General features: G+C 66.9%; 108 protein-coding genes, 1 pseudogene and 1 riboswitch. Of the genes and pseudogenes, 62 read left to right on the top strand and 47 right to left on the bottom strand.

All coding sequences use genetic code 11. The features are described 5' to 3' along the window. Positions 1-253: 253 nt before the first annotated feature. The 7 genes from KBZ12_RS11200 to psbP form a co-directional block, all read right to left on the bottom strand. Positions 254-844 (bottom strand): hypothetical protein, encoded by a 591-nt coding sequence (locus KBZ12_RS11200; RefSeq protein WP_254958040.1) that lies wholly within the window; start codon positions 842-844, stop codon positions 254-256. Then, entirely contained in the window at positions 845-1792 is a 948-nt protein-coding gene (locus tag KBZ12_RS11205) for an ABC transporter substrate-binding protein (protein WP_254958041.1), read from the bottom strand. A gap of 340 nt (positions 1793-2132) precedes the next feature. Then, positions 2133-2696, bottom strand: coding sequence for a hypothetical protein (locus tag KBZ12_RS18530; protein ID WP_315859308.1), 564 nt, complete (start codon positions 2694-2696; stop codon positions 2133-2135). 12 nt (positions 2697-2708) lie between these two features. Further along, positions 2709-2990 carry a hypothetical protein gene (locus KBZ12_RS18535; RefSeq protein WP_315859307.1) on the bottom strand — a complete coding sequence of 94 codons (282 nt, stop codon included), beginning with the start codon at positions 2988-2990 and terminating at the stop codon, positions 2709-2711. A 6-nt stretch (positions 2991-2996) separates the two neighbouring features. Beyond that, a complete protein-coding gene (locus KBZ12_RS18540; protein WP_315859422.1) occupies positions 2997-3281 on the bottom strand; it encodes a hypothetical protein in 285 nt (94 codons plus the stop codon). A gap of 32 nt (positions 3282-3313) precedes the next feature. Then, positions 3314-4378: an FAD-binding oxidoreductase gene (locus KBZ12_RS11215; protein WP_254958042.1), complete on the bottom strand. Its 1065-nt coding sequence runs from the start codon at positions 4376-4378 to the stop codon at positions 3314-3316. A 2-nt stretch (positions 4379-4380) separates the two neighbouring features. Next, complete coding sequence (gene psbP / locus KBZ12_RS11220; protein ID WP_254958043.1) at positions 4381-4974, bottom strand: photosystem II reaction center PsbP; 594 nt, start codon at positions 4972-4974, stop codon at positions 4381-4383. Between the two features lie 137 nt (positions 4975-5111). Here psbP and recR point away from each other — a divergent pair, with 137 nt between their 5' ends. Beyond that, complete coding sequence (gene recR, locus KBZ12_RS11225; RefSeq protein ID WP_396101104.1) at positions 5112-5681, top strand: recombination mediator RecR; 570 nt, start codon at positions 5112-5114, stop codon at positions 5679-5681. A 36-nt stretch (positions 5682-5717) separates the two neighbouring features. Beyond that, the gene (gene lipA, locus KBZ12_RS11230; RefSeq protein ID WP_254958044.1) at positions 5718-6626 is read left to right on the top strand and encodes a lipoyl synthase; all 909 of its coding nucleotides are present in this window, start codon (positions 5718-5720) and stop codon (positions 6624-6626) included. Positions 6627-6650: 24 nt separating this feature from the next. Here lipA and KBZ12_RS11235 read toward each other — a convergent pair whose 3' ends face one another. Genes KBZ12_RS11235 through KBZ12_RS11245 form a run of 3 tightly spaced genes read right to left on the bottom strand, consistent with a single transcriptional unit; the run spans position 6651 to position 9270 of the window. Next, the gene (locus KBZ12_RS11235; protein ID WP_254958045.1) at positions 6651-7199 is read right to left on the bottom strand and encodes a DOMON-like domain-containing protein; all 549 of its coding nucleotides are present in this window, start codon (positions 7197-7199) and stop codon (positions 6651-6653) included. Continuing rightward, a complete protein-coding gene (locus tag KBZ12_RS11240; RefSeq protein WP_254958046.1) occupies positions 7199-8338 on the bottom strand; it encodes a phosphotransferase enzyme family protein in 1140 nt (379 codons plus the stop codon). The genes KBZ12_RS11235 and KBZ12_RS11240 overlap by 1 nt, the downstream gene beginning before the upstream one ends. Before the next feature lie 56 nt (positions 8339-8394). Then, positions 8395-9270: a hypothetical protein gene (locus tag KBZ12_RS11245; protein ID WP_254958047.1), complete on the bottom strand. Its 876-nt coding sequence runs from the start codon at positions 9268-9270 to the stop codon at positions 8395-8397. Between the two features lie 218 nt (positions 9271-9488). Between KBZ12_RS11245 and KBZ12_RS11250 the strand changes: the two genes are divergently transcribed. The 5 genes from KBZ12_RS11250 (at position 9489) to KBZ12_RS11270 (ending at position 15696) form a co-directional block, all read left to right on the top strand. Next, the gene (locus KBZ12_RS11250; RefSeq protein WP_254958048.1) at positions 9489-10505 is read left to right on the top strand and encodes a bifunctional nicotinamide-nucleotide adenylyltransferase/Nudix hydroxylase; all 1017 of its coding nucleotides are present in this window, start codon (positions 9489-9491) and stop codon (positions 10503-10505) included. A gap of 97 nt (positions 10506-10602) precedes the next feature. Next, the gene (locus tag KBZ12_RS11255; RefSeq protein ID WP_254958049.1) at positions 10603-11982 is read left to right on the top strand and encodes a nicotinate phosphoribosyltransferase; all 1380 of its coding nucleotides are present in this window, start codon (positions 10603-10605) and stop codon (positions 11980-11982) included. A 28-nt stretch (positions 11983-12010) separates the two neighbouring features. After that, positions 12011-12673, top strand: a complete 663-nt coding sequence (locus KBZ12_RS11260; RefSeq protein WP_254958050.1) for a thermonuclease family protein — start codon at positions 12011-12013, stop codon at positions 12671-12673. Positions 12674-12730: 57 nt separating this feature from the next. Further along, positions 12731-15484: a cation-transporting P-type ATPase gene (locus KBZ12_RS11265; protein WP_254958051.1), complete on the top strand. Its 2754-nt coding sequence runs from the start codon at positions 12731-12733 to the stop codon at positions 15482-15484. Then, on the top strand, positions 15481-15696 hold the full coding sequence (locus tag KBZ12_RS11270) for a Nif11-like leader peptide family natural product precursor (RefSeq protein ID WP_254958052.1): 216 nt from the start codon (positions 15481-15483) through the stop codon (positions 15694-15696). Before KBZ12_RS11265 ends, KBZ12_RS11270 begins: the two co-directional genes overlap by 4 nt. A gap of 10 nt (positions 15697-15706) precedes the next feature. Here KBZ12_RS11270 and KBZ12_RS11275 read toward each other — a convergent pair whose 3' ends face one another. The 5 genes from KBZ12_RS11275 to KBZ12_RS11295 all read right to left on the bottom strand — a co-directional run bounded on the left by KBZ12_RS11275 (position 15707) and on the right by KBZ12_RS11295 (position 18658). Then, positions 15707-16123: a cupin domain-containing protein gene (locus KBZ12_RS11275; RefSeq protein ID WP_254958053.1), complete on the bottom strand. Its 417-nt coding sequence runs from the start codon at positions 16121-16123 to the stop codon at positions 15707-15709. A 79-nt stretch (positions 16124-16202) separates the two neighbouring features. Next, the gene (locus KBZ12_RS11280; protein WP_254958151.1) at positions 16203-16898 is read right to left on the bottom strand and encodes a superoxide dismutase; all 696 of its coding nucleotides are present in this window, start codon (positions 16896-16898) and stop codon (positions 16203-16205) included. 83 nt (positions 16899-16981) lie between these two features. Beyond that, a complete protein-coding gene (locus KBZ12_RS11285) occupies positions 16982-17542 on the bottom strand; it encodes an isoprenylcysteine carboxylmethyltransferase family protein (protein ID WP_254958054.1) in 561 nt (186 codons plus the stop codon). A gap of 49 nt (positions 17543-17591) precedes the next feature. Next, entirely contained in the window at positions 17592-18206 is a 615-nt protein-coding gene (locus tag KBZ12_RS11290) for a triacylglycerol lipase (protein ID WP_254958055.1), read from the bottom strand. Positions 18207-18469: 263 nt separating this feature from the next. Then, on the bottom strand, positions 18470-18658 hold the full coding sequence (locus KBZ12_RS11295; protein ID WP_254958056.1) for a hypothetical protein: 189 nt from the start codon (positions 18656-18658) through the stop codon (positions 18470-18472). A 247-nt stretch (positions 18659-18905) separates the two neighbouring features. Between KBZ12_RS11295 and KBZ12_RS11300 the strand changes: the two genes are divergently transcribed. After that, a complete protein-coding gene (locus KBZ12_RS11300; RefSeq protein ID WP_254958057.1) occupies positions 18906-19421 on the top strand; it encodes a hypothetical protein in 516 nt (171 codons plus the stop codon). Positions 19422-19448: 27 nt separating this feature from the next. On the opposite strand, the gene KBZ12_RS11305 is transcribed toward KBZ12_RS11300, so the two are convergent. Beyond that, positions 19449-19697 carry a hypothetical protein gene (locus KBZ12_RS11305; protein ID WP_254958058.1) on the bottom strand — a complete coding sequence of 83 codons (249 nt, stop codon included), beginning with the start codon at positions 19695-19697 and terminating at the stop codon, positions 19449-19451. Positions 19698-19778: 81 nt separating this feature from the next. Here KBZ12_RS11305 and KBZ12_RS11310 point away from each other — a divergent pair, with 81 nt between their 5' ends. Further along, the gene (locus KBZ12_RS11310) at positions 19779-20396 is read left to right on the top strand and encodes a hypothetical protein (protein WP_254958060.1); all 618 of its coding nucleotides are present in this window, start codon (positions 19779-19781) and stop codon (positions 20394-20396) included. On the opposite strand, the gene KBZ12_RS11315 is transcribed toward KBZ12_RS11310, so the two are convergent. Beyond that, on the bottom strand, positions 20387-21220 hold the full coding sequence (locus tag KBZ12_RS11315; RefSeq protein WP_254958061.1) for a lysophospholipid acyltransferase family protein: 834 nt from the start codon (positions 21218-21220) through the stop codon (positions 20387-20389). The genes KBZ12_RS11310 and KBZ12_RS11315 overlap by 10 nt on opposite strands. Positions 21221-21297: 77 nt before the next feature. Between KBZ12_RS11315 and KBZ12_RS11320 the strand changes: the two genes are divergently transcribed. Continuing rightward, positions 21298-21723 (top strand): thiol-disulfide oxidoreductase DCC family protein, encoded by a 426-nt coding sequence (locus KBZ12_RS11320; RefSeq protein WP_254958062.1) that lies wholly within the window; start codon positions 21298-21300, stop codon positions 21721-21723. A gap of 230 nt (positions 21724-21953) precedes the next feature. Here the strand turns inward: KBZ12_RS11320 and KBZ12_RS11325 are convergent, their stop codons facing one another. Continuing rightward, complete coding sequence (locus KBZ12_RS11325; RefSeq protein ID WP_254958063.1) at positions 21954-22838, bottom strand: DUF6671 family protein; 885 nt, start codon at positions 22836-22838, stop codon at positions 21954-21956. Between the two features lie 252 nt (positions 22839-23090). Here KBZ12_RS11325 and KBZ12_RS11330 point away from each other — a divergent pair, with 252 nt between their 5' ends. From KBZ12_RS11330 to KBZ12_RS11370, 9 genes are all read left to right on the top strand, one after another. Then, positions 23091-23747: a Crp/Fnr family transcriptional regulator gene (locus KBZ12_RS11330; protein ID WP_254958064.1), complete on the top strand. Its 657-nt coding sequence runs from the start codon at positions 23091-23093 to the stop codon at positions 23745-23747. After that, complete coding sequence (locus tag KBZ12_RS11335; protein ID WP_254958066.1) at positions 23704-24213, top strand: phosphate-starvation-inducible PsiE family protein; 510 nt, start codon at positions 23704-23706, stop codon at positions 24211-24213. Before KBZ12_RS11330 ends, KBZ12_RS11335 begins: the two co-directional genes overlap by 44 nt. A 339-nt stretch (positions 24214-24552) precedes the next feature. Next, the gene (locus KBZ12_RS11340; RefSeq protein WP_254958067.1) at positions 24553-25887 is read left to right on the top strand and encodes a CmpA/NrtA family ABC transporter substrate-binding protein; all 1335 of its coding nucleotides are present in this window, start codon (positions 24553-24555) and stop codon (positions 25885-25887) included. A gap of 46 nt (positions 25888-25933) precedes the next feature. Continuing rightward, positions 25934-26767 carry a nitrate ABC transporter permease gene (gene ntrB, locus KBZ12_RS11345; RefSeq protein WP_254958068.1) on the top strand — a complete coding sequence of 278 codons (834 nt, stop codon included), beginning with the start codon at positions 25934-25936 and terminating at the stop codon, positions 26765-26767. Positions 26768-26777: 10 nt separating this feature from the next. Next, positions 26778-26927: a hypothetical protein gene (locus tag KBZ12_RS11350; RefSeq protein WP_254958069.1), complete on the top strand. Its 150-nt coding sequence runs from the start codon at positions 26778-26780 to the stop codon at positions 26925-26927. A gap of 6 nt (positions 26928-26933) precedes the next feature. Further along, positions 26934-28931: a nitrate ABC transporter ATP-binding protein gene (locus KBZ12_RS11355; protein ID WP_254958070.1), complete on the top strand. Its 1998-nt coding sequence runs from the start codon at positions 26934-26936 to the stop codon at positions 28929-28931. Between the two features lie 26 nt (positions 28932-28957). Continuing rightward, entirely contained in the window at positions 28958-29764 is an 807-nt protein-coding gene (locus tag KBZ12_RS11360; protein ID WP_254958071.1) for a nitrate ABC transporter ATP-binding protein, read from the top strand. A gap of 54 nt (positions 29765-29818) precedes the next feature. Beyond that, positions 29819-31327, top strand: coding sequence for a dienelactone hydrolase (locus KBZ12_RS11365; protein WP_254958072.1), 1509 nt, complete (start codon positions 29819-29821; stop codon positions 31325-31327). Between the two features lie 58 nt (positions 31328-31385). Then, entirely contained in the window at positions 31386-31988 is a 603-nt protein-coding gene (locus KBZ12_RS11370; protein ID WP_254958073.1) for an alpha/beta hydrolase, read from the top strand. Positions 31989-32061: 73 nt separating this feature from the next. Here KBZ12_RS11370 and KBZ12_RS11375 read toward each other — a convergent pair whose 3' ends face one another. Next, on the bottom strand, positions 32062-32676 hold the full coding sequence (locus KBZ12_RS11375) for a hypothetical protein (protein ID WP_254958074.1): 615 nt from the start codon (positions 32674-32676) through the stop codon (positions 32062-32064). A 38-nt stretch (positions 32677-32714) separates the two neighbouring features. Then, positions 32715-33230, bottom strand: a complete 516-nt coding sequence (locus KBZ12_RS11380) for a hypothetical protein (RefSeq protein ID WP_254958075.1) — start codon at positions 33228-33230, stop codon at positions 32715-32717. 158 nt (positions 33231-33388) lie between these two features. Between KBZ12_RS11380 and KBZ12_RS11385 the strand changes: the two genes are divergently transcribed. Together KBZ12_RS11385 and KBZ12_RS11390 are read left to right on the top strand one after the other, a co-directional pair. Further along, positions 33389-33982 carry a helix-turn-helix domain-containing protein gene (locus KBZ12_RS11385; protein ID WP_254958076.1) on the top strand — a complete coding sequence of 198 codons (594 nt, stop codon included), beginning with the start codon at positions 33389-33391 and terminating at the stop codon, positions 33980-33982. 6 nt (positions 33983-33988) lie between these two features. After that, complete coding sequence (locus KBZ12_RS11390; protein WP_254958077.1) at positions 33989-34261, top strand: hypothetical protein; 273 nt, start codon at positions 33989-33991, stop codon at positions 34259-34261. Positions 34262-34287: 26 nt separating this feature from the next. Here KBZ12_RS11390 and KBZ12_RS11395 read toward each other — a convergent pair whose 3' ends face one another. After that, the gene (locus tag KBZ12_RS11395; protein ID WP_254958078.1) at positions 34288-34869 is read right to left on the bottom strand and encodes a ferritin; all 582 of its coding nucleotides are present in this window, start codon (positions 34867-34869) and stop codon (positions 34288-34290) included. Between the two features lie 127 nt (positions 34870-34996). Between KBZ12_RS11395 and KBZ12_RS11400 the strand changes: the two genes are divergently transcribed. Continuing rightward, complete coding sequence (locus KBZ12_RS11400) at positions 34997-35434, top strand: hypothetical protein (RefSeq protein WP_254958079.1); 438 nt, start codon at positions 34997-34999, stop codon at positions 35432-35434. Here KBZ12_RS11400 and KBZ12_RS11405 read toward each other — a convergent pair. The 3 genes from KBZ12_RS11405 to KBZ12_RS11415 all read right to left on the bottom strand — a co-directional run bounded on the left by KBZ12_RS11405 (position 35394) and on the right by KBZ12_RS11415 (position 37127). Then, on the bottom strand, positions 35394-36290 hold the full coding sequence (locus tag KBZ12_RS11405; RefSeq protein WP_254958080.1) for a histone deacetylase: 897 nt from the start codon (positions 36288-36290) through the stop codon (positions 35394-35396). The two genes, KBZ12_RS11400 and KBZ12_RS11405, sit on opposite strands and share 41 nt — an antisense overlap. 110 nt (positions 36291-36400) lie before the next feature. Next, complete coding sequence (locus KBZ12_RS11410) at positions 36401-36730, bottom strand: DUF1830 domain-containing protein (RefSeq protein WP_315859423.1); 330 nt, start codon at positions 36728-36730, stop codon at positions 36401-36403. Between the two features lie 94 nt (positions 36731-36824). Next, complete coding sequence (locus KBZ12_RS11415; protein ID WP_254958082.1) at positions 36825-37127, bottom strand: hypothetical protein; 303 nt, start codon at positions 37125-37127, stop codon at positions 36825-36827. Positions 37128-37315: 188 nt separating this feature from the next. On the opposite strand from KBZ12_RS11415, the gene KBZ12_RS11420 reads away from it, so the two are divergent. Further along, the gene (locus KBZ12_RS11420; RefSeq protein ID WP_254958083.1) at positions 37316-37750 is read left to right on the top strand and encodes a DCC1-like thiol-disulfide oxidoreductase family protein; all 435 of its coding nucleotides are present in this window, start codon (positions 37316-37318) and stop codon (positions 37748-37750) included. A gap of 30 nt (positions 37751-37780) precedes the next feature. Here KBZ12_RS11420 and KBZ12_RS11425 read toward each other — a convergent pair whose 3' ends face one another. The 3 genes from KBZ12_RS11425 to KBZ12_RS11435 form a co-directional block, all read right to left on the bottom strand. Further along, positions 37781-38413, bottom strand: coding sequence for a M23 family metallopeptidase (locus KBZ12_RS11425; RefSeq protein WP_254958084.1), 633 nt, complete (start codon positions 38411-38413; stop codon positions 37781-37783). Positions 38414-38548: 135 nt separating this feature from the next. Beyond that, positions 38549-39256: a hypothetical protein gene (locus tag KBZ12_RS11430; protein ID WP_254958085.1), complete on the bottom strand. Its 708-nt coding sequence runs from the start codon at positions 39254-39256 to the stop codon at positions 38549-38551. After that, on the bottom strand, positions 39253-39756 hold the full coding sequence (locus KBZ12_RS11435; protein ID WP_254958086.1) for an RDD family protein: 504 nt from the start codon (positions 39754-39756) through the stop codon (positions 39253-39255). The genes KBZ12_RS11430 and KBZ12_RS11435 overlap by 4 nt, the downstream gene beginning before the upstream one ends. Positions 39757-39832: 76 nt before the next feature. Between KBZ12_RS11435 and KBZ12_RS11440 the strand changes: the two genes are divergently transcribed. Beyond that, entirely contained in the window at positions 39833-40075 is a 243-nt protein-coding gene (locus KBZ12_RS11440) for a hypothetical protein (RefSeq protein ID WP_254958087.1), read from the top strand. A gap of 79 nt (positions 40076-40154) precedes the next feature. Next, positions 40155-40523 carry a molecular chaperone DnaJ gene (locus tag KBZ12_RS11445; protein ID WP_254958088.1) on the top strand — a complete coding sequence of 123 codons (369 nt, stop codon included), beginning with the start codon at positions 40155-40157 and terminating at the stop codon, positions 40521-40523. A 3-nt stretch (positions 40524-40526) separates the two neighbouring features. Here KBZ12_RS11445 and KBZ12_RS11450 read toward each other — a convergent pair whose 3' ends face one another. The 7 genes from KBZ12_RS11450 to KBZ12_RS11480 form a co-directional block, all read right to left on the bottom strand. Next, positions 40527-41153 carry an isoprenylcysteine carboxylmethyltransferase family protein gene (locus tag KBZ12_RS11450; RefSeq protein WP_254958089.1) on the bottom strand — a complete coding sequence of 209 codons (627 nt, stop codon included), beginning with the start codon at positions 41151-41153 and terminating at the stop codon, positions 40527-40529. 38 nt (positions 41154-41191) lie between these two features. Beyond that, positions 41192-42166: a lytic transglycosylase domain-containing protein gene (locus tag KBZ12_RS11455; protein WP_254958090.1), complete on the bottom strand. Its 975-nt coding sequence runs from the start codon at positions 42164-42166 to the stop codon at positions 41192-41194. Between the two features lie 14 nt (positions 42167-42180). Next, positions 42181-44133 carry an amylosucrase gene (locus tag KBZ12_RS11460; protein WP_254958091.1) on the bottom strand — a complete coding sequence of 651 codons (1953 nt, stop codon included), beginning with the start codon at positions 44131-44133 and terminating at the stop codon, positions 42181-42183. A 4-nt stretch (positions 44134-44137) separates the two neighbouring features. After that, positions 44138-45070 carry a PfkB family carbohydrate kinase gene (locus KBZ12_RS11465; protein WP_315859424.1) on the bottom strand — a complete coding sequence of 311 codons (933 nt, stop codon included), beginning with the start codon at positions 45068-45070 and terminating at the stop codon, positions 44138-44140. Continuing rightward, positions 45048-45926, bottom strand: coding sequence for an HAD family hydrolase (locus tag KBZ12_RS11470; protein ID WP_254958093.1), 879 nt, complete (start codon positions 45924-45926; stop codon positions 45048-45050). Before KBZ12_RS11470 ends, KBZ12_RS11465 begins: the two co-directional genes overlap by 23 nt. Beyond that, positions 45910-48051: an HAD family hydrolase gene (locus tag KBZ12_RS11475; RefSeq protein WP_254958094.1), complete on the bottom strand. Its 2142-nt coding sequence runs from the start codon at positions 48049-48051 to the stop codon at positions 45910-45912. The genes KBZ12_RS11470 and KBZ12_RS11475 overlap by 17 nt, the downstream gene beginning before the upstream one ends. Before the next feature lie 126 nt (positions 48052-48177). Then, positions 48178-48450, bottom strand: a complete 273-nt coding sequence (locus tag KBZ12_RS11480; protein ID WP_396101087.1) for a chlorophyll a/b-binding protein — start codon at positions 48448-48450, stop codon at positions 48178-48180. A gap of 89 nt (positions 48451-48539) precedes the next feature. On the opposite strand from KBZ12_RS11480, the gene KBZ12_RS11485 reads away from it, so the two are divergent. Beyond that, the gene (locus KBZ12_RS11485) at positions 48540-48815 is read left to right on the top strand and encodes a hypothetical protein (protein ID WP_254958095.1); all 276 of its coding nucleotides are present in this window, start codon (positions 48540-48542) and stop codon (positions 48813-48815) included. Here the strand turns inward: KBZ12_RS11485 and KBZ12_RS11490 are convergent. Together KBZ12_RS11490 and KBZ12_RS11495 are read right to left on the bottom strand one after the other, a co-directional pair. Then, entirely contained in the window at positions 48793-49776 is a 984-nt protein-coding gene (locus tag KBZ12_RS11490) for an isopenicillin N synthase family oxygenase (protein ID WP_254958096.1), read from the bottom strand. The genes KBZ12_RS11485 and KBZ12_RS11490 overlap by 23 nt on opposite strands. 10 nt (positions 49777-49786) lie before the next feature. Continuing rightward, positions 49787-50590, bottom strand: a complete 804-nt coding sequence (locus KBZ12_RS11495; protein ID WP_254946098.1) for a prohibitin family protein — start codon at positions 50588-50590, stop codon at positions 49787-49789. Positions 50591-50685: 95 nt separating this feature from the next. Between KBZ12_RS11495 and KBZ12_RS11500 the strand changes: the two genes are divergently transcribed. Genes KBZ12_RS11500 through KBZ12_RS11510 form a run of 3 tightly spaced genes read left to right on the top strand, consistent with a single transcriptional unit; the run spans position 50686 to position 54632 of the window. Further along, on the top strand, positions 50686-51621 hold the full coding sequence (locus tag KBZ12_RS11500; RefSeq protein WP_254958097.1) for a malate transporter: 936 nt from the start codon (positions 50686-50688) through the stop codon (positions 51619-51621). A 37-nt stretch (positions 51622-51658) separates the two neighbouring features. Continuing rightward, positions 51659-52240: a rhomboid family intramembrane serine protease gene (locus KBZ12_RS11505; protein WP_254958098.1), complete on the top strand. Its 582-nt coding sequence runs from the start codon at positions 51659-51661 to the stop codon at positions 52238-52240. A gap of 7 nt (positions 52241-52247) precedes the next feature. Beyond that, entirely contained in the window at positions 52248-54632 is a 2385-nt protein-coding gene (locus KBZ12_RS11510) for a type II CAAX prenyl endopeptidase Rce1 family protein (protein ID WP_254958101.1), read from the top strand. Here KBZ12_RS11510 and ppk2 read toward each other — a convergent pair. From ppk2 to KBZ12_RS11525, 3 genes are all read right to left on the bottom strand, one after another. Beyond that, entirely contained in the window at positions 54623-55675 is a 1053-nt protein-coding gene (gene ppk2 / locus KBZ12_RS11515) for a polyphosphate kinase 2 (protein WP_396101091.1), read from the bottom strand. The two genes, KBZ12_RS11510 and ppk2, sit on opposite strands and share 10 nt — an antisense overlap. A gap of 76 nt (positions 55676-55751) precedes the next feature. Next, the gene (locus KBZ12_RS11520) at positions 55752-55910 is read right to left on the bottom strand and encodes a hypothetical protein (RefSeq protein WP_254958102.1); all 159 of its coding nucleotides are present in this window, start codon (positions 55908-55910) and stop codon (positions 55752-55754) included. Positions 55911-55978: 68 nt separating this feature from the next. After that, positions 55979-56137, bottom strand: a complete 159-nt coding sequence (locus KBZ12_RS11525; RefSeq protein WP_254958103.1) for a hypothetical protein — start codon at positions 56135-56137, stop codon at positions 55979-55981. 188 nt (positions 56138-56325) lie between these two features. Between KBZ12_RS11525 and KBZ12_RS11530 the strand changes: the two genes are divergently transcribed. From KBZ12_RS11530 to KBZ12_RS11570, 9 genes are all read left to right on the top strand, one after another. After that, positions 56326-56604 (top strand): DUF3136 domain-containing protein, encoded by a 279-nt coding sequence (locus tag KBZ12_RS11530; RefSeq protein ID WP_254958104.1) that lies wholly within the window; start codon positions 56326-56328, stop codon positions 56602-56604. Between the two features lie 68 nt (positions 56605-56672). Beyond that, positions 56673-56818, top strand: a riboswitch (guanidine-I (ykkC/yxkD leader). 31 nt (positions 56819-56849) lie between these two features. Then, complete coding sequence (speB, locus tag KBZ12_RS11535; RefSeq protein ID WP_254958106.1) at positions 56850-58064, top strand: agmatinase; 1215 nt, start codon at positions 56850-56852, stop codon at positions 58062-58064. Positions 58065-58068: 4 nt separating this feature from the next. After that, entirely contained in the window at positions 58069-58476 is a 408-nt protein-coding gene (locus tag KBZ12_RS11540; protein ID WP_254958107.1) for a hydrogenase maturation nickel metallochaperone HypA, read from the top strand. Positions 58477-58482: 6 nt separating this feature from the next. Next, positions 58483-59184 (top strand): hydrogenase nickel incorporation protein HypB, encoded by a 702-nt coding sequence (gene hypB, locus KBZ12_RS11545; RefSeq protein WP_254958108.1) that lies wholly within the window; start codon positions 58483-58485, stop codon positions 59182-59184. Next, positions 59184-60548: a type III glutamate--ammonia ligase gene (gene glnT / locus KBZ12_RS11550; RefSeq protein WP_254958109.1), complete on the top strand. Its 1365-nt coding sequence runs from the start codon at positions 59184-59186 to the stop codon at positions 60546-60548. The genes hypB and glnT (KBZ12_RS11550) overlap by 1 nt, the downstream gene beginning before the upstream one ends. Positions 60549-60649: 101 nt before the next feature. Then, positions 60650-61660, top strand: coding sequence for an ABC transporter substrate-binding protein (locus KBZ12_RS11555; protein WP_254958110.1), 1011 nt, complete (start codon positions 60650-60652; stop codon positions 61658-61660). Between the two features lie 5 nt (positions 61661-61665). After that, entirely contained in the window at positions 61666-62442 is a 777-nt protein-coding gene (locus KBZ12_RS11560) for an ABC transporter permease (RefSeq protein WP_254958111.1), read from the top strand. Positions 62443-62447: 5 nt separating this feature from the next. After that, positions 62448-63215 (top strand): ABC transporter ATP-binding protein, encoded by a 768-nt coding sequence (locus KBZ12_RS11565; protein WP_254958112.1) that lies wholly within the window; start codon positions 62448-62450, stop codon positions 63213-63215. Between the two features lie 10 nt (positions 63216-63225). Next, entirely contained in the window at positions 63226-64272 is a 1047-nt protein-coding gene (locus KBZ12_RS11570; protein ID WP_254958113.1) for an aromatic ring-hydroxylating dioxygenase subunit alpha, read from the top strand. A 186-nt stretch (positions 64273-64458) separates the two neighbouring features. Here the strand turns inward: KBZ12_RS11570 and KBZ12_RS11575 are convergent, their stop codons facing one another. Next, complete coding sequence (locus KBZ12_RS11575; RefSeq protein ID WP_254958114.1) at positions 64459-65313, bottom strand: sugar phosphate isomerase/epimerase; 855 nt, start codon at positions 65311-65313, stop codon at positions 64459-64461. A gap of 171 nt (positions 65314-65484) precedes the next feature. On the opposite strand from KBZ12_RS11575, the gene KBZ12_RS11580 reads away from it, so the two are divergent. The 4 genes from KBZ12_RS11580 to KBZ12_RS11595 all read left to right on the top strand — a co-directional run bounded on the left by KBZ12_RS11580 (position 65485) and on the right by KBZ12_RS11595 (position 71442). Further along, positions 65485-66456, top strand: a complete 972-nt coding sequence (locus tag KBZ12_RS11580; RefSeq protein ID WP_254958115.1) for a fatty acid desaturase — start codon at positions 65485-65487, stop codon at positions 66454-66456. Between the two features lie 11 nt (positions 66457-66467). Continuing rightward, positions 66468-67499, top strand: a complete 1032-nt coding sequence (locus KBZ12_RS11585) for an alpha/beta fold hydrolase (protein WP_254958117.1) — start codon at positions 66468-66470, stop codon at positions 67497-67499. 61 nt (positions 67500-67560) lie between these two features. Next, a complete protein-coding gene (glnT, locus tag KBZ12_RS11590; protein WP_254958119.1) occupies positions 67561-68808 on the top strand; it encodes a type III glutamate--ammonia ligase in 1248 nt (415 codons plus the stop codon). 630 nt (positions 68809-69438) lie between these two features. Then, positions 69439-71442, top strand: a complete 2004-nt coding sequence (locus tag KBZ12_RS11595) for a glycosyltransferase (RefSeq protein ID WP_254958120.1) — start codon at positions 69439-69441, stop codon at positions 71440-71442. Here the strand turns inward: KBZ12_RS11595 and KBZ12_RS11600 are convergent. Next, the gene (locus tag KBZ12_RS11600) at positions 71351-71707 is read right to left on the bottom strand and encodes a helix-turn-helix domain-containing protein (protein ID WP_315859303.1); all 357 of its coding nucleotides are present in this window, start codon (positions 71705-71707) and stop codon (positions 71351-71353) included. The two genes, KBZ12_RS11595 and KBZ12_RS11600, sit on opposite strands and share 92 nt — an antisense overlap. A gap of 145 nt (positions 71708-71852) precedes the next feature. On the opposite strand from KBZ12_RS11600, the gene KBZ12_RS11605 reads away from it, so the two are divergent. The 11 genes from KBZ12_RS11605 to KBZ12_RS11655 all read left to right on the top strand — a co-directional run bounded on the left by KBZ12_RS11605 (position 71853) and on the right by KBZ12_RS11655 (position 79452). Then, positions 71853-72176 carry a hypothetical protein gene (locus KBZ12_RS11605; protein WP_254958121.1) on the top strand — a complete coding sequence of 108 codons (324 nt, stop codon included), beginning with the start codon at positions 71853-71855 and terminating at the stop codon, positions 72174-72176. Further along, complete coding sequence (locus tag KBZ12_RS11610; protein ID WP_254958122.1) at positions 72085-72660, top strand: hypothetical protein; 576 nt, start codon at positions 72085-72087, stop codon at positions 72658-72660. Before KBZ12_RS11605 ends, KBZ12_RS11610 begins: the two co-directional genes overlap by 92 nt. Position 72661: 1 nt before the next feature. Further along, complete coding sequence (locus KBZ12_RS11615) at positions 72662-73180, top strand: NADPH-dependent FMN reductase (protein WP_254958123.1); 519 nt, start codon at positions 72662-72664, stop codon at positions 73178-73180. Between the two features lie 13 nt (positions 73181-73193). Beyond that, the gene (locus KBZ12_RS11620; RefSeq protein WP_254958124.1) at positions 73194-73886 is read left to right on the top strand and encodes a pirin-like bicupin family protein; all 693 of its coding nucleotides are present in this window, start codon (positions 73194-73196) and stop codon (positions 73884-73886) included. Positions 73887-73955: 69 nt separating this feature from the next. Further along, positions 73956-74321, top strand: a complete 366-nt coding sequence (locus KBZ12_RS11625) for a hypothetical protein (RefSeq protein ID WP_254958125.1) — start codon at positions 73956-73958, stop codon at positions 74319-74321. A 4-nt stretch (positions 74322-74325) separates the two neighbouring features. Continuing rightward, positions 74326-74763, top strand: coding sequence for a Hepatitis C virus core protein (locus tag KBZ12_RS11630; RefSeq protein WP_254958126.1), 438 nt, complete (start codon positions 74326-74328; stop codon positions 74761-74763). A 106-nt stretch (positions 74764-74869) separates the two neighbouring features. After that, on the top strand, positions 74870-77038 hold the full coding sequence (locus KBZ12_RS11635) for a glutamine synthetase III (protein ID WP_254958128.1): 2169 nt from the start codon (positions 74870-74872) through the stop codon (positions 77036-77038). Positions 77039-77188: 150 nt separating this feature from the next. Next, positions 77189-77455: a DUF3136 domain-containing protein gene (locus KBZ12_RS11640; protein WP_254958129.1), complete on the top strand. Its 267-nt coding sequence runs from the start codon at positions 77189-77191 to the stop codon at positions 77453-77455. Between the two features lie 109 nt (positions 77456-77564). Beyond that, positions 77565-77966 (top strand): tellurite resistance TerB family protein, encoded by a 402-nt coding sequence (locus KBZ12_RS11645; protein WP_254958131.1) that lies wholly within the window; start codon positions 77565-77567, stop codon positions 77964-77966. Positions 77967-77980: 14 nt separating this feature from the next. Beyond that, positions 77981-79114, top strand: a complete 1134-nt coding sequence (locus tag KBZ12_RS11650) for an NAD(P)/FAD-dependent oxidoreductase (protein WP_254958132.1) — start codon at positions 77981-77983, stop codon at positions 79112-79114. An 86-nt stretch (positions 79115-79200) separates the two neighbouring features. After that, positions 79201-79452: a hypothetical protein gene (locus tag KBZ12_RS11655; RefSeq protein WP_315859302.1), complete on the top strand. Its 252-nt coding sequence runs from the start codon at positions 79201-79203 to the stop codon at positions 79450-79452. Positions 79453-79456: 4 nt separating this feature from the next. Here the strand turns inward: KBZ12_RS11655 and KBZ12_RS11660 are convergent, their stop codons facing one another. Genes KBZ12_RS11660 through KBZ12_RS11670 form a run of 3 tightly spaced genes read right to left on the bottom strand, consistent with a single transcriptional unit; the run spans position 79457 to position 81680 of the window. After that, the gene (locus tag KBZ12_RS11660; protein WP_254958134.1) at positions 79457-79735 is read right to left on the bottom strand and encodes a DUF427 domain-containing protein; all 279 of its coding nucleotides are present in this window, start codon (positions 79733-79735) and stop codon (positions 79457-79459) included. Between the two features lie 46 nt (positions 79736-79781). Then, entirely contained in the window at positions 79782-80357 is a 576-nt protein-coding gene (locus KBZ12_RS11665) for a DUF2808 domain-containing protein (RefSeq protein WP_254958135.1), read from the bottom strand. 12 nt (positions 80358-80369) lie between these two features. After that, a complete protein-coding gene (locus tag KBZ12_RS11670; protein WP_254958136.1) occupies positions 80370-81680 on the bottom strand; it encodes a glutathione S-transferase family protein in 1311 nt (436 codons plus the stop codon). Between the two features lie 120 nt (positions 81681-81800). Here KBZ12_RS11670 and KBZ12_RS11675 point away from each other — a divergent pair, with 120 nt between their 5' ends. The 4 genes and pseudogenes from KBZ12_RS11675 to KBZ12_RS11690 all read left to right on the top strand — a co-directional run bounded on the left by KBZ12_RS11675 (position 81801) and on the right by KBZ12_RS11690 (position 85020). Continuing rightward, a complete protein-coding gene (locus KBZ12_RS11675) occupies positions 81801-82319 on the top strand; it encodes a phycocyanin subunit beta (RefSeq protein WP_254958137.1) in 519 nt (172 codons plus the stop codon). 169 nt (positions 82320-82488) lie between these two features. Then, on the top strand, positions 82489-83937 hold the full coding sequence (locus tag KBZ12_RS11680; protein ID WP_254958138.1) for an ammonium transporter: 1449 nt from the start codon (positions 82489-82491) through the stop codon (positions 83935-83937). A gap of 14 nt (positions 83938-83951) precedes the next feature. Further along, complete coding sequence (locus tag KBZ12_RS11685) at positions 83952-84290, top strand: P-II family nitrogen regulator (RefSeq protein ID WP_254958139.1); 339 nt, start codon at positions 83952-83954, stop codon at positions 84288-84290. 104 nt (positions 84291-84394) lie between these two features. Continuing rightward, positions 84395-85020 (top strand): annotated as a pseudogene (locus tag KBZ12_RS11690) (SDR family NAD(P)-dependent oxidoreductase). A 7-nt stretch (positions 85021-85027) separates the two neighbouring features. Here the strand turns inward: KBZ12_RS11690 and hemN are convergent. Both hemN and KBZ12_RS11700 read right to left on the bottom strand, forming a co-directional pair. Beyond that, positions 85028-86398: an oxygen-independent coproporphyrinogen III oxidase gene (gene hemN / locus KBZ12_RS11695; protein ID WP_254958140.1), complete on the bottom strand. Its 1371-nt coding sequence runs from the start codon at positions 86396-86398 to the stop codon at positions 85028-85030. A gap of 37 nt (positions 86399-86435) precedes the next feature. Continuing rightward, positions 86436-87173: a biliverdin-producing heme oxygenase gene (locus KBZ12_RS11700; protein WP_254958141.1), complete on the bottom strand. Its 738-nt coding sequence runs from the start codon at positions 87171-87173 to the stop codon at positions 86436-86438. 140 nt (positions 87174-87313) lie between these two features. On the opposite strand from KBZ12_RS11700, the gene KBZ12_RS11705 reads away from it, so the two are divergent. Next, positions 87314-87757, top strand: coding sequence for a hypothetical protein (locus KBZ12_RS11705; RefSeq protein WP_254958143.1), 444 nt, complete (start codon positions 87314-87316; stop codon positions 87755-87757). A 233-nt stretch (positions 87758-87990) separates the two neighbouring features. On the opposite strand, the gene KBZ12_RS11710 is transcribed toward KBZ12_RS11705, so the two are convergent. Continuing rightward, on the bottom strand, positions 87991-89472 hold the full coding sequence (locus KBZ12_RS11710) for a hypothetical protein (protein WP_254958145.1): 1482 nt from the start codon (positions 89470-89472) through the stop codon (positions 87991-87993). A 343-nt stretch (positions 89473-89815) separates the two neighbouring features. Between KBZ12_RS11710 and KBZ12_RS11715 the strand changes: the two genes are divergently transcribed. From KBZ12_RS11715 to KBZ12_RS11730, 4 genes are all read left to right on the top strand, one after another. Beyond that, entirely contained in the window at positions 89816-90115 is a 300-nt protein-coding gene (locus tag KBZ12_RS11715; protein ID WP_254958146.1) for a hypothetical protein, read from the top strand. A 106-nt stretch (positions 90116-90221) separates the two neighbouring features. After that, complete coding sequence (locus KBZ12_RS11720; RefSeq protein ID WP_254958155.1) at positions 90222-91154, top strand: L-lactate dehydrogenase; 933 nt, start codon at positions 90222-90224, stop codon at positions 91152-91154. A 372-nt stretch (positions 91155-91526) separates the two neighbouring features. Next, positions 91527-91994 (top strand): carbonic anhydrase, encoded by a 468-nt coding sequence (locus tag KBZ12_RS11725; protein ID WP_254958156.1) that lies wholly within the window; start codon positions 91527-91529, stop codon positions 91992-91994. Between the two features lie 37 nt (positions 91995-92031). Beyond that, positions 92032-93327, top strand: a complete 1296-nt coding sequence (locus KBZ12_RS11730) for a bifunctional o-acetylhomoserine/o-acetylserine sulfhydrylase (protein WP_254958148.1) — start codon at positions 92032-92034, stop codon at positions 93325-93327. Positions 93328-93511 lie beyond the last annotated feature (184 nt).

The following is a 93511-nucleotide window of genomic DNA, read 5'->3' on the forward strand; positions in this document are numbered from 1 at the left end:
ACTTGCCGACGGTCATCCCGGACAGCCCCATCCGTTTGGCGATGGCTGTGTTGGTTTCACCGGCACCGCAGGCCAACACGATCTGGGCCCGCTGAACGATGGAGTGAGGCAGTGAACGGGAGCTGGCAAGAGCCTGGAGCTGCTGAACCTCGACGTCGCTGAGAAGCAGCGGCGGCATCGGACGTCCAAGCGCCACGCAAAACCTCGGGTGACACTCCTGATTCTAGAAGTTATTTCCGGGACGGGACACTTGCTACCTAATCAAAAAAAGCAATGCTCGTCCCAACGCCTCTCGAAATGCACTGGTCTTCGCTTCAGTCAGACCATACTTAACGAAGAAGAGTCCGACCCTTGACGGCATCAGTTCGCCGGGGAGGGGCTTGAGAAGAATGGGATAAACAGCGGAAAGGTACGAGCGATCCTGAGAGAGACACACCGTTCCGCGAAGCGTACGACGTGCCTGGGAAAAGATGAATGCCATTGGCGCAGCATCCGTCAGCGCAATGGAATGGCCAACTTGATTGTATTCACTGGAACGGAGAACGATGTTCCTGTCACTGAAAAGTCTGACACTTAGATAGCCTGGATTGGCGCCCAGACGACTGATCAACGAAACAACCTGATCGGCTTCATCATCGGTTCGATAGAGATAGTCCACCATCCGCGCCGTCTGGGAGGCCGAGGACTTCAGATTGATGATGGAACTTTGCTCGGCCCTGCGATTCGCGTCTTGGACCTCCAAAACGAACTGTATGGCACCAATTGAAAAACCACTGACAACAATCAACGCCGGGATTGTAAAGCGAAGCGGCGGAGTGAATCTCGTCATGATGGCGTCGAACATCTAGCGTTCAGCCAGTACACGTTCGACAAACTGTGCATCCAGGAGACTGGCTGGATCAATCTCTTTAGCGATCAGGCCACTATCATGCATGACCCGCATAAAGTTCGTCATGGAGGTCACCAGGGATGGATCCCGCTGACTCACCAATGTCACATTCCCCTCAAGGGATGGCTGCTTCAGCAGACGGAAGGCCTGCAGCATCTCCTCCGGCTTCACCTGGGTGCGACTGGCCATGCGCCGCGTGGCATCGGCAGGATTCCTGTTAAAATATTCCAAAGCCTTAAATCTTCCCGCCACAAGAGTCTGCAGATTCTCAGCGTTTTCGGCGATCGCCTGGGTGCTGACGGCAAGGGTGTCCACGATTTCGCCCGGGATCTGGGCGCTGTCGAACAACGGGATGGCTCCCGCTTTCAAAAGATTGATGCGAGCCGGGCCGAAGGTGACCACCGCATCCACCCTGCCGGTCTTGTAGGCGGATTCGTGATCACTCAGCTCCAACGACACCACCTTGACATCCTGGGGTGTCATGTCATTGATCTCCAGGGCCCTGCCGAGAAAAAAGGCCCCCAAAGCGGTGGCCTCCACACCGATGCGTCTTCCCTTCAGGTCCCGCATCGTCGTCAAACCGGGCCTGGCGAGGATCTCATCACCACCGTTGGAGTAGTCCAAGATGGCAATGATCCTGATGTCACCCTGGGTGGCGGCCAAGGTGATCACCTGATCAATCGACAGGCCGGCTCCGTCGATCTCATTGTTGCGGTAGGCCCTGACCTCCTCGGTTCCGGAAGGGAAATCCATCAGTCTGATGGGCTTGCCTTTCAGTTCTCCCAGGTCTCTCGCCAGGAAGAGAGTTTCATACCCCGTCCAGAGGTTGGCGCCGATTCTCAAGGGCATGGACGGCGGCCCGAAGCAACTCGTCAGCGCCACCATCAAGGCCAGGGCCACCATGCCGAGCAGGAACCACGCCGGCCGACTCCGCATCCTCAACGTCCTCTGTTGCCCTCTGAAATGGTTCTCCATAGGGTTGGCTGACCTCACAGGAAACGACGAACCGGCCGTTGAGGGACAGATTCAAGTGTGGTTTTTTTTGCACGGGCAAGTGTTCTTCGATGGGTCGGTCAGATTCCTGTGGGTGAAGCGATCATTCCCGCCGGGAGGCCTACCAGCGCTCGATCCTGTAGCCAAGGATCACCAGCAGCACCACCTCACTGACCAGCCAGGGAAGCTCCTGGCGCAGCAGGGGATTGCGGAACTGCCACCAGCGTCGATCAGCCATGGTGATGCTCGCTCATGGCGGGGAGCCACCCTGGCGCAGGGAAGGCCTGTCCCATATCCGATCGATGCGCAGGCTGCGGTAGCCGCCGGTGAGGGAACGCAGACCCGGAATCACGTCGGTGATCGGTGTGCGCCACTCCACATAGGCATGGGCGGCGATTGTCAGGCCCTCCCGCACAGGGAACACCCCGCTGCCGCCGGAGAGGGTCCAGCGGTAACCATCACGGCTGGTGGGGTCCCGCTCCAGGGCGATCTCCGTGCGCATCACCGGACCCCGCTTGAGCAGGTCCCGGGCCAGCTGGGGGTTGCCAATGGTGGTGGAGATGTCCTCCTCCGTGGCCGGCAGGCCCACCGGCAGACGCCGGGCATCGGCAGGGGCGACATAGGCCACGGCCCGCAGCAGTGGTGCCCGCTCGCCGGTGGGGCCGGCGGCCCGGCCCAGGGTGCCGAGGCGCTGGCCGGTGGCGACCGTCTGGCCCTGGATCACCTGCAGATCCAGCACCGTGCCGTCCCGGTCGGCCAGCACCTGGCCGTCGAAGGCCAGACGGGCCTCGGTGACCCGGATCTGACGGCGCATGTCATCGATCTGTTAGCGACGCCGCAGCGCCTGGGTCTGAATGTCGAGCTTCACCTGCTCATACCGGCTCAGCCAGCGCAGATTGCGCACCTTCTCCGCGTAGGTGGCCGCCAGCTCCTCGTAGCGACGCCGGTCCTGGGCCAGCTTGGCCAGGGCGGTATCGACGCTGAGCCGCTCGCTGGAGAGCCGCAGGGCATCGCGCCGGTCGAGGTCGCGGTTGTCGCGCTCCAGCTGGGCCAGGTTGCCGCGCTGCTGCTGCAGCTGACGGTCGAGCACCGGCAGGTACAGCTCCATCAGCGCCTACCCCTGGCGCACCTCCTGCCCAACCGCCACCCGCAGCCGTCGCACCTGGCCGCCGGCGCGGGCATCGAGCAGACCGGCGGTCTCGGGGTAGATCAGCACCCCCTGCCCCATCACCTCCGTGGGCACGGGCCAGAACAGCACCCACAACCCGAGGGCTCCGCCCATCGCCACCAGGCACGCCCCCACCTGGCCCCGGTGGTGGACCTGCGCAAGCCGGTGGCGCAGGTCCACCACCGGCTGGCGAGGCGGGGCTGCACCGGTCGGAGGAGCGAAGGTGGCCATTGCCGCCAGCATGCAGGATCGAAGGCCGCCTGTCAGCCCGGCAGGACGCCGAATCGGGCCAGACCCCCTGGATCGGCCACCCCGGCGATCACATCGGCCAGCACCGGAGCCAGCACCGGCACCTGGGCGAAGGCACCGCCGAAACCACTGAACACCCACAGGCCTGCCGCCCCAGGCAGTGGACCCGCCAGGGGGAGTCCGTTGCTGCAGAAGGCCACCGGCACCTGCCGAAAGGGGCCCGGCAGGGCCGCCAGCAGCGGGTCGAGGCCGGTGAGCCCCTGGCGCAGATGTTCCTCCATGGCCGCCGCCGGCGGCGGCTCGCCGCTGTCCAGGCCCGGCCGCACCAGGCTGATCTGGCCCAGCAGCAACCCCTCGCCCCAGGGGGCGAAACCGGCATCAACGATCCAGCGCTCCTCTTCCAGCCCCGGCGCCGCCGCCTCCAGGGCTGGACGCTGCCAGTGGCGTGGCTGGACGATGCGGCGCCGGGCCGCGTGCCGCAGCCAGGGGCTGGCGGAGGCCGTCGACAGGGGGGCACGAATCGGCTGGGCCAGCACCCCGGCCCAGCTGGCGCGGAGGCGCACCGGCAAGGCGGGGGCGAGGAAGCGGCAACCGGCCCCGGCCGCCAGCACCACCTGCTCCGCCAGCAGGGGGTCTCCAGACTCCAGCTCCAGTTGCCAGCCAGCGGCCACCGGTTGCGGCGGCGCCATAACCCTGCCCCGTCGCCGCTCCACCCCGGCGGCCGCCAGCACCCTGGGCAGGGCGGCCATCAGCACGGCGGTGTCCACCTGGGCGAAGGGGGGGCGCAGCTGGGAACTTCCCCAGCCGCCGCCATGGAGACGCAGACCGCAACGGCGCCAGCCAAGGGGGCCATGGCGCTCCTGCAGCCGTCGCCAGCGGGCGGGGGCCTGGCGCAGCAGCGGGCCCAGGGGCCCCGGAGCCCCGGCCCACCAGGCCACACCGCCGTAGCTGAACGCCGTGGCCGTCGCCTCCTCCGCATCGATCAGGGTCACCGCCAGACCCCGCTCCACCAGTTCCAGGGCCAGCAGGCTGCCGGCCAGGCCACTCCCCACGATGGTCAGCCGGCCAGGGGCGGACACCCCTAGATCTGCAGCGTGAAGGAGCCGATCACCACGGCGAACAGATCCTTCACCTTGTTCCAGCGGGCTTCGTTGGTGCTGGCGGCGAAGGTGTAGAGCCGGCCGCGGTCGACCACCACCGTGGCCAGCTCGTGGCGATCCCGGTCGGCCAGGTGAACCGTGTATTCCAGGTCGAAGTAGGTGCGGCCGCCCTGCTCCCGCTCGTGGGCTTCCACCAGTTCGGCGTCACGGCCGCTGCCTTCCGGTGAGATGACGCTGCGGCGCAGGGTCTCGCCCACCTCAACGGCACTGCCCAGCTGGCTGAGATCCCGGTCGGGGGTGACCTCGGACACCACCAGGCTGAGGGTCTCGTCGCTGTTGATCAGGTCGTGGAAGACCACCTGGGGGCCATTGCTGACCTGCACCCGGGTCCAGCCGGTGGGATAGAGGAAGGCATAGCGGCCATCCGGGCTCTGGAAGGAGTTCAGGCCCGCGGCGGCGGCGCTGCAGCCCACCAGCAGCAGGCTCAGCAGCAGGGCCGCGACCAGGGAACCGCCCCAGCGGGAGCGCCCAGTGGCGGCGTGGGAAACAGGCTGGTGGGTGGCAGGGAAACCCATGGCACGGGGCGGGGCAGGGGAGCTGGCGAGAGCCGTTGCCATCCTCACCCGGCGCCCTGCCGGGCGCGAGCGGGCCGCCTAGATTCCCCCCACCTGCGGCCGGTTCGCTGAGCGGTTTCACCCGACCCCTGGCCCGGCTGATCGACCAGTTCGAACGCCTGCCGGGCATCGGGCCCCGCACGGCCCAGCGGTTGGCCCTGCACCTGCTGCGCCAACCGGAAGAGCAGATCCGCAGCTTCGCCGATGCCCTGTTGGCGGCCCGCAGCCAGGTGGGGCAATGCCGCCGCTGTTTCCACCTTTCCGCCGAGGAATTCTGCGAGATCTGCCGCAACGAGGAGCGGCGCAACGGGCAGATCTGCGTGGTGGCTGACTCCCGCGACCTGCTGGCGATGGAACGCAGCCGCGAATTCCATGGCCATTACCACGTCCTGGGCGGACTGATTTCGCCGATGGATGGGGTCGGTCCAGAGCTGTTGCAGATCCAGCCGCTGGTGGAGCGGGTCGACCGGGAGGGAGTCACCGAGGTGATCCTGGCCCTGACCCCCAGTGTCGAGGGCGACACCACCAGCCTCTACCTGGCCCGGCTGCTCAAACACTTCACGAACGTCACCCGCATTGCCTACGGACTGCCGGTGGGGGGTGAGCTGGAATACGCCGACGAAGTGACCCTGGCGCGGGCGTTCGAAGGACGCCGGCGCATGGAATGAACCCCACGCCTGACCCCGACGCCTGACCACGACACCATGACCGCCACCAGCCGCTACAGCGCCATCCCCCCCACGGAGCGGCTGCCGGAGTGGATCCGTCGCCCCCTCGGTGAGGCCTCAGCCACCGAACGGGTCCAGGGGGTAGTCAAGGCCCAGCGGCTGCACACCATCTGCGAGGAGGGACGCTGTCCCAACCGGGGCGAGTGCTACGCCGCCGGCACGGCCACTTTTCTGTTGGGAGGGCCCATCTGCACCCGCAGCTGCGCCTTCTGCCAGGTGGACAAGGGCCGGGCGCCGGTGCCCTTCGACGCCGGTGAAGCGGAGCGGGTGGCGGAGGCGGTGCAGGCGCTCAACCTGCGCTATGTGGTGCTCACCGCCGTGGCCCGCGACGACCTGGCCGACCACGGCGCCAGCCTGTTCACCGCCGCCATCACAGCGATCCGCCGCCGCGATCCTCAGGTGATGATCGAGGTGCTCACCCCCGATTTCTGGGGCGGCCACGCCGACCCCGAAGCGGGTCGCCTGGCCCAGCGCCAACGGCTGGCCGCGGTGCTGGCCGCCGCGCCGGTGTGCTTCAACCACAACCTGGAGACGGTGGAGCGCCTGCAGGGGGAGGTGCGCCGCGGCGCCACCTATGGCCGTTCCCTGGAACTGCTGGCCGCGGCCCGGGAACTGGCGCCGGAGATCCCCACCAAATCCGGTCTGATGCTCGGGCTCGGCGAAACGGCCCCGGAGGTGGTGGCCACGCTGGAGCACTTGCGGGCCGCCGGTTGCCAGCGCCTCACCCTGGGTCAGTACCTGCGCCCCTCCCTGGCCCACATCCCCGTGGCCCGCTACTGGAGACCGGAGGAGTTCGAGGAGCTGGGCGCCATAGCCCGCGCCATGGGGTTTGCCCAGGTGCGCAGTGGCCCATTGGTGCGCAGCAGTTACCACGCCGCCGGATGAGGCCCAACGCCCTGGCCGTCGTTCTCAGAGACGCAGCAGGAACGCCTCCCGGTGATGGAAGTCGGGCATAGGCCCCGGATGGGCCAGGGCCCAGTAGCTCAGCCGCCCACTGCGCTCCTCGATCACGCTGGTGATCCCCACCTGCAGCGGCGCCTCCGCGGCCAGCCCCTCCGGCAGCGGCAGATCCAGCTGCAGCGTCAGCTCGCCAACGTCGCGGACGACGCGATGCGGCGGCAGGTCGTAGCCGGTCTCGGGCCGCAGACCATCGCGATAATCATCCAGCCGGTAGAGGTTCCAGTGGCCAGCCGGGGACAGGTTGAGTTCCCAGTAGGGCCGCGCCCCCTCGACAGCCCAGAAGCACTCGAAACAGGTGGTGGCCCAGAGTCCATCCCGGCGCGCGGGGGCTGCCACAGGCGCCGGCAGATGCACCGACTCAATGGCCCCGGCCAGCCGCAAGCGGAGCAGGAGGTGCCGGCCCTCCCGGTGGATCTCACCCCCCAGCTGGAGGGCCGGCGACGCACTGCCGCCATCGAAGGGGCACAACTCGAAGCGCTGGGACACGGAAGCGACCATCAGCTCGCGGCGGCAAGGTCGGCCCTGAGCTCAGCGATCAGGTCCCGGATCTGAGTCTCCTGGGCCTCGATGCTCTCGGTGAGCCGGAACTGCACCAGGGCGCGCTGCAGGTTGTGGCCCGGTCGGTCGGTCTTGAAATAGACGTTGCCCGCCAGATGATCGGTGAAGAAACGCAGGCCGAGCTCAAAACTGATCAGGCGCATCGCCCCATAGAGGTGGTCATAGTCGGCAGCGGTGAGAAATCCGGAGGCGGCGGCCAGATAGCCGCTGAGCACCTCCCGGCAGAGGGCGATATCGAAGTGAACGGCCTCCAGATCCCCCGTCTCCTCCCCCAGGGGATTGCAACAGGAGCGCAGACAATCGCCGATGTCGTAGTGAATCAGTCCGGGCTTCACCGTATCGAGATCCACCAGGGCGCAGGCCCGGCCTGAGCAGGCCTCCATCATCACGTTGTTGATCTTGGGGTCCCCGTGGATGGGGCGAAGGCGCAGCTGGCCGTTCTCCCTGGCCGCCTCCAGCACCGAAGCAAAGGCCCGGCGCTGCTCCACGAAGGCCAGGCAAAGCAGCACACCATTCCCCGCAGGGGCCGGCGCCCTGGCCAGCACCGCGTCGTAATGCTGCAGATACCGGGGCGTGACGTGAAAACCCTCCAGGGTGTCGGCCAGTCCGGCCAGGGGCAGGTCACTGATCAGGTGGTGGAAAACGCCCAGCCCGAAGCCCACCTCCCTGGCCTGCTCGGCACTGGCCACCACATCGAAACTCCGGGAGGACTCGATGAAGCTGATCAGGCGCCAGAAACCACCATCCCGCTCCACCCAGGGCCGCCCTTCAGCGCGGCTCAGCAACAACCGGGGGTGCTCCCAGCGGCGCTCAGCCAACAGGGCACAGCCCTGGGTCAAACGCGCCTCGACATGCGCGGCGATGGCCATCATGTTGGCCATCACCAGTTCGGGCTGCGCAAACACCGTCCGGTTCAGGCGCTGCAGCACAAAGCGCTGCAACGGGTCCCCGTCGCAGACGACCAGATAACTGTCGTTGACATTGCCGTTGCCCAGTCGCTCCAGATCAAGGATCGGGCCCGGAAGTGCGAACGCGGCAGCGATGGCGGCCAGCTCGCCCTTGGCGTCCCCCAGGGTCATGGGTGGGTGCGTCGGTGCACGAGCTGTGGATGATCGCATGCCATCAAGGTGACGACTCACGACAAGCGCTGAACGGCACCCTTCTGGGTCTTCACCTTGGCCCAGACGGCCTCCATCCCACCCGCCATCGGCCGCGAGCTGAGGGCGTAGATCCGCAGGACCTGCCCCCTGGGGATGATGCCGAGCGAGGAGCCCGAGCGAATCGTTCCCTGGGACCTCAGATACACGGACGTTGTGGTGGTGACCTCGGCATTGGGGGCCGGCTTTGTCGGCAGACTGATGGTGCGGTCGTCCCGCAGGGTGCCGGAGGCATCCGCCTTGCCGATGTAGATCCATCCTTGAAGGTCGGAGGCGGCGATCTTGGCCGTCGTGATCTCCTCCAGGGCCATGGCGACGGGCGATGGTTGAACCGGAATCGTCTCCACAGCGTCCTGCTGGAGAGCCCCCTGGGATAGGCCGATCAACTTCTCTTCCTTGCGAATCTGCCGCTGAACGCTCACATCCTCTGTGCGGGCCAGCATATCCAGTGCATTTTTACAAGTCGATAACTCAGGCAGCTCTTTGCATTCCTGCCTGAGCAGAAACGCGGCGGCATCCCTGAGATTGCTTTTGCCGCTCTGCAAAGCGATGTTGGCAATGTTCATCTTGTCCTTGTCATTGGCTGCGATGATATAGAGGCCAATCAGGGCAACCTTTCCCTTCGTTTCATTGTCACCCGTAAGGTTATCCATCTGATCCAGGATCTGCCTTGAGAAGGCCTGCGTCCGTTTGGCCTCCTCCAGAGACTGGGTGATTCTCACAGCACTCCAGGCCTGGAACGCACCAGATAGAGACACTACCGAAGCCGTGAAGATGCTGAGGTTCCTGATCAGTGAAGCGGCGTCATCGGAAGGAGAAGGTCCCATTGATCGTCCGACCAGACAGCCTTCCATACCCTATCCCTCTCCAACCAGGATGCGCCTCAGATCCACTGAGTTTGATCGGATAAACGTCACAATCACCATCCGCTTCTTTGGGGCGGCAGCTTTTTTCCGGCTCCCATCAGCCCCCTTGAGGCGGTTGGCAGGCAGGCGACTCCCACAGATTTCGTGCTAAGCATTAATGGTCTGCCGGTGAGGCGGGCCCCATCTCAGGGATTCTGAGGTTCACCATGAATCACGACGTCGCCGTCCTCATCGGACGCTTCCAGCCCTTTCATGAAGGGCATCTTGCTTTGATCGCTTCGGCGTTCGAAAGGGCCGACCGCCTGCTGCTTCTGCTGGGCAGCCATCGCTGCGCTCCCGATACCCGCAACCCCTGGAGCAGTGAGGAGCGGGAGCGCATGATCCGCGCCGCCCTGCCGGCCGACTGGCAGCGCCGGCTGGAGGTGATCCCGATCCGCGATCACCTCTATTCCGACAATCTCTGGCTGGCGGAGGTGCAGCAGAAGGTGCTCGCCGTCACGGACGAGGACGATCGGGTGCTGCTGGTCGGTCACAGAAAGGACCTCAGCAGTTACTACCTCGACCTCTTCCCCCAGTGGGACTTTCAGGACGTGCCCCTCAAGAACGCCGTCCACTCCACAGCCATTCGCCAGGCCTACTTCTCGGGCGGCGATGGGCAACCGTGGGCCTCCCATGTGCCGGAGGCGGTGTGTGCTTTTCTCACGGAGTATCGGGAGACGGGCCGCTACCGCAGGCTGCGCCAGGAGGCCGACTACATCGCCAGCTACCGCCAGCTCTGGTCGGTGGCTCCCTACCCGCCCACCTTCGTCACCACCGATGCGGTGGTTGTTCAATCGGGCCACGTGCTGGTGGTGCGCCGCCGGGTGCGGCCAGGCCAGGGGCTGATCGCCCTCCCCGGGGGCTACCTCGACCAGCAGGAGCGGGTGGTGGACGGGATGCTGCGGGAGCTGCGGGAGGAGACGGGCCTGAAGGTGCCCCGGCCGGTGCTGGAAGGATCGATCGCCGACCGCCACGTCTTTGATGCTCCGGGTCGCTCCCAGCGCGGCCGGGTGATCACCCATGCCTTCCTGATCCAGCTCAAGGGGGGCGTCCTCCCCAGTGTTCGCGGCGGCGACGACGCCGACAAAGCCTTCTGGATGCCCCTGGCCGACATCTACGCCCACGAAGACACCTTCTTCGAGGACCACGTCCAAATCATTCAGCACTTCATCTCCCGGCTCTGACCCACAGCGCCGCCGGCGACGGCTGGCCCCTATCAACGCTTCAGGCCTGGGGAGACCGGGCCGAAGCCCCCTATCCACATCGTGCGGAGCGCACACCATGGACTTCAATCTTCTGCTCGACACCGACAGCTACAAAGGCAGCCACTGGCTCCAGTACCCCCCGGATCTCACCGCCATGGGGGCCTACCTGGAGAGCCGGGGCGGCGAGAACCCGGCCACCCTGTTCTTCGGGTTGCAGATGCTGCTGCAGACCACCCTGGCGCGGCCCGTCACCCAGGGGGATCTCGAAGAGGCCGCCGAGCTCTGGACCGCCCACGGCCTGCCGTTCAACCGCGGGGGCTGGCAGCGCCTGGTCAGCGTCCATGGCGGTCGCCTGCCCCTGCGCATCCGGGCCGTTGCCGAGGGCAGCCGCGTGCCCACCGGCAACATGCTGATGACGGTGGAGTCCACCGATCCGGCCCTGGCCTGGCTGGTCACCTGGGTGGAGACCCTGCTGCTGCGCCTCTGGTATCCCACCACCGTGGCCACCCGCAGCTGGCACTTCCGGGAACTCCTGCGGGCAGCGCTGGAGCGCTCCGCCGACGACCCGGCCGCCGAGCTCCCCTTCCGGCTGCACGACTTCGGCTCCCGCGGCGTCTCCAGCCGCGAGAGCGCCGCCATCGGCGGCCTGGCCCACCTGGTGGCCTTCCGCGGCACCGACACCGTCGCGGCCCTGGTGGCGGGACGCCGCCACTACGACTGCCCGATGGCCGGCTTCTCGATTCCCGCCGCCGAGCACTCCACGATCCTGGCCTGGGGGCAGGAGCACGAGCTGGAGGCCTATCGGACCATGCTCGACCGCTTCGCCAGGCCCGGCGCCGTGCTGGCGGTGGTTTCCGATTCGTACGACCTCTGGAATGCCGTCGACCATCTCTGGGGTGAGCAGCTGCGGCAGCAGGTGATCACCTCGGGCGCCACGGTGGTGATCCGGCCCGATTCGGGCGATCCGGTTGCGATCGTGCCGGAACTGCTGCGCCGTCTGGAGGCCCGCTTCGGCAGCCGGGTCAACGGCAAGGGCTACCGGGTGCTGGAGCACGTGCGGGTGATCCAGGGGGATGGCATCACCGCCACCAGCCTGCCGCTGGTGCTCGAAGCGATCCTGGCGGCGGGTTTCAGAGTCGAGAACGTGGCCTTCGGCATGGGAGGCGGACTGCTGCAACAGGTCAACCGGGACAGCCAGCGCTTCGCCTACAAGGTGTCCTGGGTGGAACGCTCGGGCCGGATCCTGCCGGTGCACAAGTGCCCGGTCACCGATCCCGCCAAGACCAGCAAGGCCGGCGTGCTCGATCTGATCCGCCGAGGAGGGACGTACCGCACGGTCGTGCGGCCGGGGGCGCAGCCCGATCCGGACTCCTGCCTCGAGACCGTTTTCGAAAACGGCATGCTGCGGCGCCACTGCAGCCTCGAGGAGGTGCGGGCCAGGGCGATGCAAGGCTGAGGGGGTGACCCTGGGATCCCCCCTGCCCGTGCCCCGCCAACGGCTGCCGCCGTCGCGGCTGATCCTGCTGATCGTGCTTGGCCTGGGGCCGCCGGGGCTCGGCTGGGCAGCGCCGGCCTTCCAGGCCACGGTGCTTTCGGTGGGCGATGGCGACACCCTGCGGGTGCGCAGCGGCCAGCAGCGGATCACGGTCCGGCTGGCCTGCATCGATGCCCCCGAAACGGCCCAGAGCCCCTGGGGCCAGCAGGCGCGCCAGGTCCTCCAGCTGCGCCTGCCCGTGGGGCGGTCGGTGACGATTCAGCCCCGGAGCAGCGACCGTTTCGGGCGCACGGTGGCCGAAGTGATCAGTGACACCAACATCAGCCTGGCCCTGGTGGAGGACGGCCTGGCCTTCGCCTACCGGCGCTATCTCGCCGCCTGCGACGGAGCGGCCTACCTGGAGGCCGAGGAGCGGGCCCGACGCCAGCGGCTCGGCGTGTGGCGGGTGCCGGGTGGGATCACCCGGCCCTGGGACTTCCGGCATGGTCGCCGCTCCGCCCGGATCCCCGATGGCACCAGCCCCGACGGGCGCCGCCATTACTGCAGCCAGAACGGCTCCCATGCCAGGGCCCAGCAGCTGCTGCGCCAGGGCCACAGCGACCTGGACTCCGATGGCGATGGCGATGGAGAAGCCTGTGAACGCCTGCCCTGATCTGCCCTTCGGGCTCGCCCCAGCCGCCTAGGGTCAAAATGCCACTGAGTGGCCGCCATGTTCCCTCCCGAGCCCACGGCCTGGCAGGCCCTTTCCGGGGGCGAATGCCTGCGTCGGCTCGGGGTGGGGGAGGCGGGCCTGAGCGAGGCCGCTGCGGCCGAACGCCTGGCCAGCGCCGGACCCAACCGACTCGCCCTTCCACCGGGCCCGGGACGCTGGCGGATCCTGCTGGATCAGTTCAGCAACGTGATGCTGGTGTTGCTGCTGGCGGTGGCGGCCGTGTCCGCCGGACTGGCGCTGCTCGACCACACCGTTCCCAAGGACGCGATCGCCATCCTGCTGATCGTGGCCCTCACCGCCCTGCTGGGCTACCTGCAGGAGAGCCAGGCGCTGCTGGCCCTGCGCAGTCTGCTGAACCTGGCCCAGCCCCTGGCCCGGGTCCGCCGGGGCGGGCACTGGCAACGCCTCCCTGCTGACCAGCTGGTGCCGGGGGACCTGATCCGGCTGGAGAGCGGCGATCGGGTACCCGCCGATGCCCGGCTGCTTGAGGGCAACGAACTCGGGCTGCAGGAGGCGGCCCTCACCGGCGAGGCCGAACTGGTGAGCAAGCGCGCCGAACCGCCGCTGGCAGCCGGAACACCGGTGCTGGAGTGCAGCAACTGCCTGTTTCTGGGCAGCGAGGTGGGGCGGGGGCGGGGGCTGGCCGTGGTGACCGCCACGGGCATGGCCACCGTGCTGGGCGGCATCGCCACCCTGATCCACACCGCCCGCCCCGAGCCGACCCCCCTGCAGAAACGGTTGGCGGACCTCTCAGGCCGGCTTGTGGCCTGGGCCCTGGTCCTGGTGGCGGCGGTGGTGCTGGGGGGCTGGCTGCTGGGCGGCTCCCCCCTGGCCCTGCTGGAGCTGGCCCTCTCCACCGCCGTGGCGATCGTGCCGGAGGGGCTGCCGGCCGTGATCACGGTGAGCCTGGCGATCGGCACCCGGCGGATGGTGCGGCGGGCCGCCCTGATCCGCCATCTGCCGGCGGTGGAGGCCCTCGGCGCCATCACCGTCATCTGCACCGACAAGACCGGCACCCTCACCCAGAACCGCCAGGTGGTGGTGGAGATGCGCTGCGGCACCCAGGCCCTGGAGCTCAGCGAGAATGGCTTCGGGTTCAGGGAGCTGGCGCCGCCGCCAGGGGCCGGGGCCGGCATTGCCCCTGGCCAACCGGATCTGCTGCTCCAGGCCGGCGTGCTCTGCAACGACGCTGAAACAGGGCAGCAGGGAAGGGTGGGGGATCCCACCGAACTGGCCCTGCTGGAGGCCGCTGCCAAGGCTGGCCTGGATGGTTCCGATCTGCGTGCGAAGCACAGACGCCTGGCGGAGACTCCCTTCAGCGCCGAGCGCCAAAGGATGGCGGTCTGGGTGGACGACCCCGACGGCCGCCTGGCGGCCCCCCTGGATCCAGCCCCCTTCGGCTCCTCCCCGACAGAGGGGTCCCAGCTGCTGATCGTCAAGGGAGCCCCGGAGGCGATCCTGCAAGACTGCGATCGCTGGCTGGATGGGGCCGGGGCGCGGAACCTCACGCCAGCCCAGCAGGACTGGTGGCTGGCGGAAGCGCGCGGGCTTGCCGCCAGCGGCCTGCGGGTGCTGGCCTTCGCCTGCCGCCCGCACCACCCAGGGCCGGCAGCCGGAGTGGACGGCCTGGTGCTGGTTGGACTGATGGCGCAGCGCGATCCGCCCCGGCCAGAGGTCCCCAGTGCCGTGGCCCGCTGCCATGGGGCCGGCATCCGGCCGGTGATGGTCACCGGCGACCATCCCCTCACGGCGCGGGCCATCAGCACGGCCATCGGCCTGGCGGATCCGGCCAGCCCGATCGTGCTGGGACCGGAGCTGGAGGGCCTCGACCCGGCGGCGCTCGAAGTGCTGGTACGGCGGACCAGCCTCTTCGCCCGGGTACTGCCGGAGCAGAAGCTCCGGATCGTGCGGGCCCTGCAGGCGACGGGCGCGGTGGTGGCCATGACCGGTGACGGGGTCAACGATGCCCCGGCCCTGCGCCAGGCCCACATCGGGGTGGCGATGGGCATCAGCGGCTCGGACGTGAGCCGGGAGGCGGCTGATGTGGTGCTGCTCGACGACAACTTCGCCTCCATCGTCAATGCCGTGGAGGAGGGACGGCAGGTGTACGCCAACATCCGCCGCTTCGTGCGCTTCATCCTGGGCTGCAACCTGGGCGAACTGATCACCATCGGCTCGGCGCCGCTGATTGGCCTGGCCCTGACACCCCTGCAGATCCTCTGGATCAACCTGGTGACCGACGGCCTGCCGGCCCTGGCCCTGGCCCTGGGGCCACCCGGGGAGGATCTGATGCACCAACCGCCGATCGAGCCCGGCGAATCGCTCTTCGCCCGCGGGCTGGGCAGCGCCATCCTGCGCATCGGGCTGGTGTTCGGGACCCTGGTGGTGGCGCTGATGCTGGTGGCTTCCCACCTCGGCCGTCCCTGGCAGACCATGGCCTTCACCACCCTCTGCCTGGCCCAGCTGGGCCATGCCCTCTCGGCCAGCAGCGACCGGCCTCTGTGGCGCACCCCTCCCCTGGCCAACCCCTGGCTGCTGGGGGCGGTGCTGGCCACCGCCGCCCTGCAGCTGATACTCCTCTACGTGGCGCCGATGGCCAGGTTCCTCGGGGTCACCGCTCTGTCGGCCTTCGATCTGGCGGCCTGCGCAGGGGTGAGCCTCGCCTTCGTGGCCTACCTGGAGCTGGAGAAGGGGCTCACTTCGGGGCTGCGCCATGCTGGGCGCTCACCCCACCCCTCCACCAGCGCATGAGCCTTGATCAGGCGCGCTCCTTCCTGGCCCGCATGCAGGACGACGAGGCCCTGCGCAGCCAGGTGCTGGCCGCCGCCACAGCCGACGACGTGGCCCAGATCGCCGCCGGCAAGGGCTTCGACTTCTCTGGGGATGAGCTGCTGCGGCTGTCGGGGAAGAAGGTCGGCCGGGTCACGGTAACCAAGCAGGACATTCCGGGGGAATACAACTGATGGGGGCCAGCTAGGCCACCGCCAGCCGCCGCCACTGGCTGCGCAGCTGATGCGGCACCGGCAGGGCGCGGTAGTCCCGGGGATCACTGGGGCCGTGGCGCAGCACGGCATTGACCAGCAGGGCGGGGATCCGGCCCCGGTTGATGGCGCCGTGGGGCACCCCGGGGGGAATCCGGACCCAGAGGCCCTCGTCCTCCCGCAGCGGGATGCGGCGCAGCTGGCGGTTCTGGAGCACCACCAGATCGATCGATCCGCGCAGCACGAGCAGCTGATCGGTCTGGAAGCGGTGGCAGAAGAGCTCGAAAGAGTCGCCGCTGGCGATCTCGGCGATCAGGGTTTCGTCGCTGGCGCGGGGGGCGGAGACCACCGCCTCCCCATGCAGCGAGCGCTCCATGGGGAGGTGTTCCACGTTGCGGGAGAGGGCCATGACGTTCGCAGCAATTGGGTTAACTTTCGCGACCGTTTTCCCGGGTGATCGTCGTATCGGCTACCGACAACTGGTGCTGTCAGGTTTTACGGTCGCTGACGTCAGTAAAGGTGGCACCGGAGCCTTCAGCAAAGCGTCGATTCACCTCGTTCCAGTTCACCAACGACCACCAGGCGTCGATGTACTCCAGTCGGCGGTTCTGGTAGTTGAGGTAGTAGGCGTGCTCCCACACATCCAGACCCAGCAGGGGCAGACCCCGTTCGATCCCCGGCAGGTCCATCAGCGGATTGTCCTGGTTGGCGGTGCTGGTGATCGCCAGGGCCCCATCGGGCCGGCGGATCAGCCAGGCCCAGCCCGAACCGAAGCGCTCGGCCGCCGCCTGGGCGAAGCGCCGTTGCAGGGCCTCGGGCGAACCGAAGGCCGCGGTGATAGCCACCTCCAGCTCCGGCGACGGCGTGCCCCCCTGGCCGGGCGGTGCCATCACACGCCAGAAGAGGGAGTGGTTGTAGTGGCCGCCCCCGTTGTTGCGAACAGCGGCCGGGTATTGGGAGATCCGGCCCTGCAGATCCTCGAGCGACAGCCGCTCGAGCTCGGGATGGTCCGCCATCCGGGCGTTGAGGTTGGCCACGTAGGCGCCGTGGTGACGGTCGTGGTGGATCGTCATCGTGGTGGCATCGACCGACGGGGCCAACGCATCGACCGGGTAGGGCAACGGCGGCAGGACGTAGGCAGCCAGCGCCGGCCGTACACCGGCGGCGAACACCGCCAGAGCCATCAGTCCGGCCAGGCAGCAAGCCCTCAGGACACGCAACAGCGGCAACAAAACCATGGGCCGGGCGGGGAGCATCGGCATCGGTTCTAACCGGCCCTGCCGGAGCCGGCCGAACGCCAGTCGAGCCAGGGCAGACCCGGCAGGATCGCCGGGGTCGTGGCGCGATAGGCCTCGTACTGGGGATGGAGGCTGCAGAGGCCGGTCTCCTCCCGCCGCGCCTTGAACCCCAGCACCACGACCAGCCCCAGCAGCAGGGCCAGATGCAGCAGGCTGCCCAGGGCCACGGTGACCCCCAGCGAGCACAGGATCAGTGACTGGTACAGCGGGTGGCGGCAACGGCCGTAGGCGCCGGTGGTGACCAGGGCGGCCTCGGGCATCGGTTCGGGCAGGGGGCTGAGGCTGGCGCCCAGGTTCAGGGCGCCCTGGCCGGCCAGCACCAGAGCCAGGGCGAACAGCACCAGACCCCCGAGGCGCAGCGCCAGCGGCCAGTGCAGCCCCAGGGAGACGGGGGAGGGGGTGGCCGGCAGCAGATGGGCCACGATCAGGGCCATCTGGGCGATCAGCCACCACTCACCACGGCGGTTGTCGCGTAGTCCCGCCCAGGAAAATCCCCAGGCGGTGAGTCGTTCGGCCAGGGCGTTCGGCATGGTGACCTCCCAGATCGGCGTCCACCTCCATGCTGGGCCGGAACCGCCTTCAGGCGCGCAGCAATTCCTCCACCAGGGCATCGAGGGCCGCCGGGTGGCGCAGCAGCTGCTGGTGGCTCCAGACCGGCAACATCCGCCGCGGCCCGATCGGCAACACCCCATGCCAGCCCGGCACCACCATCAGATCCACGGCGGTGCCATAGCTGCAGCACTCGATCCCCTGCAGGGAACTGAGATCCCCGTTGAGCTGGCGCAGCAGGGTGCTGCCCGGCTTGAGATCGGCGATGCCGGCCAGGGGCAGGCGTGGCCAGGGCTGGGCCGTCAGGGTGCCCTGCTGGGGGCTGCCGAGGCTGAGGAAACGGCGGGTGCGGACATGGCCGCCCAGCTGCTGAATCCAGGTGCGGGCGATGACGCCACCCATGGAAAAGCCCAGGATGTCGATCGGCTCGTTCGCACCGAACGCCGCCTCAATGTGTCCGGCGAGCCGCTGGGCCGACGTCTGGATCGGGGCGATGCCGAAGCGCAGGGGCAGGGCGGGCAGCAACAGGCGCTCACGCCTGCCGGCCAGATGGCGCTTGAGACTGTCGAACACCCTGGGGGTGTCGAAGAGTCCGTGCACCAGCACCAGCGGGGGCCGGGCGGAGGATTCCCGGCCGGAACACATGGCAAAAAAAAGGCAGGGCCCCCATCCTGCGATGGTATGGCTCTTGGGTTCCGCTGGCGAGGGACGCTGCTGCTGAGAGCCGCGGCCTCCGGGATCAGCGGCCACCGTCGCTCAGCGAACGGTGGGATGGGCTTGATAATCTTGGAGCACGGCTGTTGACGGGACACAGCCTGCGGTGGGTAGTCAGGAGGGCCGCCTTCAGGGCCTCTCAGGCTGACGTGATCGAAAGAGTCGCTGACAGAACGAACGCCGCTGACGGAGCTTTACTTCAGGAACGCCGAGACACTGGGCTGCAGGGACTGAAGGGAGCTGGTGGGCTCGGAGGGCGCCGACATGGCAGCCGAGGAGTCGGCCTTCGACTCAGGGAAAGGAACCACCACCATCGAGATCAGGAAAGCAGCTCCGCTGATCGCGGCCACCGCCAACTGGGCTACGGGACTGACAGGATCCATGGCCGCCGCTTCACCGCTCCTTAAGCGTACACCAAGTTATCGCTCATGACCAATGCGGCGCAGCGGTGCTGCTGCAGCCGTGCCGCTCTCGTCCACCCTGGCCAGATTTCAAACACTGACAGGACTTTGGGGGGGGGTTAACGATCCCCGACACCAGCCCCTGTACCGCCATTGAGACCCTTCCTCGCCAGCGCTCAGGCCGTAGATAAGCTGAGAGAGAGAGGAAAACTTGGATGAGCCGCCCCAGATGAACCGCTATGACGCGCTGGCGGAACGGTGGCGGCTCCAGAGCACCAGAACCGACGAGCTCCAGGAATCCCTTCGCACCCACTCCTATCTGCTGCTCAACGAGCTGGCGACAGAGCTGGGGGTGGAGGCGAAAACCTGGAAGGAGCAGAAGAACCCCTTTCACCGCCGCTATGTGGAGTACCGGCTCTCGCCCTTCCCCGGCTCCGAAGGGGAGACACGGATCGACCGATACACCCCCAGGGGCGAACTGGAGTTCGCCATCGTCGTCACCTTTGACCACGGCGACGACCAGTTCCCGAAAACCCGTTTCCTGCTGCCCCTGGCCACCCGCATGTACCGGCAGCATCCCCAGTTCTGTCTGTGGGACCCCCTTCTGGCGGCGCCCCTGGAGGGCTTTCTCTGGGTGGCCACCCGAGCGGCCGTGATCCAGGACATCTTCACCCTGCTGGATCGGGAGCTGGCGATCGATCCCTTTGAGGGGCCGCCGACGCCCCCCAGGCTCGGCTGCCTCTAAATCGGCGGCGCAAAAACCCGCGGCCGTTCAGGCCAGCACCGGAAAGCAGCCCCGCAGGCCGCTGACGAGCATCTGGACGGCGATGGCACTCAGCAGCAGACCCATCACCGCACTGAGGGCCGCCTTCCCTTGCCAGGCCACAGGGGCATCGGCCACCACCAGGGGAATGGCGCCGGTGTGGTGCCGATCGGCCTGCCCCTGCTGGCGGGCCCCGGGGACACCGGGAAATCGATGACCATCATCGGAGCGATGGGCACACCGGCACGCCGGACACATCCGGTCATCACCCCGTGGCCCCGGCCCCATTGCGCCGCTGACAAGCGCCGATTGACTGGCGGGGCCCTCCACGCTCGACCCATGACCGTCACTCGAGCCCGGCTTCGACTCCGAGCCGGCCAGGCCACTCCGTTGCTCCTGGCCCTGCTGCTTCCCGCCCCGGCGACGTCCACCACCTACCAGGCCCTCTGCGGCAACAACCCCTGCAGCATCAACCTCGACGCCAACGGCATCGGCGAAAGGAACAGCTTCATCCCCATCGGCCGGATCGCCCGCTGGTACGCCGGCGGCCAGGAGACCTACGACAGCACCAACGGCACCGTGGGAGCTGTGGGTGGCGGCACCGCCGGGGCCATCGCCGGTGGCCTGCTGCTGGGCCCGATCGGCCTGGTGGGAGGCATGGTGGGCGGGGCCCTGGCTGGATCGAAGGCCGGCAAGACCGCCGATCTCCACTTCTCCGTGGTGGGCTACGACAGCGCCGGCGACAAGACAACGCTCAATTTCCGCTTCGTGAACCCCAGGCCTGCCAACCAGCTGAAGCAGGAACTGGCGGTGCTGACAGGCCTGGCCCTGGGTGAAACCCCCTCCCTCGCCGAACTGCAACGCCAACGGGATGGCCTGCCCCAGCGCCTCGGCAGTGGCCCGTCACCCCAGTCGATTCCCACCCAGTCCTACGGAGCCCCCTCCCGTTACCGCTGAGCCTCGACCGCCAACCGGTCCAGCGCCTGCTGCATGGTGTCGGTCACCCGCTGGTAGCACTGCTGCACATAGGCCCGGTCGCGGCTGGCGGCATAGCCGCTGCGCTCGAAGCGGATCGGCGGGCACACCCGCGTGCGGATCCGCACCGGCAGGGGCAGGTTGAGCAGCGGTCCCAGGGCCAGCCCCCAGGGGAGGCCCAGGTAGAGGGGCATCACCTCCGGGTCGATGCCGAACAACCATGGCATCCCCCGCTCGTGCAGCGCCCGGAACTGGGGATAGAAGTCTTCGAGCACCACCAGGGTGTCGTGGGCCCCCCAGGAGATCAGGGGAACGATCGGCAGCCCCTGCCAGATCGCCAGACGCAGGAAGCCGGTGCGACCGGCGAAGTGGATGCGGCCCCGGTCCCGGTGGGGACGGAAGGTGTCCTGACCGCCGCCGGGATACACCAGCAGGCTGTTCCCCTCCTCCAGGGCCGCCAGGGCCAGGCGAGGGTGGTACGGGATGGCGCCGGTGCGGGAGGCCAGATCCGCCAGCGGCGGGTAGCCCAGCCAGACCTTCGGGTGCGCCAGCCCCAGCACCGGGCGCTCCAGGCCGAAGCGGCGGAACCAGTCGTACATGACCATGTGCATGTCGGGGGCCGCCAGCCCGCCGTTGTGGGTCCCCACGAACAGCACCGGATCGGCGTCGGGGATGTGCTCCCAGCCATCGGAGACAACGCGGAAGTAATGGTGGTAGAGCCAACCCCAGAAGGGCATCAGACGCTGGATCAACTGCGGATCCCGGCGTTGCCAGCGTTGCAGCGCGGCCTGGCGGGACACGGGCATGGGGGAGAGGGACGTGGACTGGAGTCTGGCCACCGGACGGGCCCGACCAGCAGGCTGCCCTTTCTAGGCTCAACCCCATGGCCGAACTCACCCTGCTGTTCGATGGCGCCTGTCCCCTGTGTGTGCGGGAGGTGAAGACCCTGCGCCGCCGCGATGCAGAGCAGGGCCGCCTGGCCTTCGTGGATGTGGATGACCCCGCCTACGACCCGGCGCACCATGGCGGTATCACCTATGCCGACGCCATGGGGCGCATGCACGCCCTGCGCGCCGACGGAAGCGTGATCCGGGATGTGGAAGTGTTCCGCCAGGCCTACGAACTCGTGGGGCTCGGTTGGCTCTACGCCCCCACCCGCTGGCCCCTGCTGCGGCCGCTGGTGAACGCCCTCTACGGACTCTGGGCCCGCTGGCGGCTGGCGATCACCGGCCGGCCCGGGCTGGAGACACTCTGCCGCGATCGTTGCTCTGCAACACCCGTCGCTGCCGGCGCCACCCTTCAGCCCTGAGCCGCCCAGGGACATCCCTTCCGTTGCCCCTGGAGCGCCAGACCATCGGCCTGCTTCGCCAGGCTGGCTCGACGCGAGCTGGAAAAGGGGAAGCAGAAAAAACCGGTGCGGCCCCCCAGAAGATGACCGCACCGGAAGAGGATTCCAGGAGACTTCGAACTTAGGAGCTGCCTCAGGGGAGACGGCGTCAACCGGACACCCCATGGGGTAGTGGCCACGACCGGAGCCCCTCAGGGGTTGCAGCGCGGACAGTCACCGGGATCCGCCGTGCGCCTGCCATCCCGTCGGGGCCGCTCCTGCCGGTGGTCGCAGGCCACGCACTCCCGCACGTCCGCCCGGAGTCGCGGCGTCGGCAGACCGCACCACCCGCACGGCAGCCCGGCCAGTCCCTCCCCTGGCCCCCAGCCCGGCGCCGCGCACTCAGGACACCGACGGGCGATCCGTCGCACCAGCCGGAACGCCAGGGTCCGGATCACCCCCAGGCGCGTGGGGTTGCAGTGGGCGCGCATGTCGGTCTCGAGGCGGGCACGCCCATCGATGGAGGCCCCGGCGCAGCGACCCAGCGCTTCAGCCAGCGCCCTTGCCGTCCGGACTCCCTTGATCACCGGAGCCTCCCCGGAGGCGTCCCCTAGGTGAGGACGGACGATCAGCCCATGGGAGGGGAAACCCACCCGCCGCAGCCAGGCCTCGATGTCGTCCCCTGGCGACACCACCCGGTGTTCGAAGTTGGTGCGGTTGGCGAGCAGGCTGTCGGCGATCACCAGGCCCGCCCGTCGGTCCACGAAGGTGAGCCATTCCTGGTTCACCGCCAGCCAGGGAAAGCTGGGGTGGGGACCGAAACTGCCCTCGCTGGGCAGACCGAGATCCAGACCGGTGTGGTCCATGCCGGCTTCCGCCTTCTGCCGGCAGGTCTGTCTGGCATCGGCAGGACGGGAACGTTCGCCGGAAAAGGTGCCCAGCTGATCCGTATCGAAACCTGTGGCTACGACGACAGTGAGGTCGAGGCCCCGATGGAAGGGACGCGCCAGCGCCCTCTCCTTGCCATGGCAGGTGGCCAGGCTCACCCGACGGCCGCCATAGGGGTCCAGCGCGTTGGAGACGGGTGGCACGATCACCGGCGGTGAGAGAACAAGAGCCAGGCGGGCAATCCGATCACCGGGGCTTATCGGCTGGATTGGCAATCCTGCGTTGAGCTAGCACCCAACAGCCGAATCCAGTCATTAATGTTCCCGGACTCCGACAAGGGCCTTTCCACGGGAGGTTCGGGCACCCCTGACAACAAAAAGTTCCAGGCCAGTTTTCAGCAGCATCCACCCCCGCCCGCAGGAGTCTCCAGCCATGCCATCCGCCGTGACATGACCCTCGCCATGCCTGCCCGACCGCTGCGCCTGACTCTGCGGGCCGACGATCATCTGCCGGCCGACCTGAGCTGGCAGATCGACGATGGCTACATCCGTGCGAACACCTGGAATGAGGAGGGGGAGTCCATCACCCTTGGCATCTGGGGCCCTGGCGACCTGATCACTCCCACCGGTTGCAGGGTGACGCCCTACGAACTCATCTGCCTCACCAAGGTGGCGGTGGTCGAGTTCGAACCCAGCGAAAGCGAAACCCTGGAATTCATGCGGGATCTGTTCACCCAGACCACCCAGTTGCTGCAAATCCACCGGGTCAGACCTGCCGATTCACGACTGCTGCGCCTGCTGCACTGGATCGGCACCCGCTTCGGCCGGGTCAGCAGCAGCGGCACCACCCTCTCGCTGGAGGACATGAACCTCACCCACCGCCAGCTCGCCGAGATCGCCGGCATGACCAGGGTCACCGTGACCAAATCCCTGACCCGGTTCCGCAGCAAGGGTCAGGTCGTCAAGGTCAGCGAGGCCGATCTGCTCGTCCCTCGCGACGCCAGCCTGCCGACCCCAAGCGAAACCCCAGACCCCCTTCCCGTGGCCCCGTTCCGGTTCCCGAAAACCCTTCGCCATGAACCACCCGCCCACCGGAACGCCGGTTTCGACACTCCATGACGCCATCCCCTGGCATCAGCAGCTCCGCCGCAGCCAGATCGTCCAGTCCCTCGAGGCCGTCCAGGACCTGATTGCCATTTCCCTCTGCCTGGGGCTGTTCGGCGTGATGGTGCTCCAGCTGAAGCGAACCTTCTCGACCCTCTTCTCCACATCGGAATTTCACGAGGTCACGGCCGACAGCCTGTTCATCCTGATCCTGGTGGAGCTGTTCCGCCTGCTGATCATCTACCTCCAGGAACAACGGGTGTCGATCGGCGTGGCGGTGGAGATCGCCATCGTGTCGGTACTGCGGGAAGTGATCGTCCGCGGCGTGCTGGAGACGGACTGGCAACAGATTCTTGCGGTCTGCCTGTTTCTGATGACCATGGCCCTGCTGATGGTGGTGAGGGTGTGGCTGCCGCCCACCTTCGCCGGCTTCGACCCCGAAGCCCAGGTGTCGGCGCGGATGCGCCAGCATCAGGAATAGCTGAATCTCCGGCTCAATTTTCAGTGGTTGTTGTCCTGAATACCTGCCTCCAGAACCATGTATTCCTGGATGCATAAGTCAGGATTATTGAGACGATTGGCAAGTCTGCTTCAAGTCAGCACCCAACAATCGAGTTCAGCCACTAACGTTGCCGGACTCCAGATTCAGGACCGCGAACCACTGTTCACCGTTCCGATCTGGGTTCACTTCCGTCCACCATCGTCTCAGCTCCCACGAGATAGTTCTGACCACTCCAATACCTCAAGGAGCTGTTCACCGAGCACCCCTTTCTTCTTCACTGGCCATCCCTTTTCTCCCCCCTGTTCCTCCCCGGACGCCATGACCAGTCGCCGTCGCTTCATCACCCTGTTCGGAGGCACCTTCGGGACCTCCCTGCTGCTTGCCGGATGCCTCGGCAATCCCCCCGACCGCAGCGGCTCCAGTGGCACCGCCCCCAAGCCTGATGCCGCCGCCGCCGCCAAGCTGGAGACCACCACGGTCAAGCTGGGTTATATCCCCATCCTCGAAGCCGCCCCGCTGGTGGTGGGGGTCCAGAAGGGCTTCTTCGCCAAGCACGGCCTCAAGGTGGAACTGGCCAAGCAGGCCAGCTGGCCCGCCGCCCGCGACAACGTGGTGCTCGGCTCCGCCGGCGGCGGCATCGATGGTGGCCAGTGGCAGTCGCCCATGCCCCATCTGATCACCGAGGGGATCATCACCGACGGCAAGAAGGTGCCCATGGTGGTGCTGGCCCAGCTGATCAGCCAGGCCAACGGCATCGCCATCTCCAACAGCCTCAAGGCCGAGAATCTCGGCCTCGATCTGTCCCGGAGTGTGGACGTCTTCAAGCGATTCCCGGAAAAGCAGGGCCGCAAGTTCCGTGCCGCCTACACCTTCCCCAACGCCAACCAAGACCTCTGGATCCGCTATTGGCTGGCGGCCGGGGGTATCGATCCCGACAAGGACATCGAACTGCTGACCGTGCCCTCCACCGAAACCCTCCAGGGGATGCGCAACGGCACCATGGAGGCGTTCAGCACCGGCGATCCCTGGCCGTTCCGGATCGTCACCGATGACATCGGCTACCTGGCCGCCCTCACCGCCCAGATGTGGCCGGCCCACCCGGAGGAGTTCCTGGGGATGCGCGCCGACTGGGTCGATAAGAATCCCAAGGCGGCGGTGGCGCTGGTGAAGGGCCTGATCGAGGCCCAGCAATGGGCCGACAAGCCCGAGAACCGCAGCGAGGTGGCCAAGCTGATCAGCTCCCGCGCCTATTTCAACACTCCCATGGAGGTGCTGGAGCCTGCCCTCAAGGGCCAGTACCTGCTGGGCGCCGATCGGAAACCCGTGAAGGATCCGAAGCTGGGTCCGATCTACTGGATGAGTGATCGGGGTGTGATTTCCTATCCCTATAAGAGCCTGAGTCTGTGGTTCCTGGTGGAATCCCTGCGCTGGAACATGCACCCAGGCAAGCTCACCACGATCGAGCAGGCCAGGGCCCTCGTCGACAAGGTCAACCGGGAGGATATCTGGCGTCAGGCCGCCACCGAACTGGGGCTGCCCACCAAGGACATCCCCACCGGTTCGTCCCGCGGCAAGGAGACCTTCTTCGACGGCATCGTCTTCGATCCGGAGAATCCCCAGAGCTATCTCAACAGCCTCAAGATCAAGCGCTGAAGCGCAAGCCCCCGAGTCCCCCCTCCGCCCCGTACCCACTCCTTCCATGACGATCACACCTCAGGCACCAACCTCCTCGCCATCCGGCCCCCTGCTCTGGTGGAAACGCCACAGCAAGGTCATCGTTCCGCCGATTCTTGGCATCTTCGGCTTTCTGCTGGCCTGGCAACTGAGTGCCAGCCTGGGCCTCACCCGGCTTCCCGGTCCCCTGAGCCTGTTCACCGAAGAGCGCACCCGCGACCTGCTTCTGTATCCCTTCTATGACCGGGGCGGCCTCGACAAGGGGCTCTTCTGGCAGACGATGGCGAGCCTGGGCCGGGTCGCCCAGGGTTACTTCCTCGCCGCCGTGGTGGGGATCGGCGCCGGCATCGCCGTGGGCCTCAACAAGACCCTCAACCGGGCCTTCGATCCGCTCTTCCAGTTCCTGCGCATGGTGGCGCCCCTGGCCTGGGTGCCGATCGCCCTGGTGATCTTCCAGAAGAACCAGCCGGCCGCCATCTTCGTGATCTTCATCACGGCGGTGTGGCCGATCCTGATCAACACCGCTGAAGGGGTGCGACAGATCCCCCAGGACTATCACAACGTGGCCCTGGTGCTGCAGATGTCGAAGAAGACCTTCTTCACCAAGGTGCTGATTCCTTCGGCACTTCCCTACATCTTCACGGGCCTGCGCATCTCCATCGGCCTGGCCTGGCTGGCCATCATCGCTGCCGAGATCGTGATGAGCGGCATCGTCGGCATCGGCTTCTTCATCTGGGATGCCTATCAGCAGAACTACGTCAGCGACATCCTGCTTGCCGTGCTCTGGATCGGTGGCATCGGCCTGCTGCTGGATCGCCTGATGGCCTGGATCCAGTCGCGCATCTCCCCCGGTCAGTGAGACAGCAGCCATGAACCTGCCCACTGCCCTCAAGTCCTTTGGATGGCTCGAAGCCTGGATGAGCGAAAAGAAGAACGTGATCCGCTTCCTGCTGGGCCGCCTCCTGCTCATGACCGCCATGGTCCTGGCCTTCTGTGTCCTCCACCTTCCCCAAACGTGATCCGCCATGACAGCACTCGTTGATATTCAGAATCTCGAAAAGAACTTTCCCCTCAGCGGCGGTGGCAACTACCAGGCCCTGAAGGGGATCGATCTGGAGATCCGCAAGGGGGAGTTCATCTCCCTGATCGGCCACTCCGGCTGCGGCAAGTCCACCCTGCTCAACATGATCGCCGGTCTGGATCTGCCCACAGGCGGCACTGTTCTCCTTGAGGGGGAAACGGTGAAGCGACCGGGCCCCGACAAGATGGTCGTGTTCCAGAACTATTCCCTGCTCCCCTGGCTCACCGTCCGCCAGAACATTGCGCTTGCTGTCGACGAGGTGATGCCCAATCTGGGCAAGGCCGCCAGGGACGCCCTGGTGGAGGAGCATCTGGACATGGTGGGACTGACCCAGGCCGCCACCAAGCTCCCCGCCCAGCTCTCGGGGGGCATGCGCCAGCGCGTGTCCATCGCCCGGGCCCTGGCGATCAAGCCCAAGCTGCTGCTGCTCGATGAACCCTTCGGGGCCCTCGATGCCCTGACCCGGGGCAACCTGCAGGAAAAGCTGATGCAGATCTGCAACGAGCACGAGCTCACCGCGGTGATGGTTACCCACGACGTGGACGAGGCGGTGCTGCTCTCCGACCGGATCGTGATGCTCACCAACGGACCGGGATCGAAGATCGGCGGCATCCTCGAGGTGGACATCCCGCGGCCCCGCCAGAGGCTCACGGTGATGCACCACCCCAGCTACTACAGCCTGCGCTCGGAAATCATTTACTTCCTCAACCGCCAGAAGCGGGTGAAGCAGTGGCAGGCCCGCCCCCACAAGGTGCTGGCCCGCCACGGTCTGGAGAAGGTCAACCTGGATCTGGGCTTCATCCCCCTGGCCGCCTGCGCCCCCATGGCGGTGGCCGAGGCCAAGGGGTTCTTCACCAAGCACGGTCTCGATGACGTGAATCTGGTGCGGGAAACCAGCTGGCGCGGTGTGGTCGACGGCCTGGTCGACAACACCCTCGATGCCGCGATGATGCCGTCGGGCACGCCCACCTGGATGACAGCCGGTGGCCATGGCGGTCCGCCGCTGCCGATCGTGTCCGCCCTCACCATCAGCCGCAATGGCAACGAGGTGACCCTCGCCAAACGGTTGGCGGAGCAGGGCGTCAGCACCGTGGAGGACTACCGCGCCTGGCTGGGCAGCCATGAACGGGAGCCGCACCGGATCGGCATCGTCCATCCCGCCTCGATGCACAACCTGCTGCTGCGCTACTGGCTGGCGGCCAACGGCATCGATCCAGACAGAGACGTCCACCTGCAGACCCTGCCGCCCGCCCAGATGCTGGCCGACCTCAAGGACGGCTCCATCGACGGCTACTGCATTGGTGAACCCTGGAACTTCCGGGCCGCCAGCAGTGGTCATGGTGTGCCGATCGTGGGCGATCTGGAGATCTGGTCGGGCCATCCCGGCAAGGTGCTCGGTACCCGCGAAGACTGGGCCCAGGCCTACCCCAACACCCACATCGCCCTGACCAAGGCGCTGCTGGAGGCCTGCCGCTACTGCGCTGACCCTGCCCACTGGGCGGAAATGAGCGAGCTGCTCAGCGACCGGCGCTACCTGGGGATCAAGTCCGACCTGATCCGCTTCAGCGCCCAGCCCGGCGACGCCGGAGCCTTCGCCCCCCATGGCGAACCGCACCACCTCTTCTTCGGAGCGGGGCTCAACCGGCCCAGCCGCAGCGAGCACCTCTGGATCCTCACCCAGCTGGCCCGCTGGGCCGAGATCCCCTTCCCCCGCAACTACGTGGAGATCCTCGAGCGGGTCTGCAGCGTGGGGGTGTTCAGCACCGCCGCCCGGGAACTGGGCCTGGAGGACGTGAGCTATCAGCGCAGCGGCATCGAACTGTTCGACGCCCGCCCCTTCAACCCCGAGGACCCGATCGGTTACCTCAACGAGGTGTCCCTGCACCGTGATTTCAGCATCGCCGAAATCCCCATCGGCCAGCCCCGCGCCATCACTGCCTGATCCCTCCTCCGTCCCCCCTAACCCCCATGATCACCACAGCCCCCCAGCCCCTGCTGCGCTTCGAAGGCCTGGGCAAGGTCTACCCCACCCCCACCGGCCCCTATCCGGTGCTGGAGAACGTCAACCTGCAGGTCGAGCAGGGGGAATTCATCTGCGTCATCGGCCATTCCGGCTGTGGCAAATCCACCTTGCTGAACATGGTCTCCGGTTTCGCCAAGCCCAGCTCCGGCCAGGTGTTGCTCAAGGGGGCACCGATCCAGAAGCCCGGCCCCGATCGGATGGTCGTGTTCCAGGGGTACGCCCTGCTGCCCTGGATGACGGCCTACGAGAACGTGTACCTGGCGATCGACGAGGTGAAGCCAGACCTCTCCAGCCGCGAAAAGCGCGAGATCGCCTTGGAGCATCTGGCGATGGTGGGCCTCGACAAGGCCAGTGACAAGAAGATCACCCAGCTCTCCGGTGGCATGAAGCAGCGGGTGGCCATCGCCCGCGCCCTGGCCATCCGCCCGGAAGTGCTCATCCTCGATGAACCCTTCGGGGCCCTCGACGCCATCACCAAGGAGGAACTCCAGGAGGAGCTGCTGCAGATCTGGAACACCCAGAAATGCACCGTGCTGATGATCACCCACGACATCGATGAGGCCATCTTCCTGGCCGATCGGCTGGTGATGATGACCAACGGCCCAGCGGCTTCGATCGGCGAGGTGATGACCATCGACTTCCCCCGGCCCCGCAACCGGGAGGACATCATGGAAGACCCGAAGTACTACGAGCTGCGCAACACCGCCCTCGACTTCCTCTACAACCGCTTCGCCCACGACGATGTGGAATGAGGTCCCGAGAGCGGGGTTGCTGCCTTGACGCGGACATCGCCGTCCCGGATCCCGGTGGCCCTCGCCCTGGCCGCCGCCATCGCCGTTCCCCCTCCGGCGCTGGCCCTTGAGCAGGTCGAGCTGAAGCTGCCGCTGCTGGACACCACCTTCACCATCCGGCTGGCCGAACTGCGCGATCCCCGCGCCCTGCTGGCCGGCGACAGCGACCTGGCCGAGCTCGACCAGGCCACCCGGGGTGCCATCGGGCAACGGATGGTGGAACTGTTCAACACCCCCCTGCCCCTGCAGTCCCTGGATGTGGCCCGCCAGGTGGCCCCCTCACCCCTGGCCCAGCAGGCGCTGCTGCTGCTCTCCTCCCTCGGGGGCGTCGACGGGCTACCGGCCGAAGTCTCCAGTGACACCCTGTTGCAGATTCTCGACCGGGCCGCAGGCCGGGGGACCCTGACGATGCTGGGGGTGCTGCAGGCCATCCCTGGCCACACAGCCACCGTGGATGTCGGCAAGGGCCTGTTCCTGCTGCAGCGGATGAACGGCCAGCTGCGGGCCGCCGCCCAGCTGCAGGAGAGAGAGACCCCGGCGGCCGTGGATCCCGCCCTGGCCGGCCCGGGTCCCCTGCCCGTGCGGCGGGACACCCTGAAGCTGCCGGTGACCTACCGGCCCCTGCCCCTGGAGGTGGTGATGATCCGGCCGTCCCAGCAGGCCTCCGGCCGGCTGGTGGCCATCTCCCACGGGCTCTGGGATGGGCCGGAAAGCTTCGAGGGCTGGGGCCGGCATCTGGCCAGCCACGGCTACACCGTGCTGCTGCCCCGCCACCCCGGCAGCGACCGGACCCAGCAGCAGGACATGCTCTCCGGCAAGGTGCCTCCGCCGGGACCGGCGGAGCTGCGCCTGCGGCCCCTCGACATCTCCGCCCTGATCGATGCGGCGGCGGCGGGGCAACTGGGGCTGCCGCCCGGCGTGAACACCGGTTCGGTGGTGGTGCTGGGCCAGTCCTGGGGGGCCACCACCGCGCTCCAGCTGGCGGGCGCCCGGCCCAGCTCCCAGCAGCTGAAGAAGCGCTGCAACGATCTGCAGGACCCCCAGCGCAACCTCAGCTGGGTGCTGCAGTGCAGCTTCCTCGACGCGATCGACCAGGCGGCCCTGGCCGACCCGCGGGTGAGGGCGGTGGTGGCGGTGAGTCCGCCGATGGCGCTCCTGTTCGCTGCCGAAACCTCCCCTGTGTTCCAGGGTCGGGTGCTGCTGGTGAGCGGCAGCCGCGACTGGGTGGTGCCGCCCGGCCCCGAGGCCATCGCACCGATGGCCCGCATCGCCCGCCAGGCCAAGGAGGGGCATCGCCTCATCCTGGCGAGCGGCGGCGATCACTTCAACATGGGCTCCACCTACGACCAGGGCGGAGGGCCCCTGCGGGGTCTGCTGCTGGGCTGGGTGAACGGAGCCTTCGCCGCGGGTCCAGGGGTCGCCCCGGGCGTGGGCGCCCCGTCCCTGCTGCCCCCGGATGGCTGGGGGGATGGGGTGCTGTCGCTCACGGACGTGAGCGGCCGGCTGGCGAGTTGGAACCCCTGAGCCGACAGGCCCCCCCGTCTGACCCACACTTGACCCCCATGGTTCCAGCCCCTGCCTGATGTCGCCTTGGCCCTCCCCGCCGCCATCGGCCCGCGCCTGGGGCGGAGCCGGCCTGGCTGCCCTGCTCACCCTGGCCGCCCCGTCGGCCCGGGCGGCCGAGCAGGTGGTGTTCGTCAGCGGAGCCTTCCGCCGCTCGATTCCCGTCGCCGACCTGGAGCGGCTGGCCCGTACGGGGGAGGCCGTGGGCCTGCTGGGGGATGCCCTGCGCCTGGGCGGCAAGGATCCTGCCGAGGTCGGCAAGCTGCTGAACCACCGGGTGACGCTGCCGCTGGTGCTGACCACACGGCTGTTGAGCACCGGGTTCGGAGAGACCGCCCTGGAGAAACTGTCCGTGATCATCTACCCCCTCAAGGCGCCGAGGGTGGGGATGGTGGCCCTGCGTTCGGCGACGATCCTGGGACTCCAGTCCGGCTCGGGAAGCCTGTCGGCCGTGGGATTCCTGCGGGCCTATCCGAATGAGGACGTGGCGATCAACCTGCCGGCGCTGCAGTCGGCCCTGCAGGGGCTCAGCGGCATGGGCAACGTCGTCAAGGAGTTCCTGGAATCGGACCTGGGCGCCAACCTCGAGCGGGTGAAGCCCCCCGGGGCGCCGGCCAGATGACCGTCAAGGGGGGTGCCAGCCACGATCCCAGGTCCCTGGGCTTCAGTGATCGCCTCTCAGCGCAGGGTTGCCGCTAAGCCACCAGGGCCATCACAGCGTCGGGCTGGGGCAGAGCGAGCCGCCTCAGGATCGCCACCAGGGCCCCCAGCTGGGGGCCCTCGAGGTGGAACAGACCCTGTTCCACACTGGTGCCACGGGCCGAGAGCACCTCGTGGATGGCCTCGCAGATCGCCAAGGCCTGGGAGTCGGATTCGACGCGACACACCTGCACGGTCTCCAGCTGGCCGCCGGGAGCGGCAGGGCTCGCCGTGGCCTGCAGACGAAACCAGCGCCGGCCATCCGGCATCGGTTGGGCTGTCAGATGCACGACATGGTGGCAAGCCTCGAGCCGCCGGTCCACCGCCCGTCCCAGCTGCAGCGCCAGGTCGCCATCGTGACCCTCACCCAGGCCGATCTGGGCATGAAAGGCGGCTTCGAGCCCCTGCTGCTCGGCATCGGTGGCTTCCCTCTGGCCCCGGCACACCTCGGAGCGCAGGTGCTCCTGCCAGCCATGGGCCACGAACACCGGCAACAGACTGAGGTCATCCGCCGCAAAGGCCCGCTGGAGATTGCCCGGCAGGGTCGCCGGGGTGCCATCGGTGGCGTGGCGGAGCAACCATTCCTGCAGGGGCGTTGCCGGTGCCGCCATGACGTCAACCTATTATTCAACAGACTTTAAGCCTAGCTTCATTTTGTCGTCTGGCCAGCCTCCAGCAGCCAGAGGGCCAGGCCGCCGCCCCGCCCCCGGGCCGCCAGCCACCTGGGGGTCGCCCCCGCCCCGGGGCCCTCGGCGGCGATCAGGGCGAAGAACGGCCGGCGCAGAGGGTCCGGCGCAGGCAGGGCGCGCTCGATCAGCACCCGCCCGCCCAGCAGCAGCCGCAGGCGATCGAAGCTGAAGACCAGGAGGGGCCGGCGGCCCTGAAGCCGCCCAACCCCATCAAAACGAAGCTCCAGGGCACCGAGGCGAACGCTGTTCACCAACCGCATCGTCTCGCCGCCTTGATCCGCCCCGTCGAGCGCCAGCTGCAGGCGAGCCGACAGACCCCGCAGCAGGGCGGCACCGAACGCGGCGGGCCGCAGGCTGCCCTTGCCCCAGATCCGCTCCAGTCGCCAGGAACCGATCAGCGCCGCCTGGTTGAGACCGCTGCCCTCCCGGCGGCTGCGTCGCTCGCGCTCCAGTAACCACTGGGCCTCGGGAATCACGGCAGAGCGCCTCGGGTAGCAAGGCCTAACGGTAGGGACGCCCAGCCGCCCGGCGCCCCGCCGCTTCGCAATCCCCAGCTGCTATTGAGAATCGCTTGCAAAAGGGCCCCTTCGGCGTCTAGGTTGCGAGCAGTTCGCAATAAGGGCGCTCCTCTCCGATGCGCTATCGCTTCCTTCCCGACGACCCCGTCAGCGCCGTGCGCATGCCGGCCGGCCATACGGTGCTGCTCGACCCCACCCCCAGGCCCGGTGGTTCCTGTCTGGAGGTGCTCGACGGCATCGCCCGCGTCTACTGCCCCTGCGAGGAGACCGAGGGCATGACCCTGGCCTTCCTCCAGTCCGGCGACCAGCTGCGCACCGACCGGCTCTGCAGTGAAGGCGTCTGCGTTGAGGCCCTCACCCCCCTGTGCTTCCGCAGTGATGCCGAACCGATCGAGGGGCACGGCTTTGATCCCGTCAACGAGTGGACCCTGCAGTTGCTGCGCATCCGCCACCTCGGCAGCGCCGAACTGCGGCTCCATGCCCTGCTCTCGCTGCTCGTACGCCGCCTCGGCCGCCGCTGCGGGCCCTGGTGCGATCTGCCCTTCCGCCTCACCCACGAGCGCATCGGCGAACTGATCGGCACCACCAGGGTCACCACCACCCGGCTGATCTCCCGCATCCGCGCCGCCGAGCTGCTGCAGGTCCCCAGCGGTGAAGCCGGCCTGCGCCTGGCGCCGGCCCTGGTCGATGGCGCTCCCCTGGCCGCCTGACCCGTGATGCCAACCACCTGCCAAGCCTCCGAGAGCCTGATCGGCAGCCTCTGCCGCGAGATGGCCGCCCTGCGCCAGAGCTGGCAGCTGCTGAACGGGCACCTGACCACCTGCCGCGACTCCCAGCTGCGCCAGCGCCTCGGGCGGGAAGCGGCGCACCTGCAGCGGCGCCGACTGGCTATCCAGGGGCTGGCCCGCACCATGGCGCGGCTGCCCCTGCGCGATCCCCTCGGGGCGAGCTTTCTGCTGGAGGTGGCCAGCAGGCCCCTGCCCGGCTGAAGGACTGGGCAGGGGCGCAGCTCCGATCAGGCCAGGGCGGCCGCCGACGGCTGGGCCGACGCCAGCTCCCCGTCGATCAGCAGCATGGACGCCGCCTCCAAACGGCCGAAGCGGACCCGACCCAGCAGGTGAGCCGCTTCGTTTTCGGCAGCGATCTGGCCCTGAATCAGGGGGTCGAGGAAGACGGTGCTGCGCACGTCCCCGGCACGCTCAGCCATGGAATAGAGGAGCTGCAGGGAGGTGGTGACGTCGGCCTCCAGCCGGAAGGCGTCGGCCAGGAGCGCCTCGGCATCGCTCCACTGCTGGCCAGGGGCCGGCAGGTCACCCAGATGCACCGTCTGACCGCGGGCGATCAGGTAGTCGGCCACCAGAGCGGCATGGTGCTGCTCACCCCGGGATTCCTCCAGGAGGTAAGCGGCGAATCCGCGCAGTTCCCGCTCGCAGAACCAGAGGGCCATGGCCCAGTAGGCGGCGCTGGCCTTGCGCTCCAGGCCCAGGTGCTCCTGCAGGCCCTCCAGCAGCGCGGCCTCCATGGGCAGGGCCATGGCCCTGCCGGCGGGGCCGGTGGCGACGGCGTTCTGGGCCAGGGAGGAGGTGGAGAAGGTCATGACGATCGGCCTGGGGGAACGACCCATTCACCGTCGGTTCAATGTAAGGAGGCCGGCGACGATCCGACCCGCTGCGGTAGCAGCGGGCGAACAGCGGCCCAGACTTGGTGAACCCTGCAGCCTCCCCATGGCCGGTGCCATCGACCATGGCCTGCGTCTGCGCAGCCTCTGGATCGCCTGGCTGCTGGCCATGCTGTTCCACGTCAATCTGGGGCTGATGCCCCTGTTCCACGGGATCTCGCCGGAGATCGACAGCCACGTGCCGGTCGCCCAGCTGCCGTTGCTGTTCGGGGCGATGCTGGGTTACTTCCTGCTGCCTCTGGCGGCGTTGGTGCTGATCGCCTACGCCGCCAGCGATCCATCGCACCCCGGCCGCTGGCGCCGCTGGCGCCTCTGCCACTTCTGGTTCAGCTTCGGGTACACCCTGACCAACATCCCCCATCTAGCGGCCGACATCCTGGTGCCCGACGCCCGGATCGATCAGATCGTGCTGATGCTGGCCATGGTGGTGATCGGCCTGCTGATCAACCGTGAGGGCTGGCTCTGGTGGCGTCTGGGGCCGTAGCTGCCAACCCCAGCAACGTGGCCACATGGGCCGCGCTGGCCGACGCCAGACCCTCGAGGTCGTAGCCGCCCTCCAGGACGGACACCAGCCGCCCCTGGGCCGACTGGGCGGCGATGTCAAGCATCAGCTGGGTCAGGGCGGAGAAGTCGCGATCCTCCAGCCGGAAATCCCCCAGGGGATCGCCGCCCCTGGAGTCGAAGCCCGCCGAGATCAGCACGAACTCCGGGGCGAACGCCTCGGCCAGGGGCACCAGCCCGTCGCGCCAGGCGGCCAGCAGCTGCCGGCCCGTCGTGCCGGCCGGCAGGGGGCAGTTGCAGGTGAAGCCGGCTCCAGGCCCCTCACCCCGCTCCAACCGGGTGCCGGACCCTGGGTAGAACGGGGCCTGATGGCTGCTGAAGAACAGCACCGAAGGATCGCGCCAGAAGATGTCCTGGGTGCCGTTGCCGTGGTGCACATCCCAGTCGACGATGAGAATCCGCTCCAGTCCATGCACCGCCTGCAGATGGCGGGCGGCAATGGCCACGTTGTTGTAGATGCAGAAGCCCATGCCGCGGGTGGCGCTGGCGTGGTGCCCCGGGGGCCGCACGACCGCAAAGGCCTGGCGCACCCGCCCCTCCATGACAGCCTCCACCGCCGCCAGCACACCGCCGGCGGCCAGCCGGGCGGTCCGCTCGGAGTGGGCGCTGATGGCCGTATCGCCGGTGGAGAGCTGGTCGCGGCCCGCCAGGATGTCGTCCTGAACGCGCTGCAGATACTGCGGGGTGTGGCAGCGCAGCAACTCTCTCTCCGTGGCCGGGCGCGGAGGGATCAGCAGACAGCGGCCCAGCAGTCCGGCTCGCTCCAGCCCCTGGATCACGGCGTCAACCCGGGCGGGACATTCCGGATGCCAGGCCCCTGTGGCGTGCTCCCGGTATGTGGCGCTGCAGAGGAGGCCGGTGCCGGGGCCTGGCGTCGGTGGGTGTGACTTCAGTGGGGCAGCAGGCACACCGAGCTGGCATTCCCCTTGACCCCTACCGCTCGGCTCGGGATCTGGGGCAGCCATTCCGGACAGGGAGATACCCCATCTTGCTGCATGGCCATGGCATCGGCCGAGAGTTGCTCCGTGAGCACGACCCCCAGCGAATCCCTCGCCCAGACTTCCACATCACTGGCTGGGGGGCAGTGGAACGTGAGCACTTCGAAGGGAAACACCACCCTTTCCAGAAAGAAATCGTCTGGCCCACAGCAGCGGATGATCCGCATGCGTTCGGAACAGTTGCGATAGCTACATAGCAAAACGTCCATGACATCCTCCATCCCGCCCAGACATCCACCCACGGACAGCACCGGAAGTCAGTGACCGATGCGACGAAGACTTGGGAATGAGTGTTTGTACTGCGTATGGAACGGCTCAGCTGCGGCGCAGCCAGTTCGGCGCCCCGGAGAACCAGTCGCCCAGATCGTCCCGATTGGGATTGAAGGACCTGCTGTCACTGGATTCCCCCAGATCCATCTGCACCATGAAGCGCTCGAGTTCCGTGTCCGGCTCCGCCCGCTGCTGCGTCCGCTGGGCCCGTCGCAACCAGCTCCAGACGCTGGCATCGCGATCAGCGAACTTCTGTACATAGATCCGCTCGCTTAAACTGATTGGCTGGCAATCGGCAATTCTGCCGATGATGTCCTGCAGCCGCAGACGGGTGCTGGGTGTAAGCATCTGTCGATCATCCAGTGGCGGAAGATCTAGCGGGTCTGATGAATCGGATGGTGCCGATGGCCACAGAATGCGGTGGCCTGTCAGGACTTGCCGAAAGTCAGCCGCGGGGCACGCCGGCGCCGTGGAAGCTCCCCCGGCACCAGAATCGAAGCGCGACTCAGGGCACCCAAGTCCCAGGCTTTTGTCCCATGCCCACCCCCTCTGCGCTGAGCGACCCTGCCGCGCAACCGCCGGGTCCGGAGCAGCCACCGCTGCTGCTCGTCTACGACGGCGGCTGTCCGTTCTGCCGCCACTTCGCCCTGAGCAGTGAACTGCGCAGCGGCATCACCAACCTGCGCATCGTCGACGGGCGGGCCGACACGGACCTGCGCCGGGAGTTGCGGGCACGGGGCCTGCCCCTGGCGGAGGGGGCGGTTCTGCTCCAGGGAGAGAGGGCCTGGCATGGGGCCGAGGCGGTGCGGCATCTGTGCGGCCTGATGCGCCCCAGCGATCCGCTGCTGCGGTTGCTGGTGCCCCTGTTCGACGGGCCCTCCCGCAGCGAACGGCTCTATCCCCTGCTGCTGGGGGCGCGGCGCCTGGCCCTGGCCTGGAAGGGCCTGCCGCTGGATCCCGACAGGCCCTGAAGGGCACGGCTCGAGGGGGGGACCAGGGGCTCAAGGCAGCGGCGGCAGGGGCGCCCGTCCCGCCACGGAGGCTCCCGTTCCGATCGGTTGCAGCAGGGGCGAGGGGTCCACCGCCACCAGTCGCCCCTGCCGCCTCTGGCGCCATTCGAAATGCAGATGGGCCGTGCTGGCCGATCCGCTGCTGCCCACCCGACCGAGGCTCTGCCCAGCAGCCAGGGTTTCGCCCGGCAGCACCGCCACGTCCAGCAGGTGGGCATAGAGGCTCTGCCAACCCAGGCCATGGTCGACCACCACAAGCAGCCCATAGCCACCGACCTCAGCCACCAGGCGCACGGTGCCCGGCAGCACGGAGAACACCGGCGTGCCCTCCGGGACGATCAGGTCGAGACCGGTGTGCATCCGCCAGGCGTTGCGGGAGTCGGCCAGCCGCCAGCCGAAGGAGGCCTGTTCCGTGGGCTGTTGCCCCAGGGGGTAGCCCAGAGCTCCGGCCTGCACGGCCGGCAGCACCCCGACTGCCGCCGGCCGGTAGCGGGCGCGCAGCGACTCCGGCAGGCGGTCGTTCTGTCCAAGATCCCCCACCGGCACCTCCAGGGGAACCTCCGTCGGCCGGGGCGGCAGCTCGCCCGTGGCCAGCACAGGCAGCGGCAGCAGCGACAACGGCACCAGCCAGGGCCATGCCAGTGCGCCCAGAACGCGTCGAAACCGGGAGGCCATCCGCCTTGTTCCATAGAGCCGTGAAGGCCTTGGTAACGCCCCCGGGCGTTGCTGCCAAGGCGTCGCCGCCGTTCGGTGGACAACTCAGCTCCCGGCTGGAGTCTCCGTAACCTCGGGCAGGATCACCATGGCGTTGGCGATGGCGGAGTCCATCACGATCCGCAGGGCCAGACAGGGATCGATCACCTCCCGTCCCATGGTGATGGCCTTCTGGGCCAGCAGGCCGTACAGGATCGGCCATTCCGCCGGGTCCGGGCAGAAGCGCAGCACCATCGGCAACAGGGCCGGCCAGAGGCTCGGCAGCGACTGCAGGGAGTCCGGGGACGGCAGGTGCCGGCTGGGCACCTGCGGCACACCGAAGGTCTCCTGGCCCAGGCTGTCCATGCCGTGACGCCATAGTGCCAGCGGATCCGGCAACGCCGTGCAGCCCGCCTGCTGGGCGGCGGCGGCGGCCAGCCCCCAGGTGGAGTAGCGCTCCTGGAACAATCCCTGGGCCAGGCCCTCACCGACGAGAAAGGAGCCCCCGTCCCGGGTGCCGACCACGTGCAGTCCCTCCGGCTCCATCTGGCCCACCGCCCGGGCGCGGGCCCTCAGGCTCGCCTGCCAGGCGTGGCCCGCCAGGGCGCCGCACACGGCCAGGAGCGATTCGACATGCACGCCCCTGTCCGTGGCCATGGCCTGCAGCAGCCGGCGACTGACCTCTTCGGCGCCGATCTTGGCCCCCACCAGGGGGTCCTGCGCCCGGCGGGCGGTGATGGCCTCATCCAGGGGATCACGGGAGGGAGCTGTCATGGCCAATGACGGGGGGAAGGAGATCCAGCACCAGCATTCCCGACCGACGTCGGGGCCGTGGTGGCCGGGAGATCCCGTCGCGGGGGATGGACCACCACCGTGCCGGCGAGCTTGTCGTGCCAGGCCTGGCGGCGGGGATCCCACAGCACCCAGAAGAACCCCAGCAAGAGGGGCACGGTGGACAGGACATAGCCGACATAACGCAGACACCTCTGGCGCAGACTCGGCTCACCGCCGGAATCGGCATCCACGATCCGCAGGCGCAGCATCAACTTGCCGGGGGTGCCCTGCTTCCAGCGCCAGAAGAGAATCACCAGCACAGCTGAGAACAGGGTGCTGAGAGCAAGAACGGCCGTTTCGCTGGGAAGCACAACGAGAAGGAATGGAAACGGTGCCGTGATCAGCAGCATCAGCACCGAGTCGATCAACGTGGCGGCCGTGCGTATCCCGAATCCGGCATACACCTCGGCCGGGGTAGGGGAAGGAACACGGATCACCATGGCGCCATCTTCCCGTGGCGACAGCACGAACGGCCACAGCGGTGTTAGGACGGGTTCGATTTGCTCCCCTTGGCCCATGCGAGCCCTCTCCTTCTTTTTCGCCTTGATGGTGGGTCTGGCCCTCGCCTTTTTCGCCCCGGCGATGGCCGGCGGGCGTGCTCAGGCACCTGAAGCGATGATGGCCCCTGAGGCTGCCGAGATCAGCACCGAATCCAGCGATCAGCTGGCTGCCGATCTGCTGGCCGAACTGAGCATCGATCTGGCCCCATCCCTCGACGCCGCCTCCCTAGACGCCGCCGCCCTCGACGCCTCGGTCTGAGGCACGCCCACCCACCAACGCACCGGCCGAGCTGGCACCTGAACCCATGGCTCGCACCTTGTTCGACCCACGCGTTTCCTTGCTGTCCCTCCGACCGGCAACGGCCAGCAGCCCCGCCGAGGAAGGTCCCCAGGACCCACCCAAAAAAGGCTTTGCCATGCGCTCCGGTGGCAAAGCCAAGCCTGCTGGAACCAAGGGACGGCGCAAGAAAGGCACGGGCCTCTCCGCCGCCGACCACGGGCCTCTGGGCCGCAGTCCGGGCCTTGAGGCGATTGAAGCCCGCTCCAGACTTGGCTTGGCCCTGTCAGGACGTCTGCGCGAATCGGACGTCACCGTGGCCTGGAAGCAGGCCGCCGCCGAGCATCACCCTGACCGAGGCGGCCGCCACGACACGATGCAGGCCGTCAACGGCGCCAGGGACGTGCTGCTTGGTCGCGGCCTCAGCTGACGCCTAGATGACACCCGGAACCAGCCACCAGCTGCTCTGGCGGTAGGCCTCGAACCCGGGGTAGCGCTCTGCCATCGCGGCCTCCTTCTGGATCATCCGGGGCAGATACAGCGCCAGCACCGAGGCGGGCAGCAACCAGGCCCAGGGCGAACCGGCGATCACCGCAAAGCTGCTGTAGCGCAGCAGGTCGCCCAGATAATTGACATGGCGGACACGGCGCCAGGCCCCGTCCGCCACCAGGGTGGCGCCCAGCTCCTTGGCCGTTCCTTTCTGCACATCTGCTGCCGTGTTAAGGAGCGATCCGAAGATGTAGAAGCTGAGCCCCAGGGCGATGGTCAGCGGCTGCAGGGGCTGGTCGTTGGCCATCGCCAGCCAGCCCGGCAGGGCATAGAAGATCCCGACATAGAGCACCACCACGGCGGCCTGCAGCGGCCCGACCACCTCGGTGAACAGCTGGCGCGAACGCCAGGGGAACAGCTGCTCTTCGAGCAACCACCAGAGGCAGTAGCTGAGATGCAGGGAGAGGTAGATCACCACTCTGGGAGACTCCAGCCCCAGCACCAGGGCCGGGATCAGCAGCGCCACCATGGTGGTCACCTTGGCGATGTTGATGGCTTGCAGCTGGGTCATCCAGGGCCGAAGGGGGCCATCCATGCTGGCAGGGTGCTTCAGCGTCCGGGAGGGGCCGACGCAGGAAAGCGCTTCAGGTAGGTGCTGACCGGCAGGGGCCTGGTCTGGTTGTACCCCACCGGCAGCCAGAGGTCACCGGCGGCGGAGTTGTAGTGGATCTCCCAGTGGTAAAGGCCTGTGAACGCCTGGGGGTCCTGGCGAAGCAGCTCGGCGTAATGCAGAACACCCCGCACATAGCGGTTGCTGTTGTTGTACCCCCAGAGCCCCTGGCGGATGTCCTTGAGCCCGCCGCGACGCACCAGGTAGCGGGCGGCGGCATGGATCGCATCCTCCGGGTCGCGGATGTCTCCCTGGCCGATGCCGCGCTGGGCCCAGGTGCTGGGCAGAAACTGCATCGGTCCCCGGGCATCAGCGACGGACACCCCATCGATGCGGCCCATGCCCGTTTCCACCAGATTGACCGCAGCCAGCACCTCCCAGGGGATGCCGGTGGCGGCCGCCGCTTCTCGGTAGTAGCGCAGCAGATTGGCCGCGGGCTGCGGTGGAATGATCTGCCAGGCGGGCACGACGGCCGAACGCGGACCACCCCTGTGCATGGCCAGGAACTCGCGGCGGGCCGCCAGGTGACGGTCGAGGACGCCTTGCCAGCGGACGGGGAGGAACCCACGCACCCGGGCGGCCAGGGCCGGATCGGTGGCGAGCCGGCGGTAGATCACCTGCTGGCGGTGGGCCAGATCGGGCAACTGATCGGGCGATGGGGCCGTCGAACGCAGGGCCATCTCCAGGGCCGCCAGCTCGGCGGCAATGGCGGCAGGATCCTGCGGCAGACGGGGGTAGGCACGGGGCGCCACCGCAGGTGTCGTCGGCGGCGGGGGTAGTGGCTGAGAGGGGGCCTCAGGGGCACTGGCAGCGGGGCGGCGCTGCACCGTCACCGTCGTCACGGCCGCGGCGGCGGAAGCCAGCAGAAGGGCCAGCAGAACGGGGGTGGCGACGCGCATGGGCAGTGGAGCCATCGAGCGTTGGGGCTTCAGGATTTGGTTAGCCAATAGAACTGGTAAGCCTGCAGCACGATGCGACTGGAGGACTGGGACGGGCTGCGGCCTGAATGGAGATCGATGAGGCGGTCGTGGCTGCTGAAGACCGAGGGCACCAGGCTGTCGAGGTCGAAGAACTGCGGCTGGTTGCTGAAGTTGGCCACCACCAGGACCAGATCCGAAGGCCGCAGGTGATTGAAGCGCACGAAGGCCAGAAGGTGCTGATTGTCAAGCTGCAGAATCTCACGGTTATTGAAATCGGCGAAGGCAGAAATCTCCTTGCGGATGGCAATCATCTTCTTCATGGCCGAGAAGATGGAAAACTCCACCGTTCCCTGCTTCCTTCTGAGCTCTGCCTTGGCCCAGTTGATCTTCGGGCGGTGCACCCAGCGGCTGTCGTTGCACTTGCTGGGATCGTCGTAGAAGCTGTAATCGTTCAGGACGCCCAGGGCATCGCCGTTGTAGATCAGTGGAATACCACCGAAAGAAAGGATGATGCCATGCATCAGCAGGATGCGGCTGATGGCCGTGGCGATCAGCTTCTGATCCTTTGACTCCAGCGCCGACTCCAGGCCAACCAGGGAAGCCAGCGATCCACAGATCCGCGCGTCCCCGGTGGTGTCGTTGGGCATGAAGGCCAGGCCCCGGGGAATCGCATCGAAATCGCCCTTGAAGTAGTCGATCAGGAAGCGACGGTGGGCCCGGGGTTCATAGCCCACCTGCTCGATGTCCTGGTCATCGAAGCCGAAGCCGATGTCATCGTGACAGCGGACGTAGTTCAGCCAGGTGGCCCGCTCCAGCTTGTTCGGCAGACTCTTGAGACCCTGCGACAACAGTTTCGTGTTTCGGGTGGCCACGCTGTCCCACAGCAAGGCCATCAAGGTGGCGTTGTAGGCGATCTCACACTCCTTGGCCACGATCGCATCTTCGCCGAAGTATTTAGTGATCTCGGTGGGCGCCACGATGGCCTCGGCAATGAACAACACACCGGGCGCGGTCACCTGGCAGCAGTCCTTCATCAGCTGCAGGATCAGATGGGCCTTACGTTCGTTCTGGCAGGTGGTGCCAAGCTTTTTCCAGAGAAAGGCCACGGCGTCGAGACGCAACACATCCACTCCCTGGTTGGCCCAGAACAACAGCACATCCAGCATTTCAATGAATACAGCAGGATTGGAGTAGTTGAGATCCCACTGGTAGTCATGAAACACCGTCATGACCCATTGCCCCATCGCCTCATTCCAGGTGAAGTTGCCCGGGTCGGACTCCGGAAAGACTTCAGGCATGCTCTGCTCGAAGACGTCAGGGATGTCCCTGCTGTCATAGACATAGTAATAATCCCGGTAGTGCTGCTCTCCAGCAATCGCCCATCTGGCCCACTCGTGCTCATCCGAGGTATGGTTCAGAACAATATCCAGGACGAGCAGGATGTCTCGCTTCCTGAACTCCTCGGCGATGTGGCGTAGATCAGAGATGGTACCGACCCTCTCATCGATCTGGCGGAAATCACTGATCGCATAGCCACCATCACTTTTACCAGCCGGACACCTCAAGATGGGCAGGATATGCACCATATTGATCCCAAGTTCTTGAAAATAGCCAATCTTGTTTTCAAGATCTGATAGATTCTCCGCAAAACCATTGGAGTACACAGCCATCCCCACCCACTTCTGGGAGAGGAACCAGTTGTAGTCGTCCTCCCTCTGAATATCAAGTGACTCGAGATCCAGTGATCGATCAATATAGCCACGAGCCATGGTCTCAACCAGGCGCAGAAGCTGGAACTTGAAGTCGTCACGATGGCCGTAAAGGGTAACGAACAGGGAATGGATAGCGTAGAAGTTGGCACCCAGCCTTGTATAGAAGTGACGCAGATCCTGGCGCCGAATCTCTGGGCGGAGATCGTCGAGAATAGAATTCAGCAGAGAGTGGGAGATTTGTTCGTACATGGCTTCAGCTTGAGCTCCATGCCATCAGAAACTGCTCGTAAACGCTCACGTCGTCGATCGTGGCGCCCCTGCGGGACACCAGCTCAGCAGCAAAGTCACGGGCATGCTCAAGGCTCTCCTCCAGAGGCCACCGCTGGCCAAGACCAAGCAGAAAAACAGCGGAAAAGCCGTCCCCCGCCCCCACCGTGTCGACCACATGGCTGCAGGCGGCGGGTCCAACGGAGACGATCCTGCCGTCCCTCCAGACCAGGGCTCCCAGGGCACCACGGGTGAGGATCAGGGTCTCGAGATTGTGGCGGCGGGCGAAGCGATCCACCGACGACGACAGGCTGGCGTCATCCGCTGCAGCCAAGCCCTCCGACGACAGCAGGGCCAGTTCGGCAGTGTTGAGCTTGACGTGATCCGCATCCTCCACCAAAGGCAGAACCGATTCCGGCGACCACCAGGGGCTGCGCAGGTTGACGTCCAGGAAGATCTGGCCCCGATGCCGGCCCTTGAGAGCCGCCAGGGCCGCAGCCGAAGCGGAATGACGCAGGGCCAAGGTGCCGTGATACAGAAGACCGGAGGCTGGCAGCTGCTGGAAGCCCTCGGACTGGATGACGTCGTAGGCACTCCCCTGCACGATCGCGTAGTGGGGTTCGTCGTCCTCGAAGGTCACGGCCACCCGCCCGGTGGGGTGGGAGGCATCTGCCTGCAGGCATGACGGTTCCAGCCCCCAGGACGTCATGGCGGAACGAATCGCATCGCCACGACGATCCGTACCCACTCGGCTGATGAAGATGGGAGCCAGGCCAAAGCCCCTCAGGTGCCAGGCCACGTTGAACGGTGCACCTCCGAGGACCTCCGTGCCATCCGGGAAGCAATCGAAAAGAACTTCTCCGAAAATGGTGATCGGACAACGCTGCAGCATCAGATCAACCCAGCACCCGGAGGGCATCGGCGTGGAAGTGACCGATCCCTTCCAGGATGCCCGCACTGTAGTTGCCGTTCATGCCCAGAAACCCGCCTCTGGCAAGATACAAACGGTCCACCGTGCCGTTCCGCCTGACCTCCGCGCTAGCCAGCTCGACCACAGATGGATGGGCATTGGCCACCAGCACCGCAGGCAGCGAACTGGTGAGCACCGAAAGATCATTGCCGCTGTCGCCGGCAAACAGCGTCTGATCAGCGTTGAATCCCTGCTTCCACATGAGGAATTCGATCGCGTGCAGCTTGCTGGCCCGCCGCGGCAGGATATCCAGCAAACCGACGGCCGCCTGCTCATCCACGCTATGGATCAGGTTGGCCGTAAGAGCCCGTTCCTCCAGCCGTAGTTCGATGGCCTGCATCAAGGCGGGCAGATCAACATCCAGAGATACGAAGCAACTAAGTTTGTGGATGTTCTGCCTGTCGTCTGGCTGCAATCTCAAACCTGGAAGTCCTGCGAGAAGAACGGCCAGATCCTTTGCCGTGAGTCCCTGCCAATCAGCGGCAATGTGCCGTGACCATGGGGCCAGCAGGGACCAGCCAAGGCCAGCTCGCTGATAGACGGAGCTGCCCACATCAGCAAGAATCCAGTCAGGCTGAGGCAGCCCATAGGCCTGAATCGACTCTTCCACCAACGCCAGGTGGCGACCACTGACATAGGCCAGAGAAAGGCCCGGTTGCGCCACCACGCGGGCGAACATCACGCGGGCCCCTGGGGATTCCTGGGCCTCGCCGTTGGGGAGAAGGGTGCGGTCCAGATCCGTGCAGAGAAGCAGCCGTTGCTCCCATGCCACCTTGGTGCCCAGCTGATCAGTGAAAGAAGTCATAGTGCTCAATCGCCTCCAAAATGCCTGAGGCATGGGATCCCGAAGAGAAATAAACCCGTGCGGAATCACTCAGTTGGGTCAGCTCCTCTCGGAATCGGCAATCCACCACCACGCCCAGGGTTTGGCCCCGCAACATGTCCTCGTCACCGCGGGATCCGCCGTTGACCAGAACACGCTCCAGGGGGATCTTCCATTTGTTGACGACATAGCGCAGCGCCTGTCCTTTGGAGGCACGGGCAGGGACGAAGTCAAGAAAGTGCCCGAAGGAGAGGCTGGTATGGGCCGAAAGCTCATGCTGACGCAACAGCGTGAGAATCTCCTCCATGGAAGGGGCCTGTTGGCCATCGTAGAAGTACGACAACTTGAAACGGCTCTGATGCTCCTTGGACTGCAGGATCAGTCCCGGTAGAGGATCCATGAGCCGCTTGATCACCTGCGGGGTCCACAGATGGTCGATGTGATACGTCCAGGAGATATCTGTCGTCAGCTGCGGTGGGGTATAGATCTCTGTGCCCAGGTTTGTGATCAGCACATCGGGCATGGGAATCGAATGAACCTTCAGGATCTTGAGCACCGAGTTCAGGCGTCGGCCGCTGGCAATGCCAAACAGAACCCTGCGATGCTGCTGCCGCAGCACCGCCACAAGCTGGGCAAGGGCCTGGGGATCGCCAAGCAGGGTGTCATCGATGGCCGTGAAGAGGGCGCAGGTTCGTGTCTGGACAGCCGGAGGCTTGGACAGGGGTGCCGGTCGGGAAAGATCCTGGCTCTGAAGGACCAGAGTCTGCAATCTCTCAAGATACTTTTGTGCATGAGCTTCCCAGGAATAGAACCTGGCGACATTCTTCACTCCATTGGTAGAAAACATTGTCCAAAGCTCTCGATCTTCCAGAATCTGGAGCAAAGCATCGGCAATCGATGCCTCATCAAGAGGATCAACCAGTAGACCATTTTTGCAGTTTCCAATGATGTCCACGGGTCCGCCTACCTCCGTCGCCACAAGCGGCAGTCCACTGGCCGCCGCTTCCAGCAGGGTCAGGCCAAAGGGCTCGGTAAGGGCAGGATTGACGAACACACCCTTCGAGAAAGCTGCCAGCCGATAAATGTCCGCCACATCACCGGAAGAATGGTGCTTGGGCAAAGCCACAAGTCCGTTCAACTCGTGGCAGTCGATGACAAGAAGCAGCTCCGTCAGGACAGCCTGTGCGCCCTCATTGAGCTCACGAATGTCGTTACGATTCCCCGCAACTATCACAAGATTGGCTGCCTGTTGAAGACATTTTGACTGCCCGTAAGCCTCCAGAAGTGAGACGATGTTCTTGCGTTGATCCGGCCTGGAAAGTGCCAGGATCATCGGCTTATCAGGCACCCTGAGATGCTTGTCCAGAGTACTGGCGAATGCGACAGGTCCATCCCCGAAAGAGGGGGGATGGAATTGATTCAGATCGGTTCCCGGTGGAATAACCGACATCTTGTCTGGTGTGTAGCAGTCATACAGCTCGTATTGATCTTCGATCTCATTGTGCGTGCTCGTGATCACGAGATTGGCACTATTCAACACCTCCTCTTCCGCACTGATCCGTTCAGCCATCCTGTAGCGCTGCTGGATCTCCTCGACGGACAAGCCGAGGGCAAGCAGCCGGCGAACCTTGTCCCGACCGAGGGAGTGGCCGGTGTGGATGAGTGGCAAACCCATGAGGTGAGAAAGGCGGACTCCCACATAGCCGGCATCGGCGTAGTGACTGTGCAACACGTCCGGCAGGCGCGGCTGACGATGGAGCCAGGAAAACAACTCATCGGTAAACGTATCGAGATGGCCCCAGAGCTCTTCCTTGGGAATGTAGGCATCCGGTCCGGCAGTGATGCGAATCAGGCGTGCTTTGGGATCCAGCAGCTCCGTCGGCATCCCATAGTCTGCAGAAACGCCAGCATCACGTACGCATCGGGTGACAAGATCCACCTGCCCAACAGAGGCTTGACGGGCCAAGGCCCTTGTTAACTCCACCACATATTTCGTCTGTCCTCCGGTATCAGCATCACGTCCCAATTCAAGATCCTCTCCACGGATCAGGCCATGAATGCTGATCATCAAAATGTAGAGAGAATGGCCCTTGGCACCCATCGTCATGTCTCACTTGCCGTCCTTCCCCCTTCCAGTGTGACCAGGTATGGCCTCATTGGGCCTTGCCAAGGGACTGCCACGCCATTGGTGGTGGCCGATGGCAACGGAAGTGGACGCCCAGCGATTCAGCCCTCAGCCGAGCAGCCAGCGCAGCATCAGGGCCAGCTGACCGAGAACACCCTGTCCAGTGAGCTGCTCACCGATCAGGGCCGCCACGAACCCGAGCATCGCCGCCCGTCCATTCAGCCGTTCCACCCCTGTCAGGGCCGTGAGGTTCCAGGGACGGGAGGTGGTGAGCCCTTCCCCGAAGCGCTCCAGGGGCTCATAGAGAAAGGCCTGTTCGCCGCCTTCCTTGCTGCCTTCCTTGCTGCCTTCCTTGCTGCCTTCCTTGCTGCGTTCGTCCATCGTTTCAGCCCCGCAATGGCTGCACCCTATGCGGCGCCTGGGCGCCACTGCGTTTTCAAGCTACAGTACAGATGTACCAGAGCTTGGCCATGGCACCCGGTCAGATCGATCCCGCGGTGGCTCCCCTCCGGCGGGCCAACCCCCAGCGCTTCCGTGAGGCCCGCCCGGGCCATCTGGCCGTGGTGGCCATGGCCGGCCGGCCCTGGTTCATCGGCCGCATCTGCGACCTCAGTGGCCCAGCCCCGACGGACTTCGCCCGGGTGCTGAACATCGACACCGGTGACATCGAGCGGATTCCAGCCCCCTGGATCGTTGAACTGATGGGGGAAGGGGGACTCGGGATCAGCCGTTCTCTGCACCGATAGCCACCCCGTTCTCCAGCAGATTGATGCGGTAGAGCACCTCCTCGAGGGCATCGGCGGCACCGATGGCGCTGTAGCGCTGGGGATGATCGGGCCCGCAGCAGGACGGCACCGGAGCCAGGATTGTCCAGGGCCTGGCGTGGCAGAACTGGACAACGCTGTGGCGCTCACCACTGGCCCCTGCCGGTGCCACCACCCGATGCCAGCCGGTGGGGATGCGACCGTTCGAGAGACGCTCCAGCATCAGCCCCGTGTTGATGATCACCCGCCCCTCCGGCGGAGCCGCCTCCACCCATTCCCCGGCCACGCGCACCTGCAGTCCCGGCCCGGTGGCCCGCGGCAGGGCCGTGATCAGGTTGATGTCCCCATGGGCCGCCGCCCAGACATGGCCCTGCGCCGGGGCCTGGGCCATGGGCGGGTACCGCAGGGCCCGGGTGAGGGTGGGGGCCTCCGACACCATCTCCTCGAAGAAGCCTTCGGCGCAGCCCATGCCCAGGGCGATCACCCGCAGAAAGCGCCGCTGCAGATCGGCGATCGCCCGGTGGAACTCCCCCAGCACGGCGGTGATGCCGGGCACGGCCGCCTCCGGCAGGAGCTGCTCGGGATAGAGCTCAGGGAACCGGCGCCGCAGGGGATGGCCCAGCGGCAACGGGGCCGACCAGTTCAGCATCTCCTTCCAGTCGGGATGCGCGCTGCCGGCGGCGGTTTCCACCAGCAGCTCTGTGTAGCCGGTCTGGCCGTTGGCGCCCGGGGCGCGGAAGCACCGCTTGGCCCCAGCCTCCAGGGCGAAGAACCGCTGCAGGAGGCCGTAGGCGGAATCGAGCAGATCGACGGGGAGATCGCTGTTGGTGTAGACGAAACCGGTGGCCAGACTGCATCTGACTCCATCGACCACGGCCTCCCTGGCCCGTTGGCTGCCCCGCTCGAAGGCCAGCAGATCCACGTCGAGAATGGCTTCAGCCATGGGGGCGGATTCAGCGGCGACCGTTGACAATCACGGGATTCCCACCCCCGGCCGCCCCGGGCAGGGCGGGCACCACCGACGTCTGACCGTCCCACTTATCCAGGAACAGCTTGTAGAGCACCTGGTCGTCGAGGCTGGAGTTGAGGGTCTGGTAGCGCTTGGCCTCCTGCTCGGCGATCAGCACCTCCGTCTGGGCCCGCAACAGTTGCTGTTCGGCGATCTGCTTCTGCTCGATCGCGGCGCGATACTCCTCGGCGATCTGCAGGCCGGTGAGATCCAGTCCCTGGACGGTCACGTAGTCGAACTTGCGCAGCTCTTCAGCCACCTTCTCCTGCACCAGTTCCGAGATGGAGTTCCACTCGGTGGCGATGGTCACCAGTTCGTACTGGGAGAACACCGACTTGAGGGCCTTCAGCAGGGACGGCTGGATCACCCGCGGATAGATCTGCTGGTCGTCGGTGGCGATCGTTTCGTAGATGCGACCCGCCTCGGCGGGCTTCATGGCGTACTTCACCGTCGCGGTGGCCTGGATCACCTGCAGGTCCTTGGTGAGGGTGGAGAACTGCTCCGGCCGCACCTGGGTGCGCACATCGAAGAGGGAGGTGTTCTGGGCCAGGGGAACCTTGAAGTTGGCCCCCGGCTGCCGCGGCGCGCCGGTGACCTTGCCCAGGGTGGTGACCACGGCGACGCTGCCCGCCGGCACGATGAACACCGTCTGGGTGAGCAATACCAGCCCTCCCAGCACGGCGGCGAAGATCAGCTGCCAGAGGCCGCCGAAGCCGTTGTCTGCGCCGGAGCGCATGGGGGATTGCATCGGGTGACTGGGAACCATGGGGGTGCCACGACCCTAGGCAGCGTTGGTGGCCCGGGGCCGCCATCGTGGGATGACCAGCAGATGGGGGAGGGCTGGTGCTGCGCTTCATGCTCGAACTGGTGCCGGCCCTGGGGATCGGAGTGTTGCTGGGGCTGCGGTTCCCAGGGCTGCCGGGGAGGCTGGCCCCACCGCTGATCTCCTGGGGCATCCCGATCGGCCTGGTGGCCCTGCTGCTGCGCTCGGGCTTCCAGGCCAACCTGCTCACGGCGGCGCTGATGGCGGTCGCCGCCTCGGGCCTGGGCCTGCTGCTGCTGCGTCTGCCGGCCCTGAGCCGCCGGATCCCCGACGGCAGCCTGCAGCTGGGCTGCATCGTGGGCAACACCGCCTATTGGGGACTCCCTGTTGGGTTGGCCCTGCTCCCTGCCGAGGCCATCGGCTTCACGATCGCCTTCGATCTGATGGCCACCCTGATCACCTGGAGCCTTGGCCCGCTGCTGGTCGACCGGCACGCCGGCAACCTCCGCCAGCAGCTGCGCGTCCTGGCCACCAGCCCGGCCATCCGGGGGCTGCTGCTCGCCTTGCTCGTGTACCAGACCCCCTGGAGCGCCTCCCTGGCCCAGTGGCTCTGGTGGCCGGCACGCCTGGTGATCCTGGTGGCCCTGGCGATGGTGGGGATGCGGCTGGCTCTGGTGCTGCGGCGTCGCCATCCGAGCCCTGAGAGCCCCCCCGGGCTGGGGGTGGCCCTGGCGGGCAAGCTCCTGGCGTTGCCCCTCGCCGTGCTGCTGCTGGCCAGCCTGCTGGGTTTGCCCCCCCTGCTGCGGGATGCGGTGGTGCTGCAGGCGGCGGCTCCCACCGGCGTCTCGGTTCTACTGCTGACGGAAGCGGCCGCCGTCAGGCAGCCGGCAGGGGCCTCTGCCAAGCAACAGGGGGCGGCGGAAGCGGTGGCGGCTCTGGTGTTGTGGAGCACGGGCCTGGCCCTGGTCTCGGTTCCGCTGTGGTGGTGGCTGCTGAGCGGTCCGCTGGGGAGCTAGGACTGGCCCGGAACGCTTTGCCCACCCGTCGGCGGCCATGGCCGGATCTCTCTCCCAGCGTCTCGACCGCAGCCTGTCCCACCTCAAGGGTGTGGCCGTGCTGCCCCTGCTGATCCTGGCGGTGCCCTGGGTCCAGGAGATCATCGACCAGCTGGTCTTCGGGGGGCGCTGGAACCTGCCGATGGTGCCGGGGGGCCCCTTCCTCGGCGTTCTCACGGCCCCCTTCAGCCACGGTGGCTTCGGGCACCTGATCAGCAACAGCCTCTGGTTCCTGCCCCTCTCCTGGCTGGTGCTGGCCAAGAGCCGGGGCGACTACCTGGCGGTGTGGCTGGGGGTCTACGCCACGGCCATTCCGGTCTGGCTGTTCTGGCACCAGGCCAGCCACGGGCTTTCCGGGCTGATCTACGGCCTGCTGGGTTACCTGCTGCTGATCGGCTGGCTGGAGCGCCGCCCAGTTTCGATTCTGTTGTCGCTCACGGCCCTGTTCGCCTACGGGGGTGCCCTGCCCAGCCTGTTGCCCTTCCTGAGTCCCCCGGGGGTGAGCTGGATCGGCCACGCCTCCGGTTTCGCCGGGGGGGTGCTGGCCGCCCTGGTGATCCACCGCGAACGGGGGAGCTAGCGACTTGTTGCTCCTGCCACAGCCGTGGCTGAGGCGGCCTCCCCAGCGCCGCCGCCGCTGGCCCGTTCTCCTGCTGGCCATCGGCGCCATGGCGCTGCTGCTCCTGCCCCTGGCCAGGGCAGCCCTGACCCAGCCGGCCCCACGCCCCCCCACCAGCTATGACCTGGCCTGGCGGGCCCCCTTCAACCGTCCGGCGCACTATCCCCTGGAGCGTCGGCCGGATCTGGCCCTCTACCGCCCCCATGGCGACTGGTTTGGACGGCTGATCCTTCCCCCTGCCGCCGCCATGGCCCAGGGCGGCGAGGACTGGGTATGGCTGGAGGTGGAACAGGCCCCGGCCGGCCATGACGACCTGATCGGCCGGCGGCTGCGCCTGGGCTGGCAGGACGACCCGAGGCTGCGTGCCCTGGTGGGGAAAATGCAGACGCCGGTACGGCTCGGGGCCGAGGCCCGCCTGGCGGCCCAGCAAGGCAATGTGGTCCCCACCCGCCTGGACGGCCGTGATGACGTGGGGCCGCTGCAGTCACTTGCTGGGGCCCACCCCCACGACGACATCACCGTGGCACTCGAAGCGGTGCAGCTCGAGCAGCGGGACGGGGAGCCCATGCTGCGCATCGGCCGTCCGCCCCTGCAGAGCACGGGCCGCTGGGTGGGCCTGGTGCGACTGCTCCGGCGCGATCCTGCCGACCCTGAGCGTTTCCGGGTGCAGCATTACGACCGGCTCCGGGGGGGCTTCAGCGGCGCCATCGAAACCGTCAGGCTGCCCCGCCAGCCACCCGATCGCCACGGCCGGCGCTTCTTCGATCCGGAGGGGCTGCTGGAGACGCCTGCGGGCGACGAAGGCTGGTACCTCTACGGAGCCCCGGATAGCGCCGGGACCTTCACGGCCCAGGCCCTGGAGCCCCGCCTGCTCACCTCCCTGGCAAGCGACCGGCTCCTGCGGGGCACCACCGCGGGACTGAACCACATCAACCGGGTCAACTGGAGCCGCGACCAGACCCGGCGCGGCCGCTTCACCCGGGTGGACCTGGTCCCCGACGGTCCCCACACCCCGTGGCAGCCCAGCGACCGCTCCCTGCTGATCCACAACTTCGGCGGCATCGGTGGCCCGGAGGGCGAGCCGATCAGCGGCTTCACGGTCACGGGTCATTTCGCCTTCGGCGCCGCCCGGGTGGTGATCGATCCCTTCACGGGCCAGCCCCGTTTTGACATGCGCTACCACCAGATCTATGCCAACAACCCCAATGGCATCGTCTCCGGCAGCCAGGACTGGAGCGCCTACACCGGCAACCTGCAGCGGGGCTGGCTGGGCACGCGTCCGATCTCCGACGTGCTGGTGCGCACCGAGCCCCTGCTGCTGGAGGAACTGGCGATCCAGGCGGAGGTGCTGATGGCCCGCTACCGCAGCGGCGACGGCAGCGGGGTGTCCCTGGTCAGTCCGGCCATCTCCTGCGTGCAGGATTCCAGCCAGGCCCTCTGGATCGCCATCGACCAGCTGCGTCGCCGTCGCCGGCAGCTGGACGGCCGCGAGCTGCCCCGGCTGGCTTCACTGGCCCAGGCTCTCGATGCCCTGCTGACCCCCTTCGGCATGGTGCGGTCCGACTGGCGCCACAACGCCTCGCTCATGGACACCCCGGGCGATGGCCCGGACCGGTTCAAGGCCAACCCGAGCCTGTGGGACGGGGTGCTCAGCTGGCGCTCCATGCTGCCCCGCCGGGCCCACGATGAGATGGCCGGGGTGTTCCTGCGCCATGGCGACCCCCTCCATGTGGTGCGCACCAACCAGGTTCCCGGGGTCGACGAGCGCCTGGCCCCCCTGGCTCCAACCCAGCTGCTGGGGCAGTTGCCTGTGGTGGGGGTGGTCCTGCCCCGGCTGATGGACGCCTTTTTCGCCCCTCTCACCGGCCGCGGGCTGGCCCTGGGCGCCCTGCTGCTGGGGGCCTACGCCGCCGCAGCCCTCGCCTTGGGGCGTGGCACGGGATTCCTGCCGGCGCAGCGGACCAGGGCGAGGCCCCTCGTCATGGTCCGCCAGGCGATCGTCCTGTTGCTGACCCCGTCCCTGATCGAGGAAACCCTGTTCCGCGCGGCCCTGCTGCCCCACCCCCTCGAAGGGCTGAACGGATGGGACAGCCTCGCCTGGGGAGCCCTGAGTGTGGGGCTGTTCGTGGCCTGGCATCCGTTGGCCAGCCGGCTCTGGTATCGCCAGGGGCGGCGCCTGTTTGACGACGGCCGCTTTCTGCTCCTGGCCAGTCTGCTGGGGGTGGCCTGCGTGATCGCCTACCAGGCCACCGGCTCGATCTGGCCGCCGGTGCTGATCCACTGGCTGGTGGTGCTGATCTGGTTGGAGCTGCTGGGGGGCCGCTCGCGGCTTGGCCAGGCGGTTCAGGGATAGGCGTTGGGGACGAAGAACTGCTCGTTCATCGGGGGCCGCTGATAGTCGCCGCCGCTCTTGCGGGGGGGCAATTCGATGGCGGCCGGGGTCATGTCCTCGTAGGGGACCTTGCTGAGCAGGTGACGGATGCAGTTGAGCCTGGCCCGTCGCTTGTCATTGGCCTCCACCGTGAACCAGGGAGCCTCAGGGATGTTGGTGTGGGCGAACATTTCATCCTTGGCCCGGGAGAACTCCACCCAGCGATCTCGGGATTCCAGATCCATCGGGCTGAGCTTCCAGCGCCGGGCGGGGTCTTCGAGACGGGAGCGGAAGCGGATCTCCTGCTCGTCGTCGCTGACGGAGAACCAGTACTTGATCAGGGTGATGCCGCTGCGCACGAGCATGCGCTCAAACTCCGGACAGGACAGCATGAACTCATCCACCTGCTCCGGTGCGCAGAAGCCCATCACCTTCTCAACGCCCGCCCGGTTGTACCAGCTGCGGTCAAACAGCACGATCTCCCCGGCCGAAGGGAAGTTCTCGACATAGCGCTGGAAGTACCACTGGGACTTCTGCTGGTCGGAGGGGGTACCCAGGGCCACCACGTTGCAGCCGCGGGGGTTCAGGGGCTCGGTGATCCGCTTGATGGTGCCGCCCTTGCCGGCGGCGTCACGGCCTTCGAACAGCAGGATCATGCGGTAGCCCACATGTTTCACCCAATACTGCATCTTGACCAGCTCCACCTGCAGCCGGACCAGTTCCTTCTCATAGAACTTGCGGTCCAGCTTGGTGGGACGGTCTTCTGGAAGGCTGGCGAGGTCGTCGAAGATGGGAGAGGGGCGGTAGAGATCCGACTCACTGATACCGCTGGATCGGTAGGAATTCGCCGTCTTTTTAGCTGACTTGTCCTTGCTGCTCAGGTCCTTGGATTTAGCTGCCGACCTGTCGGCCTTGATCTTGGAACCGCTTTTGTCCTTTTTTCCCATGCCACTGCGGAAGGTGAGCTGCTTACGGAATAGCCCATCCTCGGCCAGGGGACGGCAACAATGGTCACCCTGAGACAAACAAACAGCTTGACGGCGCTTTCCTCAGGAACGGCGGCCCGGGTCCACCCCAGCCTGTGCCGTCACTGCCGCTCCATCAGTTGGGAGCATCGGAGCTCTGGACCCACTGGGCGATCAACTGCTCCTGGCGCACCAGCCGATAGCGGCTGGTCTCGCAGGGGCTACGCCGGTACTGATCCCTGAGGCTTTCAAGCCTGGAAACCAGGTAATGGTAGACGGGATGATTTTTGTGCATGAGTTAGACCGAGAGGCAGCAACTTCTTAACAAGAGTTAACCGGCAGAGGGGTTGGGTCGCCGGTTTCTCAGGCGGCGAAACTAAAACCAGGAGCCCACTGGGCGATCAGCCGCTCCTGGCGGACAACGCGGTAGCGGTTGATTTCGTTGGGGAACTGGCTGTACTGCTCGTTGAGGGAGCGGAGCTGCTCCAGCAGCGCATTCAGAACGGGATGGTCAGCATTCATGGCTCGTGTCGATCTGTTGCCAAAATCTTAACTGAATCGGAAGGGGTGCAGCGCCGGCGCTGCGGTCGGGTCAGCGAACCCCCATGGCGGCGCCCAAGCCCGAATGTCCCCGTTTGGGGGGGGGCGCGATGGTCGGCCATGGACGACAGTGGATGGATCTCTGCGGGGCCTGCCCCGAAGGATGGCCGATGAGCGCCCGATCGCTTCCAGCGTCCCTACCGAAGGCCACGATTCCGAAAGTCACCATCGGTGAACTGGAGGCCAACTATTCGATGTACTGCAAGGCCCTGCGCCTGCTGGTCCGCGAAGGACGAACCCTGAAGAAGATCCAGCGCACGGTCTGCTGGCACCGCCTCGAGCAACTGCACCAATGCCTGCCGAGCCAGTACAAGGACCCTGACTACCTCTTTCTGTTGTTGCGCCGCGAAACCAACCGCAAGGCGGCAGGCCTCCCCTGCCCCACCTGAGTCGACCAGGGGGTTCCAGTAGCAACCGTCACAACGGTCAGCCCCATGGACCTTCACCATGCCTGAGCGGACAATGCTTCTAGGGTTCCGATCCTCCTTTGCAGGCTCTGCCGGCAAAGAAAAGGATGTCTGGTCCGAGAGAAGCACATTCACTGTTCTGGGGCCCATGTCCCCAAAACAGTGAATGGCACGGAGGGACAAAAGCCCGGGAGACCGCCCCATTCCCACCGTGCCCAGAGGACTGAATGAACGAACCGTCCAGCGGCAGCGCAGCTGATGCGGCCGAGGCATTTGCGCGGGGTGGTCACCCTGCCGGCAGTGAAGGGGCCCGGGCCCTGGAGAGAGAAGCCGCCCTGCCCCTGACCGGCTGGCAGCAGGAGGTTGACCAGGGCCTTCGCTATGGCCTGGAGGCGGCGAGCAGCATCGTCGATCGGCGCATCTCCACCTTCTCCCGCGGTGAGCTGCCCCACTACGCCGGCATCAACACCTTCATGAAGGCCCCGTACCTGGAGGATGTGAACCGGGTCGGGGACTTTGACGTGGCGGTGGTGGGCGTGCCCCACGACAGCGGCACCACCTACCGCCCAGGCACCCGCTTCGGCCCCCAGGGGATCCGGCGCATCTCAGCCCTGTACACCCCCTACAACTACGAAATGGGGGTCGACCTGCGCGAGCAGATCACCCTCTGCGACGTGGGGGACATCTTCACCATCCCCGCCAACAACGAAAAGAGCTTCGACCAGATCTCCAAGGGCATCGCCCACGTGTTCGCCAGCGGCGCCTTCCCGATCATCCTGGGCGGCGACCACTCGATCGGCTTCCCCACCGTCCGGGGCGTCTGCCGCCATCTCGGCGACAAGAAGGTGGGCATCATCCACTTCGATCGCCACGTCGACACCCAGGAGACCGACCTCGACGAGCGCATGCACACCACGCCGTGGTTCCATGCGACCAACATGGCCAACGCCCCGGCCCAGAACCTGGTGCAGCTGGGCATCGGCGGCTGGCAGGTGCCGCGCGAAGGGGTGAAGGTCTGTCGCGAACGGGGCACCAACGTGCTCACCGTCACCGACATCTGCGACATGGGCCTGGAGGCGGCGGCCAAGTTCGCCATCGAACGGGCCACCGACGGTACCGACTGCGTCTACATCTCCTTCGACATCGATTGCATCGACGCCGGTTTCGTGCCTGGCACCGGCTGGCCCGAGCCGGGCGGGTTGCTGCCACGGGAAGCCCTCAAGCTGCTGGAGCTGATCGTGCGCAACGTGCCGGTCTGCGGCCTTGAGGTGGTGGAAGTCTCCCCCCCCTACGACGTCAGCGACATGACCTCCCTGATGGCCACCCGGGTCATCTGCGACACCATGGCCCACCTGGTGGTGAGCGGCCAGCTGCCCCGCAAGTCGGTGCCGGCCTGGCTTCACAGCGACTGCAACATGCAGGTCGACCGCGCCTGGAGATAGGGGCGTGCACGAAGTCGACATGACCCGCTGCCTGCTCCTCTCCATGCACGAGTGGAAGCAGCAGCACGCCCCCCGGGAGCCCCACGTGGACCGGGTCCACCTCGAGGTGGGCACCTTCACCTGCGTCGAACCCGACCAGCTGGTGGTCACCTGGTCCGATGCCGTCAAAGGCACCTGGCTCGACGGGTCCGAACTGGTGATCGAGTCGGTGCCCCTTGTGGGTCGCTGCGTCCGCTGCCAGGCCACCTACAGCCCCGATGCCGCCGACGGCTTCCGCTCCCCCTGCTGTCAGCACCCGATGGAGGAGATCGTCAGCGGCCGCGAGCTGCGGATCCGCTCGGTCGCCTACGGCTTCGAGCCCTCTCCCGCCCACGTACCGCCCACCACTCCCCGTCCCACCGCCGCCCGCTGATCCGCCATGCACATGCCCCTCGAAGACACCCTCGGCCTCAACCTGCTGGCGGCCAACCAGCACCGGGCCGAGCACAACCGCGAGCACTTCGACGCCTGGAACCTGCTCTGCCTCAACGTGATGAGCAGTCCCGGGGCCGGCAAGACCTCCCTGCTGGAGCGCAGCCTCGCCGCCCTCTCAGGCCGCTGGGCCATGGCCGTGCTGGAGGGCGACATGACCACCCTGCTCGATGCCGAGCGGCTGGAAGCCGTGGGGATTCCGGTGGTGCCGATCACCACCGGCCGTGCCTGCCACCTCGATGCCGCCATGGTGAGCGGCGGCCTGAAGCTGCTCCACCAGCGGCTCGATCCCGCCGCCCTGGACATCCTCTGGGTGGAGAACGTGGGCAACTTGGTCTGCCCCGCCGAGTTCGCCATCGGTGAGCACCGCAAGGTGGCCCTCCTGAGCGTCACCGAGGGGGACGACAAGCCGCTCAAGTACCCGGTCATGTTCCGGGAGGCCGATTGCGTGCTGATCACCAAGGTGGATCTGCTGCCCCACCTGCCGGTGGATGTGGAGCGGATCGAGGCCCACATCCGCCAGGTCAACCCCCGCACCGCCGTGTTCCGCCTCTCCGCCACCACCGGAGAGGGCTTCGAGGCCTGGCACGACTGGCTCGACGCCCAGCGCCAGGCCGTTCAGACCTCCCCCACCCTGCTGCACGCCTGATGAGTCACCAGCATCCCGCTTCCGATGCCACCACGGCCCTGCAGGCCGACCTGCGCTCGAAGGGGGTCCGCTACGCCCTGGCGAGCTTCGTCGACCTGCACGGGGTGAGCAAGGCCAAGGCCGTACCCCTCGCGCACCTCGGCCAGATGATGGCCGGCTCCGAACTGTTCACCGGGGCGGCCCTCGACGGGGTTCCCCAGGAGGTGAGCGACGACGAGGTGGCCGCCGTCCCCGATCCCGCCAGCGCCACGGTGCTGCCCTGGCAGCGGGAGGTGGCCTGGTTCGCCAGCGACCTGCATCTGCACGGCCAGCCCTTCGACGCCTGCAGCCGCCACATCCTTGGCCGTGTCCGCCAGGAGGCCGCCGCCATGGGCTTCCGCTTCAACCTCGGCATCGAGACCGAGTTTTTCGTGCTCAAGAAGGGCGCGGCGGGCGGCTGGGTGCCCTACAGCGATCGCGACACCCTCGACAAACCTGCCTACGACGTACGCGGTCTGCTCGACAACCTGCCCTGGCTGGACGAGCTGGTGCAGGCGATGAACGATCTGGGCTGGGGGGTCTATTCCTTCGATCACGAGGATGGCCCTGGCCAGTTCGAGACCGACTTCGATTACGCCGAAGTCCTCACCATGGCCGATCGGCTGACCTTCTTCAAGCTGATGGCCAAGGAGATCGCCCATCGCCATGGGCTCCTGGCCACCTTCATGCCCAAGCCGTTCGGTGACCGCACCGGCAGCGGCGCCCACTTCAACATGTCCCTGGCCGATGGGCAGACGGGTGCCAACCTGTTCGCCACCCCCGAAGCCACTCCGGGGAAGGTCACCCGGCTGGCCGAACACTTCATCGCCGGCGTGCTCCGCCATGCACCGGCCATCTGCGCCGTGATCGCTCCGACGGTCAACAGTTACAAGCGGTTGGTGGCCCAGGGGAGCATGTCGGGATTCACCTGGGCTCCGGTCTTCGTTTGCTACGGCAACAACAATCGCACCAACATGCTGCGCATTCCCTCACCGGGGGGACGGGTGGAATGCCGGGCCGCAGACATCTCCTGCAATCCCTATCTTGGCGCCGCCCTGATGCTGGCGGCCGGGCTGGAAGGGATCCGCGAAGAACTCGATCCCGGAGCACCCAATCTGGTCAATGCCTACACACTCAGCGCGGCGGAACGGGCCGAACGGGGCCTGACCATGCTGCCGCGGACCCTCGGTGAGGCCGTCGAGGCTTTCGCCCTGGATCCACTTGCCAAAAGCGTATTCGGTGATGCCATGTTCGAGGCGTTTATCACCTACAAACGTGAAGAGTGGGAGTCCTACCACTCTGCGGTTTCCGAATGGGAGCAGCAACGTTATCTGGAGTTCTTCTGACGACCTATCCGACGATCAGCGACCTTCCACGTGATCACTCGGAACACCGAAGTCAGCCCTGATTCCCATCTCCAGACGCCATCCTTTCCCCGATTTCCCTGATGTTTAAGTTTTCCTCGATCCGTCGTCAACACCGGGCCCTATCCCTTGTTCTCGTAGCCAGCCTCGGGGGAGGATTGCTGGCCGGTTGTCAGCAACCAGCCAGCCAGGAAGCACCGGTAAAAATCGGTTACAGCGCCTGGCCAGGCTGGTTCCCGTGGAAAGTCACGGAAGTCAAGGACCTGTTCAAAGCGCAGGGCGTATCGGCCTCGATGCAGTGGTTTGACGGCTACCTCGACTCCATCAACGCCCTCAACGCCGGTCAGCTTGACTGCAACAGTCAGACCCTGAATGACACCATCAGTTCCGTGGCTGGCGGAGCGGATCTGCAGATCGTGCTGCAGAACGATTTCTCCACGGGCAACGACCAGATCATCGCCGCAGCGGAAATCGCCTCCATCCCTGGTCTGAAGGGCAAGAAGGTGGCCGCCGAAGAAGGCACGGTCGACCACTTCCTGTTGTTGAAGGTGCTCAAGGACGCAGGTCTCTCGGCCAAGGACATCACCTTCGTCCCCCTGGAAACCGGCGCCGCCGCAGCGGCCTTCGCTGCCGGCAGGGTGGATGCGGCGGGTGTCTATGCCCCCTTCACCACCCAGGCCCTGAAGCGACCGGGCAGCCGGGCCCTGGCCACCTCCAAGGATCACCCCGGGGCGATCAGCGATCTGCTCGTCTGCCGCACCGATTTCGTCGCCAAGAATCCCGAGAAAGTCCAGAAGATCGTCAACGCCTGGTTCGCCACCTTGAAGACCATCGAGGACGATCCCGCCGGCACCCTGCCAATCCTGGTGGAGCGCTCCGGTGTCAGCGAGGCGGAGTTCAAGGAGTACAACGCCGGCACCACCATCCAGACCCTCGCGGAAAACCGCAGCAACTTCAAACTTGGCACCACGATGCTGTCGCTGCCCTATGCCGCCGAGCAGATCAGCGCCTTCCTGGTCGAAACGGGCCTGGCCAAGACCAAGCCTGATCTGACCAACCTGCTGAATTCCCAGTTCGTCGACAACGCCCCTTGACCGCCATGGTCCGGTCTCCTGCCCTGCGCCGCTTCTTGCATCATCCCTGGGTCCTGGGGGTGCTTGGCCTCCTCACGGTCTTTGTGATGTGGTTTCTGGCCACCTCCAGCGGCATGGTCGACAAGCTCTTCCTGCCCGGGCCCGGGGCGGTGTGGCTGGCGGGCAGCGACCAGTTTCAGCAGGGGATTCTGGTCAAGGACGCCATCGCCAGCATCCAGAGGGTCTTCCTGGGATTCGTGATCTCCGCGGGGCTGGCCTTGCCGATCGGCATCGCCATGGGCACAAACCGGACGATCTGCTATCTGCTCGAGCCGCTGATGGGGTTGATCCGGTACATGCCGGCGCCGGCCTTCATTCCCCTGCTGATCATCTACTTCGGTCTGGAAGAGCTGCCCAAGGTGATGCTCATCTTCATCGGCACCTTTTTCTTCAACACCTTGATGATCATGGACGCGGTGAAGTTCGTTCCCTCCGAATTGGTGGAAACGGCGCTGACTCTGGGGGGCCGGGGTCTGCCGATCCTCACCAGGGTGGTGGCCCCCTTCATTGCCCCCCAGGTGCTCGACACCTACCGGATCAACATGGCATCGGCCTGGAATCTCGTGATCGTTGCCGAACTGGTGGCAGCCAACGAGGGCCTGGGCAAACGCATCAGCCTGGCCCAGAGATTCCTGCGCACCGATGAGATCTTCGTTGGCCTGATCGTGATCGGCCTGATTGGCCTGATCATCGATCTCGGCTTCCGGTTCCTGATGCGCCGGGCCTGCTCCTGGGCCAACTGAACCCCATGCATCTTCAGGTTTCCAACGTCTCCAAGAGCTTCGGTGAGGGGCGCGATTGCAAGCTCGTCCTTGAGAATATCAGCTTTGAGCTGGTGTCCGGCCAGTTCATGGCCCTGGTGGGAAGCTCGGGATCGGGCAAGTCCACCGTGATGCGCTTGATCGCCGGTCTGGAGCGCCCCAGTGAGGGCACCATTCACCTCGATGGTGAGCGGGTCCAACGCCCCGGCTCCGACCGGGGCATGGTGTTCCAGAAGTACAGCCTCTACCCCTGGCTGACGGCGGCCCAGAACGTCGCCTTCGGCCTGTCGCTCCAGGGCAGGGACAAGGCGGAGATCCGGGAGCGGACCGCTTACTTCCTCGACGTGGTCGGCCTGGCGGATGCGGCCCGGCTGCTGCCGCGGGAACTCTCCGGGGGCATGCAGCAGCGGGTGGCGATCGCCCGGGCCCTGGCCACCGAGCCGAAGGTGCTGCTGCTGGATGAGCCCTTCGGGGCGCTGGATCTGCAGATCAGGGAGTCGATGCAGGAGTTCCTCCACGATCTCTGGAAGACCACGGGACTCACGGCCCTGCTGATCACCCATGACATCGAGGAAGCCCTGCTCCTCGCCGGCACGGTCCACATCATGGCGCCACGGCCCGGCAGGATCGTTCACACCGTGGCCGTGCAGCTGGATCGCTCCGATCTGCGCCACCTGCGGGTGTCCCAACCCTTCCTGGAACTGCGCGAGGAACTGGCGAGCCGCCTGCGCAGCCTCGACGGCTCCCTGCTCTGAACGCCCTTCGATGCCGTCCGCCTCAGCCGCTTTCCTGCCGCCGGAGCTCTACCGCTCCGAGGCCGTCGCCGCCCTCGAGCGGGAGCACGTCGCGTCGCGTTTCTGGCATCCCGTCGTCGTCGCCGCCGATCTGCCCCCTGGCCATGTCCGGGCGGTGGAGTTGCTGGACCTGCCGGTGCTGCTCAGCCATGGCCATGACGGCGTCGTCCGGGCCTTCCGCAACCGTTGCCCCCACCGGGCCGTGGCCTTCCGGGAGCCAGCCGACGGCAGCGTGGCCTGCCGCAGGCTGGTGTGCCCGTACCACGGCTGGACCTACGACCTGGGCGGAACGCTGCTGGCGGCCGCCCGGGAAGCGGAGTTCGTCGAACCGTTCGATCGCGAGGCCTGGCCGCTGGAGGTTCTCGGCTGCCGGGTGCGGGCCTCCCTGATCTGGGTGGCCCTCGGGGCCGATCCGTTCCCGCTGGACGATCAGCTGGATCTGCCGCTGCAGGAAGCCCCCGACGCCCTCGCCCGAACCCTGGTGCCCCTGGCCTTCCACAGCCAAGCCCTGACCTGCAACTGGAAGATCGCCAACGACAACACCCTCGACGACTATCACGTCGCCATTGCTCACCCCACCACCCTGCACCGGATGCAGGGCCCGGTGCGCCACTACAGCCATCGCTTCGGCACCTGGGCCAACGTGCTCGCCACCCCCTGGCTGGACGGGGACAGCGAATTTCTCACCTTCGGCCTGCCGCCCTGGAACCACCTGCTGCTGTGGCCCGACGGACGCCTGGCCCTGATCCAGTTTCTGCCCGCTGCCGTGGACACCTGCACGATGCAGGTGTGGCTGCTGGGGCCGGAAGAACGCCAGGGCGAAGGGGAGGCCCTGATGGCGGAGATGGTGCAGTTTCTCGCCGAGGACCGCGCCCTGGTGGAGTCGGCCCAGCGGGGGTACGGGGAGGGGTTCCGCACCGGGCCTCCCCATCGGCTGGAGGCCCGGATCCTGCACCAGCAGGCGATCTACGCCGCGCTGCTGGTGCCCTGGTACGCGTCGGGGAGGATCCCCAGATAGACAGCCTCTTTGAACAAGGCCCGTTTGGCCTCCGCATCCTGGCGCTGGTCCGCAATGGCGTAGCGGGCACGCAGCGAAGCGATCAGAGCGGCCTGACGGGGGTCCGGTCCCTTGGACCCATGGCTGCCAGCCGGGGCGGCGTCGGGGACGTCAACGGAGTCCATCACGGATTAATTCTGTTCTGTATCAAGACATCCTATCGACGGCCATGGCTGAAAACTGTCGGCGCAACCACTGCGCCATCGCTGTGTTGATCGTCAGCAGATCGGCCACGGGCTGGTCGGTGAACGGGAGCGTGGGCATGTAGCCGTCCGGGCCGAATTCAGGGGTGAAGCTCGGCGGCGGCGCCCCCCGCTTCTCAGCCCGCTCGGAGAACAGCTGCCAGCAGGCCAGGTGGGCCGCCAGGGCGCCGGCATGTTCGGGGGCGAAGGGGTGGGACACCTGCGGACCCTGGGCATGGCCGACCCGGGCGTGGATGTGGTCCACGCGATCCGCCATCACCTGCACCGGCTCCAGGTCAGGGGTCATCAGCCGCTCGGCCACCACGCACCAATGGCTCAGATCTGCCGTGAGCCGCAGCCCGGGCAGGGCCTCCAGCAGGGGGGCGATGGTCCAGGGCATCCCCAGGCAGCGGGATCGGTGGGTTTCGAAGCTCACCGACAGGCCGGTGGCCTCCGCCAGCGCCAGCGCCTCGGCCAGGAAGGACATCTGCCGCGCAAGCGGCCAGGCATCGCTGCCGGTGAGCACGGTCACCCGGTGGGGTTGCAGCCCGACGCAACGCTGCAGCAGCTCGCCCAGTTCCTCCAGGTGCTGCTCCGGCGTGCAGCCCAGCTGCGGCACGTAGCCGCCACCGGTGACCACCTCCAGCACCAGGGGCCTGCCGCGGTCCCGCAGACGGGCGGGGCCATCGGCGTCGGCCAGCAGGCAGGGATGGCGGATGTTCAGCTCCAGGCCATTGAAGCCCCCACGCTCGGCCGTCTCCAGGGCCAGGGCCAGGGAGCCTTGGAAGCCCCAAAGAGAAAAGAACAGAAGGGACGTCACTGGACCCGCCTCAGGCGGCTTCCACTCTTCCCTGCCGCAGGACGGGGACGGGTAACCAGCTGCACCGGTTGCCACGCCCGGGGCAAATGTTCAGCGCGAACGGTGTTGGGTCGACCGCGAGCGGGACAGTGGTTGCAGGCCTTCCCTTTTCGCAGGCCAGCTGCCCCAGCCGTGACCGTTTCACCCTCCTCCGCGCCTGCGGCGACCGGCCCGGGAGCTGTCTCGCCGCTCCTGTCCGGTCCCCTGCTGCAGCGTCTCAACGAACGCCGCGATGGCCCCGGCTGGCGGCGGCTGGCCTTCCATCTCTCGCTGCTGGCGGTGGGCGCCCTGCTCTGGGGCTACCCGGCGTTGCCCGCCCTGCCCACCGCGGCCCTCTGGGCCCTTCGGCTGGTGGGTCTGCTGCTGCTGGGCTGGGGTCTGGCCTTCGGCTTCTGCGCCATGCACGAATGCGGGCACCGCACCGCCTTCGCCAGCAAGGGCGCCAACGACACCGTGGCCTGGTGGGCCGGAGTGCTGAGCTTCTACAACGCGGATTACTACCGCCGCTATCACCAGTGGCACCATCGCTTCACCCACCAGCCGGGCCTCGATCCCGAGCTGGAGCAAGCGCCCCCCAGCACCCTGGCCGGCTACCTGCTGGAGCTCAGCGGCCTGCCCTGGTGGATCGGCAAGCTCCGGGGCCATGCCGCCGGCCTGCGCGGTGACTTCGGCGGCAGGCCCTACATCCCCGCCGAGGCCGCGGCGGCAGTCACCCGATCGATCCGGCTGCAGTTCGCCGTCTACGCCGTGCTGCTGGTGGCCTCCCTGTGGCAGGCCAACGGCGCCCTGTTCTGGTTCTGGCTGCTGCCCCTCGCTGTTGGGCAGCCGCTGTTGCGGTTCGTGCTGATGGCCGAGCACGGCGGCTGCAGCACGGACACCGACGGCCTCAGCAACACCCGCACCACCCGCACCCTGGGGCCCCTGCGCTGGCTGATGTGGGAGATGCCCTTCCACGTCGAGCACCACCTCTATCCCTCGCTGCCCTTTCACGCCCTGGCCGAGGCCCACGGCCATCTGGCGCCCCATCAGGTGCACACCGGCCAGGGCTACCTGGCGGTGCACCGCAGCTTCCTGCAGGACCCCTCCCGGCTCGCCCTCCCCTGAGTCCCGATCCCTTGCCACCCACCCCCGCGCCCCCGCGCCGCTTCGCGCTCGGGGATTTCCCCCTCGCCGGCGGGGGTCAGATGGCCGCTGCCGGGCTCGACTACCGGGTCTACGGAACCCTGGCCGAAGACCGCTCCAACCTGGTGCTCTACCCCAGCTCCTATGGCGCCTGGCCGGAGGACATCGACTGGGTGGTGGGACCGATCCTCGATCCGGAGCGCTGGTGCGTGGTGCTGGTGAGCCAGTTCGGCAACGGTCGCTCCAGCAGCCCGAGCAGCGGTGATCCAGGGCTGGCCGGCGGCCGCTGGCCCGTGGATCACCGCGACAACGTGGCCGCCCAGCGACGGCTGCTGGAGGAGGTGTTCGCGGTGACCTCCCCCGCCCTGATCTATGGCTGGTCGATGGGCGCCCAGCAGGCCTACCACTGGGCGGTACTGGAGCCGGAGAGGACCCGGCGGATCTGCTGTGTCTGCGGCACGGCGCGCACCACCCCCCACAACCGGGTGTTCCTGCTCAGCCTGCGCCAGGCCCTCACCGCCGACCCCAGCTGGGATGGGCACCGCTTCCGGGGCGTGCCGGAGCAGGGATTGCGCACCTTCGCCCTGATTTACGCCAGCTGGGCCGCCAGCCAGCCCTTCTACCGCCGCGGTGCCCATCGCCAACTGGGTTATGCCAGTGTCGACGCCTACGTGGAGGAGTCCTGGCTGCCGGCCTACCGCCGCCATGACCCCCACGACCTGCTGGCGATGCTGGACGTCTGGCTGGCGAACGACGTGGCCACCGCCGCGGGGCTTGCTTCGGGTGACGCCGAGGCCGATCTGGCCGCAGCCCTGGGCCGGATCCGGGCCCGCACCACCGTGATTGCCGGCCGCCACGACCTTTACTTCACCCCCGAGGACTGCGGGGCCGAGGCCGCCCTGATCAGCGGCGCCCACTTCGAGGTCCTGGAGTCCGACCTGGGTCACCGGGCCGGGAATCCCCGGGACGCTCCGGCTGAGCAGCGCCAGCTGCGGGCCGCCATCGACCGGCTCTGCACCGCCTGACGGCTCTGCCCCCACTGACGTTCCCCGGGCCCCTGAGCCCCATCCACCTCAGCACCGACCGATGACCGACCTGGCCCGCTTCGCCGCCACCCATGGCATCCGGCACTTCCTGTTCTCGTTCTGCGATCTGTTCGGGGTGCAGCGGGCCAAGCTGGTGCCGGCCGCCGCGGCCGCCGAACTGGCTCGCTCCGGTGCCGGTTTCGCCGGTTTTGCCGCCTGGCTCGACATGACGCCGGCGGACCCGGACGTGCTGGCGATCCCCGATCCCACCAGCTTGATGGTGCTGCCCTGGCAGAAGGAGGTGGCCTGGGTGGCCACCGATCTGCAGGTGGAAGGCGTGGCACTGGAGCAGTCACCCCGGCGGGTGCTGCAGCGGCAGATCGCCCGGGCGGCGGCCCTGGGCCTGCAGTTCCGCAGTGGCGTGGAGGCGGAGTTCTTCCTGATGGATCCGGAGCGGGACGCGATCGCCGACGGCCTCGATCGGCAGTCGAAGCCCTGCTACGACCAGATGGCCCTGATGCGCCATTACCCCCTGATCAGTGAGCTGCTCGAGGGCATGGAGAGCCTCGGCTGGGGGCCGTACCAGGCCGATCACGAGGACGCCAACGGCCAGTTCGAGCTCAACTGGACCTATGCCGAATCCCTGCTGACCGCCGACCGCCATGCCTTCTTCCGGGTCATGGCGGCCGCCCTGGCCGAACGCCATGGCGCGCGGGTGAGCTTCCAGCCCAAGCCGATTGCGGCCCTCACCGGCAACGGCGCCCACCTGCATGCCTCCCTCTGGGATGAAGCGGGCCACAACGTGTTCCACGACCCGGCGGGGGAGAAGGGCCTGTCGGAACTCGCCTATCAGTTTCTCGCCGGCCTGCTGGCCCACGCCCCGGCCCTGTGCGCCCTCACCAATCCGGTGGCCGGCAGCTACCGGCGCCTGGCCCGGTCCGTCACCAGCTCCGGCGCCACCTGGTCGCCCTCCTGGATCAGCTACGGCGGCAACAACCGCACCCATATGGTGCGCATCCCCGACGACCAGCGGATCGAACTGCGCCTCGGTGACGGCGCCGCCAACCCCTATCTGCTCCAGGCCGCGGTGCTGGCGGCGGGGCTCGACGGCATTGAGCGGCGCCTCGACCCCGGCCCCCGCAGCGATCGGAACACCTATGTGCAGGCGCCGGAGGGTGCTCCCTCCCTGCCCACCTGTCAGGCCGATGCCCTGGAGGCGTTCCGCCACGACGGACCGCTGCGGGACTCCCTGGGGGAGGCGTTCTGCACGGCCTACGAAGCCCTCGTGGCCCAGCGCAGCGATGGCTGAGATGGCCAGGGGTCCCTCATCTCCGGGGCCGTGGAAGATCGGCAGAACTGCCTATAGCCAGGACACTCCAGAAGGGAGAGAGTGAATGCATCAACCAGGAGGCTCCAGCGATGGAAGAGACACCACCCGGTCAGATTTCAGGAGTTCGTTGACGGCAGGCCCCTGCTCCAACAGTCTTGTCCCTATCACGGTTTCCCGTTCTCTTGCAGATCACCCGATGCATCGTTCAGGTGCCCACGGGTCTATGGAAACCAGCTCCTGGATGCCTCGGCCCCAGGTGCCACCGCCCGCAGCTCCGACTCCGAAAACCACCCCCCCGGGGACTCCCACGGATCCCCAGCCCAGCTGACCTCTTTTCGATGGCGCGTTCATGACGGCGTGGGCATCCTCGGCCCCCTTTCCTCATCACCCATCAACGGTCCCCAAGGACCTGATTGTCAGCCCTTCTGATCGTCCAATCACCCATCGACATCAGACCCACCAACACAACACAGGAACGTTCGCCGTTCCACCCCAAGCCCGGCTCACCTGGAAGCCGGGCTTTTTCATGGGCGTTGCTGGCAGGGAGCGGAGGCCGCGGCCGGGCCCCATGGAAACCGCCTAGGTTTGCTTAACAATTGGACAGGGTCGATGACGCGCTTGCCCTGGGCCGTGTTGCTGCTGACGGTGCTGGGGGCCCGCTACCTGAGCTGGCGCCTGGGCGCGAGTCTCAACCTGGCCACCCCCCTGTCCACCACGTTGAGCCTGCTGACGCTGGCAGCGGAACTGGTGCTGCTGGCCGGCTTCTTCCTGCAGCTCTGGTTCACCCTGCTGCCCGAGCGGCCCGCGCCACCCGCCGGCCCGATCCCGATGCCGGCCCCGGCGGTTGATGTGCTGGTGCCCAGCTGTGGGGAACCGGCCGATCTGGTGGAACGCTGCCTGCGGGGCTGCCTGGCGATGGACTACCCGGCGCTGACGGTCTGGCTGCTGGACGACGCTGGTCGACCGGAGCTGGTGGAACTCTGTGACCGCCTCGGCTGCCGCTATCTCGCCCGCCAGGAGCACCCCCACGCCAAGGCCGGCAACCTCAACCACGGCCTGCGCCACTGCCATGGCGATCTGGTGGCGGTGTTCGATGCGGATGTTGTGCCCCTGCGGCCGTTCCTGAGCCGCACGGTCGGCCTGTTCATCGATCCGTCCGTGGGGTTCGTGCAGACCCCACAGAGCTACATGAATGCCGATCCGGTGATGCGCAACCTGCGCCTGGAGCGCTGGCTGCTGCCCGATGAAGAGAGCTTCTACCGCTGGATCCAGCCCACCCGTCAGAACCTGAATGCGGTGGTCTGCGCCGGCACCTCCTTCGTGATGCGGCGCGAGGCCCTCGATCGGGTGGGGGGCTTCGAAACGGCCACCCCCTCGGAGGATCTCGCCACCGGCATCCGGATCACGGCCGCGGGCTACCGCAACCACTACCTCCCGGACAAGCTCAGTGCCGGCCTGGCCCCGTTCACGGCCGCGGCCATGGCCCGGCAACGCTGCCGCTGGGGCAGTGGTTCGCTGCAGACCCTGCGCACGGGGGCCGATCCGCTGCGGATCCCCGGGCTCAGTCCCCTGCAACGGCTGGCCTACAGCGAGGGCATCCTGCACTGGTTCAGCTTCCCGGCCCAGCTGGTGCTGCTCTGCACGCCACTCAGCCTCGGCCTGCTGGGGATCGCCCCGATCCTCATCAGTGGCGAGGCGCTGGTCACCGTTGCCCTGCCGTTCTTCCTCTGCCAGTTGCTGCTCACCCGCTGGCTGAGCGGCCACGCCCGGGCGGCAATCCTGCCGGAGCTCTACCGCTGGATCTTCCTGTTGCCGATCTGCGCCGCCGTGGTGTCCACGGCCCTGGGGCGGCCGCGCCGGTTCAGGGTCACCCCCAAGGCGGTGACCGGCCAGGGGCCCACCGGACCCGACGCGGGCCTGCTGCTGCCGCTGCTGGTGCTGCTCACCCTCCAACTGCTGGCCCTGGGGAACCTGGCTCAGGGTCGGCAGCCACTGCTGGTCAGCCAGGGGTCGGCTCTGCCGGTCTCGGCCGCCACGCTCGGGGTGCTGCTGGGCTGGAGCCTGCTCAACGGCCTGCTGCTGCTGCTGGCGATCCGGAGCTGCTGGGATCGGCCCCGGAGTGATGGGGTGCCCTGGTTCGCCCTGTCCCTGCCGCTCCGGCTGCACCACCGGGGGGAGATCGTGCTGGGACGGCTGCAGGCGATCAGCGCCACGGGCGCCGAACTCAACCTGAAGAGCAGAGACGCTGCCCGCGCTCTGGAGGCCACCGCCCCCCTGGCGCTGGAGGGACTGCTTCCGGGCCAGACGCTGCCCTTCCTGCCGATGGCCCAGCGCGCCGCTGCCGTGGGCGGAAGCTGGGGACCACTAACGCCCCTGCAGCGGGATCAGCTCGAGACCCTGCTCTACCGGCGGGAGGGGCTGTGGCCCACCCTGATTGCTTCCTTCGAGCTGCGTACCCTGCCGCTGGTGCTGCTGCGATCCCTGCAGCGGATCGGGCCGGAGAGCTGGTTCCGCCGCAGCCTCATTCCCCAGCTTCCACCCCTGGAGGCGCTGCCGCTCCCCAGGCATGCAGACCGTCCAGCACGGGCAGGAGTGCCTGACCACGCTCGGTGAGTCCGTACTCCACCCGGGGCGGCACCTCGCTGAAGACGCGACGCCAGACCACGGCATCCGCCTCCAGCTCCCGCAGCTGGGCCGTCAGCACCTTCTGGCTCACCCCCGCCAGCGACCGCTGCAAGGCAGAGAAGCGGTGCCCACCACCGGTGAGCTCCCGCACGATCATCAGCTTCCAGCGGCCGCGCATCACCAGCAGGGCCAGCTCCGCCGGGCAGACCTGCGGATCACCGCTGCTGCCGAGATCGTCGAGAAAGGTCGTCACGGGTGGGCGGTTACCCGCGGGTGACCCAGGCACCCATCGGTGCGTTCTTGTCAGGCACCGTGCACGTCCGCCAGAGTCGCCCCATGACCTTAACGATCCCTTCCGGTCCAGGGCATCCCCACTCCCCCCTGCCGATCTCCGCACGATGAACGACCTGTTCACCCCCCTGACGGTCGGTCCGCTGGAGCTGCCCAACCGGGTGCTGATGGCTCCCCTCACCCGCGCTTGCGCCGAACCTGGCCACGTCCCGGGGCTGCTGATCGCCGAAGCCACCATGGTGATGGAGGGAAACTCCGCCTTCTGGCACGAGCCCGGCATCCATTCAGCGGCCCAGGTGGCGGGCTGGCGGCTCACCACCGAGGCGGTGCACGCCGCCGGTGGCACCCAGCCCGATCGCCATCACCGGCGACGAGGTGCACACCCCCGAAGGGAAACAGCCCTACGTCGTGCCACGGGAGCTGGCCGATGACGAACAGCCGGCGATCGTGGCCGGGTTCTGGCGGCTGCTGGAAGCGCTGGAGGCCGTGCAGAACGAATCCCCCCTGGTGGGCCTGCGGATCTCTTCGTTGAACAGCTCCAACGCCATACTGGACAACGACCCGATTGGACTGTCCAGCTGGCTGGCGGAACGGCTGAATGGAACCGAGCTGGACAACCTGCACGTGATGCGGGGGGACTTCCTCGGCCAGCAGCACGGCGACGTGCTCACCCCGATCCGGACGGGCTTCCGCGGGGTTCTGGTGGGCAACATGGGCTACAGCGCCGAGGAAGCCAACGGCGCCATTGCCACCGGCCAGCTCAATGCGGTGGCCTTCGGCAACGCCTTCCTGGCCAACCCCGACCTGCCCGAGCGGTTCCGCCGCGGCGCCCCCCTGCAGGATCCCGATCCAGCCACGTACTACACCACCGGCCCAGCCGGCTACACCGACTCCCCCTTCCTGGAACCCGCTTGACATGCCCCCCGATCTTCTGGTGCTGAGTGCCAGCAGCGGTGAGAACCTGGCACTCGCTGAACGCTTTGCCGTCGCGGCTCGCGCCCGCGGCATGGGGGCGGAGGTGCTCGACCTCACCACCCTGTCCCTGCCGCTCTACAACCCCCGCACCCACGCCGAAGCCGGCCTCCCCGCCGCGGTGGGCTCGCTCAGCGAGACCCTCGGGGCCGCCCCCCGCTGGGTGATCTGCGCCCCCGAATACAACGGCTCACTGCCCCCGGTGCTGACCAGCGCCATCGCCTGGCTTTCGGTCCAGGGGGAGAATTTCCGCAGCCTGTTCAACGGCCGGCCGATGGCGATTGCCACCCATTCGGGCGGCCCCGGGGTGGAGGTGCTGGCCGTGCTGCGCATCCAGCTGGCCCACCTCGGGGCCCATGTGGTCGGTCGCCAGCTCTCCTGCAGCCGCCAGAACCCCGCCAAGGACAGCAGCATTGACGACATCGTGCACCGCCTCCAGCGGATGGACCTGATCCAACCCTGACGACCCCCACCCCATGACCCTCGTCTTCCGACCTGCCGGTGAGCGGTTCCACAGCCAGCTCGACTGGCTGGACAGCTGGCACAGCTTCTCCTTCTCCCACCACCACGATCCCGCCTGGATGGGCTTCGGGCCACTGCGGGTGATCAACGACGACACCATTGCCGCCGGCCGGGGCTTCGGCATGCATCCGCACCGGGACATGGAGATCGTCACGGTGATGGTGGAGGGCCAGCTCAACCATCGCGACTCCATGGGCCACAGCAAGGTGCTCCGGGCCGGTGAGGTGCAGGCGATGAGCGCCGGCACCGGCGTGGTCCACAGCGAAATGAACCAGGGTGAACACCCCTGCCGTCTGCTGCAGATCTGGATCGAACCCAGCCACGAGGGCCATGCCCCCGCCTATCGCCAGGAGCCGTTCCAGATCCGCCCAGGCTGGACCCCGCTGCTGGATCCGGACGAACGGCAGGGCGCCCTGGCCATCAACCGACCGGTGCGCCTCTGGCGAGCACGACCGGCGGCAGGGGTGCAGCTGGAGCTGGCCATCGCCCCTGGTGCCAGCGGCTGGCTGCAGCTGATCGATGGCCAGGGCACGGCCTTCGGGAGGCCACTGCAGCGGGGCGATGGCCTCGGCTTCCCGGCGGCCCCAACCGAGCGCTTCGAGGCCAGCGCCGATGGGGCTGATCTGCTGCTGTTCGAGCTGCGCTGAGCGGAGCTGGCCGGAGGCGGTGGTGTACACCACCCGCCGGACCCAGGATGGGGGGAACAGTCGGACATCATGGCCCGTTTTCTGCTCCTCTTCCGGCCCCGACAGCCCCTTCCGCCACCCGAACTGATCGGTCGGCTCGATCCCCTGATCCAGCGCTTCCACGCCAACGTGGCGCATCGCTCTCCCGCCCACCTCAGCGCCATGGTGCGGGGGGAGCACGAGACGCTGCGGCTGCAGCTGATCGCCGACGTGCAGGCCAAGGCGGACGGTCCCGTGCTGGAGCTGGTGCTGATGAGCCGAGAGGCCATGGGGGCCGGGGCGCCCCACACCAAGCAGCTGTTTGAGACGCTGGTGTCGATCGCGGGCCAGGTGATGCCGGACCTTGACCTGGTGTTTCGATCCGACCGGGACGGCGCCCTGCCCGACCGCAACTGAGACAATGGCCGCGATGCAGACCCTCCTGTCGACCCCGGCCGCCCTGGCGGAACTCCAGCCTCCGCGCGGCTACCGCGTGCTCGCCTGGCTCGGCCTGGTGGCCAACCTGCTGGTCCTGCCGCTGGGCCTGGCGACGATCCTGCTCACCAGCGTCTGGAGGACGGCCAATGTGGTCGTCTATGCAAGTGCCGTGCTGCCGGCTGTGGCCCTGGGCGTGGTCGCCTGCGTCGCCCTGCTGAAGTGGCGCCTCTGGGGTCAGGTGCTGGCGATCGTGGCGCTGTCGATCGATCTGGCGATCGAGATGGCCTACGGCATCGTGCGGCTGGCCCTGATGGGTGAAGAACGGCTCCTGCTGGCGGTGGGCGCCCCCCTGGCCTGGGGTCTGACCCTGGCGGCGCTGGTGTTCTGGTGCCGGCCTGGAATCCGCTCCTACCTGCGCTGAGGGCCGCCGCAGGCCTCCGGCCAACCTGCCGTTCTGTATCAACGGCACCACCCATGGGGCAGGACACAAGGATTGGATACCCCCCAGCCGACCCAAGCTGTTTCCAATGCCCAGCCCCCAACGCTTCGCTGCCATTCAGGCCATTCACCAGCGTCCTCCGGTGGTGACCCCCCCCATCGAGTCGCTGGATGAGCTCTGGGGCAGTGACGTGTTCAGCCTGGCCAAGATGAAGGCGGCCCTGCCCAAGGACATCTTCAAGTCGGTGCAGCGCACCATTAAGGAGAACGGCAAGCTCGACGTCTCGGTGGCCAACGTGGTGGCCCAGGCGATGAAGGAATGGGCCACCGGCCGCGGCGCCCTCTATTACGCCCACGTCTTCTACCCGCTCACCAACGCCACCGCCGAGAAGCACGACGGCTTCATCTCGGTCCAGGGTGATGGCTCGGTGATCACCGAGTTCACCGGCAAGGTGCTGGTGCAGGGCGAACCCGACGGCTCCTCGTTCCCCAGCGGCGGCATCCGCACCACCTTCGAGGCCCGCGGCTACACCGCTTGGGACATCACCAGCCCGGCCTTCCTGATGGAGACCCCCAACGGTCTCACCCTATGCGTCCCCACCGTCTTCATCTCCTGGACCGGCGAGGCCCTCGACAAGAAGACCCCCCTGCTGCGCTCCAACGCCGCCATGAACAAGCAGGCCCAGCGCCTGCTGCGGCTGCTCGGGGAAACCGAGGTGGCCCCGGTCAACTCCAGCTGCGGCGCCGAGCAGGAGTACTTCCTGGTCGACAGCGCCTACGTGCCCCTGCGTCCCGACCTGCTCCTGGCCGGCCGCACCCTGTTCGGCAAGTCCTCCGCCAAGGGTCAGCAGTTCGACGACCACTACTTCGGCGCCATCCCCCAACGGGTGCAAGTGTTCATGCAGGACGTGGAACGCCAGATGTACAAACTGGGCATCCCCGCCAAGACCCGCCACAACGAGGTGGCACCGGGCCAGTTCGAGATCGCCCCGTTCTTCGAGGCGGCCAACGTGGCCACCGACCACCAGCAGCTCACGATGACCATCCTCAAGAGCACGGCACGCCGCCACGGCATGAACTGCCTGCTCCACGAGAAGCCCTTCGAGGGCATCAACGGCTCCGGTAAGCACGTCAACTGGTCGGTGGGCAACCCCACCCAGGGCAACCTGCTGGATCCGGGCAGCACCCCCCACGAGAACATGCAGTTCCTGCTGTTCTGCGGCGCGGTCATCCGCGGGGTGCACAAGTTCGGCCCCCTGATGCGGGCCGTGGTGGCCACCGCCGGCAACGATCACCGTCTCGGCGCCAACGAGGCCCCTCCGGCGATCATCTCCGTCTACCTGGGCAGCCAGCTCGAAGACGTCTTCCGCCAGATCAAGGAAGGGGACCTGAAGGGCTCCAGCCATGCCGGCGTCATGCAGCTCGGCGTCGACACCCTGCCGGAATTCCCCAAGGATCCCGGCGACCGCAACCGCACCTCCCCCTTCGCCTTCACCGGCAACCGTTTCGAGTTCCGGGCCGTCGGCTCCAACCAGTCGGTGGCCGGCCCCCTGGTGGCGATGAACACGATCCTGGCCGATTCGCTCGCCTACATGAGCGACCAGCTGGAGCAGAAGATGGCCGCCGGCGAAAGCCTCCCGGGTGCCGCCTTCTCCGTGCTGAAACAGATCATGACCGACCACGGCAACGTGGTCTTCGGTGGCGACGGCTATTCCAGCGAGTGGCACCGCATCGCCGTGGAGGAGCGGGGCCTGGAAAACCTGCCCACCACCGCCGATTCCCTGCCGGTGCTGCAGCGGCCTGAGGTCCGCGACCTGTTTGCCCAGCAGGGTGTGCTCACGCCCCTGGAACTGGAAAGCCGCTTCGAGGTCTACGCCGAGCAGTACGTGCTCGCCATCGACGTGGAGGCCAAGCTGGCCGTGCAGATCGCCCAGACCCAGATCTACCCAGCCGCCATGCGCTACCTGGGTGAGCTGGCCAGTTCCCTGCAGCTGCAGACCGCCATGGGCCTCCAGGTGTCCTCGGAAACCCAGCACAAGGTCGCCTCCCTCAGCGCCAAACTGATGGAACTGAGCAGTGCCCTCGAGAGCGCCATCAGCAACGCCCCCCATGGCACCATCGCCCACATGCGCTACTCGGCCGACACCCTGATGCCGCTGATGCACGAGCTGCGGGAGGCGGTGGATGGTCTCGAGGCCCTGGTGGACGACAACCTGTGGCCCCTGCCCTCCTACCAGGAGATGCTGTTCATCCGCTGAACGCCCCCGTTCCGCCCCCACAGTCCGCAGCCAGAAGGGCCCTTCGGGGCCCTCTTTTTTTGGGCCTCCCGGCGGGACGGACCTCACGTTCTGCGCGCTTGGTTCCCTTTGGCACAGTCGACCCGTGGCGGAAGGTGCTGGAGTCATTGGATGATCCCTCCAGCCGACCAGCTCCCCGCCGCCGACGGATCCCCCGAACTCCGGGATCTGGAGGATCGCTACGGCTCCTACTGCCGGGCCATGCGCATGCTGGTGCGGGAAGGGAAGAGCCTCAAGAACGTGCAGCGGACCGTGTGCTGGCAGCAGCTGGCCCGCCTGCACGACAGCCGCCCGGCCCGCTACCAGGAACCCGATGCCCTCTATCTGAAACTGTGCCGGGAGGGCGGCAGCGGCGGGGCTGCGGCGGCCAGGCGCTGAGGCCCAAAGGGCGCCGCCGGGGTGTCTTTCGTGGATTTGGTCACATCGGCCACTGACAGGCACCCCTGGAGAGAACGATGACGGGTGTTCCTTGCTTTTGACGCGATCCATGGACGCACCAACGGCCTTCGCCGCGGTCGCACTCGCGGCCGTCTCCTGGGATGGCGCTCTCACCATGGCGGGCACACGGGCCCTGCGCCACGCCCTTGACTACCGCGCCCCCTTCAAGGGTCGCAGTGACAAGGACATGATCACCCTGATGGACACCCTGCTTCAGGGCCTGAGGGCCAAGGGGTCGATCGGGCTGATGGAGGAAGCGGCCGCGGTGCTCGATGACCGCCAGCGCCACACGGCCTACGCCGTGGCGGCGGAGATCATGCGCTCCGACGGCCCCCTGCAGGACCAGGAGCAGAAGATCCTCGCCGACCTGGCCACCACCCTGCGCCTGGATCCAGAGGAAACCACCAAGGTCCTGGAAGTGATGGACGTCCTCCATGCCAGCATCCTGTAGCCCGCCGTGAGCGCATGAGTTCCGCCCCCGCCGGGCTTCGCATCGCCGTGGTGGGGGCCGGCAGCTCCGGCCTGCTGCTCTCGGTGATCCTGCAGCGCCAGGGCCACAGGGTCACCCTGTTCGAACGTTCACCACGGCTGCGCACCGAAGGCTGCGGGATCCTGCTGGTGAGGAGCGGCGTCGAGGCGGTGGCGGCGGCCGCCATCCCCGGCCTTCTCGACGACCTGCTGGCCGGCGGCCATCCGGTTCAGCGGTTCGTCTTTCGCAACCTGAGGGGCGATCTGATCGAAGCCAGCCCGGCCGAACGGGAGGCAGGCGACCTGCCATCGCTGCTGATTCACCGCAGCGCCATCCTTGACGCCCTCTGGCGCCAGCTCGACCAAGCCTGCTTCCAGGGCGGTCGCTCCCTCGTCAGCTGGAGCCAGACGAACGAGGGCGTGGAAGTGAGGTTCGCCGAGGGCCCTCCATGGACGGGTGATCTGCTGATCGGGGCCGACGGGATCTTCTCCAGGGTGGCCTCCCTGCTGCGCCCCGACCGGCGCCTGCAGTACCTCGGCGACCGGGTCTGGCGTGGGGTGGTGACGGACGAGAGCTTCTGCGCAGGCGGGGATTTCTTCGTCTACGCCCGCGGCCGGGGCATCTACGCCAACTTCTTCGATCTGGGTCCCGATGGGGACGGCAACGGGCGCACCCACTGGGGCTTCTTCCAGGAGGAGGAACTCCCCGATGACCGCGACACCCGGCAGAGGCTGCTGGCGGAGGGGGTGCCGGCCACCGCCCTGGCCAAGCTGCCCGCTGACGCGGCCGCGATCATCAGCGCCACGCCTGCGGAAGAGGTGATCGCGAACTGGTCCTACGACATTGATCCCCTGCCGGCGTTCGTTGCCGGGCGGGTGGCCCTGATCGGCGACGCTGCCCATGCCATGAGCTCCTCCCAGGCCCGGGGGATGACGGCGGGACTGGAGGATGCGGTGGCCCTGGCCGCCTGGCTCGCCCCTCGCGTCGCCGCCAGCCCCGAGCTGGCCCTGCAGCGGTACCAGGAGGAGAGGCTTCCGGTGGTGCACCGCTACCAGGAGCGCAGCCGCCAGGTGAGCCATCGCACGGGGCGGAAGCGCCCGCCGACCCGGGATCCCGCCGGGCCCCTATAGCGGGGCAACACTGAAAGATGTTGTGAAGGTGACAGTTCCGATCTGGCACAGGGGGCAGAATGCCAGCTCTGTATACGAGGCAAGACGTGGCGATCTCCTTTCCTCAGACCCGTCAGCGCAGCAGTTCCAACTCCTGCCGCACCTACCGGCTGGTGGATCAGCAGGGTGACCCCCATCCCATCCTCGACGACCTCTACGACTCCCTGGATGCGGCCTGGAGTGAGGCGCTCCACTGGTGGCAGGAAGAATTCGGCCCCGTGCAGGGACCCGTGGGCATCGGGGTGGAGGTGAGCACCCTCAGCGGTGAATGGCGCACCCTGCGCTACCCGGGCACCTGAGGGCTCAGCCCACCGTCACGCCTTTCCAGAACGCCACCCGGCCCCGGATGTTGCTGGCGGCCTCTTTCGGCTCCGGATAGTACCAGACGGCATTGGGGTTCTCCTTGCCATCCACCACCAGGTCGTAGTAGAGGGCTTCCCCCTTCCAGCCGCAGAAGGAGCGGTGGCTGGAGGGCCTGATGCAGGCGGCGTCCAGCGACTCCGCCGGGAAATAGGCATTGCCTTCCACCGTCACGATGTCGTCGCTGCTGGCGATCACCGTTCCATTCCAGCTGGCCTGCATCGTTGATGCCGTCGAAGTGGATTCATTCTGGCGTCCCTCGCCAGGCTTACCAGTCGTTGGGCTGGTAGATCCGCAGGGTGCCCACACCCACCGGGCTGGCCACAGGGTCCGGGCCGGCCGGACTGGCTGTCACCTGGAACAGGTAGGTGTCGGCCTGGTTGGGGTTGAACCAGGGCCGCAGCGACACGGTGACGGTCGCCCCGGGGGGAACGGGCTCGGGGAAATTCAAGGTGAAGCGCCGGGCGCCAGGGTCGAAGCTTGTCTGCACAGGGATCGGGCGCCCCTCGCGGCGGGGGACTCCCAGGAAGGCCCTGGTCCGCTCGACGGAAAAGGGAAACTGCCAGTCGGCACCGCGGGTCTGCTGGATGGTCAGGCCGCCGAGGGAGGCACCCGCCAGCTCATCGAGGCTGAGGGTGAAGAAGTACTCCGCCGGGGATTGGCCCACGTTGGTGGTGTAGCTGGTGAGGGTCACCTTCCAGGGGGCCCGCACGAACGCGGTGCGGCCTCCCAGCTCCAGGGCTCGGGCGACGGGCACCGCGCTGGCCAGCAGCAGCGAGAGCGCCGCCAGCGGCAGGAGGGCGGCATTCCTTGCCGGGGGCCTGGGCCACGAAGGATGGGCCATGGCCACCTCCAGCTACGGATCCAACGCTAGAGGGACGCCCGGGCGGGGAGGGGCGCACCCGACCAGGAAAGGGGCCGGATCCTGGTCGCGGCGATGCTGGACCGAAATCGCGTCCCCCTGGGCGCCTGGATCGGCAGGATCCAGGCAGGCGGTGGTCTCCAGGGCGCGGCGCAGCCGACGGGCGGCATGCAGGGGCATGTCCCTCGGCACGCTGATGCGATCGCGCAAGTAGCGCAGCCCCTTGGCCGATCCAGCCGGCGGCGGGCACTCCCGGCCCTTGATCAGCAGGGTGAGCGCACAGCGCAACGGCCGGTCCAGCCCGTCCCGGCCGAGGGGATTACGTGCCATCAGGGTGTCCCGGTGACGCAGCACCCTGGCCAGGGCCACCCCGGCCGCATCCGGGGGCTCGCTCTGGCTGGTTTCGGGGTCGGACCAGGGCGAAGCCACCACCGGCCAGGGGCCGGCATCGATCCGCTGCGCCAGATCCCTCTGTTCCGCCGTGCCACTGGCATGGCAGCCCCCCATCTGGGGGGGCAGATCGTGGGCGTGGGTGTGGAAGTCGCTCTGGGTGCCCAGATAGGTGGATCGCTGCTCAAGGGCGTGGAACCAGCGATCAATGGCCGGGAACCGCTCCCTCAGCAGGTCACCCTTGTAATAAGCCAGGCTGGCATTCATTCGTTCCAGGTAGGGCACGAAGACCAGATCCGCCGTGCCCAGGTCCCCCAGCAGAAACGGTCCGGGGTTGGCGATCAGGGCGCTGGCGAAGCGTTCCGCGAAACGATCGAAACCCTGCTGGCCCCTGGCCTCTTCAGCAGCCCCACGACTCGGGACGCAGAGCCACTGGCACCAGGCCCGGAACAACTGTCGTTCGAGCTGGCGCAGGGGAAGCACCTCCCGGGCGTTCATGCCCTGGCCAAGCGGGCCGAAGGCGGCCTCCAGGGCTTCAAGAATGCGGTCGCTTTCGGTGATCAGCCGGCCGTCCAGCTCGAGCGCCGGCAACATGCCGCCCCGCACCAGCTCGGTGTACCAGGGTTCCTTCTGCCCGTAGCAGTACATCGTCACCTTGCGGGTCCGGTACGGAACCCGCCGCTCCTCCAGCCACAGCCAGACCTTCTGGCAGTAGGGGCACCAGGCGTGGTGATCCCGGTACAGCGTCACCCGGATCTCTCCTTCGGGACGGCCGAACGGACGGCACAGGGCCTGGGGGTTGGTGGGCCCTGAGGCCGGATCCGTGAAGGCGGGCGTCGCCAGCGCCGGCGCCGCCTCCGAGGCCAGCTCCTTCCAGTTCAGCGGCTCGAACAGCACGGTGGCGGAGCCGGCCATGGAAGGGCGAAACGGGAGTTCAGCCTAGACAGCTGCGATGGGGAAAAAACCATGCCGGGACTCGCACCCTCACGGACGACGAACCTAAGGTTGGGGCACCCAAATTCCCCAGCCACCCCCATGTTCGACGCCTTCACCAAGCTCGTCGCCCAAGCCGACGCCCGCGGCGAATTCCTCAGCCCCGGTCAGATCGATGCCCTGGGAGCCATGGTGGCCGAGAGCAACAAGCGGATGGACACCGTCAACCGCATCACCTCCAACGCCTCCAAGATCGTCACCAACGCCGCCCGCGATCTGTTCGACCAGCAACCCGCCCTGATCGCCCCCGGCGGCAACGCCTACACCCACCGCCGCATGGCCGCCTGCCTGCGCGACATGGAGATCGTGCTGCGCTACATCACCTACGCGATCTTCACGGGTGATGCCTCCGTGCTCGAGGACCGCTGCCTCAACGGCCTGCGCGAGACCTACCTGGCCCTCGGCGTCCCCGGCGCTTCGGTGTCCGAAGGCATCCGCAAGATGAAGGACGCCGCCATCGCCATCGCCAGCGATCGCAACGGCATCACCCAGGGGGACTGCGCCGCCCTGATGTCCGAAGTGGGGACCTACTTCGATCGCGCCGCCGCCGCCGTCGCCTGAACGGCAGAGGCGTCGGGTCAGCCGACCCATCCAGGCCGGGCCCAGTGCCCGGCCTTTTTTTTGACCGATCGCAGGCCAACCGGAGGCTTTGTTCGTTTGGCTACACAGCAATGGACCCCTGAAGTGGATGGTAATCCTATGAACTTTTCATAGTTCCTTCCTCACCCCTATGACACTGTCTTCCACAGGTCGAGGTCGGTCCGCAGAGGCCACCTTTGACCGCTTCCGTTCCCTGGCTCTGGCCCGCCTCCAGGACCCCCAGTTGCGGAGCGCCGCGTTCTGCCTGTTGGCCCTGGGCGCCGGCATCGTCCCGCTGCTGGCGGGTTCGGCCAAGGCTGCTCTGGCTGCGGCACCCACCGATGGCGCCGACACCCTGCTGATGCTGGTGGGCTCGGCCATGGTGCTGCTGATGACCCCAGGCCTGGCCTTCTTCTACGGCGGCTTCACCCGTTCCAAGAACGTGTTGAACTGCATGATGATGAGCTTCTTCCTGATGGGGCTCATCGGTGTTCTCTGGGTGGTGGTTGGCTACAGCCTCGCCTTTGATGCTGGCTTCGGCAGTCCCTTCATCGGCGGCCTCGGGTCGATGTTCCTGCATGGCGTAGGGGGCGAACTCGGAGACAAGGCACTGGCCCCGGGATTCCCGATCAGCGCCACGTCGTTCGCCCTCTTCCAGGGCATGTTCGCGATCATCACCCCGGCGCTGATTTCCGGGGCCCTGGTCGAGCGGATCAGCTTCAAGGCCTGGTTCTGGTTCTGTCTGATCTGGAGCCTGCTGATCTACTCCCCCATGGCCAAGATGGTCTGGGGTGGGGGCTTCATCGGACCCTTCGGATCGATCGGAGCCATTGATTTCGCCGGCGGCACGGTGGTCCACATCGCCTCCGGTGTGGCGGCACTCGTCGCGGCCGCGATCATCGGCCCCCGCACCACCTGGCCCAACAGCAAGCGCCCGCCCCACAACGTGCCCTTCATCCTCCTGGGTGCTGGCCTGCTCTGGTTCGGCTGGTTCGGCTTCAACGGCGCCAGCATGTTCGCCTCCAAAACCGCCGGCTTCCCCTTCCTCACCACCACCACGTCAGCCTCTGCCGGCCTGCTCACCTGGTGTTTGATTGAATGGCTCAAGGACGGCAAACCAACCGCCGTCGGTGCGGCCACCGGTGCCGTGGCGGGTCTGGTGGGCATCACCCCCGCCGCTGGCTTCGTCTACATGGAGCAATCCATCCTGATCGGCATCCTGACGGCAGTCGCCTGTTTCGTCGCCGTGAGGATCAAAGCGGCCATCCAGTTTGATGATTCCCTCGACACCTTCATGGTCCATGGGGTGGGCGGAACCGTGGGAGCCTTGCTCACCGGCATCCTCGCCTCGAAAGCTCTGGTTCCTGGGGATTACTTCCCGCTCTCGGCGAAGATCATGGAGGAGTCAGGTAATTTCGGCCTCTTCATTGCCCAGCTCAAGGCCACACTCGTCACCTATGGCTTCGTGGCCCTTGGCACAGCCATTATTCTCTGGGTCCTCGGCGCCCTGATGCCTCTCCGGGTCAGTGCCGAAGATGAAGAGCGCGGTCTCGACTTCGTGGCTCACGGCGAAGAGGCTTACGATCCAATGACCAACTGACGACCAAACCTTCCATGAAAATGATCACGGCCATGGTCCGCCCCTCCAAGGTGGATGCCATCAAGACAGCCCTCGTCGCCCTAGACATCATCGGCATGACGGTCACCGACTCCCGCGGATTCGGTCGCCAGAAGGGCCAGGTCGAGCGCTACCGGGGAACCGAGTTCACCGTCGAGTTCCTTCCCAAGGCGAGGATCGAGATCGTCGTCACCGATGAAAAGGTCGATGCGGCGATCGCCGCCATCACCGAAGCGGCCCATACCGGTGAAATCGGAGACGGCAAGCTCTTCGTCACCCCGGTGGAAACGGTGATCCGGATCCGCACCGGGGAGACCGGCGAAGTGACGCTCTGACCACTCGCTCCCGCCTTCAGGGGCCCACCACCCTGAGCTGACCGTGACGGTCAGCTCTTTTTTATGGGTGGCCCGCTGACAGACCTGTCGAGCACATCCCGGCCATGGAACAGGGCCGCGCCATCGCCGAACGGGCCCTGGCCGAGGGGCATCGGCTCAGCCTGGGGGTGCGGGATCCCGCCAGGCTGCCGGCAGGTCCGCTGCTGGAGGCCGCCCGCAAGAGCCCCGAGCGGGTGCTGCTCCATCCCTACGACGCCCGCGACTCCAGCCAGGCCAGCACCTGGGTGGCGGCGACCCTGGCCCATTTCGGCGCCATCGACGGACTGATCCTCTGCGCAGGGGTGTTCTCCCGGGTGGGACTGCTGTTCAAGGCCGGTCAGGAGCAGGAGATCGAAGCGCTATGGCGGGTGAATCTGATGGGTCCGTGGCGGCCCTGGTGTCGATGAGCGGCCAGCGGGTGAAGGGCCCCCTGGCGGCCTACCCCTGCAGCAAGTTCGCCCTGATGGCCCTCTGCCAGTCGATGCGCAACAAGGGCTGGGATGCCGGCATCGGGGTGACGGCGATCTGCCCGGGCTGGGTCAACACCGCCATGGCCTCCCAGGTGACGGCCCTTCCCGCCGGCGCCATGACCCAGCCCGAGGATCTGGCCGCCCTGGCGGCCCAGCTGCTGCGGCTGCCCGCCAGCGCCGTGCCCTTCGAGCTCAAGATCAACTGCGTGCTGGAACCCTGAGGCCGGCTCAGATCAGCCGTGATCCGGAGGCCGCCCGGCGCTGGGAGGGATCGAAAACGGCGGCCACGGTGCGAATCAGCCAGCGCCCCGAGGCTGTCACCTCGACCAGGCCCTGGCCATCGGCCTGGCTGAGCCGCACCAGGCCGTCAGCGGCGAGGAGCGTCAGATCGGCCCATTCACGGCTGTAGCGCCCAGGGTCGATCGCCACCCGGAAATGGCACATCACCTCCCGGATCAGTTCCCGCCGCTCCAGCACCCCCGGGTCGGTGACCAGCAGCCCCCGCTCCACCGGCAGCTGCCCGGCGGCGAGGCTGGCCCCATAGGCCTTCAGATCCCGCTGGTTCTGGCTGAACAGGCCGGGGAACTGGCTGATGGCCGTGGGGCCCACCCCCAGCAACTCCAGCTCCCCGCCGGTGGTGTAGCCTTGGAAGTTGCGGTGCAGGCACCCCTGCCGCGCCGCCACGGCCAGGCTGTCGCCGGAGAGGGCGTAGTGATCCATGCCGATGGCGTCGTAGCCGCACCCGCCCAGCCGGGAGGCGGCACCGTCCAGCATCTGCAGCCGCTGCCGCTGGGTAGGCAGATCCTGCGGCGCGATCTTGCGCTGCAGGGGCAGCTGGTCGGGGAGGTAGGCGAAGGAGAACAGGGACACCCGATCGGGGCGCAGGTCCTGCACCAGGGCCAGGGTGGCGTCGAACCGCTCCGGGGTCTGGAGCGGCAGACCGCAGATCAGATCGACGTTGACGCTGTCGAAGCCCGCCTGCCGCATCCAGGCCATGGACCGGCGCAGCTGCTCCACCGGCACCACCCGGTTCACCGCCTGCTGCACCAGGGGGTCGGCATCCTGGATGCCGAAGCTGATCCGCGTGAAGCCAAGCCGGCGCAGGGCGACCACGTCCTCCCGGCTGAGGGCCTCCGGATTGACCTCGATGGAGGCCTCCAGGTCCTCCTCCAGGTCGAAGTGACGTTCGATCAACCGCCAGAGGCTCTCGCGCTCGGGGATCGTCAGATAGTTGGGGGTGCCGCCGCCCCAGTGGAGCTGGGCCAGGCGGCGCCGCTGGGCGGAGTGGCGCGAGATCAGCTCCAGTTCAGCGGCCAGGGCCTCCAGGTAGGGGCCCACCACCTTGGAACCGGCCCCTGTGGTGACACGGTTGCAGCCGCAGAACCAGCAGGCGTTGCGGCAGAAGGGCACATGCACATACAGCGACAGCGGCTCGTCCGTGCGGCGGGCCAGCTGGGTCTCGAGGTCGGCCGCCGTGACGCCCCCGTGGAAGGCCGCGGCCGTGGGGTAGCTGGTGTAGCGGGGTACGGGCCGGTCGTGCTTGAGCAGCAGATCGATCGTCGTGGCGCCGGGCGCTGAAGCGGTGGCCGCTGGGGTCATGGGAGGCAGGGAGGGTGGAGCGGAACGGTCGGGGTGATCAGGCCTCGGAGCTGGCAGGCGCGGGCGTCTCCAGAGCGGCCAGTTCCGCCAGCAGCCGCTGGGTGGCGCGGAAGGCGACCACCGCTTCCTCCAGCAGCTCCTCCTCTTCCACCTCGCTGAGATCAAGCTGTTCGAAGGCGTCGTGCAGCGCCTGCTTCAGCTCAGGGATGGGGCGCTGGAACCTCCAGAACCGCAGGCTGGGCAGCCCCTGACTCGAGAGAATGGCCTGGGCCTTCTCGCCCAGTTGCTGGCCGCCGGAGAGATCGCCGCCGTAGCGCACATAGACGTGGGCCATCAAGCGGTGTGGCGCCTGGCGGGCCAGGTCGCGCAGCTGCTCCAGCCAGTCGTGGGCTGCGTCAGAGGCCGGTGTGGCCGGGATGGCAGCCAGCATGGCGACGTCCTGCCGCAGGGCCTGGCGGCGAGCCAGGACCGTCCAGGGAAAGGCCTTCGCCCCCAGGGCGGCGGCCAGCTCGGGGCCCTGCTCCTCGATCAGTTCGTAGGCGGGGGCGAGGGCACGGATCAGGGCCGCCAGCTGCCTGGGGCTGGCGTGGCCCTCCAGCAGGGATCGGGAGAAGGTCATGCCCTCGGCCTGGTGGTGGGCGGCACCGATGCGGGCGTGAAGCCGACGCACTCGGGGGCCAAAAGCTCTGCGCGCCAGCACATCAGCGGGCCTGGCGTGATCGGAGATGGCTTCGGGGATCGCTGTGGGGATGCTTGTGGGGATGGCTGTGGTCATGGGGATCGGTGCCAGAGAGAAAACGTGGGTTCGCGCAGGGCGCTGATGCCTAAGCCATAACGATACTATTGTTCCGTGGTTCTGTGGCAACAATTTCGTTGCAACCGCCGCATCCGCCACCCCCCACCACACACGCCGCCATGTCCGCCACCCCCCCGGCCTCGGCCACCGAGCCCACGCGCTCCCTGTCCTTTCTCGTGGCTCCGCTGGGCCAGCTCAGCGAGGACGGCCAGCTGCGTGAACTGATTGAGGAACGCCGGCAGTGCAAGGGAGCGGCCGTGGAGCTCTGGTACCTGGGGCCGGATCTGGTGGAGGAGCTCTGTCTGAGGCCGGCCTTCAGCCACCCTGCAGGGAAAGGCGACGAGCGCCGCCCAAGCGAGAAGCCCATCGAGGTGATTGTGGCCGGCGAAGCGGCGGTGATCACCTGGCTGCAGCTGCGCTTCGGCGGCTGCACCGGAACCCTCGCCGTGCCGACAACCTGGCTTCAGGAACGGGCAGGCCGACTGCCGCCCCTGGCCCCTGCCAGCAACACGGCCAGCAGCAGTGGCTCCAGGAGGCCCTGGGGAGGGCCAGCCCCTGGGTAGGGCCTGCAAAAGGTTGGCTTCCGTCGATCCAGCGCCTGATCGGCCAGGCGCCTCAGCTGCAGCAGGGCCAGATCAAGAGTAAAAGCGTGTCCTTATCAACGAAGGATCTCATGCCAATCAAAATCGCTGGCGTCCCCTTGCCTGCGTTGGTGTCAGTCCGCCTGCAGTTCGTAACGAGGAGCTGGAGAGCAAGACAGAGACAGCCGAAGTCTCCGCCTATAGTTGAAACCACACTAACGGCTATCGAGAGCTTGTTGTGATTGCAAGCAAGAGTAAAAGAATGCCAAAGGCAGAATATAGGCCAAGCTGAGACGGCCAGCCTCCTGTCCGCCATTTCCCACAAGCGTAAAGAGGAGAGGCGCGAAGCAGGCCAACGCCGAGAATAGCAAGGCTCTTTGACTTACGCTTTTCCAGATATTGGCAAGAATCATGCGCACCAGTGGGTAGTAGAGAAAAATGCAAAGAGCTCCCCACATGAGCCATTGCAGGGCCTCCTCAAGCCCTGCTGCTGGGCTGGGTAGCTGGATGTACTTCCATGGCGAAAAGGGTGCCGGAAAAACAATCCTTGCCAGACGCTGGGGCTCCAGAATGTCTCCCATGGCGCTCAATGGGTTGGACAGGATATAGCTCTTGATAATATGCTGATTTTCTTTGCAATACTCAGCCACCTCGATTCCACTGTGCACCGACATATCAATACCGCCTTTGATGTTGGGTGCATGCACAAAGACCTCTGCAAGATTGCAACCCGTGTAATTCGTTAGCATGAATGTATTAATCAAGCGATGCTGATTGATGTGGTAAGGGGAGGCCAGAAGGAGCCCAAGCAGCAACCCCAGAGACACCAGCAATTTTCTATTCAGCAGCGATGACAAAAGAATGAATGCCAGGGCGTAGGGAGCATAGGGCCTTGACATATCCGCATTGAATGCGAAGAAAATTGCAAGCAGGCCAACGGAAATGCCAACCGGAAGGGTGACAGGTTTGCCGCCACCCAAGTGAATCAATGCAAGCAGGCCTATGATCGAAGCTGGGTATAAAGCGTCGACAAATGACCCGCCCGAGAACAGAATGATGTAGATGGGTAAAATGAACAGGATCCATCGCGCCCAGCGCTGCTGATGCGGGAGTTGCGATGGCGCTTCAAGGATACGGAAAAGGTATCTCGATAACAACAGAACACCAAAAAGCAATGCCGAGAAGTAAGCCAAGTCATAGTAGAGATGCAAGCATGCTTCTCCACAAGCATGTCCAAGCGCCTTCTCGATGTGTAGAGATGGACGCATGACTGAGGTAACAGTCTGAAAGGCGAGTTCAGCATGGGTTTTCAACAGCAGAGACCGGAGGTCTGGGATGCTCCTGCACCACCCATAGTTGGGGGTGTGATTCTTTAAAAATGCGCCGGCGGAGGCCACCACCAGCGAATAGGCCATGGATTTAGTGACCACCAGTGCTCTCGGCATGGGCAGTGGCATCAGCAGCAATGTCACTCCTGAAGCTAAGGCCAGGCTCGCCATGGAGGCGATCAGCCGTCGCAAGACGCTCCAATGGATCCCCGCCTCGGCAAGGGAGTGGACGGGCCGCTTTGCTATCTGGGACTCATGGCTGGGGCCTTCCACCCCATAGCTCCAGCCGGCCTTGTCGTCGGCAGCATCGTGATGCTGCTCGCCGTTGGCATCGTTGTGCTTGCCTTGATGGCCACCAGATCGCGGCATGCCTCGCGGGGCCCAAGCGGATCGGACCGGGAGCTGTAGCGGGGGTGGGGGGCGAACTTGGAATACACACAGAAATTGACCCCTTCCGGCGTCACCGCAGCGTCCAGATGGGCACGGCTACCCCTAGAAGGCTGCGCCGCTACCATCGCCATGGTCTCGCATCCTGCATCGCCAAGGGGTGTGTCCCAGGCCGCTTGACAGAAGGACTTCCTTGACTGTCAGATGGGAAAAATGTTGCTAGGAGGCGGGAGCCCCCACTAACGAATTTGCCAAGGTTTGTTTCGCGCTGGCTTCCTGATTCACACAGAACAGCTGCAATGAATGCAAAGGATCGAGGACAGCCATGACCCCCGCCGAGGCCTTCGGCGAGCTCATCGAGGCTCTGCTGCATCTCTTCCGCCGTGACCACTGGCAGGAACTGATCCGCCAGGCCCTACCAGTGCTCACCAGCGACCAGCAGGAGGTGGCCTACGGCCTGGCCGTTCAGCTGGTGTTGTGCGATCGAGTGGTGAAGCCGGAAGAGGCCATCTTCCTCACCACCCTGGGCAACGAGCTTTCCCTGCCACCGGGCCGGGCCGCCCAGATCCAGGAGCTGCTGGCGCTGCTGCAGCTCGATGCTCTGATCGGTGCTCCCGGTGCCTGATCTCACCCCGGCCGTCGGCGACGCCTCAGCCGCAGCCGCCCCTTTCTGCAACCTGCTGCTTCCCACCGGCGCCCAGGCGCGGGGGCGCACCCTCCCCGGCCGCAAGGTGGTGATCGTGGGTTGCGGCGCCGTGGGCATGGCCTGCGCCGTGGCAATCCTGCATCGGGGCTGCCAGGAGGAGCTGGTGCTGGTGGATGTGGCCCATGACCGGCTGGAGGGGGAGGTGATGGACCTCTGCCATGGCCTGCCGTTTCTGCCCCGCACCGATCTGCGGGCCGGGAGCGTGGAAGAGGAGGGACGGGATGCCGACCTGGTGGTGATCACCGCCGGGGTGGCCCAGCAGCCGGGCCAGTCGCGGCGGGAGCTGATCGAGCACAATGCCGCCCTGTTCCGCAAGCTCGTGCCACCGATCGCACTCCACTGCCCCCGGGCGGTGCTGCTGGTGGTGAGCAACCCGGTGGATGTGCTCACCCACATCGCCGGCCAGCTGAGCGGCTTCCCCGCCCACCGGGTGATCGGATCGGGCACCGTGCTCGATTCGGCCCGCTTCCGCATGGCCATCAGTCGCCGGCTGGGGATCGATCCCCACGACGTCCAGGCCTGGGTGATCGGCGAACACGGCGATTCGGAGGTGCCGCTCTGGAGCCGGGTGACGGTGGCTGGCTCGGGCCTTGTCGATGGCGGCTGGGAAGGCAGCCGCACCCTGGCGGACCCGGAACTTCAGGAGCTGTTCCATGGCGAGGTGCGCCGGGCGGCCTACGAGATCATCCGGCTCAAGGGCAGCACCTCCTGGGCAATCGGGCTGGCCACCGCCGAGATCGTGGAGGCGGTGCTGCGCAGCAAGGACCAGATGCTCACCGTGAGCAGCCGCAGCCACGGCCACTACGGCCTGCCCGATGTCTGCCTCAGCCTGCCCACGATCGTCAACGACAGCGGCGCCGCCGCCCTGGTGCAGATGGCCCTGACCGAGCGGGAAATGGCACAACTGGTGAACAGCGCTGAGGTGCTGCGGGGGATGCTCGACGAAGCGGGGTTCTGAGGGGGTGCGAGGTGTAGTCGCAGCTCAGCGACCATGTGGTCAGGACAACGCGGCAGTCCCGCGGACTCGTGCACTCTGGTGGGGTTCTCGATAAGAGAAGGGTTGGGCAAAAGGGGAGGGAGGATCTCATCCTTTCTCCCTTTCTTTTGTCCATTGCAAAGCACCTGCCTCAGCGTCGATTTGTCCTGCAGGGTGTTTCTTGGACGACTCATCAGCCCTGGTCCCTGAAAGAGAATTGATCCATTGCTCTTGAAGCCAACCATGGGCGAACGCACCGCAATTCTGGAAGCCAATATTGGGTATGCTTCCAGCTTTGGAGACAAAGGATCACTGCCACTTCCACCGGCTCGGAAGCTGGCGCTGCTCACCTGCATGGATGCACGTTTGTTGCCTTCCAGGTTCGCTGGACTTCGGGAGGGGGATGCGCACGTGATTCGCAATGCGGGGGGTAGAGCCAGTGATGATGCGATTCGTTCCCTGGTGATTTCCCACAAACTCCTCGGAACCAACGAATGGTTCGTGATTCACCACACCAACTGCGGCATGGAGTTGTTCAGCGGGGAAACGATCTCGGACCTCCTGTCCCGCAGTCTGGAAACCGCCGTGCTCGGCCCCAGCGGCTTTGAGGACGTGGGGCCCGGTCCAGGATCGAAGGCCGCCGGGGACATCGACTGGCTCACGATCGAGGACCTGGATCGCAGCGTGGTGGAGGACGTCAGACGGATCCGTGAGCACCCCCTGGTGCCCGGCCGGATCCCCATCCACGGCTTCGTCTATCAGGTGGAAACCGGCGAGCTGCGCGAGGTGCCGGCCGCCTCCGCCATCGGGGCCCCCCGATGACGCATCGACCGTCTGCCCCATCAACCGAGTTCCCTTCATGACCCAAGGTTTCGCCACCCGTCAGATCCATGCCGGCACAGCACCGGACCCCACCACCGGCGCCCGGGCGGTACCCATCTATCAGACCACCAGCTACGTCTTCCGCGACACCGACCACGCCGCCAACCTCTTTGGGCTGCGGGAACTCGGCAACATCTATACGCGGATCATGAACCCCACCCAGGCGGCCTTCGAGGCGAGGGTGGCGGATCTGGAGGGGGGCGTGGCGTCCCTGGCCACCGCCAGCGGCCAGGCGCCCGAAACGCTCGCCCTGCTGAATCTGGCCGAACACGGCGGCCACATCGTCGCCAGCACCTCCCTCTACGGCGGCACCTACAACCTGTTCGCCTACACCTTGCCGAAGCTCGGCATCGAGGTGAGCTTCGTTGACGATCCGGATGACAGCGAAGCCTGGCGACGTCAGATCCGACCGAACACCAAGGCCTTCTTCGGGGAGAGCATCGGCAATCCCAAGGGCGACGTGTTCAACTTTGAGGCTGTCGCCGAAGTGGCCCATGCCAACGGGATTCCACTGGTGATCGACAACACCCTCGCCACGCCCTACCTGCTTCGCCCCCTCGAGCATGGCGCTGACATCGTGATCCACTCGGCCACCAAGTTCATCGGTGGCCATGGCACGGCGATCGGCGGGGTGATCGTGGATGGGGGACGCTTCGACTACGAAGCCAGTGGGCGATTCCCCCAATTCACCACGCCAGATCCCAGCTACCACGGCCTGGTGTTCAGCCAGCTTCCGGAGGCCCTGCACCCTGCCCGCTACATCCTGCGGGCTCGGGTCACGCTGCTGCGGGACCTCGGCCCAGCTGTGACCCCTTTCAACTCCTTCCTGTTTCTGCAGGGTCTTGAAACCCTTTCGCTACGAATCGAGCGGCACTCCAGCAACGCCCTGGCGGTGGCCCAGTGGCTGGAGGCCCGCCAGGACGTGGCGCGGGTGGTGTATCCGGGGCTTGCCAGCAGCCCCTGGCACCAGCAGGCCAGGCGCTATCTGCCCCGGGGCCAGGGGGCGATCGTCTCGTTCGAGCTTCCCGGTGGTCTGGAGGCGGGCAAGCGCTTCGTGGAGGCCACCGAACTGTTCAGCCACCTCGCCAACGTGGGCGACGTGCGCAGCCTGATCATCCATCCGGCGAGCACCACCCACAGCCAGCTGAACGAGCAGCAGTTGGCACAAACCGGTGTCACTCCCGGTCTGGTGAGGCTGTCGGTCGGCCTGGAAACCCTGGAAGATCTCCTCACCGATCTGGAGCGGGGCTTCAGGGCGACGAGGCAGCACTGAAACCTGCCGGAACCTGCCGGCTGCCCGGTGTCAACTACGTAGGCGGGTCGCGTCAATTACGTAGGCGGGTTACCCCGGGGCCTCCCCCTGCCATGGCAGGGGGAGGCGACAGCGAAAAGTGAGCCACCCTGGCCCGGTCCTCTGCCATGGAGCCGGGATCTTCTGATCGACCCCAGGCGTCAAG

Source organism: Cyanobium sp. Cruz CV13-4-11, assembly GCF_024346055.1.
Taxonomy (GTDB): domain Bacteria; phylum Cyanobacteriota; class Cyanobacteriia; order PCC-6307; family Cyanobiaceae; genus Cyanobium.

Excerpts from the sequence above, each read along its gene's own strand:
- KBZ12_RS11200 (WP_254958040.1), bottom strand. The coding sequence starts at position 844 with ATGTTCGACGCCATCATGACGAGATTCACTCCGCCGCTTCGCTTTACA.
- KBZ12_RS11205 (WP_254958041.1), bottom strand. The coding sequence starts at position 1,792 with ATGGTGGCCCTGGCCTTGATGGTGGCGCTGACGAGTTGCTTCGGGCCG.
- KBZ12_RS18530 (WP_315859308.1), bottom strand. The coding sequence starts at position 2,696 with ATGCGCCGTCAGATCCGGGTCACCGAGGCCCGTCTGGCCTTCGACGGC.
- KBZ12_RS18535 (WP_315859307.1), bottom strand. The coding sequence starts at position 2,990 with ATGGAGCTGTACCTGCCGGTGCTCGACCGTCAGCTGCAGCAGCAGCGC.
- KBZ12_RS18540 (WP_315859422.1), bottom strand. The coding sequence starts at position 3,281 with ATGGCCACCTTCGCTCCTCCGACCGGTGCAGCCCCGCCTCGCCAGCCG.
- psbP (WP_254958043.1), bottom strand. The coding sequence starts at position 4,974 with ATGGGTTTCCCTGCCACCCACCAGCCTGTTTCCCACGCCGCCACTGGG.
- lipA (WP_254958044.1), top strand. The coding sequence starts at position 5,718 with ATGACCGCCACCAGCCGCTACAGCGCCATCCCCCCCACGGAGCGGCTG.
- KBZ12_RS11235 (WP_254958045.1), bottom strand. The coding sequence starts at position 7,199 with ATGGTCGCTTCCGTGTCCCAGCGCTTCGAGTTGTGCCCCTTCGATGGC.
- KBZ12_RS11240 (WP_254958046.1), bottom strand. The coding sequence starts at position 8,338 with ATGACCCTGGGGGACGCCAAGGGCGAGCTGGCCGCCATCGCTGCCGCG.
- KBZ12_RS11245 (WP_254958047.1), bottom strand. The coding sequence starts at position 9,270 with ATGGAAGGCTGTCTGGTCGGACGATCAATGGGACCTTCTCCTTCCGAT.
- KBZ12_RS11250 (WP_254958048.1), top strand. The coding sequence starts at position 9,489 with ATGAATCACGACGTCGCCGTCCTCATCGGACGCTTCCAGCCCTTTCAT.
- KBZ12_RS11255 (WP_254958049.1), top strand. The coding sequence starts at position 10,603 with ATGGACTTCAATCTTCTGCTCGACACCGACAGCTACAAAGGCAGCCAC.
- KBZ12_RS11265 (WP_254958051.1), top strand. The coding sequence starts at position 12,731 with ATGTTCCCTCCCGAGCCCACGGCCTGGCAGGCCCTTTCCGGGGGCGAA.
- KBZ12_RS11270 (WP_254958052.1), top strand. The coding sequence starts at position 15,481 with ATGAGCCTTGATCAGGCGCGCTCCTTCCTGGCCCGCATGCAGGACGAC.
- KBZ12_RS11275 (WP_254958053.1), bottom strand. The coding sequence starts at position 16,123 with ATGGCCCTCTCCCGCAACGTGGAACACCTCCCCATGGAGCGCTCGCTG.
- KBZ12_RS11280 (WP_254958151.1), bottom strand. The coding sequence starts at position 16,898 with ATGGCTCTGGCGGTGTTCGCCGCCGGTGTACGGCCGGCGCTGGCTGCC.
- KBZ12_RS11285 (WP_254958054.1), bottom strand. The coding sequence starts at position 17,542 with ATGCCGAACGCCCTGGCCGAACGACTCACCGCCTGGGGATTTTCCTGG.
- KBZ12_RS11290 (WP_254958055.1), bottom strand. The coding sequence starts at position 18,206 with ATGTGTTCCGGCCGGGAATCCTCCGCCCGGCCCCCGCTGGTGCTGGTG.
- KBZ12_RS11295 (WP_254958056.1), bottom strand. The coding sequence starts at position 18,658 with ATGGATCCTGTCAGTCCCGTAGCCCAGTTGGCGGTGGCCGCGATCAGC.
- KBZ12_RS11300 (WP_254958057.1), top strand. The coding sequence starts at position 18,906 with ATGAACCGCTATGACGCGCTGGCGGAACGGTGGCGGCTCCAGAGCACC.
- KBZ12_RS11305 (WP_254958058.1), bottom strand. The coding sequence starts at position 19,697 with ATGTGTCCGGCGTGCCGGTGTGCCCATCGCTCCGATGATGGTCATCGA.
- KBZ12_RS11310 (WP_254958060.1), top strand. The coding sequence starts at position 19,779 with ATGACCGTCACTCGAGCCCGGCTTCGACTCCGAGCCGGCCAGGCCACT.
- KBZ12_RS11315 (WP_254958061.1), bottom strand. The coding sequence starts at position 21,220 with ATGCCCGTGTCCCGCCAGGCCGCGCTGCAACGCTGGCAACGCCGGGAT.
- KBZ12_RS11320 (WP_254958062.1), top strand. The coding sequence starts at position 21,298 with ATGGCCGAACTCACCCTGCTGTTCGATGGCGCCTGTCCCCTGTGTGTG.
- KBZ12_RS11330 (WP_254958064.1), top strand. The coding sequence starts at position 23,091 with ATGCCTGCCCGACCGCTGCGCCTGACTCTGCGGGCCGACGATCATCTG.
- KBZ12_RS11335 (WP_254958066.1), top strand. The coding sequence starts at position 23,704 with ATGAACCACCCGCCCACCGGAACGCCGGTTTCGACACTCCATGACGCC.
- KBZ12_RS11340 (WP_254958067.1), top strand. The coding sequence starts at position 24,553 with ATGACCAGTCGCCGTCGCTTCATCACCCTGTTCGGAGGCACCTTCGGG.
- ntrB (WP_254958068.1), top strand. The coding sequence starts at position 25,934 with ATGACGATCACACCTCAGGCACCAACCTCCTCGCCATCCGGCCCCCTG.
- KBZ12_RS11350 (WP_254958069.1), top strand. The coding sequence starts at position 26,778 with ATGAACCTGCCCACTGCCCTCAAGTCCTTTGGATGGCTCGAAGCCTGG.
- KBZ12_RS11355 (WP_254958070.1), top strand. The coding sequence starts at position 26,934 with ATGACAGCACTCGTTGATATTCAGAATCTCGAAAAGAACTTTCCCCTC.
- KBZ12_RS11360 (WP_254958071.1), top strand. The coding sequence starts at position 28,958 with ATGATCACCACAGCCCCCCAGCCCCTGCTGCGCTTCGAAGGCCTGGGC.
- KBZ12_RS11370 (WP_254958073.1), top strand. The coding sequence starts at position 31,386 with ATGTCGCCTTGGCCCTCCCCGCCGCCATCGGCCCGCGCCTGGGGCGGA.
- KBZ12_RS11375 (WP_254958074.1), bottom strand. The coding sequence starts at position 32,676 with ATGGCGGCACCGGCAACGCCCCTGCAGGAATGGTTGCTCCGCCACGCC.
- KBZ12_RS11385 (WP_254958076.1), top strand. The coding sequence starts at position 33,389 with ATGCGCTATCGCTTCCTTCCCGACGACCCCGTCAGCGCCGTGCGCATG.
- KBZ12_RS11390 (WP_254958077.1), top strand. The coding sequence starts at position 33,989 with ATGCCAACCACCTGCCAAGCCTCCGAGAGCCTGATCGGCAGCCTCTGC.
- KBZ12_RS11395 (WP_254958078.1), bottom strand. The coding sequence starts at position 34,869 with ATGACCTTCTCCACCTCCTCCCTGGCCCAGAACGCCGTCGCCACCGGC.
- KBZ12_RS11400 (WP_254958079.1), top strand. The coding sequence starts at position 34,997 with ATGGCCGGTGCCATCGACCATGGCCTGCGTCTGCGCAGCCTCTGGATC.
- KBZ12_RS11410 (WP_315859423.1), bottom strand. The coding sequence starts at position 36,730 with ATGGAGGATGTCATGGACGTTTTGCTATGTAGCTATCGCAACTGTTCC.
- KBZ12_RS11415 (WP_254958082.1), bottom strand. The coding sequence starts at position 37,127 with ATGCTTACACCCAGCACCCGTCTGCGGCTGCAGGACATCATCGGCAGA.
- KBZ12_RS11420 (WP_254958083.1), top strand. The coding sequence starts at position 37,316 with ATGCCCACCCCCTCTGCGCTGAGCGACCCTGCCGCGCAACCGCCGGGT.
- KBZ12_RS11430 (WP_254958085.1), bottom strand. The coding sequence starts at position 39,256 with ATGACAGCTCCCTCCCGTGATCCCCTGGATGAGGCCATCACCGCCCGC.
- KBZ12_RS11435 (WP_254958086.1), bottom strand. The coding sequence starts at position 39,756 with ATGGTGATCCGTGTTCCTTCCCCTACCCCGGCCGAGGTGTATGCCGGA.
- KBZ12_RS11440 (WP_254958087.1), top strand. The coding sequence starts at position 39,833 with ATGCGAGCCCTCTCCTTCTTTTTCGCCTTGATGGTGGGTCTGGCCCTC.
- KBZ12_RS11450 (WP_254958089.1), bottom strand. The coding sequence starts at position 41,153 with ATGACCCAGCTGCAAGCCATCAACATCGCCAAGGTGACCACCATGGTG.
- KBZ12_RS11455 (WP_254958090.1), bottom strand. The coding sequence starts at position 42,166 with ATGGCTCCACTGCCCATGCGCGTCGCCACCCCCGTTCTGCTGGCCCTT.
- KBZ12_RS11460 (WP_254958091.1), bottom strand. The coding sequence starts at position 44,133 with ATGTACGAACAAATCTCCCACTCTCTGCTGAATTCTATTCTCGACGAT.
- KBZ12_RS11465 (WP_315859424.1), bottom strand. The coding sequence starts at position 45,070 with ATGCCCTCCGGGTGCTGGGTTGATCTGATGCTGCAGCGTTGTCCGATC.
- KBZ12_RS11470 (WP_254958093.1), bottom strand. The coding sequence starts at position 45,926 with ATGACTTCTTTCACTGATCAGCTGGGCACCAAGGTGGCATGGGAGCAA.
- KBZ12_RS11475 (WP_254958094.1), bottom strand. The coding sequence starts at position 48,051 with ATGACGATGGGTGCCAAGGGCCATTCTCTCTACATTTTGATGATCAGC.
- KBZ12_RS11480 (WP_396101087.1), bottom strand. The coding sequence starts at position 48,450 with ATGGACGAACGCAGCAAGGAAGGCAGCAAGGAAGGCAGCAAGGAAGGC.
- KBZ12_RS11485 (WP_254958095.1), top strand. The coding sequence starts at position 48,540 with ATGGCACCCGGTCAGATCGATCCCGCGGTGGCTCCCCTCCGGCGGGCC.
- KBZ12_RS11490 (WP_254958096.1), bottom strand. The coding sequence starts at position 49,776 with ATGGCTGAAGCCATTCTCGACGTGGATCTGCTGGCCTTCGAGCGGGGC.
- KBZ12_RS11495 (WP_254946098.1), bottom strand. The coding sequence starts at position 50,590 with ATGCAATCCCCCATGCGCTCCGGCGCAGACAACGGCTTCGGCGGCCTC.
- KBZ12_RS11505 (WP_254958098.1), top strand. The coding sequence starts at position 51,659 with ATGGCCGGATCTCTCTCCCAGCGTCTCGACCGCAGCCTGTCCCACCTC.
- KBZ12_RS11520 (WP_254958102.1), bottom strand. The coding sequence starts at position 55,910 with ATGCACAAAAATCATCCCGTCTACCATTACCTGGTTTCCAGGCTTGAA.
- KBZ12_RS11525 (WP_254958103.1), bottom strand. The coding sequence starts at position 56,137 with ATGAATGCTGACCATCCCGTTCTGAATGCGCTGCTGGAGCAGCTCCGC.
- KBZ12_RS11530 (WP_254958104.1), top strand. The coding sequence starts at position 56,326 with ATGAGCGCCCGATCGCTTCCAGCGTCCCTACCGAAGGCCACGATTCCG.
- speB (WP_254958106.1), top strand. The coding sequence starts at position 56,850 with ATGAACGAACCGTCCAGCGGCAGCGCAGCTGATGCGGCCGAGGCATTT.
- hypB (WP_254958108.1), top strand. The coding sequence starts at position 58,483 with ATGCACATGCCCCTCGAAGACACCCTCGGCCTCAACCTGCTGGCGGCC.
- glnT (WP_254958109.1), top strand. The coding sequence starts at position 59,184 with ATGAGTCACCAGCATCCCGCTTCCGATGCCACCACGGCCCTGCAGGCC.
- KBZ12_RS11555 (WP_254958110.1), top strand. The coding sequence starts at position 60,650 with ATGTTTAAGTTTTCCTCGATCCGTCGTCAACACCGGGCCCTATCCCTT.
- KBZ12_RS11560 (WP_254958111.1), top strand. The coding sequence starts at position 61,666 with ATGGTCCGGTCTCCTGCCCTGCGCCGCTTCTTGCATCATCCCTGGGTC.
- KBZ12_RS11565 (WP_254958112.1), top strand. The coding sequence starts at position 62,448 with ATGCATCTTCAGGTTTCCAACGTCTCCAAGAGCTTCGGTGAGGGGCGC.
- KBZ12_RS11570 (WP_254958113.1), top strand. The coding sequence starts at position 63,226 with ATGCCGTCCGCCTCAGCCGCTTTCCTGCCGCCGGAGCTCTACCGCTCC.
- glnT (WP_254958119.1), top strand. The coding sequence starts at position 67,561 with ATGACCGACCTGGCCCGCTTCGCCGCCACCCATGGCATCCGGCACTTC.
- KBZ12_RS11595 (WP_254958120.1), top strand. The coding sequence starts at position 69,439 with ATGACGCGCTTGCCCTGGGCCGTGTTGCTGCTGACGGTGCTGGGGGCC.
- KBZ12_RS11605 (WP_254958121.1), top strand. The coding sequence starts at position 71,853 with ATGAACGACCTGTTCACCCCCCTGACGGTCGGTCCGCTGGAGCTGCCC.
- KBZ12_RS11615 (WP_254958123.1), top strand. The coding sequence starts at position 72,662 with ATGCCCCCCGATCTTCTGGTGCTGAGTGCCAGCAGCGGTGAGAACCTG.
- KBZ12_RS11620 (WP_254958124.1), top strand. The coding sequence starts at position 73,194 with ATGACCCTCGTCTTCCGACCTGCCGGTGAGCGGTTCCACAGCCAGCTC.
- KBZ12_RS11625 (WP_254958125.1), top strand. The coding sequence starts at position 73,956 with ATGGCCCGTTTTCTGCTCCTCTTCCGGCCCCGACAGCCCCTTCCGCCA.
- KBZ12_RS11630 (WP_254958126.1), top strand. The coding sequence starts at position 74,326 with ATGGCCGCGATGCAGACCCTCCTGTCGACCCCGGCCGCCCTGGCGGAA.
- KBZ12_RS11635 (WP_254958128.1), top strand. The coding sequence starts at position 74,870 with ATGCCCAGCCCCCAACGCTTCGCTGCCATTCAGGCCATTCACCAGCGT.
- KBZ12_RS11640 (WP_254958129.1), top strand. The coding sequence starts at position 77,189 with ATGATCCCTCCAGCCGACCAGCTCCCCGCCGCCGACGGATCCCCCGAA.
- KBZ12_RS11645 (WP_254958131.1), top strand. The coding sequence starts at position 77,565 with ATGGACGCACCAACGGCCTTCGCCGCGGTCGCACTCGCGGCCGTCTCC.
- KBZ12_RS11650 (WP_254958132.1), top strand. The coding sequence starts at position 77,981 with ATGAGTTCCGCCCCCGCCGGGCTTCGCATCGCCGTGGTGGGGGCCGGC.
- KBZ12_RS11660 (WP_254958134.1), bottom strand. The coding sequence starts at position 79,735 with ATGCAGGCCAGCTGGAATGGAACGGTGATCGCCAGCAGCGACGACATC.
- KBZ12_RS11665 (WP_254958135.1), bottom strand. The coding sequence starts at position 80,357 with ATGGCCCATCCTTCGTGGCCCAGGCCCCCGGCAAGGAATGCCGCCCTC.
- KBZ12_RS11670 (WP_254958136.1), bottom strand. The coding sequence starts at position 81,680 with ATGGCCGGCTCCGCCACCGTGCTGTTCGAGCCGCTGAACTGGAAGGAG.
- KBZ12_RS11675 (WP_254958137.1), top strand. The coding sequence starts at position 81,801 with ATGTTCGACGCCTTCACCAAGCTCGTCGCCCAAGCCGACGCCCGCGGC.
- KBZ12_RS11680 (WP_254958138.1), top strand. The coding sequence starts at position 82,489 with ATGACACTGTCTTCCACAGGTCGAGGTCGGTCCGCAGAGGCCACCTTT.
- KBZ12_RS11685 (WP_254958139.1), top strand. The coding sequence starts at position 83,952 with ATGAAAATGATCACGGCCATGGTCCGCCCCTCCAAGGTGGATGCCATC.
- hemN (WP_254958140.1), bottom strand. The coding sequence starts at position 86,398 with ATGACCCCAGCGGCCACCGCTTCAGCGCCCGGCGCCACGACGATCGAT.
- KBZ12_RS11700 (WP_254958141.1), bottom strand. The coding sequence starts at position 87,173 with ATGACCACAGCCATCCCCACAAGCATCCCCACAGCGATCCCCGAAGCC.
- KBZ12_RS11705 (WP_254958143.1), top strand. The coding sequence starts at position 87,314 with ATGTCCGCCACCCCCCCGGCCTCGGCCACCGAGCCCACGCGCTCCCTG.
- KBZ12_RS11710 (WP_254958145.1), bottom strand. The coding sequence starts at position 89,472 with ATGCCGCGATCTGGTGGCCATCAAGGCAAGCACAACGATGCCAACGGC.
- KBZ12_RS11715 (WP_254958146.1), top strand. The coding sequence starts at position 89,816 with ATGACCCCCGCCGAGGCCTTCGGCGAGCTCATCGAGGCTCTGCTGCAT.
- KBZ12_RS11725 (WP_254958156.1), top strand. The coding sequence starts at position 91,527 with ATGGATGCACGTTTGTTGCCTTCCAGGTTCGCTGGACTTCGGGAGGGG.
- KBZ12_RS11730 (WP_254958148.1), top strand. The coding sequence starts at position 92,032 with ATGACCCAAGGTTTCGCCACCCGTCAGATCCATGCCGGCACAGCACCG.